We start from the raw sequence: 113,093 nt of genomic DNA, 5'->3' as shown, positions 1-113,093 counted from the left end.
TCAAGGGGGGTGCCGTCGGCGCCGACGAATCCGATGAGGTTGCCGGCGACCGCACCGTCGGGATACGTGCGCGCGGGATGCGAGACGCACGCGATGTACGGCGCCTTGAGGTCGGCCAAGGCCCGGAACTGCTCTGTAGACACGCCTTTCTTCAGCACCGCGTACTGCGAGTTCGGGTCCTCTGCGAGGGCGGTGCCGACGATCGCACGGACCTCTTCGGGCGTCTGGCCCGTGATCTCGGCCACGTCGTTCGAGACGTCCGTCCACAGTCGGTCGTCGGACTTCTTCTCGAGCACCTGCTCGTCGATCTGGGTGATGAGCAGCGGCGACAGCTGGCAGTCGTAGCGAAGGATGCTGCCCGCCAGGGTCTGCCCGTTGGCGTCGACGATCGCGCCCCGCGTGCCGTAGAGCGTCTGCTCGCCGGCGAAGGCGACGTCGAGCGAGTCCTTGACGTGATCGTCGGCGTTCACGACCTGGATGTCGACGAGGCGGACGATGAATCCGGCCAGCACCGCCAGGACGACGGCGAGGGCCACGACGGTTCGGCGGCGGGGACTTCTCGTGCTTCGTGTCGTCATCTGCGTCTCGTGCTCTGCGCCTCGTGCAGTGGGGCGTCTCGATCGGTTCTCGGCTCGGCGTCGTCGCTTCAGTGTGTGCTGGGGGTGGGCAGTCCGTCCGTGAGCGGCGGCGGAGTGTTGCCGACTCCGCCGTCGGGTGTCTCGGCGACCTCGACCGGCAGGCCGTCGATGGTCGCGTCGGGCACGGTGACCAGAGGAGTGTTCGTGATGAGCGCGTTGGGCACGGATCCGCGGCCGATCGCATCGACCGACGACGTGCCCATCGCGACCTCCGACGGTCCGAGGATCGCGCCGTCGCTGAGCCGGAGGTAGCTGGGCGCCTCGTTGATGACCATGCCGAGCGCCGCTGCGTTGGCGGCCAGGTACTGTGGCGAGCTGAGCCCGGCGACGTCGTCGTAGAGGATCTGCCTCTCGTACGTGAGGTCGCGCTGCTCCTTCGTCAGCGCCGCGATCTCATACGTGCCCTGCGTCGTCATGATCGACAGCGACATCTGGGCGGCGGCGATGAGGAACGCCCCCAGCACGGCGACGACGCCGTAGAAGAGCTTCGGGCGACGCCGGCGAGCCGGGGCATCGACCACCCGAAGGCGGCGGCGCGGGGCATCCGTCCTCTCCGGTGCGACGGCCCGGCCGAGGCGCGCGCTCGTCGTGGCGTTCGCGATCGTGCTCATGACGCACCCTCCGCGTGCTCGGGCCTCACGCGCTCGGCGGCTCGGAGACGCACCGGCGTGGCGCGCGGGTTGACCGCGCGCTCCTCGTCGGTGGCGAGCTCGGCACCCTTGACGAGCAGCCGGAACTTGGGGGCGTGCTCGGGCAGCTCGACCGGCAGCCCCTTCGGAGCGGTCGACGCCGAGGCGTCGGCGAGGGCACGCTTCACCAGCCTGTCTTCGAGGGACTGGTACGAGAGCACGACGATGCGGCCTCCGACCGGGAGGATGCCGAGCGCAGAGGGCACCGCCCGCTCCAGCACCGACAGCTCGCGGTTGACCTCGATGCGCAGTGCCTGGAACACGCGCTTGGCCGGGTGGCCGGTTCGCTGCGCGGCGGCAGGAGTCGCCGCCTGCAGGATCTCGACGAGGCGGCCGGACCGCTCGATGGGCGCCTCGGCACGCGCGGCGATGATCGCACGGGCGTAACGGCCCGCGAGCTTCTCCTCGCCGTAGCGCTCGAAGATGCGGCGGAGGTCGCCCTCGCCGTACGTCGCCAGGATGTCGGCGGCCGTCGTGCCCGCCGACTGGTCCATGCGCATGTCGAGCGGGGCATCCTGCGCGTACGCGAAGCCGCGGTCGGCGACGTCCAGCTGGAGGGATGAGACGCCCAGATCGAACAGGATGCCGTCGGCCGCGGCGAAACCGCTCGAGATCACCGCGTCCGCGATCCCGTCGTAGACGGTGTGCACCAGGTGCACGCGGTCGCCGAAGGGGGCGAGGCGCTCCCCAGCGATGCGGAGGGCGTCGGTGTCCCGATCGAGGCCGATGAGCTGAAGCTTCGGAAATCGCTGGAGAAACGCCTCGGAGTGTCCGCCCATGCCGAGCGTGGCATCGACGAAGACGGCGCCGTCGCGCTCGAGCGCGGGCGCCAGCAGCTCGATGCAGCGCTCGAGCATGACGGGGGTATGGATGTCGCGGAGGTTCATGATCGTCGCCTGGCGGTCCTGGTCCCTCGGCCCTGATCCCCATCCGCTCCGACCTGGCGCCGGGGAAGTGGCGTCAGGGCACGAGCAGCTGGGAGTCACGGCCGAGGGCTCAGAACAGGCCCGGAATCACCTCCTGCTCCAGCTCGGCGTAGCTCTCTTCGTTGGCCTCGGCGTAGGTGTTCCACGCCGTGGCGTCCCAGATCTCGGCATGAGCGCCTACGCCGGTGACGACGAGGTCGCGCTCCAAGCCGGCGTATGCGCGCAGCGGAGGGGGGATCGTGATGCGGTTCTGACTGTCGGGCTTCTCGGCGCTCGCGCCCGAGAGGAACATGCGCAGGAAGTCGCGCGCCTGCTTGTTCGCGAGCGGCGCCTCACGGATGCGGTCGTGCACCCGCTCGAACTCCTTCTCGCTGAACACGTACAGGCAGCGATCCTGTCCGCGCGTCACGACGACACCCCCACCAAGGTCGTCGCGGAACTTCGCCGGGAGGATGACGCGCCCTTTGTCATCGAGCTTGGGTGTGTGCGTGCCCAAAAGCATCGGTACATCACACCCCCTTCGTCCGGCCCCCCGGGATGTGCGCCACTTTACTCCACTCTCCTCCACATTGCTACCGATTTGTGAGCCGCCGCTCCCCCGCTCCCCTCCCGGACGCGTGAATGGGTGACGCCGAGGCAGCAAAAAAGCACCGACCCGAAGGTCGGTGCTTCTCGTGCCGGTTCAGGCGGCGGGGACGCTCAGCGCTCCTCCTGCCGCTTGTCCCAGCGATCGTTCATGCGGTCCATGAACGAAGAGCTGTTCTGGGGTTTGGCGGGTCGGTCGGGTTCGACTCTCACCTTGCCGGGGCCACGCCCGGGAGTGACGGCGAGGAGGACCCCGCCCAGCATCACGACGAATCCGATCACGCCGACGACGATCAACTGCTGCGACACCCCGACGATCAGACCGCCGAGCCCGACCAGCACGAGGATCGTGCCGTAGACGATGTTGCGATAGCTCAGAGTGCGTCCGTCGCGGGGCGCGCTGACGACATCCGCGTCGTTGCGCATGAGATGGCGTTCCATCTCGTCCAGCAGGCGCTGCTCCTGTTCGGAGAGTGGCATGCTTCCCCCTCTGTACTTCGGTGGCTCGATTGTACGCGTGCCGTTCCTCACTAGGCTAGGCCCGTGTCCGCCCCCGTTGAGCCGATCGAAGCCATTTCTCAGCGAGTGGACATGTTCATCTCGGCACAGCGCCGGAGTGTGGCCGACGCGGGTCCCGAAGCGGCACGATTCGTCGCCGCGGGAGCGGATGCCGTCACCGGCGGAAAACGCCTTCGCGGCCGCTTCTGCATCTCCGGGTGGAGGGCCGTGGAGGAATCCTCGGGCCCTGTCGGCTCCGCACCCGCCTCCGTGATCGCCGCGGCAGCCGCCCTCGAGGTGTTCCACGCCGCGGCTCTCGTCCACGACGACATCATTGACAACTCCGACACGCGCCGCGGCCGTCCCTCGGCGCATCGCGCTCTCGAGGCCGGGCATCGCGGCGCGGGCTGGCTCGGCGACGCGGACGCGTTCGGCCGCTCGGCCGCGATCCTGCTCGGCGACCTGCTCGTGGCGTGGAGCGACGACCTCCTCGAGGAGGGACTCGCCGAGACCTCCCCCGACCGCGCGGCAGCGGCCCGCCGTCAGTACGCGCTGATGCGCCGCGAGGTCACGCTCGGACAGTTCCTCGACGTCGCCGAGGAGTCGGCGTTCGCCAGCGAGCCCGATGACCGGCACGCCGAGCGGGCGCTGCGCGTGGCATCCTTCAAATCCGCGCGCTACAGCGTGCAGCAGCCGCTCGCGATCGGCGCGGCGCTCGCGGGCGCGGATGCTGCGCAGGCGGCGGCGCTGGCCGCATTCGGGCACCCTCTCGGCATGGCGTTCCAGCTGCGCGACGACGTGCTGGGAGTGTTCGGCGATGAGGCCGCCACCGGCAAGCCGTCCGGCGACGACCTGCGCGAGGGAAAGCGCACGGTGCTGATCGCGTATGCGCGGGAGGCGCTCGCGCCCACCGCACGGCGGATCGTCGACGAGCTCGTCGGCGACCCCGGCCTCGACTCATCCCAGATCGCGTCGCTGCAGCAGACGATCGTCGACACCGGCGCGCTCGACCGCGTCGAGAGACTCATCGCCGATTACGCGCACGAGGCCGATCGCGCACTGTCGGGCGCACGGCTCGGCAATGCGGCCGTCGGCGAGCTGCGCGACCTCGCGCGCGCCGCGACGGTCCGCACGACCTGAGTCACCGGACGTCGGAGGGTCATGCCAGCGTGCGGGCGACCCGGCGGACCTCGCTCTTACGACCCGCGAGGAGCGCCTCGATCGGCGCGATCCCGATCGTGTCCTCGGGGGTCAGCAGCCAGTCGATCGCCTCGTCGTCCGAGAAGCCGGCGTCGTGCAGGACGAACACGGTGCCCCGCAGCGACGGCAGCGGGTGCCCGTCCACAACGAAGACCGACGGCACCTTGACGACGCCGTCGCGCTTGGAGCCGACGAGGTAGTACTCGTCGAGCAGTCGGCGCACCCGGCCGAGCGGTTCGCCGAGCACCTCCACGAGGTCGGGCAGGGTGAGCCAGTCGGTCTCGAAGCGCGGAGCGGCGTCAGAGGTCACGAAAGCAACTATCTCAGATCGGATCGGGCACTCGTCCACCGCACTCTGGACTCACCAGTAACAGAAACCTCTCTGAATAACACCAGTTGACACCAATAAACATCCGTGACACGGTTCTCGAAGTCGACTGAGGGGGGAAACTCGTGCGACAGGTCCGGAGTACAAAGAATCGGGTCGACCGCAGCGGCACGCCGTCGCGAGCGATCTTCGCCGGCGTCCCTGTCGCCGTCGCAGGGTCGATCGCGCTGACGCTGTCGGCAGCGCCCGCACAGGCGGCGACGAGGGATGCTGCGCCCGTGAGCGTGCCGCGCATGCTCGGCGCCGCCGCCGTGAACGTCCCCCGCGTCACCGCGCTGCCCACCGTCCGGGTGACGGCCGAGTCCGCGCCCGCGACGTATACCGTCCAGCGCGGCGACACCGTGAGCCGGATCTCGGCGAGGTTCGGCCTGCGTACCAACGACGTGCTCGCCCTCAACGGGCTCGGCTGGTCGTCGACGATCTACCCGGGTCAGGTGCTCAAGCTGAGCGCGGCCGCCGCCGCACCCGCGCCGGCCGCACCCGCGCCGGCCCCGGCTGCCGGCACGTACACGGTCCAGCGCGGCGACACCGTCAGCGCGATCGCCAACCGCCACGGCACCACGACGAACGCGGTGCTCTCGGCCAACGGGCTCAACTGGTCTTCGATCATCTACCCCGGCCAGACCATCCGGATTCCCGGCGCGGCCGCGCCCGCAGCATCCGTTTCCGCCCCTGCGCCGGCGCCTGCTCCCGCGCCCGACACGACGTCGGGCGGGTCGCACACGATCAGCGCAGGCGAGACGATCAGCTCGATCGCGAAGCGGTACGGCGTGACGACGAACGCGGTGCTCTCTGCCAACGGGCTCGCCTGGTCGTCGATCATCTACCCCGGACAGACCATCAAGATCCCGGTCTCGGCCCCCGCTGTCCCCGGCCTCACGTCGGAGCAGGTCTCCAACGCGCAGCTGATCGTGCGCATCGGGCGGGAACTCGGCGTCTCCGATCGAGGTATCGCCGTCGCCCTCGGCACCGCGATGCAGGAATCGTCGCTTCGCAACGTGACGTGGGGCGATCGCGACTCGCTCGGCCTGTTCCAGCAGCGTCCGAGCTACGGCTGGGGCACTGCTGCCGAGGTGCAGGATGCTGCACGCGCGACGCGCGTCTTCTTCGGCGGCGCCGGCGACCCCAATGGCTCGCGCACGCGCGGGCTGCGCGACATCCCCGGCTGGGAGAATCTGACCTTCACGCAGGCCGCCCAGGCGGTGCAGATCTCGGCCTACCCGGACGCGTACGCCAAGTGGGAGGCCCCCGCCTACTCCTGGCTCGCCGCACTCGGCTGACGTCACATTGCGATCTCGGCGGGTGAGCCGCTCCGCCGGCTCGCAGGCACGGATCCGTAGACTCTGAGGGTGAGCACGAGTCAGCAGACGGATCCGCTGATCGGCCGTCTGGTCGACGGCCGATACCGGGTGCGTGCTCGCATCGCCCGCGGCGGCATGGCCACCGTGTATGTGGCGACCGATCTGCGCCTCGAGCGACGGGTCGCGCTCAAGGTCATGCACTCCCACCTGAGCGATGACACGGTCTTCCAGAGCCGTTTCATCCAGGAGGCCCGTGCGGCCGCCCGCCTCGCTGATCCGCACGTGGTCAATGTGTTCGATCAGGGCCAGGACGGCGACATGGCGTACCTCGTCATGGAGTACCTCCCCGGCATCACGCTGCGCGAGCTCCTGCGCGAGCAGCGCCGGCTGACCGTCCCGCAGGCGGTGTCGATCCTCGACGCCGTGCTGTCCGGGCTCGCCGCCGCGCACAAGGCCGGCATCGTGCACCGCGACGTCAAGCCCGAGAACGTGCTCCTCGCCGAAGACGGCCGCATCAAGATCGGCGACTTCGGGCTCGCACGCGCGACGACCGCGAACACCGCATCCGGCGCCCAGCTGCTCGGCACGATCGCGTACCTGGCCCCCGAGCTCGTCACGCGCGGCACCGCCGACGCGCGCAGCGACATCTACGCCATCGGCATCATGCTGTATGAGATGCTCACCGGCGAGCAGCCGTACAAGGGCGAGCAGCCGATGCAGATCGCGTTCCAGCACGCCACCGACTCCGTGCCGCGGCCGAGCGTGAAGAATCCGGGTGTTCCCGAGCCGCTCGACGAGCTCGTGCTGTGGGCCACCGAGAAGTCGCCCGACGAGCGGCCCATCGACGCGCGGGAGATGCTGCAGCGCCTGCACGACATCGAGCGCGAGCTGGGCATCTCCCCCGTCGTCACCCGAACCGGCCCCATCGGCGTCGTGCGCGACGACGTCGCCGCGACCGGCGAGCTCACGGCGGTGCTGCCCGGCACGACGACCGGTCCCATCGCCACGATGGCCGAGGCGGACAACGCCGGCCGACTCCGCACGGCGACGCAGCGCCGACGCTCCCGCGGCGCCTGGCTCGTCGTGCTCGTGCTCGTGCTCGCGTCGCTCGCGGGCGGCCTGGGATGGTGGTTCGGCTCCGGTCCCGGATCGCTGGTCGCGGTCGCCGACGTGACCGGCATGACATTCGACGAGGCGTCTGCACGTCTCCAGGAGGACTCGCTCGTCGCCGTGCAGCAGGGCGAGTACAGCCTCGACGTCGCAGCGGGTGAGGTCATCCGCAGCGATCCGGCCGGCGGCACCCGCGTCGACAAGGGCGCCGAGGTGGACCTCTATGTCTCGCTCGGTCCGCAGGAGGCGACCTTCCCGTCGTTCTCGGGAATGCCCGAGGCCGATGCGCGCGCCGCTCTCCAGGCCCAGTCCGTGTCGGCCCCCGACGAGAGCGCCACCTTCTTCACCGACGCCGCGGCCGGCGTCGTCACCGGCGTGATCATCCGCCCCGCGGGCGCACCGGAGGACGGCTCGCAGGACGTCGCATGCACGGACGGCTGCACCGTGCATCAGGGCGATACCGCGCGCCTGCAGGTCTCGCTCGGGCCGCTCCCGAACGTCTCCGGCGAGAGTGAGGGCAAGGCGCGCAGCACGCTCGAGGGCCTCGGGCTCGTCGTCGCCGACCCCAGCCAGACCGAGTCGAGCGACTCGGTGAAGGCCGAGCGCGTCATCCGCGTCATCGGCAAGGAGGACGGCACCTGGCTCGCGCCCGGCGACACGGTGACCCTCGTGGTGTCGACCGGCCCTGCGCTGTTCGAGGTCCCCGACTTCGGGGGCATGACGCTGGCGGAGGCACGCCAGGCCGCCACCGACGCCGGATTCACCATCGACTACGACGACCGCTGGGACGCCTTTCCCGACCCCTTCACCAAGGTCGAGTCTCAGAAGCCCGACGCCGGCGATATGGAGCCTAAGGGCACCGTCATCTCGCTGCGCATCGCCGCCGCACTCTGACGCAGATCGAACAGATCCCGGATGCCTCGGGTCGAGGCATCCGGGATCTTCTTCGTGTCAGGGGCGAGAGCTCAACGCTTCTCGAGCTCCTCGGCCACGAGGAAGGCGAGCTCGAGCGACTGCATGTGGTTGAGGCGCGGGTCGCACAGCGACTCGTAGCGGGTCGCGAGGGTGGCCTCGTCGATCTGCTCGGAGCCGCCGAGGCACTCCGTGACGTCGTCGCCGGTGAGCTCGACGTGGATGCCGCCGGGGAACGTGCCCACCGAACGGTGCGCCTCGAAGAAGCCGCGCACCTCGTCGACGACGTCGTCGAAGCGACGCGTCTTGTAGCCGGTGGGCGTCGTGATTCCATTGCCGTGCATCGGGTCGGTGACCCACAGCGGGGTCGCGCCCGAGTCCTTGACCGCCTCGAGCAACGGCGGCAGCGCGTCGCGGATCTTGCCCGCCCCCATGCGCGTGATGAAGGTGAGACGACCGGGCTCGCGGTTCGGGTCGAGCTTGTCGATGAGTGCGAGCGCCGTCTCGGGCGTGGTGGTCGGGCCGAGCTTCACGCCGATGGGGTTGCGGATCTTCGAGAAGTAGTCGACGTGCGCCCCGTCGAGGTCGCGGGTGCGCTCGCCGATCCACAGGAAGTGCGCCGACGTGTTGTACGGCGTGCTCGTGCGCGAGTCGATCCGGGTCATCGGGCGCTCGTAATCCATGAGCAGACCCTCGTGACCGGTGTAGAACTCGACGCGCTTCAGCTCGTCGAAGTCGGCGCCGGCGGCCTCCATGAATTTGATGGCGCGGTCGATCTCGGTCGCGAGGCGCTCGTACTGCTGGTTGGCGGGGTTCTCTGCGAAGCCCTTGTTCCAGGAGTGCACCTCGCGCAGGTCGGCGAAACCGCCCTGCGTGAACGCGCGGATCAGGTTGATGGTCGACGCGGCAGTGTGGTAGCCCTTGAGCAGCCGGTTCGGGTCGGCCTTGCGCGAGTGCTCGGTGAAGTCGTAGCCGTTGACGATGTCGCCGCGGTAGGCCGGCAGTGTCACGTCGCCGCGCGTCTCGGTGTCGCTGGAGCGCGGCTTCGCGAACTGGCCGGCCATGCGACCCATCTTCACGACCGGCATGGATGCCCCGTACGTGAGCACCACCGCCATCTGCAGCACCGTCTTGATGCGGTTGCGGATCTGCTCGGCAGTGGCGCCGGCGAAGGTCTCGGCGCAGTCGCCGCCCTGGAGGAGGAACGCCCTGCCGGAGGCGGCGCGCGCGAGGCGGTCGCGGAGGTGGTCGACCTCACCGGCGAAGACCAGCGGCGGCAGGGTCGCCAGTTCGGCGGATGCGGCGTCCACGGCCTCGGCGTCATACCACTGCGGCTGCTGCTTGATGGGCAGGGTCCGCCAATGGTCGAGTGCATCGAGGTGCTGGAGCATCCCTCGATTCTAGCCGTGGCGCGGCGGGCGCCGGCGCCGCGTGACGACGGCCACCGGGCGTTCAGCGGGACTTCGGCGTGAGCCGGTCCTTGACGGTCGACGCGTAGACGTCCTCGTACTCCTGCTCGCCCAGGCGCTGCAGCGCGACCATGATCTCGTCGGTGATCGAGCGCAGGACGTAGCGGTCGCCCTCCAGCCCGGAGAAGCGCGAGAAGTCGAGCGGTTCGCCCACCACGATGCCGACCCGCACGATCCGCGGGATCGTGGTGCCGATGGGCATCATCGTGTCGGTGTCGACCATCACGACCGGCACGACCGGCACGTGGGCCTCGAGCGCCATGCGGGCGATGCCGGTGCGACCGCGGTACAGCTTGCCATCGGGGCTGCGCGTGCCCTCGGGGTAGATGCCGAGCAGATCACCGCTGCCGAGCACCTGAAGACCCGTGTTGAGGGATGCCTCGGACGCCTTGCCGCCGGAACGGTCGATGGGCAGCTGGCCCGTGCCCTTGAAGAACATGCGGGTCGCCCAGCCTCTGATCCCCTTGCCGGTGAAGTAGTCGCTCTTCGCGAGGAACACGACCGGCCGGTCGAGCATCAACGGCAGGAAGATCGAGTCCACGAACGACAGGTGGTTGCTCGCGAGGATCGCGGCGCCCTCCGCGGGGACGTTGCGGCGGCCGACGATCCACGGGCGCCAGATCGCCTTGACGATCGGTCCGATGACCACGTATTTCATCAGCCAGTAGAACATCGCGCTACGCCTCTGTCCCCGCGAGGTCGGCCGCTCCGATGAGGCCCGCGTCGTTGACGAGCTTCGCGATCTTGAAGCTCGCGATCGGCCGGTCGCCGTAGCCGGGCAGCGACTTCTCGTAGGCGACGCGCATGGGTGCGAGCAGGGCGTCGCCGAGCTGGGCGACGCCGCCGCCGATGACGAAGAGCTCGGGGTCGAGCACCGCCTGGAAGCCGCCGCAGGCCTCGCCGAGGGCGGTCGCGACACGCCGGAGCGCCTCCGCGGCGCCGGCGTCGCCGGCGAGCACGAGACGCGACACGGCCGGCCCGCTGATCTTGCCGTTCTCGGCACGGTGGGCTGCGAGCGCCGCGCCGATGCCGCCGCCGTCGGCGATGTCGTTGGCCTCGCGTTGCAGAGCGCGGCCGGAAGCATACTGCTCGAGGCATCCGTGCTGACCGCAGCCGCAGATGATGCCGTCGCGGATGAAGCGGATGTGTCCGAGCTCGGCGGCGATGCCGTGCCCGCCGCGGAAGAGCTGGCCGTCCAGGACGATGGCGCCGCCGACGCCGGTGCCCATCGTGAGCATGACCATGTGCTCGACGCCACGGCCCGCCCCGAAGCGGAACTCGGCCCACCCAGCGGCGTTTGCGTCGTTCTCGATGGTGACCGGCAGGCCGATCCCCTCTTCGAGCGTCGCCTTCAGTGGCTCGTTGTGCCACGCGATGTTGGGGGCGTGGATGACGGTCGCGCGATCGCGGTCGATGAAACCGGCCGCCGCGACGCCCACGGCGGCGACATCGTGCGCACCGCGGAAGTAACGGGCCATGTCGACGACGGCCTGCGCCAGGGCGGCGGTGTCGGTGGGCGTGTCGACACGGAGCTGTTCGACGATGGTGCCCTCGGAGTCGACCACTCCGCCCGCGATCTTGGTTCCGCCGATGTCGATGCCGACGTTGAGCACGTTCTCCCTCTCCCCTGCCGCACGCGCGACAGCGCCTTGAAGTCTATCCAGGCGGTGCTCTCCACATCTCCTGCTGAGTCCGATGTGACACCTGATTAGACTCGGATGAGATCCACCCGAGATTCAGCCGTCCGGTACCGAAGGAGCTGCCGTGGTCCAGTTCGAAGTCCCCGCTATCGTCCCCGCCGATGCGCAGGCGAACATCACCGACCTCCTGGTCGAGCGCGTCAAGGCGACGCCGAACCTCGCGCTCTTCGCCGTGCCCGAGGGCGATGAGTGGCGCGACATCACCGCCGCCGATTTTCAGAAGCAGGTCATCGCGCTGGCCAAGGGCTTCGTGGCCGGCGGCATCGAGCCCGGCGACAAGGTGGGCTTCATCGCCCGCACGACCTACGAGTGGACGCTCGTGGACTTCGCTCTGTTCTATGCCGGCGCGGTCATGGTGCCGATCTACGAGACCAGCTCGAGCGCGCAGATCGCCTGGAACCTGACCGACTCAGGCGCGATCGCCGTCATCACCGAGCTGCCCGACCACAGCGCACGGCTGGCCGACGTGCGTCCGGAGCTCCCGCTGATCCGCTCGGCGTGGGAAATGCACGGCGGCGACCTCGACAAGCTCGTCGCCCAGGGTGTGAGCGTCACGGACGAAGAGATCGAACGACGTCGCAACATCGCGAACGGCGCCGACATCGCGACGCTCATCTACACGTCCGGCTCGACCGGGCGGCCCAAGGGCTGCGTGCTGACCCACAGCAACTTCGTCGAGCTGGCGCGCAACTCCGCCAAGTCGCTGCACGAGGTCGTCGAGACGCCGGGCGCCTCGACCCTGCTCTTCATCACCACTGCGCACGTGTTCGCGCGCTTCATCTCGATCCTCGACATCCACGCCGGGGTGAAGACGGGCCACCAGCCCGACACCAAGCAGCTGCTGCCCGCCCTGGGGTCGTTCCAGCCGACGTTCCTCCTGGCCGTGCCGCGCGTGTTCGAGAAGGTCTACAACTCGGCCGAGCAGAAGGCGGAGGCCGGCGGCAAGGGCAAGATCTTCCGCGCCGCCGCGCACACCGCGATCGAGCACTCCCGCCTCCAGCAGGAGGGCAAGAAGATCCCCTTCGGCACGAAGATCAAGTTCGCGCTGTTCGACCGCCTCGTCTACAGCAAGCTGCGCGCCGCGATGGGCGGCCGGGTGATGTATGCCGTCTCGGGCTCCGCTCCCCTGGGCCCGCGCCTCGGGCACTTCTTCCACAGCCTCGGCGTCACGATCCTCGAGGGCTACGGCCTCACCGAGACGACGGCTCCCGCGACGGTCAACCTGGCGACGAAGTCCAAGATCGGCACCGTGGGTCCCGTGCTGCCGGGCGTCGGCATCCGTCTCGCTGACGACGGCGAGATCCAGGTGCGCGGCATCAACGTGTTCAAGGAGTACTGGCGCAACCCGGAGGCCACCGCGGCCACCTTCGACGGCGACTGGTTCAAGACCGGCGACATCGGCGCGTTCGACTCCGAGGGCTTCCTCACGATCACGGGTCGCAAGAAGGAGATCATCGTCACCGCAGGCGGCAAGAACGTCTCGCCCGCGGCTCTCGAGGACCCGATCCGCGCCAACCCGATCGTCGGTCAGGTCGTGGTCGTCGGCGACCAGAAGCCGTTCATCGCGGCCCTCGTGACGCTCGACTCCGAAATGCTGCCGGCTTGGCTGTCAAACAACGGCCTGCCGGGCGACATGTCGCTCGCCGACGCCGCGACGAACGACGCCGTTCGTGCCGAGGTGCAGCGGGCGATCGACGTCGCGAACAAGAACGTCTCGCGCGCCGAATCGATCCGCAAGTTCACCATCCTCCCCACGGAGTGGACGGAGGGCAGCGGGCACCTCACCCCGAAGATGAGCATCAAGCGCAACGTCATCCTCGATGACTTCGCCGGCGACATCGACGAGATCTACACCGTTCCCGTCAACACGACGAACGTCTCGCTCTCGTAGCGAAGGTCGACGGATGCCGGAAGCCCCGGGCCCTCTTCAGGGTCCGGGGCTTCTCGTTTCGCGGTGGAGCAGGTCTTTCAGAACCAGTCGGACTCGCGGATCTCGCGCATCGCCACGCGACGCTGCTCCTTCGTGAGCCGGTCGAGGTAGAGCGTGCCATCGAGGTGGTCGGTCTCGTGCTGCAGCGCCTGGGCCAGAAGGCCCGCGCCCTCGAGCACGACCTCGTTGCCGTCGAGGTCGATACCGACCACCTTCGCCCAGGGGTACCGCACGGCGTCGTGCCACAGACCGGGCACCGACAGGCAGCCTTCACCGATCGCCTCGGGTTCACCCGACACCTCGACGAGCACGGGATTCAGGACGTAGCCGATGTCGCCGTCGATGTTGTAGCTGAACGCGCGCAGGCCGACACCGATCTGCGGCGCGGCGACGCCGGCTCGACCGGGGAGCTCCACGGTATCGACGAGGTCGCGGACCAGGGCGCGCACGCCGTCGTCGATCACACCGATGGGGGCGCTGACGGACTTCAGGACGGGGTCGCCGAATACACGGATGGGGCGGACTGCCATCGGATCAGGCCGCCGATGCGAGGGAGCGCAGGCCCTCGACCACGGTCGCAGCGAGCTGGCGGGCGGCCTCACGCGTCGCGGGCTGCAGCTCGCGGAACACGATGGCGCTGCCGGCCGCGATGTGCGGGTCGTACGGCACGCGCACGACGGCGCGAACGCGGGTGCGGAAGTGCGACTCCAGCTCATCGAGCTGGACGAGCGGATGCCCCGGCCGAGCGTTGTTGAGCACGACGACGGCGCTGCGCACCTTGTCGGCGTAGCCGTTCGTCTCGAGCCACGTGAGCGTCTCGGAGGCGAGCCGCGCCTCGTCGACGCTCAGGCCGGCGACGATCACGAGCTGGTCGGCGAGGTCGAGCGTCGCCCCCATCACCGAGTGGACGATGCCCGTGCCGGTGTCGGTGAGCACGACCGAGTAGTAGTGGGCCGCAAGGGCGGCGACATCCCGGTAGTCGGCGTCGTTGAACGCTTCGGAGACGCGCGGGTCGGTGTCGGAGGCGACGACGTCGAGACGCGTCTCGTCGCGCGCGACGATGCTCGACAGGTCGTTGAAGCCGACGACCTCTGGGCTGATGCGCACGAGGTCGCGCACGGTCTTCCCGCTGTCGCGCGAGATGCGCTCGGCGAGCGTGCCGCGGTCGGGGTTGGCGTCGACGGCGATCACCCGGTCGTCGCGCGCGTCGGCCAGCGCCTGGCCGAGCAGGGTGGTCACGGTGGTCTTGCCGACGCCGCCCTTGCGCGAGAGCACGGGCACGAAGCGCGCACCGCCGGCGAGCGGCGCCGCGATGCGGCGGTCGAGCGCTTTGCGGGCCTTCGCGCGCTTGCTGTCGCCGAGGTTGATGCGCTTGCCCGAGATCGAGTAGACGAAGTGCTGCCATGCGCCCTCGGGCTCGGGGCGCACCACCTGGTGCGGGTCGAGCAGGCGATCGGCGGTGAGCAGGTCGGCGGTCTCGCGATCGGCCTCGAACTCGCCGAGCCGCTTCGAGGTCAGGGCCACATCCGCGCGCGGGAACGGCGCGCGCTCGACCGCCGCGCGTTCCATCACCGGCTGGGCGCCGGTATGGTTCGCCTCGCGGCGGGTGGCGGGCGCGGGTGCGCTCTGCGCCGCCGCGGCTGCCGCCGGGACCGGCGGGCGGGCGGGCGTCGGCTTCGGCGCGGCAGGCGCCGGCGTCGCGGCTGCCTTCTCGTCGTCGGCAGGGGTCTTGGCGCTCATGGGCTCCTCCGCGCTGTCGTCGGTCGCGATGACATCGTCTCCCGTTGCGGCGTTCTCCGCCAGGGCGGATTCCACGCCGTCGTCGGCGAGCTCGAGGTCGAAATCGGCCGGATCGAATTCGCCGTCGAAGTCTGCGTCCTCGAATTCCACGGCGTCGAAGTCGGCGATCGCGAACTCGTCGACCGCACTGTCCGCGTCCGCGGGTGCGGACTCGGCGGCCACGGGTTCGGCTGCGGGCTCTTCGGCGACGACCTCTCCGTCGGCCTCGGTGGCGACGGGCTCGTCGGCGACCGGCTCTTCGGCGACCGGCTCGTCGGCGACGGGCTCTTCGCCGGCCGGCTCGGACTCGTCGGCGACGGCCGCGGGCTCTTCGACCACGGACTCGACCCCAGCCTCGGGCTCGGGCTCGGGCCATGCGTCCTGGACCACGTCATCGCGATCGACCTCGATCTCGGCCTCGATCACGTCCACGATCACAGCGTCGGCGATGTCCTCGGCCGGCGGCGCCGGGGCGAAGCCCTCGCCCTCGACGGTCCACTCCTCGAGGTCGGCCGTGCTCTCGATGATCTCGGCCTCGCTCGTCTCGGTGGGGACCTCAGCCGCCGGTACCGCCTCGATCACCGGTAGGTCGGCGTCGGCGGGGATCTCGATGACGAAGGGGACCTCGTCGTCGATCACGCCGTCGTCGTCGCGGTCGTCGTCGGATTCGGACGGCAGTTCGACGCTCACCTGCGCCGTCGCACCACCCAGAATGCCGAGACCGGTCGTGTCGATGCTTCCGGTCTCGGACAGCACGCCGTTCTCGGGCTCGTCGGGCGTGTGTTCGATGCGATCGGGCGTCACAGCGGAGTTCTCCTGAAAAGACGGCGCCGGGACTCATGCCGCGGGCGGGTAGGGGCGGATGCCACCCTCCAGGCTACTGCGCCGGACGGATGACGACCAAAAGGTCGCCGGCATCGACCTGTGCGGTCTCGGGGATCACGAGGCGCTCGATGACGCCTTCGACGGGTGCCGTGATGGCCGCCTCCATCTTCATCGCCTCGATCGACGCGACTGGCTGGCCGGCCCCGACCGTGTCGCCCGCCTTCGCCTTGAGCGTGACCACACCCGAGAACGGCGCGGCGACCTGCCCCGGCTTCGAGGTGTCGGCCTTCTCCGCCTGGCGTGCTTCGACCTTGATGCTGCGGTCGCGCACGAACACCGGGCGCAGCTGACCGTTGAGCGTCGTCATGACCGTGCGCATGCCCTTGGCATCCGCTTCACCGATCGCCTCGAGTCCCACGTACAGCTGCACGCCGGGGTCGATCTCCGCGACGTGCTCCTCACCCGGCTTGAGGCCGTAGAGGTAGTCGGGAGTGCCGAGACTGGTGAGGTCGCCGTACGTCTCGCGGTTCTTCTCGAACTCCCGCGCGGGCCCGGGGAACAGGAGGCGGTTGAGCGCACGGCGGCGCGTCGCGGCGTCGCCTGCGAGGTCCTCCTGCTCGTCGGCGGTGAGCGGCGGGATCTCGATCGAGACCGTGCGCCCCGCGAGCACCTTCGTGCGGAAGGGCTCGGGCCAGCCGCCCGGGAGATCGCCGAGCTCGCCCGCCATGAAGCCCACGACCGAGTCCGGGATATCGTAGTTCTGCGGGTTCGCCTCGAAATCGGCCGGATCGGCGCGTACCGCGACGAGCGCGAGGGCGAGGTCGCCGACGACCTTCGACGACGGCGTCACCTTCGGGATGCGGCCGAGGATGCGGTCGGCCGCGGCGTACATGTCCTCGATGAGCTCGAAGTCGTCCGCGAGGCCAAGGGCGATCGCCTGCTGGCGGAGGTTCGACAGCTGCCCGCCCGGGATCTCGTGGTGATAGACGCGACCGGTGGGCGAGGCGAGACCGGACTCGAACGGACGGTACAGGTGGCGCACGGCCTCCCAGTACGGCTCGAGGTCGCTGACGGCCTGCAGGCTGAGTCCGGTGTCGCGGTCGGTATGGGCCAGCGCGGCGACGAGGGCCGAGAGCGACGGCTGGCTCGTGGTGCCCGACATCGGTGCGGCCGCAGCATCCACCGCGTCCACTCCCGCGGCACTCGCCGCGAGCAGCGTCGCGAGCTGGCCACCCGCGGTGTCGTGCGTGTGCAGGTGCACGGGCAGGTCGAAGTTCTCGCGCAGCGCCGTGACGAGCTTCGCCGCGGCGGCGGGGCGCACGAGGCCTGCCATGTCCTTGATGGCCAGGATGTGGGCGCCCGACTCGACGATCTGCTCCGCCATGCGCAGGTAGTAGTCGAGGGTGTACAGTTTCTCGGACGGGTCGAGCAGGTCGGAGGTGTAGCAGAGCGCCACCTCGGCGATCGCGGTGCCGGTCTCGCGGACGGCGTCGATCGCGGGACGCATCTGCGACACGTCGTTGAGGGCGTCGAAGATGCGGAAGATGTCGACGCCCGTCGCCGCCGCCTCGCTGACGAAGGCGTTCGTCACCTCGACCGGGCGCGGTGTGTAGCCGACGGTGTTGCGACCGCGCAGCAGCATCTGGATGGGGATGTTCGGCATGGCCGCGCGCAGCGCCTCGAGACGCTCCCACGGGTCCTCCGCGAGGAAGCGCAGCGCGACGTCGTAGGTCGCGCCGCCCCACGCCTCGACCGAGAGCAGCTGCGGCGTCATGCGCGACACGTGCGGGCCGACCCGGACGAGGTCGCGTGTACGCACGCGCGTCGCGAGCAGCGACTGGTGGGCGTCGCGGAACGTGGTCTCGGTCACGGCGAGTGCACTCTGCTCGCGCAGCGCGCGGGCGAATCCCTCGGGACCCAGCTCGCGCAGCCGGTCGAGCGTTCCCGTCGGGGGCGCCGCCGTGAGGTCGATGTCGGGGAGCTTGCTGCCCGGGGAGACCGCCAGCGGCTTCTCGCCGTACGGCCGGTTGACGGTGACGTCGCCGAGCCAGGCGAGCAGCTTCGTCGCGCGGTCTCGGGACGGGTTGCTCGTCAGAAGCTGCGGACGCTCGTCGATGAAGGACGTGCTGACATCGCCCTCGACGAAGGCCCGATCGTCGAGAACGGCCCGCAGGAACGGGATGTTCGTCGCGACGCCGCGGATGCGGAACTCGGCCAGCGCGCGGCGGGCGCGCGCGACGGCGGCCGGGAAGTCGCGGCCCCGGCAGGTGAGCTTCGCGAGCATCGAGTCGAAGTGCGGGCTGATCTGCGAGCCCGCGGCGGTCGTGCCGCCGTCGAGGCGGATGCCGGCGCCACCGGGCGAGCGGTACGTGGTGATGCGCCCGGTGTCGGGACGGAAACCCTGCGACGGGTCCTCGGTCGTGATGCGGCACTGGAGGGCCGCCCCGCGCAGCTGGATGCGGTCCTGCGTGAGGTCGAGATCGGCGATCGTCTGCCCCGCCGCGATGCGGATCTGCGACTGCACGAGGTCGACGTCCGTGACCTCCTCGGTCACGGTGTGCTCGACCTGGATGCGCGGGTTCATCTCGATGAAGACGACCTCGCCGGTGCGGGGGCCGGCGGTCTCGAGGAGGAATTCGACGGTGCCGGCGTTCTCGTAGCCGATCGACCGCGCGAACGCGACGGCGTAGCCGTGGAGGGCGTCGCGGATTGCTGGATCGAGGTTCGGCGCCGGCGCGATCTCGATCACCTTCTGGTGACGTCGCTGCACCGAGCAGTCGCGTTCGAACAGGTGCACGGTCTCGCCGGTCTTGTCGGCGAGGATCTGCACCTCGACGTGACGGGGCCGCTGCACCGCCTGCTCGAGGAACACTCGTGCGTCGCCGAAGGCGCTGCCGGCCTCGCGCATGGCCTCGGCGAGGGCCGGCGCGAGTTCCTCCTTGCGCTCGACCCGCCGCATCCCTCGTCCGCCGCCGCCCGCGACCGCCTTCACGAAGATGGGGAACCCGATCTCGTCGGCCTGAGCCAGCAGCGCGTCCACATCGTCGGACGCGTCGGTGGAGCGCAGCACCGGAACACCGGCGGCGATCGCGTGCTGTTTGGCGGTGACCTTGTTGCCGGCCATCTCGAGGACCTTCGAGGGCGGGCCGATGAAGGCGATGCCGTTCGCGGCCGCCTTCTCCGCCAGCTCGGGGTTCTCCGACAGGAAGCCGTAGCCGGGGTAGATCGCGTCGGCGCCGGCCGCCTGGGCGACGCGGATGATCTCGTCGACGTCGAGGTAGGCGCGGACCGGGTGGCCCTTCTCGCCGATCTCGTAGGACTCGTCCGCCTTCTGGCGGTGCAGCGAGCCGCGGTCCTCGAAGGGGAAAACGGCGACCGTGCGCGCGCCCAGCTCGTATGCGGCTCGGAACGCTCGAATGGCGATCTCGCCTCGGTTCGCGACCAGGATCTTGCGGAACATGGGACCTCCGTGTGCGGCGGCGCAGGCGGACCCGAATAAACGGGCTGAGTGTGCTCTCAGCCTAGGGGACGGTAACGTGGTGGCTTGTGCACGTCCTATCCGTCAGCTCGCTCAAGGGTGGCGTCGGCAAGACGACCGTGACTCTCGGACTCGCGTCGGCGGCTTTCGCCCGCGGTGTCCGCACGCTCGTCGTCGACCTCGACCCGCAGTCCGACGTCTCGACGGGCATGGACATCCAGGTGGCCGGCCGCCTGAATGTCGCCGATGTCCTCGCCAACCCCAAAGAGAAGACGGTCCGCCAGGCCATCACGTCCAGCGGCTGGGCGAAGGTGCACCCGGGCACGATCGACGTCATGATCGGCAGCCCGTCGGCCATCAACTTCGACGGGCCGCACCCGAGCGTCCGCGACGTCTGGAAGCTCGAAGAGGCGCTCGCCACGATCGAGGCAGACTACGACCTCGTGCTCATCGACTGCGCACCGTCGCTCAACGCCCTCACCCGCACCGCGTGGGCGGCCTCCGACCGCGTCATCGTCGTGACCGAGCCCGGGCTCTTCTCCGTCGCCGCCGCCGACCGCGCCCTGCGCGCGATCGAGGAGATCCGCCGCGGTCTCTCCCCCCGACTGCAGCCGCTCGGCATCGTCGTCAACCGCGTTCGTCCGCAGTCGATCGAGCACCAGTTCCGCATCAAGGAGCTCCGCGACATGTTCGGCCCGCTCGTGCTGAGCCCGCAGCTGCCCGAGCGCACGTCGCTGCAGCAGGCGCAGGGCGCCGCGAAGCCGCTGCACATCTGGCCAGGCGACTCCGCGCAGGAGCTGGCCGCCGACTTCGACTCCCTGCTCGACCGCATCATGCGCACCGGTCGCATCCCCGTCCCCGAGGACTCCCGCGCATGATCTGACGGATGCTGCCGCCCGCAGCATCCAACCGCCCGCGGCCTCCGCCGCAGCATCCGCGCGGGACCACTTTGCTCATTTCATGAGCACATTGCGCTACTTGTGCACGTGTGGGTGAGCGCGACTTGCCTTTTGCCGCGATTTCGCTGACCATATCGCCATGGCATCGATGACGCTGCACCCTGACAGCCTTGCCGTGCACGCCGGCCGCGACGATCTCGCGGGCCTGGGCGTCCACGCTCTCCCCCTCGACCTCTCGTCGACCAACCCGCTTCCCGGCATCGACCTCGGCGGCATGTCGTACGAAGTGCTCGCCACCGGCGGCCACCCGTTCGAGGGCGGGTCGAACGTGTACGCGCGACTGTGGAACCCCACCGTCGCGCGATTCGAGGAGGCCCTCGCGCGTCTCGAGCACGCCGAGGAGGCCGTGGCGTTCTCGTCCGGCATGGCAGCGGTCACCGCGGTACTGCTCGCGCTGACCCGCGAGTCGGGGAAGCGCCATGTCGTCGCCGTGCGCCCGCTGTACGGCGGCACCGACCACCTGCTCGCCTCGGGGCTGCTCGGCGTCGAGACCACGTTCTGTTCCTCCGACGACGTCGCCGCGGCGCTGCGCGACGACACGGCGCTCGTAGTGCTCGAGACGCCGGCGAACCCCACGCTCGAACTCGTCGACATCCGCGGGGTGGCTGCGGCGGCGGGCGACCTGCCGGTGCTGGTCGACAACACCTTCGCAACGCCGGTGCTGCAGCACCCGCTCGACCTGGGCGCCGCGCTGTCGCTGCACAGTGCCACCAAGTACCTGGGCGGCCACGGCGACGTCGTGGGCGGTGTCGTCGCGTGCGACGCGCGACTCGCGGCGGCGCTCCGGCGCACCCGTGCCATCACCGGCGCGATCATGCACCCGCTCGCCGCCTACCTGCTGCACCGCGGTCTGGCGACGCTGCCGGTCCGCATGCGGGCGCAGCAGGAGGGGGCTCGCATCGTCGCCGAGTGGCTCACCAGCCGCCCGGAGGTCTCGCGCGTGCACTTCCCGGGATTCGCCGAGAGCGACCCCCGGCGCCTCGTCGGCACCCAGCAGAGCGGGCCCGGCGCGATGATCGCGATCGAGCTCGCCGACGGGTTCGAAGCTGCGTCGGCTCTGACGGCGTCCGTCGGGCTCTTCACGCACGCGGTGTCGCTCGGCAGCGTCGACTCGCTCATCCAGCACCCCGCGGCACTCACTCACCGTCCCGTCACGGTGGACGCGAAGCCCTCCGACGCGCTCGTGCGCCTCTCCATCGGCCTCGAGGACCCGGCGGACCTGATCGCGGATCTCGAGCAGGCGCTCACCACGACAGCGGGCGCGCGTGATCGGATGGAGTCTGCGCTGGGCTGACTCCGGCGGCGCGCTACGCCGTGCGGGCGGCGCGGCGCGCCGAGAGCTCGTCCATCGGGTCGGGCTTCTCGACCTCGAACTCGAGGAGCTCCGACTCGACCTCGCGCAGCACCTTGCCGACAGCGATGCCGAAGACGCCCTGACCGCGGCTGACGAGGTCGATCACCTCGTCGTTCGACGTGCAGAGGTAGACGGATGCCCCGTCGCTCATGAGCGTCGTTCCCGCGAGGTCGCGGATCCCGGCGGCGCGGAGCTGGTCGACCGCGGTGCGGATCTGCTGAAGCGAGATGCCGGTGTCGAGCAGGCGCTTGACGAGCTTCAGCACGAGGATGTCACGGAAGCCGTAGAGCCGCTGCGAGCCGGATCCGCTGGCGCCGCGGACCGTGGGCTCGACGAGCTCGGTGCGGGCCCAATAGTCGAGCTGGCGGTAGGTGATCCCGGCGGCCTTCGCCGCGGCGGCGCCGCGATAACCGACCTCATCGTCCATCGCGGGAAGACCGTCGGTGAAGAGGAGTTCTGCGCTGAACGGCTCGCCAGGAGCAACGTCTCCGGTCATGCTCGTCCCTCCTCCGGATCGAATAGTTCCACGCTAGATCAGCCTCCCCCTCGCGGCAACGACATCCGGCGTTCGAGGGTCGGCGTGTCGCGCACTTCGGCGCGTCTCGACTCGCAGGCTCGAGCGACGACCGGTCGCGAAGGAGCGACTTCCGCCGCGTCTCAGGACAGCATGCGGTCGAGCGCCGCGCGCACGAAGATCGCGCGCACATCGTCGAGACGCCGGGTGAGCTCCGGCGCCAGCTCTCCGGCGCGGCCGCGGGACGCGGCATCCGTCCGCCGCAGCAGTGGCGCGAGAGCCGACTCGACAAGTGCCACGTCGCGTTCGGCGCTCTGCCGGAGCGCGCGCACGTGGCGCGGCTCGATGCCGTGCCGGTCGAGGGCGACGAGGGCGCGCAGGAGCGTCACCGACTGCTCTGTGTACGACTCAGCGCCGGTGAGGATGCCGGTGCTGATGGCATCGTTGAGCAGCTGCGGTGCGGCGCCCGCCGCCGACAGCAGCTCATCGCGGCGATAGCGGCGCGGAGCCGGCACGATCGACGGCGGCGGCACCGCCGTCGGCGTTGCCGGGTCGCGGCCGGCGTCGACGTCCTCGAGGTAATCCCGGATCACCGACAGCGGCAGGTAGTGGTCGCGCTGCAGGGTGAGCGCGAGCCGCAGCCGCTCCAGGTCGCCCTGCGAGAACTTGCGGTACCCGGATTCGGTGCGCAGCGGCCTCACGATCCCCTGGACCTCGAGGAAGCGCAGCTTGCTGGAGGTCAGGGAGGGGAACTCGGGCGACAGACGCGCGAGGACCTGACCGATGCTGAGAAGACCCGCGGACGACGCCCTGTCACGGACGGAAGCCGCGGGCATCAGGCCTCCGTCGCCCTAGCGAGGTCAGCCGGTGAGACGAAGAAGTTGAGTCGGAACTTTCCGATGCGCACCTCGGCGCCGTTGGTGAGCGTGGCCCGGTCGACCCGCTCGCCGTTGACGTAGGTGCCGTTCAGCGAGCGCTGATCGACGAGCTCGAACGTGGTGCCGGTGCGATTGATCTCCGCGTGGCGGCGAGAGACGGTGACGTCGTCGAAGAAGATGTCGGCCTCGGGGTGCCGCCCCACCGAGGTGACATCGGCATCGAGCAGGTAGCGGGCGCCGGCGGTGGGTCCGGAACGGACCAGAAGCAGGGCTGCGCCGGACGGGAGGGCGTCGATCGCGTCGAGCTCGGCCTCGCCGAGCTCGCTGCCGAAGGGCACGAAAGAGAGGTCGGAATCGTGGCCGAACGTCTGCGTCGTGTCAGACGCGCGGTCGGACTCGTGCGCGTCGGACCCTGCGGCCCGGCGGATGTCGCCCTGATCGGGTCGGCGGTCGTGCTCCACGGTTTCCTCCTCTGTCTCGCCAGCCTATCCGATCGCCCTCCGCTCGGAAGAGGACGTTCCCGGTTGCCGCAATGTTTCGCCGCGTGTCGGCCGAGATGCCGCGAACGGCACACCCCCCTAGCCTGGCAGCACCGGCAACGATCCGTTAACCAGAAGGAGACCACCGTGTCGAGCCCGCACAGCCACATCCCGCCCCTCGAGGTGCGTGAGGCTGCGGCGTGCATGTGCGATCACGGTGACAACTGCTCCTCGTTCGCACCAGGCCACGCGCTGCACCTGATCCAGGCACGACTCGCTTCAGCGACGCCGTCGGAGTGGGCGGACGCGATCGTCGAGGCGTCCGACGAGCGCTCGGGTTTCGTGATCCTCCGCACGCTCGCCGACTGGAGCGCCGTGGCGCTCTGGAACGGCACCGGCGCCGCCGCCGCCGCGAAGCCGGGCACGCCGGTCGCGATCCACGAGCGCTACCACGTGCTCGCCGTCGGCGGCGCGCGATTCAACGTCCTCCGCGGCTGACGCTTCGACAGGCTCAGCGACCGGGCGGGCCGAGCCGCCGCAGAGAAGAAGCGACGAGCCTCAGCTCATCGCCATCATCATGTCCTTCATGGCCATGCATGCGTCCATGCACGCCTTGCAGGCCTGAGCGCACATCTTGCAGACCTCGCTGTGGTCGGCGTGCTCCATGCACTCGTCCATCGTCAGCTGGCACATCGCCATGCAGGCGTCGAGCATCGACATCATGGTCGCGGGGTTCATGCCCTGCATCCGCATCATGGCGCGCATCATCGTGTTGCACATGTCCGCGCAGTTCATGCACGCGGGAGCGCACGACATCATCTGCGTGGAGCACACCGTGCATGCCTGCTCGCAGGCCGAGCAGGCGTCCATACAGGCCTGCATGACCGCCATGTCCATGGTCTCCATGCCGGGCATCGACATCATGTCCTTGGACATGGCGCCCATCATCATCTGGTCCATCCGCCGGATCCTTCCGCGTGGGGAACGGCGGGCTCCGGGCCCGCCTGTCGCCAGGCTAGACCTCGCAGGGCCGCCAGCAAAGAGCCGGATAGGCTCGATCGGGTGATGTCACAAACTCTTCACAAGCCGCTTCCTGCCCGGGTCTGGGCATTCTTCGCCGCGCTGCTGATCGCCTCCGGGATGGTCCTCGCCGCGGCCTCCCCCGCCAGCGCGCACGATGAGCTGCTCGGGAGCGATCCGACCGCAGACAGCACTCTCGAGGCCCTCCCCGCGCAGCTCACCCTGACCTTCAGCGCCGAGATCGCCGACGACGAGGGCGCCTCGATCGTGGAGGTGACGGATGCCGCGGGCACGTCGCTCGCGGGCGGCACACCGATCGTGCGCGACAATGTGCTGACCCAGCCGCTCGCGGGCGACGCGTCCGGTGCCGTGAAGGTCTTGTGGAAGGTCGTCTCGAGCGACGGGCACCCCATTTCGGGTGAGTTCACGTTCACGATCGAGGGATCACCGGCTCCGGCGCCGACCGAGACCACGATCCCGACACCCACCGCGACGGCGGCGCCCACCCCTACGATCACGGGGACCACGCAGCCCCTCCCCTCCCAGCCTGCCGACTCCAGCTCAGCGATTCTCTGGCCCTGGATCATCGCCGGCGTGCTCGCCCTCGCCGTCATCGGCGCGATCGCGTACCTCCTCATCTCGCGCTCGCGCCGCGAGATGGCCCTCGCGAACGGGTCGCCCGACCTCGCCGCCGGCGCCCCGGGGCCTGACTCCGAGCCCCCCGTCGAACGATAGGCTTGACACCATGCCTCATTACGACGTCGCCATCCTCGGCGCGGGGCCCGGCGGCTACGTCGCGGCCGTCCGTGCTTCGCAGCTCGGCCTGAAGGTCGCCATCATCGAAGAGAAGTACTGGGGCGGTGTCTGTCTGAATGTGGGTTGCATCCCCTCGAAGGCTCTGCTGAAGAACGCGGACCTCGCGCACCAGTTCCACCACAAGGCCGATCTGTTCGGCATCTCGGGTGATGTGCGCTTCGACTTCGGTGTGGCGTGGGACCGCAGCCGCAAGGTGGCGGACACCCATGTCAAGGGCATCCATTACCTGATGAAGAAGAACAAGGTCGACGAGTACGAGGGGCGTGGTTCGTTCGTCGACGCGCACACGATCGATGTCGCGAAGTCCGACGGCGCCACCGAGCGGGTCACGTTCGACAACGCGATCATCTCGACCGGCTCGAAGGTGCGTCTGCTGCCGGGCGTGCAGATCGGGGGCAACGTCGTGACGTACGAGGAGCAGATCCTCGCCCGTGACCTGCCGCAGTCGATCGTCATCGTCGGCGCCGGCGCGATCGGCATGGAGTTCGCGTTCGTGATGGTGAACTACGGCGTGAAGGTCACGATCATCGAGTTCCTCGACCGTGCCCTGCCGAACGAGGACGCGGACGTCTCGAAGGAGATCGCGCGTCAGTACAAGGGTTACGGCGTCGACATCCTCACCTCGACCAAGGTGGAGACGGTCACCGATCACGGTGACAAGGTCACCGTGACCTACACCGCCAAGGACGGCTCCACCGGCTCGATCGACGCCGACAAGGTCATGATGTCGATCGGCTTCGCCGCCAACGTCGAGGGCTTCGGTCTCGAGAACACCGGCGTGAAGCTCACCGACCGCGGCGCCATCGACATCGACGACCACATGCGCACGAACGTTCCGCACATCTACGCGATCGGCGACGTCACGGCGAAGCTGCAGCTCGCGCACGTGGCCGAGGCGCAGGGCGTCGTCGCCGCCGAGACGATCGGCAAGGCCGAGACCATGACCCTGGGCGATTACCGCATGATGCCGCGCGCGACGTTCTGCTCGCCGCAGGTCGCCTCGTTCGGCCTCACCGAGCAGCAGGCGCGCGACGCCGGCTACGACGTCAAGGTCGCGAAGTTCCCGTTCTCGGCGAACGGCAAGGCCAACGGCCTGGGCGAGCCCATCGGCTTCGTCAAGCTCATCGCCGACGGCGAGCACCTCGAGCTGCTCGGCGGCCACCTGATCGGCCCCGACGTGTCCGAGCTGCTTCCCGAGCTCACCCTCGCGCAGAAGTGGGACCTCACCGCCCTCGAGGCCGCCCGCAACGTCCACACGCACCCGACGCTGTCGGAGGCCGTGCAGGAGGCCTTCCACGGCCTCGCCGGCCACATGATCAACCTCTGATCCGCTGACACGCGGAACGCCCCGGACCTCCTCGAAGGTCCGGGGCGTTTCTTCGTCTCACGCGCCGAGGGTGCGGGCGAGCTTGGAATCGGATGCCGCGGCGCGGCCGCCGGCGGCGCGCACCGCGGCTTCGGCGGCCGTGAGCAGCGCAGCGCGTTCGTCGGCCGAGGCCGGGGCGGCAGGCCCGAGCTCGAACTCCCACTCGCGCCAGGAGCGTTCCGCGCCGGTGCGCTCGTCCGTCGCGGTCACGTGGTCGTCCACGAACTCCGCGACGACACCGCCGTGCTCGTCCTCCAGCGCGTACGCGGTGCGGCTGTTGAGGATCCGGGCGATCGGCGCCAAGGCCGATGCGCGCGCGATCTTCGAGACCGCGTCGGCGACAGCATCCGGGATCTCGCCCACCGATCCGATCGGCCAATGCAGCTCGACCCGGCCGCCGTCGGCGCCGCGCGGGCCCTTGATGTGCCAGCCCTCGTCGGGACCACCCGTGCGGTGGCGCACCGCGTAGCCCGCGTGCGCGAGCGCGAGGTCGTCGCTGTCGAGGTAGGTGGCGTCGAGCCGGCGCGGTTCAGGGTCGCCGACGTGCGCCACACCGGGAAGCGCCGACCAGTCGGGCAGGGGCGTCGACTCGTCGACGTCGAACTTCAGCTCGACCTCGACGGTGTGCGTGCCGCCGTTCGCGGCGGCGTCGCCGCCGGCCGCGTGGGCAGTGCGATCAGTCGTCACGACCGTCCGGGTTCGGGTCGATGTCTTCGGTGGCTTCGACGTAGACGAAGCGCGTTTCGGTCGGGCCGTCCTGGTCACCCGTGTGGGTCTCATCGCCCTCGCGGCGGTAGACGAGCTGCCCCTCGCCGTAGGGGACGATGTACGAATCGGAGACGGTCGGGTCGAGCGGAATGATCTGTCCGTCGAGGGGTCCGCCGTGCAGTCGTGCGATTGCCATAGCGCCAGCGTAGACCCGGCGCCGGACGCGAGCCGCTCCCTCGCGGTCCGCCGCACGACGTGTCGCGCCCGCGAGACTCTCGTCCACCGAACTGGTGCAAGCGCTTCCAGGTTTTGCCCCTAGAATCGCGAGCGTGAAGGCCATCCGCACGTTCACCGTCCGTCCCGTCCTCGCCGACTCCCTCGCCCCGCTCGACCGCCTCGCCTCGAACTGGCGCTGGTCGTGGAGCCGTGCGACGCACGCGCTGTTCGCCTCGATGGATCCCGTCCTGTGGGACGAGACCGGCGCGAACCCCGCACGGATGCTCGGCGCATTGGGCCAAGAACGCCTCGACGAGCTCGCCCGGGATGAGCCGTTCGTCGCCCGCGTGCGCGAGGAGGACGAGCGCCTCACCGCCTACCTCGAGGGCGACCGCTGGTTCCAGCAGCTCGAGGGCGACAAGCCGGTGCACATCGCCTACTTCTCCCCCGAGTTCGGCGTCGACGGCTCGCTCCCCCAGTACAGCGGCGGCCTCGGCATCCTCGCCGGCGACCACCTCAAGAGCGCGTCCGATCTGGGCGTGCCTCTCACCGGCGTCGGCCTCTTCTACCGCGCCGGGTACTTCCGCCAGTCGATCGGCGACGACGGGTGGCAGCGCGAGAGCTACCCGCTGCTCGACCCGTACGGTCTCGGCCTGACGCTGCTCCGGGACCGCGAGGGCGCCCCCATCGAGATCGCGCTCGACCTGCCCGGTGACCGCCGCCTGCACGCCCGCGTCTGGGTCGCCGACATCGGCCGCATCCCACTGCTGCTGCTCGACTCCGAGACGCCCTCGAACACCGACGAGATGCGCCGCGTCACCGACCGCCTGTACGGTGGCGGCGGCGAGCACCGCCTGCTGCAGGAACTGCTGCTCGGCGTCGGAGGCGTGCGCGCGGTGCGCGCATGGTCGGAGCTCACCGGCCGCCCTGCGCCCGACGTCTACCACACGAACGAGGGTCACGCCGGGTTCCAGGGCCTCGAGCGGATGTCGGAGCTGATCACCGGCGACGGCCTCGGCTTCGACGAGGCACTCGCGCAGGTGCGCGCGGGCACCGTCTTCACCACTCACACGCCGGTGCCCGCAGGCATCGACCGCTTCCCTCGCGACCTCATCGCCGACTTCCTCTCGAGCGCCCTGTTCCAGGGCCTCGACGCCGGCCGCGCGATCTCGCTCGGCCTCGAGACGTGGGAGGGCGGCGACCAGGGCGTCTTCAACATGGCCGTGCTCGGCCTGCACCTCGGCCAGCACGCGAACGGCGTCTCGGTGCTCCACGGCGAGGTCAGCCGCGGCATGTTCGGCATGCTGTGGCCGGGGGTCGACACCGACGAGGTGCCGATCACGTCGATCACGAACGGCGTGCACGCTCCGACGTGGGTGCACCCTGCCCTCAAGGCCGTCAGCGAGCGGGCGTGGGGCGACGCGCACACGTACACGCACGACTGGACCGATCGCGGAATCGTGACGGATGCTGAGCTCTGGGGCGTGCGTCAGCAGATGAAGGGCGAGCTCGTGGCGGAGGCGCGGCGGCGGGTGGCGGCATCCGTGTCCACCGGCAACGGTCACACGCCGTCGTGGGTGGAGGATCTGCTCGACCCGGAGGTGCTCACGATCGGCTTCGCGCGGCGCGTGCCGACCTACAAGCGGCTCACGCTCATGCTGCGCGACCCGGAGCGGCTGACGCGGCTGCTGACCGATCCCGAGCGCCCGGTGCAGATCGTGATCGGCGGCAAGTCGCACCCGGCCGACGACTCGGGCAAGATCCTCATCCAGCAGCTGGTGCGCTTCAGCCGCGACCCGAAGGTGCGCGGGCGCATCGTGTTCCTGCCGGACTACGACATCACGCTCGCCAAGGACCTCTACCCGGGCTGCGACGTATGGCTGAACAACCCCCTGCGCCCGCTCGAGGCCTGCGGCACGAGCGGCATGAAGGCCGCGCTCAACGGCGCGCTGAACCTGTCGATCCTCGACGGGTGGTGGGACGAGTGGTACGACGGCGAGAACGGCTGGGCGATCCCCACGGCCGACACCGCGTCGAACGACGAGGAGCGCGACGACGCCGAGGCGGCCGCCCTCTACGATCTCATCGAGCACCAGCTGGTGCCGCGCTTCTACGAGCGAGAGGGCGGGATTCCGCTCCGCTGGCTCGCCATGGTGCGCCACACCATGACCGAGCTCGGCAAGAAGGCGACGAGCGACCGCATGGTGCGCGACTACGTCGAGCGGCTCTACGTGCCGGCGGCGGCGCACGACCTGGTGCTCCGCGCGAACGGCTTCCTCGAGGCGAAGGCTGTCGCCGCGTTCGTCGACCGCGTCCGTGAGGCGTGGAGCCGCGTGTCCATCGCGAGCGTCGACAGCTCGGGCATCCCAGCGCAGGCCCAGGCCGGCGATCGGCTCGACGTGCGCGCCGACGTACGGCTCGACGGCCTCTCGCCCGACGACGTCGCTGTGGAGCTGCTCTACGGAACGACGAACGAGGACGACGCCCTGGCCCGCGACCACTCGGTGTACCGCCTCTCCCCCGGCGCGTCCGCGGCGGACGGCGCCACGGTGTTCAGCGGCACTCTCCCCCTCAGCGTGACCGGTACCTTCGGCTACACCGTCCGCGTCCGCCCCGCGCATGAGCAGCTCGTCTCGCCGGTGGAGCTCGGCCTCGTCACGTACGCCTCGTAGGACTTCGAACACGGCGTGAAGGCCGAGAACGCACCAGTAGTACACAGGGCGTTTCGACTCGGCGCGGGAGCTCCCTTCGCTCAACGAGCGGGAATTGCGGGAGGTCGAGACCCGTAGGCTGGTGCGGTGAAGCCGTTCGTCCTCCTCGCGACCCGTGCGGAGGACGTGCCCGCCGACGAGGAGTACGCGCTCTTCCTGCGGTACACCGGCCTCTCCCCAGAGGAGCTCATCCGGGTGCGACTCGAGGCCGAGGCGATGCCGCGGTTGGACCTCGACGCGCTGTCGGGCATCTTCGTGGGCGGCGGGCCGTTCAACGCGTCGGACCCGCTCGACAAGAAGTCGCCGACGCAGCGCAGGGTCGAGCAGGAGTTCGGCATCCTCCTCGACGAGGTCGTCGCGCGCGACTTCCCTTTCCTCGGCGCCTGCTACGGAGTCGGCACGCTCGGCGCCCACCAGGGCGCGGTCATCGACCGCACCTACTCCGAGTCGATCAGCGTCGTGCCCGTGACGATGACCGAGGCCGGAGCATCCGACCCCCTGCTCGCCGCGATGCCGCAGACGTTCGACGCGTTCGTCGGACACAAGGAGGCCATCACGCGGCTGCCCGCCTCGGCGACGCTGCTCGCCTCGTCTCCGACGTGCCCGGTGCAGATGTTCCGTGTGGGCGAGAACGTGTACGCGACGCAGTTCCATCCTGAGCTCGACCTCGAGGGCATCACGACGCGCATCCACGCCTACGCCGGCTACGGCTACTTCGCGGCCCACGATCTGGAGCTCACGCTGGCCGCCGTGCGCCGCGCCGCCGTCTCGCACCCGAGCCGCATGCTGCGCACCTTCGTCGAGCGCTACGCGCGCTGAGCCGCTTCGCACTGCCGGAGCGCGGTGGTACGCTCCCCGCACCGGCTGCCTCCGCCTGGGGAGATCGAGGTGCGTCATGGGTTCGAAGAAGCTGCTCGTCACGGGTGCCGCGATCGCCGTCGTCGCGGCGGCCGCGATCATCGTGCCGAGCGTCGCGTCGGGTGTGCCGTTGGTTCGCGTGCTTCCCGCGACCGCCGTCGTCGCACCGGATGAGTCACCGGGCGGCCAGGGCGAAGGGAAGGCGTGGGGCCACCGCAAGGACGACCCGGCATTCCCCGGAGACAACGGCAACGCGTGGGGACACCACAAGGACTCGCCCGGCTTTCCTGGCAACGGGAATGGCAGGGCCTGGGGGCACCATAAGGACTCCCCCGACTTCCCGGGGCACAACGGCGACGACCAGAACGACGAGTAGTCCCCGCGCGCACGGTTCGCGGTGATCAGTCGGTCGGGGCCGTCACGATCCGGGAGACGGTCGCCTCGCCCGCGGGCTCGACCGAATCCAGTGCGGGACCGAGACCGATGTCGACGAGGACGATGTCGCCGGCGAGCTCCGCTCCGCGGCCGGTGACGAGTCCGGCCTTCACCGCTCCGAACGTGACGGTGACGGATGCTGCGAGCACGGCGTCGTCGGCCTCGCCGGTGTCGGGGTGCAGTCCGCTGGGGATGTCGACGGCGATGACCCGCGGCATCCGTCCCCCTCGGCGGAGGTCGTCGAGGATCGCCGTGACCGCCTCGCGCGCCGTGCCGCGCAGGGACGGATCGCTCGAGGCGCCGATGCCGAGGATCCCGTCGACCACGATCGCGTAGTGGCGCACAGCGTCGTCGGCTTCGGGGAGGTCGATGCGGCGGACGCCGGCGGCGACCGCGGTGGCGAGGGCGGTGACATGGAAGCGCTCGGAGACGAGGAGCGCGTCGACGTCGGCGACGCGGGAGAGGTGCGCGGCGGCGTAGAGGGCGTCGCCGCCGTTGTCGCCGGAGCCCACGAGCACGAGCACGCGGGGCCGCAGTGCGACCGGTGTCTCGCGGATCACGGGTTCGAGGACGCCGGTCATCGTGACGACGGTCTCGGGCGTGGTGAGCTCCACACGCACGACGTCGGCCAGGGCGGCGGCGGCGCGGCGCATGAGCGGGACTCCGGCAGCGAGCAGGGGGCGTTCCGCCGCACGCACCTGCTCGGCGGTGTACGTCGGAACACGCCGGGTCATGGGCGGTCGGCCCTCTCCGGGACGCGCTCCTGGTCGGCCGGGGTGTCGTCGCCCGTGGCCTCTTTCGCCTCGCGCTTCTGCGCGGCGAGCTTCTCGCGCTGGGCGTCGGCGCGTGCGTGCTCGAGCTCTTCGGTGGCCACGCGCACGGCATCCTCTGCCTGGCGCACCCGCCTCAGCGCGAACGTCGGGGATCCGAAGCGCTCGCGGACGCGGTCGACCCGCTGACGTTCGCTCACGATGATCCAGGTGGATGCGAGGAGGATGACCTGCGCCGAGAGGTTCAGCCACAGCAGCAGGGCGATGAGCGAAGCGAACGAGGCGAGGAGCGGATTCGAGCCGGCGCCGGCGACGAAGAGGGAGGAGAGCTGCTGCAGCACCGTCAGGCCGATCGCGCCGATGACGGCGCCCGACCAGAGCGAGGCGGGGTGTGCTTTGACGCCGCTGAGGGAGACGAACGCGAGTGCCACGATGGCCACGTCGAGCAGGAACACCACGATGATGGAGACGGAGCGGGTGGCGAAGTCGGCGAAGGGGCCGTGGCTGATGCCGACCCAGTTCAGCGCCGCACCGACGAAGGACGTGCCGACGACGGTGGCGCCGGCCGACAGCACGAATCCACCGCCGATCGCGATGGCCAGGACCAGGTTGCGCACGATCACCCAGATCCAGAACACGTCGTCGTGCACCTTGTCGGCGAGCGAGCGCAACGCGACCCGGAGCGACCCGATGGCACCGATCGCCGCGCCGACGAGAGCGACGAGGGCGATGATGCCGGCGACCGTGAGGCCGGCCGGAGCTTCGATCGTCGAGACGTCGATGAGGCCGTCGTCTCCGGTTCCGAGCAGGCCGGGGATCGCAGCATCCACCGCATCGACCAACGACTGCCACGCAGCAGGGTTGTCGGCGAGCCAGATCGAGGCGAACGAGAAGCCGAGCAGCACTCCCGCGAACACCGAGAACAGCGCCCGATAGGTGATGCTGTCGGAGAGCATGGGGCCGCGGCGTTCGAGGTAGTGGAACCAGACGCGCACCGGCCGGAGAGAGAGTGCCCAGGCCGTCAGCTTCGCGATCAGGTCCGCCATGGCGCCACCTTATCGAGTGCGTCAATCCTGAGGGTCAGGCTTGACGAGCGGCAGATAGTCTGTCCCTTGGGGATAGGGGTGTGGTGTGAGAGGTCTTGCACAGACGCTGGTGCTCACAGGAGCCGTGAGGGCTGCCGACATGTCGGCCGCCCTTGCTCAGGTGGGCGAAGGTCCGGAGCTGCAGCGATTGCTGGTGAGCTCGAAGCTGGTGACGGAGGGGCAGGTCGCCGAGGCGATCGCCCTGCACACCGGCCACCGGTACGTCGACCTCGCCGAGATGCCGCTCGACCCGAACGTGGTGGCGCTGGTTCCCGGCACTCTGTGCCGCAAGTACGGCCTCATCCCGGTCGACCGGCGGGGGGATCGCCTCACTGTGGGCGTGCTCGACCCGACCGACATCGTCGCGCTCGACGACGTCGCCTCGATCACGGATCTCTTCGTCGAGCCCGTTGTCGTCGCGGAGGACGCGCTGACGAACATGTTCGAGCGGTTCCTGCGTTCGGACGAAGAGCTCAGCGAACTGTCGATGTCGATCGAGGAGTCGAGCGAGGCCACCGAGGCGGCCTTCACCGAGAGCCTCGAAGAGCAGGACGACTCGGCGCCGATCGTGCGCTTCGTGAATCTGCTCATCGCGCAGGCCATCAACGACCGTGCGAGCGACATCCACGTCGAGCCGGGCGAGAAGCAGCTGACCGTGCGGTTCCGCATCGACGGCGTGCTGCACGAGATGCAGAAGGCCGACAGGGCGATCCAGGACGGCATCATCTCGCGCCTGAAGATCATGTCGTCGATCGACATCGCCGAGAAGCGCAAACCGCAGGACGGCCGCCTCTCGGTCACGCATGAGAACCGCACCGTCGACCTCCGCGTCGCGACGCTGCCCACGGTGTGGGGCGAGAAGATCGTCATGCGCATCCTCGACAACACCGGTCAGACGATGACGATGCGCGACCTGCTGTTCTCGAGCACCAACGAGAAGCGGTTCCGCGAGGCGATCACGAAGCCGCACGGGATGATCCTGGCTACAGGGCCGACGGGGTCGGGTAAATCGACGAGCCTCTACACGGCGCTTCGCTCGATCGCGAACCCGAAGATCAACGTCATCACTGTCGAGGACCCGGTCGAGTACCGCATCGCCGGCATCAATCAGGTGCAGGTGAACAACCGTGCCGGACTGACGTTCGCGACGGCGCTGCGGTCGATTCTGCGGTCGGACCCGGATGTGGTGCTCGTCGGTGAGATCCGCGACTTCGAGACGGCGAATATCTCGATCGAGGCGGCGTTGACGGGGCACTTGGTGCTGTCGACTCTGCACACGAACGACGCGCCTTCGGCGTTGACGCGATTGACGGAGATCGGCTGCGAGCCGTTCCTCGTGGCGACCGCGTTGTCGGCGGTGATCGCGCAGCGGTTGGCTCGGCGGCTGTGCATGCGGTGCCGTGAGCCTTTGGTGGAGACCTCGGAGGTGTTGACCTCACTCGGCTTCCCGCATGACCCTGCGGATGTGCCCGAGCTCTTCAAAGCGGTGGGATGCCCCGCCTGCAGCGGCACCGGATACCGCGGGCGGGTCGCGCTGCACGAGGTGATGACGCTGAGCGATGAGCTCGAGTCGCTGGTCGTGACACGGTCGACGGGGTCGGAGATCCGTCAGGTGGCGCTGGAGCAGGGGATGATCTCGCTCCGCGAGGACGGGTGGTCGAAGGTGGCGCAGGGACTCACGACGATCGAAGAGGTGCTGCGGGTCACGGTGTGACGCTGGGCAGACGTCGACGACCGACGCCCTGTGCGCCGGTCGTCGACCTGTCCCGGACCCTACGCCTGCTTGGCGAGCTCTCCGTAGAGGGTGAAGATCGGCAGGTACAGCGAGATCACCATGCCGCCGATCACGATGCCGAGGCCCACGATGAGGATGGGCTCGATCGTCGACGACAGCTGCGCGGTGGCCGTCTCGACCTCGTCCTCGTAGAAGTCCGCGATCGAGGCGAGCATGTCGACGAGCGTGCCCGACTCCTCACCCACCGACACCATCTGCGGCACCATCGCCGGGAAGACCTCGGCCTTGGCCAGCGGCGCGGCGAACGAGCGGCCCTGGCGGATCGATTCCTGCACGTCGCGCACGGCCTGCTCGATCTTCCAGTTGTTCGACGCCTGCCCGACGATGGCCAGCGCCTGGATGATCGGCACACCGGCGTTGAGCATCATCGACAGGTTGCGGGCGAACCGGGCGACCGCGATCTTCGTCGTCAGCTTGCCGAACACCGGCATCTTCAGCTTGATCGGGTCGACGAATCGGCGGTACTGCTCGGTGTGCCGGTTCGCCCGCCACCAGATGAGCCCGACGACCACCGCGAGGATGATCGACGGGATGATCCACCACATGTTGTTGGAGATCGTCACGAGGATCTGCGTCGGGAGCGGCAGCGAACTGCCGAGCCCCTTGAACATGCCCTCGAAGATCGGCACGACGAACGTCACCATGACCAGCACGCCGATGATCGCGATCACCAGCACGATCGCGGGGTAGGTCACCGCGGCACGGATCTTGTTGTGCAGCTCGGCTTCGCGCTGGTAGTTGTCGGCGATCGACTGCAGCGCGCTGCCGAGGAAGCCGCCCGCCTCACCCACCTTGATGATGCTCAGCATCAGCGGCGGGAAGGTCTGCGGATGCCGCGCCAGCGCCGCCGAGAACGAGGACCCCGACTCGACATCGGCCTGCACCTGCACGAGCGCCGGCTGCAGCTTCTTGTCGTCGGTCTGCTCGATGAGGATCGCGAGCGTGCGCATGAGCGGCAGGCCGGCGTTGATCAGCCCCGCCATCTGGCGTGAGAACACTGCGAGCGTGCGGGCTGACACCGTCTTGGTGGCGCCCGGCAGCTTGATGTCCTTGTTCAGCCCGGTGTTGGACTTCAGCGTCACCTCGAGAGGCGTGAGCCCCTGGGCCTTGAGCTTGCCGGTGACGGCGGACTCGCTCGCCGCCTCGATCGTGCCCTTGACGACCGACCCGCCACGCGGATCGACCGCCCGGTAGACGAACTCCTGTACGACAGCCATGTCAGCCCTCCCCGTTCGCGGCGGACCACGCCTCGAGGTCGTCGACGCCGCCCCACTGGATGTCGCGCGCCGTGGGGTCGACGCGGCCTCCGACGGTGGGCGTGCCGAAGCGCGATCCCATGCCGATACCGGTGCCTTGCGCCGCGTTCGCTGCCGGAGCCGCGAGCTCACCCTGCCGCCATTCGCCGGCGTGGTGCGCCCACTCCTCCGCGTCAAGATCCTTCGGCTTGATGTAGACACCGTCGAGGCTCTTCGGGTCGACCGCGAAGTCCACGGCGACGTTGCGCGCGATCGTGCCTTCGGCGACGAGTCGCCGAAGGTCCTGGTCGAGCGTGTGCATGCCGATCTCGGAGCCCGCCTGCATGGCCGAGTAGATCTGCGCGACCTGACCCTCACGGATCATGTTGGCGACGGCCGGGGTGTTGATGAGGACCTCGGTCGCGATCGTGCGTCCGTTGACCTGCGCGAGCGGCAGCAGCGTCTGGCTGATGATGCCCTGCAGTGTGTCGCCCAGCTGCGTGCGGATCTGGTGCTGCTGGTCGGCGGGGAACACGTCGATGATGCGGTTGATGCTCTTCGCGGCGCCCTGCGTGTGCAGCGTCGACAGCACGAGGTGTCCGGTCTCTGCCGCCGAGAGGGCGGTCGAGATCGATTCGGGGTCGCGCAGCTCGCCGATGAGGATCACGTCGGGGTCCTGGCGCAGCACGCGGCGGAGGGCTTCCGCGAACGAGTTCGTGTCTCGCCCGACCTCGCGCTGATGTACCAGCGAGCGCTTGGACTGGTGATGGAACTCGATCGGGTCTTCGATCGTGACGATGTGCGCCGGCACGAGCTGGTTGATGATGTCGACCATCGCCGTGAGCGTCGTGGACTTTCCCGAGCCTGTCGGGCCGGTGAGCAGCACGAGACCGCGAGGGCGGAGGGCCAGGTCGCGGGCGATTGCCGGAGCACCGAGCTCTTCGAGGGAGTACACCCGGTCGGGGATGTAGCGCAGGGCGATCGCGATGGATCCGAGCTGCCGGTACACGTTCGTGCGGAACCGGCCGATGCCCGGCGTCGCGTGGGCGAGGTCGACCTCGCCGTGCTCGAGGAACTCGGCGCGCTGCCCTTCGGTCATGAGGGCGAACGCGGTGCGCTCGACCCAATCGACCGGCAGCGGGGTCGGGTACGCCTCGATGGGCACGAGGTCCCCGTCGACGCGCAGCAGTGGCGGCGCGTCCGCGGTGATGTGAACGTCGGACGCGCGGTGCCGAGCGCCGTACGCGAGAAGCGTTTCGAAGTCGAGGTCGTCCATCGTCGTCACCCTTCCTCGTCGATGTAGCTCAGGGCAGTGATCTGGATGTCGACGGTGCCTTCGCCGCTCTGCGTCATCGTGACCGCCATGCTGTTGAGCAGGCGCGGCCCGGCGCGCAGCGCGTCGACGAACGCGGTCGCCTGCGCCATGTCGGCCGCGGTGGCGCTGATCACGAAGTCGACCTGCTGGCGACCGGCTGCGACGGCGGCATCGGGTGCCGCTGCCGTGTTCGGGTCGGTGGCGTTCGGGTCGGTCGCGTTCGGGTCGGCGGTCGCGTTCGGGTCGGTCGCAGCATCCGTCGCCGCCGGTGCAGGAGCGGCTGCCGCAGCCGCCGGGTCCCCGTCCGTCGCACCGGTGCGGGTCGCGTACACGACCTGCTCCCCGGCCGTGACGGATGTGATGGCGACGCCGGATGCCTCGGCCGCGTTGCCGACGACCTCGAAGACGTCGTCGTACTGGCCCGTGGCGGGGATCTGCGATCGGAGCCCGGCGACGTTCGCGGTGATCTCGTCGAGGTTCTCCTGCTGAGCAGTGAGTTCGTCGACCTGAGCCTGGTAGAGCGCGTTCGTGCTCGCGACGGTGGCAGTCTGTCCGTCGACCGTGACGGCCTGGAAATAGAGAGGCATGGCGACGAGGAACACACCCAGGGCGATGACGCCCAGCGAGACGATCAGACCTATGGCGGTCACGAGGTGCTTGGGCATCGCTCACTCACCCCCTTCGTCGGCCGCGAACTCGTTCGAGTACACGGACTGGTCGAACTCGACGTTCAGAAGATACGAGAAGCGATCCGCCGACACCTGGCTCGAGGTCACCGATTGCCCGTCGGCGTACAAGACGCCTTCCACCCCGCGGAGGGAGCGGATGAGAGCCACGATGTCGAGCGGGGTCGGGCTGTCGAAGGTGACGGTGCCGACGAGAGCCTGTTCGACGGCCGGGTCGTCGCCCTGCGGCACACCGCCCACGGCGAGGTCCACGCCGGTGATCGTCGTGTCGGCCGGGAGCACCCCGGTGATCTTCGCCATCACAGGCGTCCAGGCGAGGTCGGTCGCCATGGCGTCGGTGCGGAACTCTGTGAGCTCCGATTCAGCGGCGAGCGCCTGGCTGACCTCCGACAGCGATGCGATCTCGGTGAGAAGCGCGTTGGTCCGGGCCTGCTCGGCGACCAGTCGCTGGTCGGCGAAGAACTTGAAGGCGAACGCACCGGCGATGATGAGCACCGCGACGACGATGGCCCCGAGGGCGATCCACACCCACAGCCGCACCAATGAATCGCGTTCGCGCCGCACGACCTCGCTGCGCGGCATGAGGTTGACGCGGGGTGCTCCCGAGAACGGGACGGAGATGGCGGTCATCTCGAGGCCTCCCCGAGTGCGGTCCCGACCGTCCCGACGAGGTTGAGCGCGACCTCACCGGCGGGCGGCGGTGTCGACATCGAGATCACGTCTCCGACCGAGACGACGGTCATCGGGGTGTCGATGGCGGCGCCCAGCGCCGGCAGCACGCCTTCGACCCCGGCTCCGGCGCCCGTGACGAACATCCGTGTCAGCGGCGCTGCCGTCGGGCGGCTGCCGAAGAACGCGAGCGTGCTCCGGAGGCGGGCCGCGAGGTCGGAGACACCGGGGGGCATGGCCGCCCGGATGGCACCGCGCGTGCGACCGGGTGCGGCGAGGCCGGCACCCGTTCCCATGCCGTTGCCGGCGACGGCGAGCTCGAGTTCGGGCGCAGCGACCTCCGTGCTGTTCCGACGGCTCGCGGCAGTGGCGACGTCGATCGGCAGCAAGCGGACGAACAGCGGAACGCCACCCCGTGAGATCACGACCTGCGTGGTGTGGTCCCCGATGTTCACCGTCGCCACGGTCTCTTCCCGTGACGCCAGCGGTGCCGTGACGCGAGCGAGGCCGAACGCCGATAGGTCGACCGCCTGCGCGCGCACCTTGATCTTCGCGAGGGTGGAGATGATCTGCTCGATGTTCTCCGACACGGCCGCGACGAGCAGGCCCGAGACCTGGTCTGCGTCCTGCGACAGCGGGAAGAAGTCGAGCACAGCCTGGCTGGCGGGAACCGGCAGCAGGTCCTGCACCTGGTATGGCAACGCCTCGCGCAGCAGATCAGGCCGCATCGCCTGAGTCGTGTACTCGCGCACGAGAATGCGGCGGCTGGCGACGCCGAGCACCGCATCCTTGCTCTTGAACTTCGCGCCGGTCCACAGCTGCCGGAGCGCGACCGCGACGGCGCCCGAGTCGAGCACCTCCGAGTCGCGCGCTGCCTCGGGCGGCAGCGGCACTTCGCCGTAGGCGACGAGCTGGGGTTTGCGACCGAGCGAGATCTCCGCAGCGCGGACACTCTCCTCGGTCACCTCCAGCCCGACAATCGTCTTCCCCATGACTTCCCCTTCCCCCAAGACGTCGGCGTCAGGCGCCGACGAAGAGATTCACGTACCACTTGCCGACGGCCTCGCCGGCGAACACTCCGGTCCACGCGCCGAGGATCATCCACGGCCCGAACGGAATGGCGGTCTTGCGTCCGGCGCGACGCAGCAGCAGCAGCGCGATGCCGAACACTCCTCCGTAGAGGAAAGCCGCGAACGCCCCCACAGCGAGCGCGCCCCATCCCAGCCACCCGAGGTAGATGCCCACCACCCCGGCGAGCTTGACGTCTCCCCCACCCATGCCGCCGGGACGGGCCGCGCGCAGCAGGAAATAGAAGAGGTACAGCACCACCATGCCGATGGCCGCGCGTGCGAGAGCGGCCCAGTCGCCAGTCAGCCAGGCGGCGACGGTGAACAGGATGCCGGCCACGAGGTAGCTCGGCAGCACGATGCTGTTCGGCAGTCGGTGCGTGTCGAGGTCGATGAGCGTGAGCACGATCGAGATCGCCGCGAAGTAGAGGAATGCGACGACGACGAGAGCCAGTGCCCAGAGATCCGCGGGCCGGACGATGCCGTCGACCGTCGGCAGGCTCAGGTAGGCGGGCAGATTCATCGCCAGCAGTCCCTCGTATACAACGAGGCCCCACCACGTGACGACGGCGAAGGCGACGCCAGTCACCGCTTCGACGATCGGGTATCGAGCCGAGATCGGCGCCTTGCAGGTCGCACATCTCCCACGCAGCGCGATCCACGAGACGACGGGAACGTTCTGCCACCACTTGATCGCCGTGTCGCAGTGCGGGCAGCGGCTCTCGCGCAGAAGCGAAATCCTCGCCGGCACCCGGTAGGCGACGACGTTGAGGAACGACCCGATGAGGAGGCCGAGGATCCCGGCGATGACGACGAGGAAGACAATGAACGCGCTCATGAGCTAACGCTCTGACTGGTACGCGAGATTGTCCAATCGCGTGACCGTGTTCGAAGGGTCGAATATGCCCCCGGTCCCCTTGATGCCGCAGCTGATCGTCGGCAGGGTCGGCGCCCACGACATAGGCATGCAGGTGAACGTTCCGCCGTTGAGGTGGAGTCCGTCGCTGCCCATGTACAACTGGCCGGACATGGTCAGCGACATGGTGCTGCCGATGCCACAGGCGCTGTAGATCAGTGTCCGCACGCTGTTGGTCGTTCCGGCGGAGAACTTGTCGAGCGCCGACGACGAGCACGCCGGAGGACGTCCATCGCTTCCATTCGGATCGAGGTGCACGATCAAGAGCTGAGGTCCGGCCGCCAGCGTTGTTCCGGTCGGGCGGGAGATGGTTCCGGTCAATTCGAGGTCCATCTTCTCCGAGGAGGGAACAAGGATGACGACATCGCGAGCCACCGTCACGTTCCCCGGTGCGACCTTGATGCCGCTGCCGCCGGCGGGGCAACCTGTCATGTCGATGACGGCGCGAGTGCCGGTTGCGCTGAGAACGGCCTGGAGTTGTGCAGTGGTGCACACCGTGCCCGGCGCAGGCGCGTCCACGGGGAGCGCAGCAGAGCTCCAGGTCGTCGAGGCCGTCAGTTCGATCCACGCCGTCGCTGCGAACACCTGCTCGAGCGTCGGCGAGATGACGGGAGTCGGCTCCCCCGTCAGGACAGGGACCGGGGTGACACCGTCAGCTCTCGTCCAATCGGCCGGGACGTGATCGACCATCGCGAGGTGGGTTCTGAAGGAACCGTCGACCTTGCCCTTGCCGTTCTTCGTGTCGATGTTGCCTGCGGCGTAAACGTCACCGCCGATGCTGACCCCGTTCACATTGAGCTTGATCTGACCCGCGACAGAGATCACATCGCCACCCACAGTGAACTTCTTGTTCTTGATTTCGATCGCGTCGCGGGTATAGACGCTGCCCGTGACGGTGCAGTCGTCAGTGATCGTCAGCCCTCCGCGGAGGACCCAGAGGTCGCCGTCGATGGCGCCCGTCGCGCCGTTGTTGCACTCGTAGTCGCCCTCGCGAATGACGAGATCGCCGGTGTAGGTGGACTTCGTTGCCTTGAACTCCCCCTCGAAGAAGGCCACGGTGCCGGACGGTGTGGTGGCTGGGCCGTGGTACCACGGGTACACCGCGTCGATGGTGGTCTGCGCGTCGTTCGTCCCAGTTCCTGTGGATCGGATGACCACCCACTTCGTGGTCGGACTGGGACACGTGGTGGTGACGCCGCTCGCATCCCAACCGGTCGGCCTCACCGTGGCCTCCGACGAGCGAATCGTATAGGAGAAGATCGGGGCCGAGCCTGCGGTCGAGTTCGCAGCCATGGGCACCGATGCGCAGTTGAGACCTGTGGAGGTGATCGCTGACTTGATGGACGCGACGGCGGCGTCGCGTCCCGATTCGGCTGCGATGAAGGCCTGTGTGCGGTCCTTGTTGTCGACGTTGGCACCGATGGTGAATACGACTGAGGCTGCGATGGTCGCAGCAATGATGAAGCCGACGAACATGACGACGACAACCGTCACCAGGACGGCGCCGCCCTCGTCCTGCTGACGCGTGCGGTTCAGAAACCGATCGATCACCAGCATCCGTCGCTCCCTGTGTCTTGAATCGACCGCGGTAGAACATCGCCCGCGAATGTCACTGGCGAGGCATCGGTTGTGATCTTGAATGTGTACGTGACTGAGCCTGCAGTTGTACGCGCGAGGTAGGGCGTTGTTCCTTGCTTCTCGATGCCGGACTGCCACGCCGGCCACGAGCTGTTGGGGGACGCCAACGCAGCCGATGCAGTTGTCAACTGGGCATCCGAGTCGGTAATTCGGAATCCCTGACACTTGAGCTCGCCAGTGAGCGAGGTCCTGACCCGCAGCACCGTCCCACTCTCCGTGACCTCGAAATAGAGCGCATTCCGCATCGCACGTTCGATCGTCGAAGACACGAGTTGCCCGCGATTCGTCGCCTGCGTGACGGTGGTGACCTGCTCCTGCGTTCTCCACGAGTTGACGAAGATCGTCGCCACCGCGGCGATCACGATGCCGGTGATGACGATCGCAACGATGAACTCGATCAGGCCGAGTCCCTCGTCGTTCGTTCGCGTGGAGGAAGTCATGGGATGTAAATGAGCGCAGTCGTCGTCGCGAGCGTGCGTCCCTCGGCGACGACGTTGACAGTGATCTTGGCGGTCGATCCCGGAGCACATCCCGACACGGTGGTCGAAGAAGTTGACATCGACACTCCACGACCGTCGGTGACGTCGGGCAGCGAGGCAATCGAACCGAGGAACGTGCAAGTCGGAGTTGTGCGTGCGTCGTCGACGATCGAGTTCATGTAGCGCGTGGCGGTGGCTGTCGAAGCTTGTTGCGACGAGAACACGATCCCCTGCCACAGCGCCGGCAGGATTGCTATGGCGACGATGCCCAGCAAGAACATCGCGATGACCACTTCGACGAGACTGAACCCCATAACGTCGTTGCTGCGATCGCTCATCCGCCCACCTCCCCAAGTGGCAGAGTCCCGTGCCTATCGCGCCTCCGGGGTCGAGAACTTGACGGTGCTCTCGACCCCGGTGCGATTCAGTCGTGGGACGATTACGGGCCCGCCGGAGCCACGTCGCTCGCGCAATCAGCTGCTGGTCCCGCGGATACTGTCTTGCCGAACCCAGTCGCAGTGGCGCACAGGTCGTCTAGGGTCGTGCCCACAGACGAGACTGCGATATCCGGGGCGTCCCCTGCAGTGGCGGCAGCCCCACTGATGACATCCTCGTCCGTGGCGCCATTCGCGATCTCAGAGGCCCCCGCCGTTGCTCCATTGGCTGCTGCGGCGCGGAGCGCGTTGTCCTCGGCGTTGCCCTGGATGCTCGCAAACACCGGGATCGCGATCGCGACAAGAATGCCGAGGATCACGACGACGATGATGAGCTCGATGAGGGAGAAGCCTTCTTCGCCCTCTTCCTCACGACGCCGCTTGGCAGCGTCGATGTAGTTCTTGATTGTTGCACGCATGGCGCGTCTCTCCCCAGTGTGAGTTGATAGGTCAGCTCTAACCGACCGGAGCGCGCCCAAGCGCCCGGTCTCAAACACCCCAGTAACACATCCCAGTCTCTGTTAGAGCTGGGTTTGAGACACACGCGCAAAGCGTGAATCCCCTCCCGCCACTGACGCTGTCATCCGCGGGACCCCATGTCAACGCACGCGCATGCCATGTTCGCCTAAGAATGCCTCAGGCGCCGGTCACGCAATCTTGCGGGCGGCTCTGTCATCGTCCCGCCACCCTGGGCGCATTGGGGAGGCGGTGGGCTCTGGCGTCCGGAGTCCGCACGAGGGACGAGGAGGTCCCGATGAGGCAACCGCGCGTGCACCGTCCTGGGATGATCGGACGACCGACGGCGGCGGCCCGGGCGGCCAGGCGCCGCCGCGGGGATGGATCTACGATCCTTCGACGGGGGATTCAGACTCGACGCGGCAGCGTCGGCCGTCGCGGCCGTCGCGGCCGACGCGGTCGCCGGGATCCGGCCGCCCGCCGAGGTCTCTGACAAGCATGACGACGAAGCTCGCGACCAACAGAAACGACCGCACACGGCCGCGCCGGACGGACGACTCCAGGTTCGTCCGGAACGAACTGGAACGCGCATGGCGGGCAGATAGCCATCACACGGGAATCGATGATTCGATCGAATGTCTGGGGTTCCGACTAGCGTATAGATGTGAGCATTTCATCGAGCCATGTCGAGCCGGGGCCCTGGATCTGCGACGATCCCGAGCTTTTCCTCGCACCGACTGACGTGCTCGAGCCGGGCGAGCACGCGCCCCCGTTCGACCTCGCTGACGTCGAAGCGAGCGGCGAGGCGCACAGCGTGGCGATGTACGAGCTCGAGGGCATCAGCATCCGCGCTCGGGTGCTCATCGCAGACGAATACGCGGCGATCGCGAATGTTCTGAGGGATGCTGCAGCCTGCCCAGACCCGTGGGTCGGCGCCGACCCGACGCTGGATCCCGCATGGCTCGATCCGCAGAGACGATCGGCGGCGGCCGTACGCGCCGAGCGGCGGAGCATGGCCGTGCGGGCCGCCGCGCTGGATATTTCGGTGCGTTTGGGGATGTCGGAGAACGCGGTCCGCACCCGCGCCGCACACGCCGACACGTTGCGCGAGCGGTGCCCGAGGATCTGGGAGGCTTTCCGGTCGGGCCGCATCGTCGCGCAGAACGCGGCGACGGCGGCGGCGCAGGCCGCGACCCTTCCCGCCCGCGCAAAGGACGCGTGGGCGAGGTTCGACGAAGACCTCGAGGGGTCGTCGCAGACGCTCGCGCCGGGAAAGTTCCGCGCGCGGGCCAGGATCGTGCGCGAACGTGTGCACCCCGAGCACATCGATGAGCGGCACAAGCGCGCGAAGGACGAGCGAAACGTCTGGTTCCAGCGCGAGGCGGACGGCATGGCTTCGTTCACCGTGTTGGCGCCCGCCGATGAGGTGATCGCCGTCGAACGATTCGCGGATGCGCACGCGCGACAACTGCGCGCACAGGACGGCGAGGAGCGCACGCTCGCTCAGCTCCGCACCGACGTCGTGCTCGACTTCATCACCCGAGGCATGTCGACCAGCACCGAGCCCGCCGCCGGGCGTTCGCGCGCATCCGTCGCGGTGACGGTGCCCGTCATGACCCTTCTCGGACACGACGATGAGCCGGCAACGCTCGACGGGTATGGCCCGATCGACACCGAGACCGCCCGGCGGCTTGCGGGTGAGGCATCCAGCTGGGTCCGAATTCTCACTCACCCCATCACCGGCACGGTCCTCGACGTCGACCGCACCACGTACCGCGTCCCGAGAGCGCTCCGAAGGTGGCTCGGCGTTCGCGACCAGGTCTGCACCGGCCCCGGATGCATGCGATCCGCCCGAGACTGCGATATCGACCACCGGCTCGACTGGCAGTACGGCGGGAAGACCGCCGACACCAACCTGAGTCCGTTGTGCGAACAGCACCACGCACTTAAGACCAAGAGCAGATGGGTGCTTCATCGGGACGACGTCACCGGCGCGAGATGGTGGGTGTCACCCACGTCTTTGACGGTGCCGGTGGAACCACCGCCGTTCTGACGCACGCTCGACCAAAGGCCTCCGCTCCGCCGCACCGCACCGCACGCACGACGGCGCGGTCGCACGCGCGACCGGCATCCGCCCTCAGTTCAGGATCGCGAGCGCCTGCTGCGTCGCGACGATCACGAGCCAGCCCACCAGCACGATCGAGACGGCCACCGCGATCCCCGACAGCAGCCTGCTCGCCCGGCGCTGCGCCGCCACGATCAAGCCGCCGATCGCGAGGAAGAACGCACCCGCCGCGAAGGCCACGCTGACCAGGCTGACCAGACCCGCGACGGACTCGTTCCAGCCGCCCAGAAAGAACACGACGGCCAGCCCGCCGAGCGCGCCCACGACGAGAAGCACGATCGACGCGCGCGCCGGGATGTTCGCCGGCGCAGCCTCGGGAAGCGGCGGACGCATCTCCCCCACGTACGAGCTCGACACCGGCTGGTACACGATCGGCGTCGGCATCCGCTCATCCGCCGGCGTCGGGGCGGGCGCGGAGGCTTCGGGTTCCTGTGTGATGGATGGCAGATCCACGGATGCCTCGTCCCGCGCCGCCGCGGGCTCAGCCAGCGAAGACGGCGCCGGCCACATCGCGGCCGCATGCGGCTCCTCGGCGACCGACGCCGCCTCGGGCGACGCAACCGCCGCACCGGGAGCCTTCGACGCTCCGCCAGCAGCAGCACCCGCAGCAGCAGCACCGCCAGCAGCAGCACCGCCAGCAGCAGCACCGCCAGCAGCAGCACCCGCAGCCGCGGCATCCGTATCCGCGGCATCCGTATCCGCCGCCCGTCGCGCACGCAGCTGTGCCCGGCTCGCCGGCGCAGCCGCCGCGCTCGCAGCCTCGGCGACGTCCGTCGCATCGGTGGCCGCAGCATCCGTCGTCACCGGACGGTAGTCCGTCGTCCAGGCAGCGCCATTCCACCACCGCAAGCGGTCAGCACGCGAGTCGTCCACGTACCAACCGGGCGGCGGTCCCCCCTGAGACCCGTCCGTCATCATGCTCCCCAGCACAGTGATTCTCGAGCGCAAACATACCGGAGCCGGGGACCGAGAGCACCACGTGATCAGCCGTCCAGTACCTCGAGCCTCACCGTCACGGGGCCGCCGTCGACCAGCCGCTCGGCGTCGCGCACCGCCTTCTTCAAAGGCAGCACGTACGACCCCGAGTCGGACGACGGGAAGATCGACGTCGTCCACTCGCTGCCGCCGATGCGCGCCCGCACGCGCACCGAGCCGAAGCCGCGGTACGGGCGCGGGATCTCACGGATCTCCTCGCTCAGCTCGGGCGGCACCGAGGTGAAGAACCAGGCCGCATCCTCACGTGCAGCCCAGCGGAAGACGTCGCCGTCGAACTCGATGATCACGAACACGAGGGTAGCGAGCAGGTCCGACGCGCCGAGCGTACACTTCGAGCATGGCCGCCATCGTGGCCGGTGGGATCCGCATCGCGTACCGACGGGAGGGCCGCGGAGCACAGCTCGTGCTGCTTCACGGAGCCTACGAGGACTCGAGGGCGTGGAGCGACGAGTTCGACCGCCTCACCGCCTCGGTCGAGCTGATCGCCTGGGACGCCCCGGGATGCGGCGGGTCAGACGACGTTCCGGCCGACTGGACAGACCGCGACTGGGCCGATGCGGCGGCTTCGTTTCTCACCGCACTCGGGTTGACCTCGCCCTGCGTGGCGGGCTTCTCGATGGGCTCGGTGGTGGCGCTGCTGCTCGCCCGCGATCACCCCGACGTCGTCGGCGGTCTCGTTCTCGTCGGCGCCTACGCCGGATGGGGCGGGTCGCTCGACCCCGAGGCGCTCGCTCACCGGATGGACGCCGCGCGGTTCACGATCGATCATCCCGTCGAGGAATGGGCCGACGACTTTCTGGATTCGGTCTTCGCGCCGGGTTCCGCGCCCGAGCGGCGGGCCCGGGCTCGGGCGCTCCTCGACGACTGGCGGCCGGCGACGACGGCCGCGCTGCTCGAGGTGATGACGCTCGACCTGCGCCCCGCACTCCCCTCGATCCGCACGCCCACCCTCATTGTGCGCGGAGCGCAAGACCGGCGAGGTCCACGCGCGGCCGCGCTCGACCTGGTCGCCGCGCTCCCCGACGCGCGCCTCGTTGAGATCCCGAACGCGGGCCACGATTGCACCGGACCTGAGCTCGACGCGGTCCTGATCAGTGCGGCGCACGGCGGCCGCCCGAAGTCGTCCGGCCGCTGAGACCCGCCCTACAGATGCTCGCCCGGCGCGCCGCCGTGGCGATCAACCAGTCGCTGCAGGCAGCTCGACCAGCCGTCGATGTGGTTGTCGCGCTCCGCCGTGGTGGCGAAGCCGGAGTGCCGCACGATCACGCGGGTCGCGGCATCCGCCGCGGACTGCAGCTCGATCTCGACGTCGGTGGCATGCCCCTCCCCCGCCCATCGCCACCCCAGCCTCAGAGCACGCGGCGCCGCGAAGGTGAGCACCGTGCCCTCGACCGCCATGTCGACGGGCACCGACCGCACCTCCCAGCGACCCAGCTCGCGCAGCTCGACGACCGCCGTCGTCTCGAAGCGCGGCGGCCAGAACCACTCCGACAGGCGACCCGCGACCGTGAACTCCCGCCACGTGAGATCGACGGATGCTGCGATCAGCGCCTCTTCGGTGAGCTCATGCATTCTGACACCGTACGCCGACCCGCCCCCCATAGGATCGTGCGCATGCCGAACCCGCGCCCTCGCGTTCCCCTCGCCACGCCGGTGCGACCGGGTCGCGACCTCTCGAAGCCGCTGCCCGCGGCGCTCAGCTGGATCACGCTCGTCGCCTTCGCGGCGGCCCTTGCGGGCGCGTACGTCGCGCTCGGGCTCGCGTGGTGGGTGCCGGCACTCTACGGGGCGGCCAGCATCGTCGCGTTCGCCGTCTACGGCATCGACAAGGCGGCGGCCCGCCGCCAGGCGAACCGCGTCTCGGAGCCGACACTGCTCATCCTCGGACTCGTCGGCGGCTGGCCGGGTGCGCTCGTCGCGCAGCAGGTGTTCCGCCACAAGACCCGCAAGCGATCGTTCCGCCGGGTGTTCTGGGGAACGGTGGGTGCGAACGTCCTGGCGCTGGCGGCGTACGTCTATCTCACTGCCCCCGAGCTCGGCGGCTGAGCCCGGCGTCAGCGGCCGTACTCGGGCGCCCAGTCGTCGCCCTCGGGCATCCACTCGCCCGAGCCGGACGCCACTCGCGACGGTTCGGCGCGCCGCCACTTGGCGCCCTCGGGCCAGCTCGCGGCGAACGTGGAGGCGACCCGGAACACTCGCCGCGACAGCCCCGACAGCGTCTGCACCGGACGTGCCGACACGGGCATGCGCAACTGCGGGTCGTAGCGGACGCCGTCCGACGAGCGCAGCCGGATCGTGAGGTCGAGATCGTCGTGGATGCGCGCGTTGCCGCGGTCGACCTGGTCGCGCACGCGCTCCCATACGGGCGTGCGCATCGCGAAGTTCGAGCCGAACACCAGTGGGATGCCGAGCCACTTCTTGATCCAGTAATGGCCGCCGCCGATGTACCAGTGTTCGCCGAGGTAGTTCTGGACCGCCGTGCCGCCGTAGAACTCCGCGCCGCCAGTCAGCACGCCGAGTGTGGGATCCGAGACGAAGGCGCGGACGAGTCTCGCGACCCAGTCCGGGTGCGGGCGCGAGTCCGCGTCCAGCCGCGCGATGATGTCGGCGTGCTCGAGCGCCTCGTCGTACCCGCGAGCCGCGGCGGGCCAGATCCCGATCGACGGCTCGTATGCCACGACCGCCTCGTACGCCCGAGCAACCTCGGCGGAGGCATCCGTGCTGGCGTTGTCGACGACGATCACGACGTCTGGCTGATGCGTCTGCACGGCGAGTGCTGCCAGGCACGCGTCGAGATAGTCCGCGTCGTTCCGGCACGGAATGACCACGGCGACGCGAGGGGCGAGGGGCACAAGCCACACCATACTCCCGGCGTGTCGGACGGCCGCGTCACCCTGCCGACAGACCTACACCACGCTCTGGAACGGCGAGAACGGCCGGGTCTTCGTGAGTGACCCCCCCGGAAACCGGATGCCGCGTGCGCGCTGCGCGGGGTCGAGGCATCCGTGCATCAGGGCAGCACGGTCACCACAGCGGATGGATCGCGTCGCGGAGGTCGCGGTCGTAGACGTCGTGCACGACGCGGTCGAACGCCGCGAGGTCGAAGCCCGCGTCTTCGAGAGCACTGTCGAGCAGGGCGCCCGCAGCGGCGTTGGCCTCGGCCTGCTGCACGCTGCGCGCACCGGGGATGACACTCGTGACGCCGGGGCGCGAGGCGATCCAGGCGAGCGTGGCGGCGGGCAGTGGGACGCCGGCGGGCAGGGCTGCGGCGAGCTCGCTGGCCGCCCGGATGCCGGTCTCGAAGTCGACGCCCGAGAACGTCTCGCCGCGGTCGAACGCCTCGCCGTGGCGGTTGTACGTGCGGTGGTCGTCGGCGGCGAACGTGGTCTGCGCCGTGTACTTGCCCGACAGGAGGCCCGACGCGAGCGGCACCCGTGCGAAGACCGCGACGCCGGCCGCTTCGGCGGCAGGCAGCACGTCGTCGAGCGGCTTGAGGCGGAACGGGTTGAAGATGATCTGCACGTTCGTCACGTTCGGGCGCGAGATCGCCGCCAGAGCCTGCGCGGTCGTCTCGACCGAGACGCCGTACGCCGCGATGGCACCGCCGGTGACGAGCGCGTCGAGCGCGTCGTACGTGGCGTCGTCGTCGATCACCGCCGTGGGCGGGCAATGCAGCTGCACCAGGTCGAGAGTGTCGACGCCGAGGTTGGCGCGGGAACGGTCGGTCCAGGCGCGGAAGTTCTCAGGCGTGTAGTTCTCAGGCTCCTGCGCGAGGCGCCGCCCCATCTTCGTCGCGACCGTGATGCCGTGGCCCGGCCGGGCGGCGAGGAACCGGCCGATGAGGGACTCGCTCCGCCCGTCGCCGTAGACGTCGGCGGTGTCGAAGAGGGTGACGCCTTCGTCGACGGATGCTGCAAGCACAGCGGTCGCGGCCTCCTCGGTGACCGCGCCCCAGTCGGCGCCGAGCTGCCAGGTTCCGAGGCCGATGGCCGAGACCGAGCGTCCGGTGCGGCCGAGTGCGCGCTGCTGCATGAGGATCCTCCAGGTTCGGGGGGTGCGGTCGTCTTCCAGCATCCCACTCGGTTCACTGCGCAAGGCCGCGGGATGCAATCCCGCCGAGTTGGCGGCGGGCGCGGCGATGGAGCTGTGCCTGCGGCGCATCATCGACGTGTCCCGGCCCTTCGCGTGAGGCGTGGGCGCCTCGCGGCATCTGTCACGGGTTGACGATGACCGGGGTTCCCAGCGGGAGCTCGGAGAGCTTGGTGATCGCGGACGGGTCGACGCGGAGGCATCCGTTCGAGATCGCGCCCGAGCGATCGTCGTGGTAGTGGAAGGCCGTGACCGCGACATCCGCACCCCCGAAGCCGTCGAGGGCGGGCGACTGCACCGACAGGTACACGATGGGATGACCGCGGGTGTAGGCGTACTCGGGCACGACACGGGTGGTCATGATGAACGTGCGGCCGAGCGGTGTCGGGGTGCGATCGGCACCCCAGCCGAAGTCGGCCGCGATGCGCTCCGGCACGCCGGCGCGGACGATGTCGATCGTGCGGCCCGAGATGCTCACGACGACGCTGGTATCGCTCGGCGCGAGATCGACGTCGGTCTTGCGCATCCATCCGGTGGTCTGCGCGGCGTTGCCCTGCGACGGCACAGCCTGGCGCCCGGTGAGCAGCACCTTGACCCAGTTGTCCTGCTCCTCGACCACGGGGACGGTGGTGCCGTCGTACGAGTACTCGTGCGGCAGGTACGCGACCGGCTGGGCGGTGGGGTCGGCCCAGACGGGGGCACCGGTCCCCTTCGCGGCGGCCCGCAGGGCAAGCGGGGTCGCGAACGCCGCATCGTCGACGGGAAGCGCGGGGATGACCGCGAAGACGTTGATCTGCGGGAGGGCCGAGACGTCGTACGAGGCGGTGTTCGCGGCGAACCCGGTGGGTGTGGGCGTCGGCGTGGGGGTCGGGGTGGGGGTCGGCACGGCCGCGGCAGTCGCGGTGGAGGTCGGGGTCGGGGCGGGGTCTGCGGGCGGCGGGCGCAGCAACAGGGCTGCGCCGACACCGGCCGCGAGGACGATCGCGGCGAGGGCGACGAGCGCCCAGACCCACAGTCTTCGCCTCGCCGGCACGCGCTCATCACCCTGCGGCACGGCGGGCTCGTGCGCCGCCGGGCCGTCGGTCTCGGCATCCCCCATTCCCCCATCGTCGGTCGCGATGACGGATGCTGCAACCCGCCGCCGCTCGTTAGCCTGGGCCGGTGAGCGGTCAGGGTGATCAGGAGCGGCCGATCCGGGTTCTCGGGATCATCGGCGCCGGGCGCGTGGGGCGGGCGCTCGCACGACTGGCGCGCGCGGCCGGGTACCGGGTGCTCATCGCCGGGTCAGGCGACCCGTCGCGCATCGCCGGCACGATCGAGGCGGTGGCTCCGGGGGCGGTCGCGGCTCCGGCATCCGTCGTGGCACGTGACGCCGATGCGATCGTGCTCGCGCTGCCGCTCCCGCAGCACCGCACGCTGCCCGTCGACGCACTACGGGGGAAGCTCGTGATCGACGCCATGAACTACTGGTGGGAGGTCGACGGGCTGCGGGCCGACTTCGGCGACCTGCGCACGACGACGAGCGAGACGGTGCAGCGGTTTCTCCTCGGCGCGCGGGTTGTGAAGGCGTTCAATCACATGGGCTACCGCGACCTCGACGAGGAGGCGCGGCCGGCCGGGTCTTCGGGACGGAAGGCGATCGCGGTCGCCGGCGACTCGGCATCGGACGTCGACGTCGTGATGCGGCTGGTCGACGATCTGGGCTTCGACCCGGTGCTGGCAGGACCTCTCGCCGCGGGAATCATGCTCGAGCCCGGCGCCGAGGCCTTCGGCGCCGACGTCGATGCGGACGAATTGCGGGAGATGCTCGCCCGCTTCCCGACCTCGCAGCGCGGGATCGTGGTGGCCCGGGCGCGCGCCGATGTGGCGGATCCGCGCTCCTGACGGCGCGCCGCGCTCAGGCGTCTCGACTGCGGGCGCTGGAGCGCCCTCGCGCAACGAGCGGGTGTCGCAGTGCCGGTCGTTGAGCGAGCGAGGAACGAGCGAGCCGAAACGGCGCTCAGCGCGGGCCCGACGCTTTGCCGAGCGCCGCATCGACGGCGGTCGCGAGGGCGATCATCGCCACGTAGACCACGAGGTCGCGGGGGTCGAAGACCGTGCCGAGAACCAGCATCACGGGCGAGAGCTGCGCTCCCCACGCGAGAGGGAGGCCCGTGAGCTGGAACAGCTCGACAGCGACGCACCACGCCGCGGCGATCGCACCCGCGGCGAGCGGACGGAGACGTGGGGCGATCAGCACCACCGCCAGGTACGCCGCGACGGCGTAGAGCGCGTCGCCGGCGATGTCGGTCGCGGTCCCGTCGGGAAGAACCCCAGACACCACCAGCCCCGCGACGATCGTCGCAGCGAGCAACAGCGCGGCAACGACGCGACGCGCGCGAGGCCGCGCCGTCGCGACGTCGCGGGTCACGCGATCACCCCGGCGGCACGCGCCGGCTCCGCGTAGGCCTCGGCGAGCGTCGCCACTGTCACGTGCGCGTTCAGGCCGCTCGGGTTGGGCACAACCCACAGCGCTGCGCCGCCGAGGTCCCCCGGCTGCCGGCCCGCCACCGCCCGGGGTTGCCCGAAGCCCTCCCGGTACGCCGTGAGCCCGAGGATCGCGACGACCTCGGGCTTCCACGCGACGACATCCCGCTCCAGCCGCTGCGCACCTTCACGCAGCTCCCGTCGGGAGAGCTCGTCCGCGCGCGCGGTGGCGCGCCGGACGATGCTCGAGATCCCGATGCCCGCATCCAGGAGCGCGCGCCGATCCGCCTCTGCCATGCCGTCGTCGTCGATGCGGGGCATCCGTTCGATGATGCCCGCCGCGACGAGGGCAGGGTAGAAGCGGTTGCCCGGGCGCGCGAAAGGCACGCCCGTGGCGGCCGTCCAGAGGCCCGGGTTGATGCCCACGAACACCAGCTTCGGGTGCGAGGGCATGAGATCCGGGATGCTGCGCCCGCGGTACGACTCCAGCTCGGCGCGCGTGAAACCCATGCGTTCAGTCTCCCGCACCCGCGGACGCAGCCCGGACCGAGTGTCAGGTGCGCGTGTGACCCGCCGGCTCGAGGTGGAAGTCGTTCGACGGCGATCCGTCGGGCCGAGTGGTCTCCTGGAAGACGAACTCGAGTCCGCGCTCGTCGAACGCGCGGAACCACTCGTCCCAGCCGACCTGTCGCAGGTCCTCGAGGTCGTTGCCGAAGTCGAAGTCGAGCCGGAGCTCGCCGACGTTCCCGTCGTGCTCGGTGCCTTCGACGGTCGCCGGCATCGCGTGGCGGTCCTCCGCCCAGTGCCTGATCACGTCGTGATCCGTGGTCGCGCTGTGCTCGACGGCCTCATGCTCCATCTCGCCCCGCGAGACGGCGTCGTCCTGCATGGCGTCCTGGCGGGACGACGCCTCCCGCTCGACGTTCTGCTGCGAGGCGGCGTTCTGCGGGACGTTCTGACGGGCGTCGGGCGGGGTGCCGGCGCCGGGGTTCTGCTCCGGGGTGTCCATGTGGTCGCTCATGACGGTCCTCCTTCTGGGGTCCTTCCAGCCTGCGACGGCCAGAACGGCCTGTGGAGGGGCTTGTCACCGGGCAAGGTGCGCGCTAGGACCCAGTTCCGGGGGCGCCCTCGATCTGCGCGGCCATCACCGTGACGGGCTCGCACACGACGTGGCTCGCCGCGACGCCGGCGAGCTGCGCGTGGTCGTACGCGGGACACCGCTCGGGTCGATCACCGGGTGACGGGGTCAGCCCCCGGCGAGCGCGACGATCAGGGCGCGCTCGACCATCGCCCGGGGCATACGCGGCACCTCCGTGGCAAGCGTGCCGAAGGTCGCCGGGTCCCAGTCGAGTTCGAGTGCCGCGTTCACGGCGCTCAGAACGTCGGTGAACCGCTCGACGCCGCCGAGCGGCAGCATCCCGCTCAGCAGTCGTGCGCCGCGCACGGCGCGCTGCGAGGTTCCGATGAGCTTGACGGCGCCGCGCGCATTGATGCTGAACTCGCCGGGGCAGTACTCCCCGGGCACATCGCCGACGCGGGCGTCGACGCCGAGCCCGCGCATCGCCGCAGCGAGCGCGTCGCCGATCTCGCGGAAGAACCGCACCTGGTCGATCGCTCCGTCGGCCTCGCGCGCGACCACGTCGAAGACGATGCAGGTCTCGTCGTACGCCACGGCGCGTCCGCCCGTGGGACGGATGGCCGGCGTGAAGCCGCGCTCCTGCGATGCGCGTCGCGCCACGTCGAACCCCGGCATGCGGCTCTCGCGGCGGCTCATCGCGACGGTCGGCACCGGGCTGTAGAGGCGCACGACGCGCGGCTGTGCGATCGTGCCGGTCGCCACCGCCCGCAGGAGCTCGACGGACCGTTCGAGGTCGGTCGCAGCATCCGCTCGCTCCTCCTGGCGGATGACGAGCACCGGGCCGTTCGGCGGGAGCGGGTCGAGCAGGGTCATGCGCCCCACACTCTCACGGGACAGGCCCGGCCGGACGTTCACTCCGGGTCGTTGCCGGTGTCTCGTCCGAGGCGGAAGGGCGTCGTGACGCCGTTGTAGGCGACGTGGGTCATGAGGCCCTCCGCAGCGTGAGGGAGGTTGTGGCAGTGGTCCATCCACACGCCCGGGTTGTCGGCGACGAATGCGACCTCGAACGACTCGCCGTGCGCGACATCGAGGGAGTCCACCCACCACGGGCTGCCGGACGAGGGCACGCCGTCACGGGCAAGGACGAGCAGGTGGTGCCCGTGAAGATGCATCGGATGTCCTTCGCCGCTGCTGTTGGAGATCGTCATCACGACGACGTCGCCCTCGTCGACCATGTACATCGGCACGCCGGCCCCCATGCCGCCGTTGATCGTCCACCAGTAGCCCGGGCGTCCGTCGAGGAAACCGGGAAGGCGGCCGATGTCGTAGGTGAAGCGGCGGTCGGGGGCGTCCGGGTGTAATCCGGTCGGGGCGGGCTCGCCGTAGGCGAGCAGATCGAGCGGGTCCCGCGGCGCCGACGTCGGGTCGGCGTGAGCGCCATGCGGCCCGACGACGAGCGAGGCGCCGGGGACCTGGACGCGCACGGCGCCACTGGGGGGAACCCGGACCTCGAGGTCGGCACGACCGCCCGCGGTGATCTGCACGCTCTGATCGGCGACGGCGGTGGGGCCTACGAGATCGTGACCATCGACGGCGAGCACTCGGAAGGACGATCCGCTCACCCAGGCGCTCGTCGGCGTCGAGTCGGTGTTGATGAGTCGCACGCGGACGCTGTCGCCCGGGGCCGCCTCCTGGTGCGAGTCGCCGATCGCCCCGTTGATCGTGCGCTCGCCTCCGGGGTACGTGTGGATCGCTGCGGCGACGTCGACGGCCGGAGGGTTCACGGCCGCGGCGACTGGAGCGGCCGGCTGAGGGGCGGGATCGAGGATCAGCGCGCCGAAGAGGCCGCCGACGACCTGCGGGTGCGATGCCTGATGCGCGTGGTACCAGAACGTTCCCACCTGCTCGGCGACGAAGCGGTAGACGAAGGTCCGCCCGGGCATCACCGCGTCCTGAGTGACGCCGGCCACACCGTCCATCGCGTTGGGCACGTCGACCCCGTGCCAGTGCGCGGTCACGCCGGCGGGCACGTCCTCGTTGCGCAGCACCACCTCCACGAGCTGCCCCTCCGTCGCCCGGATGGTCGGGCCCGGCGTGGCGCCGTTGAGCGTGAATCCGTCGAACGGCGCGCCGCCCGGGAGCGTGACGCGCTCCGCCCGAGCGGTGAGTTCGACGTGGACGTCGGCGGGGCGGTCGGGGTCGGGGGCCAGGTCGGTCACGCTGGTCTCATCCGCGGCGGGAGGGCTCGCCGCGGTGCCTGTGCCGGCGGCGCTGACGTGTCCGTGCGCCGCGCCGTGGGTTTCAGAGCCCGGCCCGCCCCCGAAGTCGGGAACGCCCATGTCGAGCGCCGAGTACGAGCCGGGCAGCACGCTGGCCCACCACATCCAGCCGACGAGTCCCACCGCGACCACGCCGAGCACGGCCCCGAGCCGGCGAGCGAACCAGCCCCACCGGCTCTTCGCCGAGTCCGTCCTACGCGGAAGCACCGACGGCCGCCGGCGCGACGGCGTCCGCCTTCGCGATGACACGCAGCTTCGAGGCGTTGAGCCCCGCCAGCAGCGCGGTCGTGAACAGCAGCAGTGCATTGATGCCGTGCAGGAAACCGAGCAGTGGAATGCCGTGACCGAGCAGTCCGAGCGTCACCTGCAGCACGACGAGCACGAGGACGCCGGCGGCGAACGTCACCGAGTGCCGCACCTTCACGAAGAACGACACGATCAGCAGGATCAGCGCGAGCGCGGGGATCACGAACATCCCGTTCATGCCGTGGATCATGAAGCCCAAGACTTCCGGGAACGGCGGCGGGCCCTCCTGCGCGGAGGCGTCGACGACGCCGCCTTGCGCGATGTACAGGCCGAGACCGGCCGACGCCCAGGCATGGGAAGCGGCTTGCAGCGCGACCAGCGCGCAGATGACGTAGGCGATGACGCGGTATGCAACACGCATGACAGCTCCTCAGGGTCGAGTTGGACGACTCTTCAGAGGCCGCCCGCGCGGGCCTGATACATACGGGCGCCGGAACTCGCCGTCGAGCAGTCGCTTCAGCGGTTCCTGCGATGCCCGTACGGAGGCGCCCTCGCGGGCTCCCCGCGCATCGAGGGGGCGAGGAGTCTAGGCTGGCGCTGTCGGAGGAGGTTCCCATGACCGTCGACATCGAGGTCGTCCCGCTGGACAAGCCGGACGACGTGAACGTCATCGTGGGCCAGTCGCACTTCATCAAGACCGTGGAGGACCTGCACGAAGCGCTCGCCGGAGTCGGCGGAACGCTCCGGTTCGGCGTCGCGTTCTGCGAAGCATCCGGTGCGCGGCTGGTGCGCCGCACCGGCAACGATGACGACCTCGTCGCGCTCGCCGTCGATGCGGCGCTGGCGATCGGGGCCGGTCACGCGTTCGTGATCATGCTGCGCGGGGGCTTTCCGGTGAACGTCCTCAATCAGGTGAAGGCCGTGCCCGAGGTCTGCTCGATCTCCTGCGCGACCGCGAACCCGGTGCAGCTCCTCGTCGCGGTGACCGACGCCGGCCGCGGCGTCGCGGGCGTCATAGACGGTCAGCCGCCGGTCGGCGTCGAGACCGAACAGGACGTCGCCGACCGCCGAGATCTGCTGCGCGCGATCGGGTACAAGCTCTGACCTCGGCGGCGCCCGTGGATCGGCGACCCGCCGGAAGCCGCTAGCGTCGAAGGGCGCAGGGAAGCGCGGCCGGGGAGGATCGCAGATGGACCATTTCGACACGATCGTCGTGGGAGCGGGAGTCGCGGGACTGACTGCCGCGCGCCTCCTGAGCAGAGCCGGCCGTCGTGTCGTGGTGCTCGAGGCCCGCGATCGCGTCGGCGGCCGCATCTCGACCGACCGCCACTTCCCCGGGACCGTGACCGACATGGGAGCTTCCTGGATCCACGGCATCAACGACTCCCCCGTCGCCGCGGCCGCGGAGGCGTTCGGCATGCGCACCGTCGAGTTCACCGTCGGCGGCTACCAGCCCGACAGCCGCCCCATCGCCTACTACGGCCCCGACGGGACTCGATTGACGGATGCTGGCGCCCAGGCGTACATCGACGACATCCACACCGTCGACGCCACGCTGAGAGACGTGATCGCCGCCTCCGAACCCGCCGCGTCCTACCGCGACGTGACCGATGCCGCGCTCGCGGCGCAGGGCTGGGACGCGGAGCGCACGCAGCGCGTGCGCGAGTACCTCGAGCACCGCTCGGAGGAGCAGTACGGCGCCTGGATCGAGGATCTCGCCGCCCACGGACTCGACGACGACTCCATCGACGGCGACGAGGTCGTGTTCCCCGAGGGGTACGACCGCCTGCCGCGGCGGCTGGCCGAGGGTCTCGACATCCGTCTCATCCATGTCGTGACGGACGTGCAGTGGTCGCCCGAGGGGGTGCTGGTCACGACCGATCACGGGCTGTTCGCCGCCGACACCGTGATCGTCACCGTGCCGGTCGGCGTGCTGCAGTCGGACGAGTTCGTGATCGAACCGCCGCTGCCCGACCCTGTCGCGGGGGCACTCAGCAGGCTCGCGATGAACGCGTTCGAGAAGGTGTTCCTGCGGTTCCCCGCGAAGTTCTGGGACGACGGCGTCTACGCGATCCGCCAGCAGGGGCCCGAGAGTCGCTGGTGGCATTCGTGGTACGACCTCACCGCGCTCCACGGCACGCCGACGCTGCTCACGTTCGCCGCCGGGCCCGCGGCGGTCCAGACGCGCGACTGGACGGAGGACGAGATCGTGGAGTCGGTGCTCGTGCAGCTGCGGCGCCTGTACGGCGACCGCGTCGAGGCGCCGACGCACGTGCACGTCACGGACTGGCAGGACGACCCGTGGTCGCACGGCTCGTACGCCTATATGACGGTCGGGTCGACGACGGCCGACCACGACGACCTCGCGACGCCCATCGGAGGCGTGCTCCACCTCGCCGGTGAGGCGACGTGGACTGACGACCCGGCGACGGTTCCCGCCGCGATGCTCTCGGGACACCGGGCCGCCGAGAACGTGCTGGAACGCAGCATCCCCATCGAACAGGCCTGGACAGACTGACGACATCCGGTCGATCTTGTGGCGGGGTGCGCGGAGTGCGATTCTGCACCTGAGCCCACGAGCGTGGGCCGACCTGGCCGAGAGGACGACACCATGGCCGCGTCCACTCGAGAGGAGCCCGTCGACGCGGGCACGGCTCTGGTCGTCGATCTCGCGGAGCTGTCGGCCGACGACCTCGCGACCGTCGGCGGCAAGGCGGCCAATCTCGGCGAGCTGATCCGCGCGGGCTTCGAGGTGCCGCCCGGTTTCTGCGTCACCACCGAGGCGTACCGGAATGCGGTCCGCGGATCGGCCGTGGAAGCAGGCACGATCACGGATGCTGCGGCCGCCCGTGCGGCGGTTCTCGAGGCGCCGTTCCCCGACGCGGTGGCCGACGCGGTGCGCGATGCCTACGCCCGGCTGGAGTCCGGGGCGGGTCCCGTCGCCGTCCGGTCCTCGGCGACCGCGGAGGACCTTCCGGGAGCGAGCTTCGCCGGCCAGCAGGACACATACCTGGATGTGGCCGGAGTCGACGCAGTGCTGAACGCCGTCCACCGCTGCTGGGCGTCGCTCTGGACCGACCGCGCGGTGGCGTACCGCACCGCCCAGGGCATCGACGGCGCGGGCGTCGCGCTGGCGGTCGTCGTGCAGCGGATGGTGGCCGCCGAATCGGCGGGCGTGCTGTTCACCGCGGATCCGGTGACCGGCCGTCGGCGGCAGGCGGTGCTCGACGCTGCCCGTGGCCTCGGCGAGGCCGTCGTATCGGGCTCGGTCGACCCGGATCACTTCGTCGTCGACACGGCGACCGGACGCATCCTCGATCGTCGAGCCGGCCGCGACGGCGCCCAGGCGGCGAGCGTGACGGATTCCCAGGTACGCGCGCTGGCGGCGCTCGGAGACCGGGTGGAGCGCGCGTTCGGCAGTCCGCAGGACATCGAGTGGGCGATCGACGCCGACGGGCACGCGTGGCTCACCCAGTCCAGGCCGATCACGACGCTGTTCCCGGTGCCCGTCCGCGACGCCCCCCTTCCCGCTTCCCACACCCGCATCTATTTCTGCGTCAGCCTCGCGCAGGGACTCCACCGCCCCCTCACGCCGATGGGAATCGCCGCCTTCCGGGTGATCGGCTCGGGGTTCCTCGACCTCATCGGCCACCGTCCCGCCCGGATCGCCGACGGACCCGGGGCATTCGCGATCGGGGGCGACCGCATCTTCGTCGATGCGACGCCGGTCGTGCGGTCGGCCGTCGGCCGCGAGATCATGCCGCGGGCGCTCGACGTGATGGAGGCGCGGTCCGCGGTCGTGGTGCGCGGCCTCTTCGCCGACCCGAGGTTCTCCGTGCTCCCCCGCTCGCGGCGACACTTCGCGCGCGGCTTCCTCCACGTGGCCGCCCGCATCCGTCTCCCGCTCGTGGTCGGGCAGGCGCTCCTCAGTCCGGCAGCGGCGCAGCAACGGGTGCACCGGTTGGCGAGGGAGGTCCGGACGCGGGACATCCCCGCCGGCGACATCCCGACGCGGATCGACGGCGTTGTCGATCTGCTCTTCCGCGCGATGCCGCTCGCGCCGCGCAGCCTGCCCGGCGCCCTCGTCGGTTTCGGGATGCTGGGACTCGCCGGGCGTCTGCTGCGCGGCTCGACGCAGCCGGGCGATCTGCAGAAGGTGCTGCGCAGCGCGCCCGACAACGTCACGACCCAGATGGATCTCGAGCTCTGGGACATCGCCGTCAGAGCACGACGCGACACCGAGTCGGCGGCGGCGCTTCGCACCCTCGCCCCCGCAGATCTCGCCGACGCCTATCTGGCCGGGACCCTGCCGGGCGTGCTGCAGCGGACGATGGCGAACTTCCTCGCCCGCTACGGCCACCGCGCCGTTGCCGAGATCGACCTCGGCATGCCGCGCTGGGGCGAGGACCCCGCACACCTGTTCGGTGTGCTGGCGGGATACCTTCGCCTCGAAACGGATGCTGCGACCCCGGCCCAGCACTTCGCCGTCGGTGCGCGCGGCGCCGAGGCGATGATCGACACGCTCGTCCGTCGCGCGCGTCGGCGTGGCCGGCTCCGCGCCGCGGCCGTCGGGTTCTGCCTGCGGCGCGCTCGGGCGCTCGTCGGAATGCGCGAGATGCCGAAGTTCCTGATCATCAGCGCGATGCGCCGTGCTCGGGCGGCGCTCGTGGACATCGGCGTCGAGCTCGCCGCTGCGGGACGGATCGCGGAACCGGGTGACGTGTTCTTCCTCGACTTCGAAGAGACGAAGCAGGCGGCGGCAGGAACAGACATGCGCACCACGATCCGCGCGCGCAGAGACCGCTACGACACCGAGCTGCGACGCCGCCACGTGCCGCGCATGCTCCTGTCCGACGGGACGGAGCCCGAGGCTGTGGGCGGTGGCAGCGGCGCGTCAGACGCTCCCGGCGCCCTGCGGGGCACCCCCGCATCGGCGGGGACCGTCACCGCGCCGGCGCGGGTGATCCTCGACCCGGTCGGGGCGCGCCTCGAGCCCGGGGAGATCCTCGTCGCCCCATCGACCGATCCGGGCTGGACGCCGCTGTTCCTCACCGCCGGCGGACTCGTCATGGAGATGGGCGGCGCCAACAGCCACGGCGCCGTCGTCGCCCGGGAGTACGGAATCCCCGCGGTCGTCGGAGTCGCGCGCGCGACCGACACGATCACGACGGGCGTCGACGTGACCGTCGACGGGGCGTCGGGCGTGGTGACGATTCCGCCCGCCGACGGGACTGTTACGTCCGCGCATTGACACACGCTCCGAGATCGACTTAGTTAGGCAAGGCAACCCTAACTGAAGGAGCCCTTCCCCGTGCTCGATCTGCTCACGCGTTCCACCGCCGACACCTACCGGTCCCTCATCGCACAGACCTCGGCGCAGGTCGCCGATCGGTTCGAGGCGACGACACAGCCGTTCTCGGGTGCGTCCCGCGCCGAGCTGCAGATGCTCGTCGACGACGTCGCCCTCGACGGCGAGGGCGTCGGGTCCTCGCAGGCCGTGCGCGAGATCGACGAGCTGTTCCTCGAGCACGCGGTGTGGTTCCACCACCCCGCCTACGCCGCTCACCTCAACTGCCCGGTCGCTCTGCCCGCGGTCGCGGCCGAGTCCGTGCTCGCGGCGGTCAACACATCAGTCGACACCTACGATCAGTCCGCGGTCGGCACGCTCATCGAACGGCGGCTCATCGGCTGGGCCGCCGACCGCATCGGCTTCGCCCACGGCAGCGGCGTCTTCACCTCGGGCGGCACGCAGTCCAACCTTCATGCGCTGCTGCTCGCCCGCGAGGCCGCCATGGCAGCGACACCTCTGCCGCGTCCGCGGGCGCTCGCACGGCTCGTGATCTTCGCGACGACATCGAGTCATTTCAGCGTGGGCAAGTCCGCGCTGCTGCTGGGGCTCGCCGACGACGCGGTCGTCGCGGTCGCCGACGACGGGCAGGGGCGGATGGATGCCGACGCCCTGGCCCTCGCGATGCGCGAGGTCGCGGCGTCCGGTCGCCTGCCGATGGCCGTCGTGGCGACCGCCGGCACGACCGACCGCGGGGTGATCGACCCGGTCGACGCGATCGCCGACGTCTGCGACGAGCACGGCGTATGGCTGCACGTGGACGCGGCCTACGGCTGCGGGCTGCTCGTGTCGCAGCGACGCCGGCACCTGCTCGCGGGCGTGGAGCGTGCCCGGTCGGTGACGATCGATTTCCACAAGAGCTTCTTCCAGCCGGTGTCGTCGAGCGCGATCCTGGTGCGCGAGCCGCGCGACCTCGCGGCGGGCGCCTGGCACGCGGACTACCTGAACCCGCTCGAGAACGACGAGCCCAACCAGGTCGACGTGTCGCTGCAGACCACGCGCCGCTTCGACGCCCTCAAGCTGTGGGTCACGCTCCGCGCGCTCGGGGCCGACCGCATCGGCGACATGTTCGACACGGTCATCGACCTCGCTGAAACCGTCGGCGACGAGATCGCGGCTGATCCCGAGCTAGAGCTCGTCGGACGCACGCAGCTCAGCACGGTGCTGTTCCGCGTGCAGCCCGAAGGGGTCGACGACCGCACGCGGGACGCCCTCGTCGCGGGCGTCCGGCGCGTGCTGTTCGAATCGGGGCGTGCACTCGTCGCGAAGACCGTGATCGACGGGCGCCCGAGTCTCAAGCTGACGCTGCTCAATCCCGCGACCACACTCGACGACATCCGTCAGATCCTGGCGATGGTGAAGGATGCCGCCACCACCCTCGCGGGCATCGCGCCCGAGTTCGACGAGGCTCTCGCGGGTGCGGAGGCGTCCGCATGAGCGCGCACGTGCACGACATCGTCGGCGTCGGGATCGGCCCATTCAACCTCGGGCTCGCGTGCCTGGCGGAACCCACCGGGCTGGACGCCGTGTTCCTCGACCGCGCCGACGGCTTCCGCTGGCATCAAGGCATGATGATCGAGGGCGCCACGATCCAGGTGCCGTTCCTCGCCGACCTCGTCACGATGGCCGACCCGACCTCGCCGTTCTCTTTCGTGAACTGGCTGAAGCACACCGGGCGCCTCTACCCCTTCTACATCCGCGAGAGCTTCTACGCGCTGCGTACCGAGTACGACGCGTACTGCCGGTGGGCGGCCGGGCAGCTGCCGAACCTGCGCTGGAACCGCGAGGTGATCGCGGTCGAGCACGACCCTGCCGACGACGCGTACGTCGTGCGCGCCATGCGCACCGATACCGGCGAGGAAAGCGAGCTGCGCGCACGGCACGTCGTGCTCGGGGTCGGAACGCAGCCCGTCATCCCACCCGCCCTCCGCGGGCTCGACGGCCCGGTGATCCACAGCTCGGAGTACCTCGATCAACGCGACGCGCTGCGCGCGTCCGGCTCGGTCACGGTGGTCGGCAGCGGCCAGTCGGCCGCTGAGATCTACCGCGACCTGCTGGAGGGCGCGCGGGACCATGGTTATCGGCTCGACTGGGTCACCCGGTCGCCACGGTTCTTCCCTATGGAGTACACCAAGCTCACGCTCGAGATGACTTCGCCGGAGTACACCGATCACTTCCACGCGCTGCCGATCGGCATCCGCCAGCACCTCGGGCGCGAGCAGCGGAGCCTGTACAAAGGCATCTCGGCCGACCTCATCGACGAGATCTACGACATCCTCTACCGCCTGAGCGCCGACGGGGCTGTGCCCACGACTCTGCTGACCGACACCGAGGTGACCTCCGCCGTGTGGGAGGGCGATCGCTACCGGCTGCAGCTGCGCCACGCCCAGGTCGACCGCGAGTACGTGCGAGAGACCGCGTCCCTCGTGCTGGCCACCGGCTACGCCGCGCAGACGCCGCCCTTCCTGGCGCCGATCGCCGACCGCCTCGACCACGACGTGCTCGGCCGCCTCGCGGTGGCGCGCGACTACAGCGTCGACGGCGGGCGCGGCCGCGTGTTCGTGCAGAACGGCGAGGAGCATACACACGGTCTCACCGCGCCCGACCTCGGCTTCGGCGCGTGGCGCAACTCGTCGATCCTCGCGTCGATCACCGGCCGCGAGGTGTACCCGATCGAGCGCCGCATCGCGTTCCAGGACTTCGGGGTGCCGGCTGACGCCCCCGCCGCGATCGGGGCGGTCCGATGACGTTCAGGACCTCGATCGTCGCGGCCGACCCGCAACGCGACGCCCTCGTGCTGCAGCGATGGCTTGCCGACCCGCACGCCGCGTACTGGGACATGGGCGATCTCGACGTCGACGCCGTGCGCGTCTACCTCGCGGGCGTCGCGGCCGACCCGCACCAACAGGCCTGGCTCGGACTCGTCGACGGAGTGCCCACCTTCTTCGCTGAGACGTACGACCCGGCGCAGGTGCTGCTGCGCGGCATCCATGACCCGCTCCCCGGTGATCTCGGCATGCACGTGCTCGTCGCACCGCCCGTGGGCGAATCCCGCCATGGCCTCACCGACGCCGTCTTCGCCGCCGTCATGACGTGGTGCTTCGACGAGCTCGGGGCGCAGCGCGTCGTCGTCGAACCCGATGCGCGCAATGACCGCATCCGGCGCAAGAACCTCCGCGCCGGCTTCACCGAGCTGCGCTGCATCTGCATCGACCAAGGCGGCCACGCCAAGACCGCGGTGCTGTCGGTGTGCACGCGCGACGACTACGCCCGCTCCGAACTCGCCGCCGTCGCGGCGCCCTCACTCACACGAACAGGGATCCCCGCATGACCACCGCCGCCGCTCACCTCTCCCCCGCTCACCTCGCCGACGCACAGCGCCACCTCGTGGCCAAGGCGATCGCCGAGTTCAGCCACGAACGTCTGCTGACCCCCGAACCCGTCGTCGGGGGCTGGCGCGTCACCGTGCCGGCCGCCGATGTGCAGTACCGGTTCGAGGCGGTGCGCGCCGAGCTCGATCACTGGGTCGTCGATGAGGCGAGCCTGCGCCGGCTCGTGGCCGGCGAGCCCGCCGAGCTCGACGCGCAGGCGTTCATCCTCGAGCTGCAGCCGGTGCTGGGCCTGTCCGACCGCCTCCTGCCGATCTACCTCGAGGAGATCGCCTCCACCCTGGCGAGCGCGGCGTTCAAGATCGCAAGAGGGGGGCCGTCGGCCGACGAGCTGCTCACGGCCGACTTCCAGACCATCGAGTCCGCGATGACCGAAGGCCATCCCGGGTTCGTCGCGAACAACGGACGCATCGGCTTCGGCGTCTCGGCCCACGCCGCCTACTCGCCTGAGGCAGGACGACCGTTCAGGATGGTGTGGCTCGCGGCGCGCCGATCGCAGTCGCATCTCGCACTCGGCGCCGACCTGGACGAGGCATCCCTCCTCTCCGGCGAGCTCGCGCCCGCAGAGCACGCGCGTTTCGCCGAGCGCTTGACGGAGCTCGGCGAGGACCCCGGCGACTACCACCTGCTGCCGACGCACCCGTGGCAGTGGGAGAACCGCATCGCGATCACGTTCGCGCCCGACGTCGCGCGTCGCGACCTCGTGCTGATCGGCGAGAGCGACGACGAGTACCGCGCGCAGCAATCGGTGCGCACGATGTTCAATGCGACGCACCCCCACCGGCACTACGTGAAGACCGCGCTGGCGGTCCAGAACATGGGGTTCCTTCGGGGGCTGTCGCCGGCCTACATGCGCGTGACGCCGGCGATCAACGACTGGGTCGCCGAACTCGTGGCCGGTGACGCCACGCTGCGCGACGCAGGCTTCCGCGTGCTGCGCGAGCGCGCGTCGATCGGGTACACCGGCGACGTGTACCACCGCACCTCGACCCCGTCGGCGCATCGCAAGATGCTCGCCGCCCTCTGGCGCGAGAGCCCGGTGCCGCTGATCGCGCCGGGCGAGCGGCTCGCGACCATGGCGTCGCTGCTGCATCGCGACGCGAGCGGACGCTCGTACGCGACCGCTCTCGTGCGCGCGTCGGACGCGCCGGCGGCGACGTGGGTGCGCGCCTACCTGCGGGCGTACCTCCGCCCGCTCGTGCACTGCCTTCTCGCGCACGACCTGGCGTTCATGCCGCACGGCGAGAACCTCATCCTCATCCTCGACGAGCACGTTCCGACCGGCGTCTTCATGAAGGACATCGGTGAAGAGGTGGCGCTGCTCACCGACCGCGCCGCCCCGGAGGACGTGCGCCGCATCGTCTCGCCGGTCGACGACGAGGAGAAGGCGCTGGCGATCTTCACCGACGTGTTCGACGGCGTGCTGCGCCATCTCGCCGCCATCCTGCACACCGACGGGACGCTGCCCGAAAGCGAGTTCTGGCGGATCGCCGCCGAGATCATCGACGAGCACGCGGCGCAGCATCCGTGGATCGAATCCCGCGTGGATCTGCGCGCCGACGCGTTCGCGCACTCGTGCCTGAACCGCCTGCAGCTGCGCAACACCCTGCAGATGGTCGACCTGACGAACCAGTCCGCGTCGCTGATGTACGCGGGGACGCTGTCGAACCCCGTTGCGCGCTCGCGCGCGTCACGGGTGCCTGTGGCACTCTGACGCCATGGCGGACGTCTATCGCGACGACCTCGGCATCCCCCACATCCGCGCGACGGACATCGGGGATCTCGCCGAGGCGCAGGGGGAAGTGACGGCACGCGATCGCGGCTGGCAGATCGAGGTCGACCGACTGCGCGCGTCCGGGCGGCTGTCGGAGCTGATCGGTGAGGCGGGGGTGCCGTGGGACGTCTTCGCGCGGCGCGCTCGGCTCGACGACACCGCGCGTCGGGCGCTGGAGGGAACGGATGCCGAGACCCGCGCCTTCGTGAGCCGCTACGCGGAGGGAGTCCGGCGTGGCATGACCGCCGTCGGCGCAGGTGCGGCCGAGTTCCGGGCCCTCGACGACCTCTTCGGCGGCACGCGACCGCTCGAGCCGTGGGCCGACCACGACCCGCTCGGAGTGCTGCACGTCGCGCACGCGCTGTTCTCGACGTTCCCGGTGCTGCTGTGGCGCGCGCACGTCGCCGCGACGCTCGGCGATGCATGGGTCGATGTGTTCGCGGGGCACGGAGACGGCGGCGGGGACGGCGGGGGGGACGGCGGGGGCGACGAGACCCTGCCGACGTCGGGCAGCAACGCGTGGGCACTGCACGGGTCGCGGACCGCGAGTGGGATGCCGCTGCTCGCGGGCGATCCGCACCGCATCTTCGAGCTGCCCGGCGTCTACCAGCAGGTGCGGCTGGCGTGCGACGAGTTCGACGTCGTCGGGCTCGCGTTCCCCGGGGTACCAGGGGTTGCGCACTTCGGGCACGCGGGAGCGGCGGCGTGGGGCGTGACGAACGCCATGGCGCACAGCGTGGATGTGTTCCGTGAGCGGCTTCGACGGGTGCAGGGCGGCTACGAGGCGCTCGGACCCGACGGCTGGCGTGTCGTCGACGTCGAGCGCTCGGTGATCCGGGTGCGCGGCGGCGGCCCGGTGGGAGTCGAGGCGATCGAGACGGAACGGGGCACGATCGTGACCGAGCTCCGACCCGACGGCGGCGGGCTCGTCGGGTGGAGCGTACGCATGCCCGCCCGCGCGAACGGCGACCTCGGCGCCGGTGCGCTTCTCGGCCTGCTGCGTGCCCGATCCGCAGGCGATGTCGTCGCCGCGTTCGGGCGATGGGTCGACCCGGTGAACCGGGTGCTCGCCGCGGACCGCGACGGCAGGGTGCTGTCGGTGACGGTCGGGGTCACGCCGGACCGCCCGCGCGCCGAACGCCGGCTGCCGTTGCGCGCTGAGTCGGTTGCGGTTGCGGGGAATCGAGCGGGCGTGCGCCCACTCGAGGTGACCGACGTGTCGGTGGATGCCAACGAGCGGCCCCGGCGTGCCGAGAACGACCTCGGGTGGGCGTACTCGTCGTCGCACCGTGCAGAGCGCATCCGCGTCCTGCTCGAGGAGCGTCGACCGGGGTCCGCCGACGAGTTCGTGGCCGTCTGGAGCGATACGGCGAGCGGCTCGGCGGCCGCGCTCCGAGGATTCGTGCCGCGCGGGCCCCTACCCCCCCGGGCGGCCCGGGTGCGCGACGCGGTCGTGGGATGGGACGGACGGACGGATGCGGCATCCGTCGCCGCCGGCACGTTCGCGGCCTGGCGCACCGCCCTTGTGCGACGGGTGGCCGCGCACCCGGTGCTGCGGCCGCTGCGCGCGGCGCACGGCTTCGGTGCGGTCTTCGATCCGTGGCTCGGCGTCACCGGGCAGGTCGCCGCGGCGCTGGCGCGCCTGCTCGCCCACCCCGCGTTGCGCGACGACGTCGAGACGCTGGTGGTGTCCGCGCTCGACGACGCCGCCGACGCGGCCGAGTGGGGTGCGACGCATCGCCTGCTCGCCCTGCACGCGATCGCCGACGTGCCCGGGGCGGTCGATCCGGGCGCACGCCTCGATGTGCCGCTGTCGGGCGACGGCGACGCCGTGCGGTGCACGGGCTCGACGCCCGGTGTCACCGACCGGTCGTGGCGCGGTTCGGTCGCACGATGGGCGTGGGACCTCTCTGACCGCGAGAACAGCCTGTGGAGCGTGCCGTTCGGCGCCGCAGGCGACCGCCGCTCACCGCACTTCTCCGACCAGCTCGCGGCATGGTCCGAGGTCCGACCCGCGCGGGTCGTGACCGACTGGACCCGCCTTCATCCCGACGTCCCGACAGGAGACTCATGACGATCCTCACCACGGCCCGCCTCGTGAGCGGACCCGCCGGCACCGCCGTCCATACGGCCGATGACCCCTTGCTCGGCCGCATCGAGATCGCGGTGCTCGACCCGATCGCCGACCTGGACGTCATCCACCGCTGGGTGACGGCCCCCACCGCCCGCTTCTGGGGTCTCGGGAAGCTCACATCCGCAGAGTTGAGCGACCTCTACGCGTACGTCGACGGCCTCTCCACCCATCACGCGTTCCTGATCCGACGTGACGGCCTGCCGATCGTGTTGCTGCAGACCTACGAACCCGAGAGCGATCCGCTCGGCGAGGTGTATGACGCCCAGCCCGGGGATGTCGGCATCCACTTCCTGCTCGGCGACCGCGGCGCACCCGTGCGCGGCTTCACGACCCGTGTGGCGCACGTCATCACCGGGTTCCTGTTCGCGCAGCCCGCCGTCGACCGCATCGTGATCGAGCCCGACGTCGGCAACGATCGCGCCGTCGCCCGCGCCCGCCTGTCCGGGTTCACCCTCGGCCCGCAGGTCGACCTGCCCGGCAAGTCGGGACAGCTCGCGTTCCTCACCCGGGACGCGTGGCAGTCGGGCCGCGCCTGACGGAGGCCTTCAGCCGCGCAGGCCGACCTTGGGCTTCGCCCAGGAGCGTCCGCGCGTGTCTTTGAGGATGTCGTACTCCACGTCGACGTGCGGCTCGATGGCGCTGTACTTGTCGTTCGGCGCGCCGATCACGAGCTGGAAGCCCAGGCCCCGCCACGCGCCGATCGCACGCTTGGTGAAGTGGGCGTCGGCCTTGATGAGCGCCTCGTCCATGAACACCGGTGCGTAGCGCGGACGCACGGCACCGGCATCCCCGAGCTGGTAGCGCAGGGCAGCGCCCACGATGAAGGCGATCAGCTCCTGCGACTCGCCGCCTGACTTCTCTCCGATGTGGTCGTAGAGGGCGACGTGCTGCTTGGTCGCCGCGTCGATCCGCTCGGCACTCACCCGCACGTGGTTGCGCACGTCGATCAGATCAGCGAAGTCGGGCGCCGAGCGCCGCATGTGGCCGATCAGCCGTGACATGCGGCGGTACGCTTGCTCCCGCTCGTCGTCGGACGACGCCGCCTCGATGAGGGCGCGCACCTCTCGCAGCTCTCGCCGGAAGCGGCGGCGCGCCTCGGACTGGTTCTCTCGCGTCGTGATCTGCAGGCGGTGGTCGTCGTCGTAGAACGGCAGGTCCTGCATGATCTCGTTGATCGGCTGGATGCGATCGCGGATCTCGCGGATCGAGCGGCTCAGCGTGGAGTCGAGGTTGGTGAGGTCGTTACCCGACAGCTTCAGGAGACTGTCGCGCCATTCGGCCTCGAGTTCGTGAAGGCCGCTCATCTTGAGCGCCTCGAGGATGCGCTCGAAGTCATCGATCGACTCCTCGGGATCGGGCAGGAGGTTCGGGTTGGGCCAGCGCTCCAGGAAGCCCACCATGATGCGCCGCATGCTGTCGCGCTGCTGCTCGAGCGAGTCGGCCGCCGCGCGGCGGTCGTCGGCCAGCCGCTGCGCGGCGGTCGTGAGGGCGGCGATGAAGCCTGCCAGCGCGTCCGATGCGCTGTGCGGACGCGACGTCTCGGCCAGACGGAATCGGTCATCGAGGAACGCGATCTGCTCGGGGCTCAGCATCCGTCCCGCATCCTCCGCGGCGTCGACGACCGTCTGATCCGAGTCGACGTCGTCGATGACATCGGTCCACTGCGACTCGATCTGCTCGCGCTCCACCGTCGTTCGCGCGATCTCTTCGCGCAGGCGAGCCGCCTTCCCCTTCGCGGCGGCGATCTGGCCCTGCACCCGGGCGATCTCGGGATTGGACGCCGTCACCTCGTCCTGCACGGCGAGCCACCGGTCCCGCTCAGCGGTGACCGAGGCGACGTCGACCTGCTCCCAGGTCAGATCGCGGAGCTTGGCGTACACCGCGAACCGAGCGTCGAGGGCATCCAGGGCGGCGTCCGCCCGCTTGCGGTGCTCCACCGCGCGTCCGAGCCGGGCGCGCGCATCGTCGAGCTGTCGCGCGAGGTCGGCGAGGCGCCGGTCGTTGGAGAATCCGAGCACGTTGTCGCGTCCGTGCCCACCGTGGGCGCCACGGCTCCCCTGCGAGATCTGGCCGGTGAGCGTCAGCGCCATGCGGTGCCGCGACAACTCGGCGGCGGAGTCGACGCACACGAAGCCGAAGCGGTCGTCGAGGCGCTCCTGCAGCCAGCCGGTGAACGGCGTGCTCTGGTAATCGAGTCGCCCCGGAAGCGTCGTCGTGCCACGGAGGTCCACCTCCGCGAGCCCGGTGTGCACGCCCTCGTAGCGCAGTCGCACCGGCGTGGGCACCGAGTCGATCGCCGTGCGGAACCGCCCGAGATGCGCCACGTCGATGAGAAGGGTCGTCGCGAACCCGCCCAGCGCCAGGTTGAAGGCTTCGCGCCACGGCTCGAACTCGGTGCACACCTCGACAAGCTCGCCGACGAACGGCAGGTCCTCGACCTCGAGGCCGGCCGCGCGCGCCACGAGCTGGCGCGATTCGTGCAGCGCCCGCGGGATGTTGCCCTGCAGTCCGGTCGCCCGCCGCACCTCCGCCTCCAGCTCGGCGATCTCGCCTGCTGCGGACTTCTCCGCCGAGATCGCCTCCGCGTACTCCGCGCGGGCGCCGCCCTTCGCGTCGCGGTCGGCGAGCGTCTCGCGGGCGCGTTCCACGAGCGTCGTGAACTCGGCGTGCGTGGCCGCCTCCTCGCCGATCGCGCGCAGCTCCGCCTCGAGCCCCGCGCGCCGGCTCTGCGTCGCGGTCAGTCGCCGCTCGACGTCGCGGAGCTCGCGCTGCGCGGTCTCGAGGCGATCGCCGCCCGACAGCCGCAGCACCTCGACGAGCCCGTCGCGCTCGGCCTCGGCCGCATCGGCGAGCGCGCGGTTCTCCCTCAGCGAGATGTCGGCGGCGTTCTTGCGGTCCCGCAGCTCGGTCTCGACGTCGCGGAGGAGACCCAGCCGCCGATCTGCGCGCCACAGCGTCGCGAGGGAGGCCGGGTCGGAGAACTCGCCGACCTCGTCGATCAGCTGCAGCCGTTGGATCGCCGCCGCGATCTTCTCGCGCAGCTCGCGGATCGGCTCGAGCGCGCTCACCTGCTGGCGCGCCGTGAGCATGCGCGTGCGCGTGCTCTCGAGACCGTCGAAGTGCGCGACGACAGCGTCGGCGGTGGTCATCGTCTCGGGCTCTTCGAGCACGAGACGCTTGTAGAGGTCGTCGACCGTCGTGATCTGCTGGCCGGCCTGGATGCGGGCGAGCAGGCTCATCGCCTTCGACCCCGCCCCCGCCGCGCCGATCCCGAGCACCGCGTGCAGCCGTGACGAGAACTCCCGATCGGTCCCGACAGGGTCGAGCCCGGCGTTCTTGATCGAGAGGTCGGAGAGGCGCAGCGCCGCCGCCTGCTGGAGCGAGCTCAGGTCGAACGCACGGTCCGTCGTCGCACGCACCCGCACGGTGTCTTCGAGAACACGCGCGCCGGCAGGGATGTACCAGGCGCGCACCGCGGTGAAGCGGGTGCCGTCGTGGTCGATCCACGTCATCGCGACGGCGGTCCAGGTGTCTTCGCCGTCGCCGCGGAGCACGCGCATCTTCGTGCCGTCCTCGGTACGCGACTCGTCGAGCTTGCCGCGACCATACGAGAGGATGTTGCGCTGCTCGTCGCCGCGCGGTCGACCCGTCACTGCCCCGTTCGAGGCGCCGTTGAACGGCGTCGTGTGCGGCATCATGAGCGCGATGTAGGCGTCCATCAGCGTCGACTTGCCCGAACCCGACCCACCGCACAGCAGGGTGGCCTCCGGCGAGAACCGCACGCGGTGCGCGCCGTCGTAGCCGCCCCAGTTGACGAGCTGAAGATCCTCGGCGAGCCACTGCTGACCGCGCGAGGCTGCCGGGATGAGCCCGAACAGCGTGTCGAGCATCGTCACAGCGCGGCCTCCTCGAGTTCGAGGTCTTCGAGATCCGGAAGCGGGCCCTGTGCGCGCAACCAGTCACGCAGCTCGCGCAGCTTCTCTGCGCTCAGCACGATCTCGACCAGCGGGCTGATGCGGAACCGGCCCGTCGTGTCTTCGTCGACGATGCCGTCGCGCGCGAGCCGATCCATGGCCTTGCGGATCGACCGCTGGCGGCGGGCGGTATCCCCGTCGGCATCGACGAAGTAACTCATCACCGTCTGTTCGACGTCTTCGATGTCGACGCGCGCCGCAGGCTCCCCCGCCGCCGACTCGCGCTGATAGACCGTGCGCAGGTGGACGAGCACGAGCGTCTCGGAGCGGGTGTACGCGGCATCCCGAAGCAGGATCGGCATCTCCAGTTCGTCGGAGCGCACCTGCTGCTTATAAGCGACGCCGCGGTCGTGGTCCACCACGAGGCGTACGAAGAGGTCGTTGAGGCGCGACTCGATGAGCTGCTGGTTGTCGAGCAGCACGGTCCACTCGTCGCGGTTGCGGTCCGCGAGCACGAACCGTCGCTGCAGCACGTGCACCAAGAGACGACGCACGGCCGGGTCGAGGACGCCTCGGTCGCCGGGGAAGAGCTCGTCGAGGTCGTCCTCCATCGCGACGGGCGCGATGAACGCTTCGCTCGCATCGACGTCGCCGGCGTCGAGATCGCTCCGTGCAGCGGTCTCAGTCATCGTGGTGCTCCTTCGCGGTGCGGGCGGTCACGGATCCGAACGCGAACCGTCGCGTCGTCCCGTCGGGACGCAGTGCTTCGACGACGGACACCCCGTCGCCTTCGCTCATCCCGTTGCGGTGGGCGATCTCGAGGAGGCCCACCAGGTCGACCGGGCGTCTCGCCGCATCGTCGGCTCCCTCGAACGCGTCGCCCAGGTCGAATTCGTCCCCGAGACCGGCGACGTAGGCCTCGAGCTCGGCGTAGCGGGGTCCGCCCCACGCGCGGGTGTCGGCATCCGCGAATTCCGCCTCCTCGTCCGAGGCGGTGAGCGGCGCCGGCGCACCGGGCGGACGGACGTCGCTCACCGACTGCCGCAGGTGGCCGATGTCGGCCATGGGAAGGCTGCGCAGCGGCTCGACGGCGGCGTCGGAGGACGAGCTGCGGGTCCACGCCTGGAGAGCCGCCATGACGTCGCGCAGCAGGTCGTCGACCTGCCGGTCGCGGATCGGGTCGTGGGTGCGGACCTGCCCGGTGATCACGCGGGAGGCGCGGCGCTGAGCGGTGAGCACCTCCTCCACGCCCAGCTCGACCCGGCGGCCGATGGCATCGAGCTCCTTGCGCTGCTCGCTGTCCATGAGGCGCGTGAACGGCTGTGCGAGCAGCGTGTGGAGCTGCTCGGTGAGGCTGTCTATGCGCTCCGGATCGCCGATCAGGCGCAGCGCGCCCGCGAAGGCCCGGCCTTCGGCGGTGGACTGCATGACGTGCTGGCCGCGCTGCAGATACTCGCGCAGCACCTCGCCGGTCGGGCGGACGTCACGGCGCAGATCCGCGACGACATCGCGCTGCATCGCCTTGATGGACTCGGCGACGCGCGTGAAGTCGGCCGGCAGCTCGCGCGCCAGGTGCAGCACGTTCTCGGCCTCTTCGAGAAGCTGCTCGTCGTCGACCGGCTCGGCCTGGCCGAGCTCGAGCCGGGCTATCTCGGCGTCGAGCGCGTCGCGCTCCCGGATGAGCCGTGCCATCCGGGCGGCGGGATCCGTCTCTGCGTGATCGGAGAGCCGTTCGACCGCCTCCAGCAGCGTGCGGACGCGCGAGTTCGACACGCGGGTCCGTCCACCCGCGGTGCGGCCGGTGATCTCGAGCGCGCCGACCGCGTGAGCGGTCAGGCGGTACACCTCGGTGTCACCGTCGATCTGCGGCACGAGCCATCCGACCCGCACCCAGTAGCGGCAGATCTCCCGGGCAGTGCCCACGGGGAGCGCGCGGTCGCCCTCGTCGTAGCCCGCGGCGCGGAGTTCGTCCAGGATCTCGGCGACCTCGGCGTGGGCGTCCGAGATGTCGACGGACGGGCGATCGACCGTGAACACGATCGAAAGAGCCGCGATCACGAAGGGGGCGTAGCGACCGTGCAGCAGGTCGAGGGTGGGGGTTCGGAACGCCGCGAGAGCCCGCAGGTATGCCGCCTCGGCACGAGTGTTCCCCATCGCTTCCAGCCTACCTGGACGGGCACGGGACCACGATTCGACCAGTGGGGGCACGGCCGTATTATTGGACTCGATCCACTATCACCCGGAGTCTCCCTTGCGTCGTATCCTGCTCAAGTCCAAGATCCACCGCGCCACCGTCACCGGCAGCGACCTGAACTACGTCGGATCGATCACGATCGACGCCGACCTTCTGGACCTCGCCGACATCGTCGAGCACGAGCAGGTGCACGTCGTCGACGTCAACAACGGCGCTCGCTTCGAGACCTACACGATCGCCGGTGAGCGCGGCACCGGCGTGATGCGGATCAACGGCGCCGCCGCGCGTCTCGTCCACGCCGGCGATGTCGTGATCGTGATGTCCTACGCGCAGTATGAGCGCGAAGAGGTGCTCCTCCACCAGCCCGTCGTGGTCAACATCGACGAGTCGACGCCCGGCGTGCGGGTGAACAGCGTCGCGCGCGTCCTCACGACCGCAGGCTGACGGCGGTCGCCGGGGCCGCCGGCACCGCCGGATGTCTTGAGGCCCTCACGTCCCCTTGTTCTGAACAGGAAACCGGCCGGTGAAGACTCCTCCGATCGAACCCCCTGACTCGGGTCGTCACGGGGTGATCGAGGCGGGAGAGCCCGGAGCCGTGAAGGTGCAACGATCAAACGCTGGATCGATCGACGGGTGGTGGATCGCCAACTGCCCTGTCGGCTGATTCCTGCGCGCCACCCTTCCCGGCCACGGCTTGCCGGCTGGATCGAGCGCGAGTCTCCTCGGAAGGCTGCGCGCCGTGCCAATGCTCTGATTGCGCACTGTGCCAGTCGCTGGAGGATTCCGGATCGTCCGGGACTTTCACGTCGGGACCGGGTTGCGCGTTCCGGTGGGGCATCTGGCTAGCGATGTGAGATGGTTTCAGAGATCGGTCCTTCGCGACCTGACCCTCTTCGTGTTGTCGGCCCATGTCCGCAGACTACGCACAGCAGATGTATGCGCTCCCAGCTAGTGATGCATCCGGTCTCCTCCCGACGCCGAGCCGACCCGACCCCGCGGCGCCCGCCGGGCCCGAGGGGCCCGAGGGGCCGCGGTGCGGAGGAACGGCGGAGATCGTCCCCACGCGGATCCTGGTACCCATCACGCCTGCCGGGCCGCGCACGTTCCGGCCCACGTTGAAGCAAGCGGTGTACGATCGCGGCAAGGGCACCCGGACCCAGCGCCCGCTCATTCCGATGCGAACGGCGGGGAGCGATGTCGATGACAGCCGGCAAGGAGCCAGAAGGCGATGCGTTCTCGCTCGCCGCCGCCGCGCTCACCGCGGTGGGAAGCGATGATCTGTGCTCGCCGCTGCGAGCGGCCGTCGCGATGGCGGGCGCGGTGATCTCCACCCTCGGTTCGCCGATGGGATCGCAGACGGTGTGTGCCAGCACCACGCTCGGAGCCCGGATCGACGAGATCCAGATCGACTTGGGTGAGGGTCCGTCGTGGGAGGCCCTGCGTACCCGGCGCCCGGTCGCGGCAGCCGATCTCCAGGTCGACGGCGGAGCGCTGTGGCCGGGCGCGTGGGCGGCCCTCCGAGAGCTCGATCTGGGGTCGCTCTACGCCTTCCCGCTGTTCGTCGGGACGGTGGGCATCGGGTCGATCGCTCTCTATTCGACCGCCGCCCGCGAGTTGTCCGTCGCCGACATCACCGGGCTGAGCAGGCTCGCGGTGATCGTCTCCGGCACGCTCCTGCGCCGAGCGTTGGGCCGCCTCGATGTGACCGATGATGAAACGGCCGACGAGCCGTACTCGCGGCGGGAGGTGCACCAGGCGACGGGCATGGTCGCGGCCAGGAACGGAATCGACGTGGACGACGCCCTCATGCTCCTGCGCGGGCACGCCTACGCGACGGGCCGCCCCGTGCGCGACGTCGCCGCCGCGGTGATCGCCCGCAGCCTGGACCTCGGCCCGTGACAGGACACCGCCTAGGATGACGGCATGACGGTGCCGACCCGTGAGCATCAGCTGCTGGGAACCTTCGTCACGCTGGCGGACTCTCTCGTCGACGACTTCGATGTCGTCGACCTTCTCCAGCGACTCGTCGACGACTGCATCTCGCTGTTCGACGCGTCCGCGGCCGGCATCCTTCTGCTGAGCCCGTCGAATCAGCTCGAGGTGATCGTCTCCACCAGCGAGCGAAGCGAACTCGTCGAGCTGATGCAGCTGAGAGTCGGTGCCGGCCCCTGCGTGGAGGCGGCGACGACCGGCGAAGTCGTCTCGGTGGACGACATCGACCAGATCGCGGACCGTTGGCCGGCGTTCGCGGCCGATGCCCGCGCCTCCGGGTTCCTGTCGATTCACGCCATTCCGCTGCGACTGCGGGACTCGACGCTGGGATCGCTGAACCTGTTGCGGGAGGAACCGGGAGCGCTCAACGCAGCAGATGCCGCCGCGGCGCAGGCCCTGGCTGACATCGCCACCATCAGCATCCTGCAGCAGCGCCTGGCAGAGGAGTCGGAGCTCACCCAGGCTCAGCTCCAGCGCGCGCTCGACAGCCGGGTGGTGATCGAGCAGGCCAAGGGATACCTCGCCCAGCGACAGAACATCGACATGGACGAGGCGTTCGCGCGGATCCGGAGCCGCGCCCGCTCCACCCAGACCCGCATCGGTGTCGTCGCGGCCGACGTCATCGCCGGGCGACTGGTCCTCTGACCACGCCGGAGCTGCGCCGGTTGCCGGTCCGGCTAAAGGGTCTGCCGCTGCTGGAGCAGCGGACACTCGAAGGGATCGCGCTCGCCGAGCCCCACCCTGTTGATGTAGCGGACGACGATCCCGTAGGACTGCCAGAGACCCGTCTGGGTATAAGGCACGCCATGCTCCCGGCAAAATGCGCTGATCATCCCCGACGCCTGCCGGAGGTGCGGTCGGGGCATCGAGGGGAACAGGTGATGCTCGATCTGGTAGTTGAGCCCTCCCATTGCCGTGTCCAGCAGCCGGTTGCCACGGATATTCCGGCTCATCAGCACCTGCCGACGGAGGAAATCCACCTTCACGTCGGCCGGGACAAGCGGCATCCCCTTGTGGTTCGGAGCGAACGCCATGCCCATGTAGACGCCGAACACACCGAGCTGAACCCCGAGGAACGCGAACGCGATCCCCGGCGACAGCACCAGGAACACGAGCACGAGGAACCCGATGATCCGCGCCGCGAGGAACGCGATCTCGATCGGACGGCGACGCAACGGTTCCCGCGAGAACACACGACGCACGCTCGATGCGTGCAGCGAGAGGCCCTCCAGCAGCAGGATCGGGAAGAACAACACCCCCTGGTGCGCGATCAGCCAACGCAGTGGTCCACTGCGACTCGCGCGCCGACGGTCCGCCTGCTCCGGAGTGAACGCGATGACGGGCAGTTCGATGTCGGGATCGCTGCCGATCTTGTTCGGGTTGGCATGATGCCGCGTGTGTTTGTGCTGCCACCAGCCGTAACTCATTCCCACGAGGAGATTACCGATCACCAGCGTGGTCCAGTCGTTCCACCGACCCGAGCGGAAGATCTGCCGGTGGGCAGCGTCATGACCGAGCATGGCAACCTGCGTGAGAACGACGGCCAGCACGGCCGCCGTCACCAGCTGCCACCAGGTGTCGCCGATGAGGATGAAACCGGTGATCACGCCCGCGATCACGATCGGGGCCGCGACGAGCTTCGTCCAGTAATAGCCGTAACGACGACGCATGAGACCGCTTCCGGTCACCAGCTGCGACAACTCCGTGTAGTGATTCGGCGTCTTCGGCGTCGTGGATCGCACCGACGATGCGATCGATCCCGAAGGGATGACGGCCATCTCATGCCCCCTGCCACATGAAGCGCGCACAGATCGTGTCGCATCAATGACGGGGTCCGGGCCATCTGCTCTCAGGGTATCCCCGTAACCCCGCGCGCGCACCGGGGGCACGGCGAACGCACAGGCAGGCCGACATGCGGCAACGTCTCGGACGCCGGCGCGCAGGAGCCCTTCGCTGGGCCGATTCGCGATGCGCCGACCAGTCGGTGCGGGGCGGATCGGCGTCGACGGCGACTGACCACGTGCTGACGCCCTCTGAGAGAGAGTCGTCCTCCGATCGCGGGACTGGTGGGTTGGCCCGCGACGCGCGCGACGTTCGCGCAACCTGTGAGGTGCACATGTTGGAGGCGTACCGTCACATCATGAAGACGCAGACACGAACGAGCGGTGTGGACGCCGCGCCCCTGGGCCTGGGATCGGTGCTCGTGGGTTCGCTGCCTGCAGCGCTGATGACCGAGGATGCCCCGGATCGGTACATGGTGGAGGCAGTATTCAGTCGCCGTCCCGAACGGGAAGAGGTGACGGCGATCCTTGGCAATGAGACACGCGACTGTCTCACGGAGTCGGGGTACCCCACTGTTGAGGTCACGGTATCGGATCGCCGTCTGGAGATTGCGAACACAAATCTCGAGGAGTTGCGGGATGGGTTAGCGAGTGTGCTCGCGGATCGGCTCGCCGAAATCAGCGCGGTCGTTCGCGCGACGCGGGAAGCAGCGGCCTTCCGGTTCGCGGAAGCGGCCGCCAGCGAGAATGAACGAGCGACGGCTGTGACGGCGCTGGCGGCGTCGGTGTCCTTCAGGGCCTCTGGAAACACGCAACCGGCATCTGCATCCGGTCATGAAGCTCGCCGCTGACGCTCGCCGGGTCCATGCCTCGACCGACCGAGCAGCCGAGCCGCATCGCTCTGGGCACCCGACCATCGCGCGGGCTTCTCAGATCATGATGCGAACCCATGCGGCGGTTGTCTACAACCCGGCCAAGCTCTCCGTCGATCGGATCCGCCCTGCCGTCGAGGAGCAGGAGCGCTCACTGGGATGGTACGACACGCTGTGGTATGAGACGAACGGCCATGACTTCGGGCGGTCTGCTGCCGAGCAGGCGCTCGCCGACGAGCCCGCGGTGGTGATCGTCGCCGGTGGCGATGGCACGGTGCGAGCCGTCGCCGAGGTCATGCAAGGCACCGGGACGCCGGTTGCACTTCTCCCGGCGGGCACCGGGAATCTTCTCGCCCGAGATCTCGGCCTACCTCTCAACGACATCCGCTCCTGCGTCTCGACCGCCTTCTCTGGTGAGGATCGCGCCGTGGATGTGGGCGTCGTTGAGCTTGAGGACGAGACCGGCAGGCGAGCTTCCCATGTGTTTGTGGTGATGGCCGGCATCGGCCTTGACGCCGAGATGGCGGAGAACACCAGCGCGATCGCGAAGAAGCATCTCGGGTGGTTCGCGTACGTCACGCCGATCGCCCGGTCGATCATCGCGAACAGACTCTTCCACATGGACTACCGCGTCGATCGGGGGCGGGCCAGGTCGACCCGTGCTCATACCGTCATCGTCGGAAACTGCGGAACGCTCACGGGAAACATGCTCCTGATCCCCGATGCGGTCATCGATGATGGCCTGCTGGACGTCGTCATGATGCGCCCGAAGGGAGCTTTCGGATGGGCGAGGATCGGGACGCGCCTGACTCTCCAGGGCATCGCCCGCCGCTCCCCACTCGGTCGAAAGCTGCTCGGGCAGGCGCCGGACATTCATGAACTGGTGTACCTGCAGGGCACGCAGTTCGAGGGCCACTTCGAGACTCCCCACATCGTCGATCTCGACGGTGACAGCTTCGGCCGTGCCACCCGCGTGCACATCAGCGTGCGTTCCCGCGGGCTGCATGTTCGAGTCCCCGGGACGATAGGCCGACCGCGGGCGCGTCTCCAGCGCTGAGCGTGCGAAGAGAGGGCGTTCATGCACGCATGGTGGGAAGAGCTTGTCCATATGTTCACGGGGCGTGTCAGGCGCCATGACGACCTGCCCGATCTGCGAGCGTTAACATCGCGCTCGGTCGCTTTGGAGCGGACCCACTATCTCGTGAACGATCGCGAGCGTCAGGGGCATGAGCGTCGCGCCTACATCCTTCGCTGTGAGCCCGACAGCTCGCGAGGGTCGGTCAACATCGCCGTGTTCTCCAACGGGCGAGGTGTGGGCTATCTGCCGACGGACGTGGCCGAGGAGATGCGGCCGTTCCTCGACCGGCTCGGAGGCGCCGCGATCGTGAACGGTGCCGGAGCGCAGACCGGGAGTATTCGACTGAGGGTCGATCTGCCCACGCGGAGCGCGCTTCACGAGTTCGTCGAACGGCTGGAGACACGAGAGCGCGAATAGGACAGCAACGGTTCGCCCGCTTCAGTCGAGCGCGCGCCGCTGATCTCACGCGGCGTCAGATTGCCGAACGCCGGCATGACGCGGGTTCGATGTGCGCTCGTACTGTCGGGGGTGAATACGGAGGCCGACCCCACCGTTCGGGAGCAACCGGAGCGGAGTCGAAGCAGCCGGGTGTCTGCCCGCGATCGGGCGCTGGGGCGGTCGAAGTGACGGCATCGCGATGACGTGGTCACATCTCACCAACGAGAAAGTCCCGGGAACCCTGAGGTTCCCGGGACTTACCGGTCGGGATGACAGGATTTGAACCTGCGACCCCCTGACCCCCAGTCAGGTGCGCTACCAAGCTGCGCCACATCCCGATGCCCTCGCTTGCACGCGGACAACTCCCCCATCCTACCCGCTCCACGGAGGCCTCGCGAACCGGGGCACGCCCGGGCGTGGCATCCGTCGATGCTTGCCCGTGTCGGTGGGGCGCATTAGCGTCGCGACATGGCGAACATCACCATCGAACCGGCCACCGGAGATCGTTTCGACGACGCGCAGCACGCGCTCAGCGGCGGAGGCGACGGCCGCGGCTGCCAGTGCCAGTGGTGGATGATCACGAACGCGCAGTGGCAGCAGACGTCGCAGGTGCAGCGGCAGGAGCTCCTGCGCGACGAGCTCGATGCCGGGCCGCCCCCGGCCCTCATCGCCTACGTCGACGGCGAAGCGGCCGGCTGGGTGCGGATCGGGCCGCGCACGACGCAGGTGCGGCTGGGCCGCACGCGCAACTTCATCGGCGCGTCGGAAGAGGCGTGGGATGACGAGACGGTGTGGTCGGTGAGCTGCTTCGTCGTGCGCAAGGAGCACCGCAACCAAGGCCTCAACGCCATGCTGCTCGAGGCCGCGATCGCGCATGCGCGAGAGAGCGGAGCCCGGGTGATCGAGGCGTACCCGCTCGACCCCGACGCCGGCAGGAAGATCCCCTCCAATGAGCTGTTCCACGGCGTGCTGTCGACGTTCGAAGAAGCGGGGTTCCACGAGGTGGCGCGGCCGAAGCCGCACATCGCGATCGTGTCGCTCGATCTCGCGAGCTGAACCCGCGCCCCGCCCGAAACCCCGAGGGCGCAGCATCCGTCCGCGTCAACGGACCTGCGTCGGCTCCCGGCGAACGCGATCGACCTCGAGCACGACCACCACGCCCACCAGAAGCGCGGCCGCGACGACGTATTCCCCCGACGGCAGCAGACCCGCCAGCGCGATCAGCACCGCCCCGGCGAGCACGGCCGCCGACGCCCAGCGCGACAAGGACGCGCGCAGCAGCACGAACCACGACGCCGTCACCACGATCGCGATCGGCAGCGTCAAGGCGAGACCGGCGATCTCGTGCGAGATCTCGGTGTGCCCGGTGATCTCGTCGATCTCGACCTCCACGCCCGCCGACACGGCACCGACCGACGCGAAGATCACGTAGTGGAGATAGCCGAAGCGGAAGGCGGACTGCCTGCCCTTGAGCCGGTGCTGCTGCTCGCGGGAGAAGTAGACCCACCAGATGCCGGCGGTCACGACGATCCCCGAGATCGCGAGCGTCACGAGCTCCGGGACGTGCTCCCCCTCGCCGAGCGCGTCGATGATCGCGTTCGCCGAGGCGAGCAGACTCTCACCGAGGAGCAGGAGCGTGAACAGCCCGTAGCGCTCCGCGATGTGGTGCGGATGCCACGCGGTGCGGCCCGAGGACTCGCCCCACACCGGTACGAGCAGCTCGAGCGCCACGAGCACGAAGAAGGTCCAGAACTGCGCCGCCTCGTCCAGCAGGTAGATGCGCGCGACCCACAGCACCTGCACCGCAGTGACACCGAGGGCCATGCGCAGCGCGGTGCGTCGGGAATCCGGATCGGATGCTGCGGCCCGCAGCCACTGCGCGACCAGCGCCAATCGCATGATGACGTAGCCCCACGTCACGACGAGGAAGTCGAGCTCCACCATCGCGTCGTGCACTCCGGCAGCGAGGACGAGGACGCCGCCCATCTGCACGATGGTGAGCACGCGGTACAGCCAGTCGTCGGTGTCGAACGCCGAGGCGAACCACGTGAAGTTCATCCACGCCCACCAGATCGCGAAGAACACCATGAGGTACGCGAGCACGCCCTGGCCCACGTGGTCCTCGGCGATGAGGTGATGCAGGTTCTGCGACGCCTGCGACACCGCGACGACGAACACCAGGTCGAAGAGCAGCTCGAGTGGGGTCGACACACGGTGCTCGGCCGCCCTATCGCGGGCGGACATCCGGACGAGGCCCATCCGAGCCAGAACATCGGTCATGCGACGATTATGGTTGCCCTGCGTATCGAGGAGGATCATGCGTCGGCTCTGGATCGGGTTCGTGCCGTACATCGCGGTGTCGATCGTGCATGTCGCGGCGCTGGCGGCCGGCTCCGACGCGGTTGCCGCACCGACGAAGCTCGCCCTGATGCCGCTGCTCGGCCTCGCGGTCGTGTGGGGCGCCTGGGGCTACCGATGGGCGCCCGCCCACACCCTGCTGGTGCTCGCCATCGTGTTCTCGTGGCTCGGCGACGGCGCCGGCACGTTCGTGCCCTGGCTGCCGACCGTGCCGATGATGCTGCTGTTCTTCGGCCTCGCGCACCTCTGCTACATCTGGCTGTTCTGGCGGGTAGTGGCCGTGCGCCGCGTCCCGCTCTGGGCCGCCGTGTACGCCGTATGGTGGGTGGTGCTCCTCGCCGTGCTGTGGCCGAACCTCGGCGCGCTGGCCATCGCCGTCGCGGTCTACGGTCTGGTGCTCGGCGGCACGGCGGTGGCAGCATCCCGTTGTCATCCGCTCGTCATGTGGGGCGGCGTGCTCTTCCTGACATCGGACTCGGTGCTGGCGTTCCGCCTCTTCACTCCCGACGCGATGCCCGACTGGACGAGCCCCCTCGTCATGCTCACGTACTGCCTGGGTCAGGGCCTCATCGCCGCGGGCGTCCTCGCGAGCGTGCGGACGCGGCACGCGGCGGAGACCCCGGTGGCGACGCGATGACGGATGCTGCGACTTCGGGCGAGTCGGTCAGGGTCGACGCCTGGCTCTGGGCGATCCGGATCTACAAGACGCGCTCGGCCGCGACCACTGCGTGCCGGGCGGGGCACGTGCGCGTCAACGGCGAGCGGGCGAAGGCCGCGCACGCAGTCAAGCCCGGAGACGAGGTGCGGGTCCGCATCGACGGTTTCGACCGCATGCTGGTGGTGCGCCAGACCATAGCGAAGCGGGTCGGCGCCCCGCTGGTCGCGACCGCCATGGAGGACCGCACTCCCCCGCGCGACCCTGCTCCGATCATCGCGCAGCGCGACCGAGGCGCAGGCCGCCCCACCAAGCGCGAACGCCGCGAGATCGATCGTCTGCGCGGTCGCGACGCCGACTGAGGGAGACGTCGCCGGGGTGCGGGCCGTCGAGCGCCGCGCGTCGTTGCGCGAGGCACAGGACGAGCATGATGGCGCACGACACGACGTAGAACGTGTGCAGCGCCCAGATCGGCCCGACGGGAAGACTGAACACGTAGAGCGAGTAGACCGCGTTCGCCGCGTTGATCATCACGAGGCTCGGCAGACTGTACGACGAGACGTCACGCGTGCGCAGCGCTTTGCCGAGCATCGGCAGGTTGCTGACCGCGAAGACGACGGTCGAGACCGTGCCGGCGATCAGCGGGATGTCCACGGCCCCACGGTATGCGCGGGCACCTGTGCGCCGCGTCGGGCGAAGAGCGCATCTTCGACGACGCGCGCCCGTGGGTCATTCTGTGTAGAGCCGATCGCCGCGGTCAGACCAAGCCGTTCTCGTACGCGTAGGCGGTCGCTGCCGCTCGGGACGTGATTCCGAGCTTGCCGAAGATGTTCGCGAGGTGACGCGCAACGGTCTTCTCGCTCAAGGTGAGCCTTTCGCCGATCCCTCGATTGGTGAGACCGGTCGACACGAGTCGCAGGACCTCCAGCTCTCGAGCAGTGAGCGCCCCGGCGCGACGGTCGCCCATCGCTGCGGCCAGCTCGGCGACGGCGGGTTCCGCGCCGAGCGCGAGGAACACCGTGTGGGCAGCATCGAACTCTTTCTGCGCCGCATCCGCGTCGCCGAGCGCGCGCAGGGCGCGGCCGGCGAGCGTGCGGCACCGTGCGACCTCGTACGGCGCCCCGATCAGCTCCCACGCCCGCGAGGCGGTGCGGGCCGCGTTCACCGCGTCGCTCATCCGGCCTTCGGCGAGCAGCACGCGCGCGTCGGCGGCGACGACCGTGGCGTCGAGCATCGGCGTGGAGGTCGTCGTGCTCGAGTCGCGCAGCTCCTCGACGGCGCGACGGGCAGCATCGTGATCTCCCGCGGCCACCTCGATCTCGGTCACGGCCGGAAGCAGGTAACGCCGGGTGAGCGGGTCGGCGCCCGCCGCGCTTCGTCGGATCTCGTCCTGCGCCCGCCGGGTGCGACCGAGCGCGAGGTGGAGCAGCGAGAGACCCGGCTGCGGCTCCCATCCGGACTCGCCGGCGCGTCGATAAGACTCCTCGGCGGAATGGAACGCCCCGCGCAGGCGCGAGAGCTCCGCGTGCTGATAGGGCGCGCCCCACATCGCTCGGTAATCGCCTGCCCGAAAGCGCGAGAGGGCTAGTTCCACGGCAGTCGATGCCTCCGCCCAGGCCCCGCGAACCAGCAGGAGTCCGGCTTCCAGTGCCCGATACTGTCCGCTGAACGCGATGAGCTGGGGCTGTTCGGCGCACCATCGCCCCAGCACACCCGTCCACGCGGTCGCGCGGTCCAGGTCGAAGGCCAGGACGGCGTCGGAGACAGCGCCGCAGACGATGACCCCTGTCGGCAGCGGAGCCACATCGCCGGCCGCGATGGCGGTCATCGCCTGATCGAGGCGACCGAGTCCCTCGGAGACGGCACCGGACTCGATGAGGGACTTTCCCAGGCCGAGTCTGGCCAACGCCGCGAGTTCGCGGTCGGCCTCGCGCTCAGCGATCGCGAGGACCTCCTCGAACGCATGCACCGCTTCGGCGTTGTTGCCGCTGCCGAGCTGACCGACGGCAGGAGCCAGCCGGACGAATCCCGCCAGCGCGCCGGGCTCCGGCATGGCGTTGACGATCCGCATCGCGCGCGCCGCCCACAGCACGCTGTTGGTGAAGTCCCCCAGTTCGATCAGATCGAGGGCGAGCCATCCGGAGGTGCGCGCCGCCCCAGCGGCGTCCTCCGTCGACAAGTGCGCCGTGTAGGCCCTCGAAAGAGCGTCGATGCACGCCCGTGGGTCGCCCCGGAAGAGCGCTGCGGTCGCCAGGAGCGCGAGGTCGGAAGCTCCGAGTCCGTCCTGCCCGTCCACGCGGGCGAGCCGCTCCCAGGCATCTGCCCAACGCCAGTCGGTCATCGCCGCACGGCCGGCGTCGAGGTCGCTGGAGGAGTTCATGCCGCTCCCACCCCTGTCGAGCGCCGACCTCGGGGCGGCGCCCGTGTCCCCTCGAAGGATGCGGGAACGCTACCGCTGATCCGGCCGACCTCGCAAGGACGACGCCGGGTGTCCGACGGGTCTCAGCGCTCGAGCAGGTCGAGCAGCCAGCGTGCGCCGCGGACGGCGGCTCCGGCACCCGTCACCCGCGCCGAAAGCCCGCGGTCGCTCGTGACCACCGTCACTCGGCGCCCCGCGGCAAGCGCCTGCTGCGTCGCCAACACGATGGCGTCGTCACCGGATGCCTCGGCCCGCACCAGCTCGACACCCGCGTCACCCTCCACCCCGCGTGCCCGCCCCTCGACGACCGCCGTCCACTCCGGATACCAGGTCTGCTCGGGCATCTCCAGCGCGGACGCCGGCACCCCGTGCGCGGCGACGTCGGCGATCCGCGCGATCAGGCGGGAGGCGGCGCCGGGGCGATCGCGCCACCAGCCGTCGGGCACCGAGCCCATGACGTTCGCGACGTCGACGATGACTGCGGGCCGCATGCCGAGGAGGCCGCGCATGCGCTCCCACGAGGCTGCGAAGCCGGGGTGCAACGGGTAACGGGTGACCTCATCGATGGGCACCCACGCGAGCTCGCGACTCTCGGGGTCGCTGATCGTGGGCGCGAACGGAACCATCACGTCGCCCACGACGGTGGTGTAGCTCCAGTAGCCGAGATCGAAGACGCTCAGCACGCGAGGCTGCACCGCGGCACCAGGCACGCCCGCCTCCTCGGCGGCCTCGCGGAACGCACCGTCGAAAGCCGATTCGCCCTCGTGACGCGCACCCCCGGGCAGCGCCCAGGTGTCGCCGAAGTGGCTCCACGACACGCGGTGCTGCAGCAGCACTCCCCGCTCGGCGTCGATCGCGAGCAGACCGGCGGCCCCGAACCGCCCCCAGTACCGCTCCCCCGTCGGCGCCACCACCCACGCGTCGCCCGGGGCGCGGGGTCCGTGCGGACGCCGGGGCTCGCCGGCGGCGGGAGGCTCGATCGTCACCCTGCCAGCCTGTCACACCACGCCCCCACGGCGGCGATAACCCCGCGCGACCCGGCCCGCGCTACTCGCGTGTCCGACAGAATGGCGGGATGCCGGACGACCCCCTCTACGAACTCGACGACGACCCCCACCGGATCCAGCGCGACGCCGTGTGGGCATGGCTCTCCACAGAGGCCTACTGGGGCGGGTGGCGCACCCGCGCGCAGGTCGAGGCGCAGCTCGACAACGCCTGGCGTGTGGTCGCCGCGTACAGTCGCTCGACCGGCGAGCTTGTCGGCTTCGCCCGCGCGGTCTCCGACGGCGTGGGGTTCGCCTACCTCGCCGATGTCTTCGTCGTCGACGCGCACCGCGGTCACGGACTCGGCAAGCGCCTGATCCGCCTGATGATCGACGACGGTCCGGGTGCCGACATGCGCTGGACGCTGTTCACCGGCGATGCGCACGGCCTCTACCGCCAGTTCGGCTTCGCCGAGCCCGACGCGACCGCGATGGTGCGCCCCGCTCTCTACCGCCGCGGCGAGTCCGCCTGAACGCAGGGACCGATGCCTCGGGGCGAGGCATCCGTCATTCCAGACTCCGCGTCAGCGCTGGCGACGCTCGCGCACCCGCATGTTGATCACGATCGGCGAGCCCTCGAAGCCGTACAGCTCGCGCAGGCGCCGCTGGATGAAGCGGCGGTAGCCCGGGTCGAGGAAGCCGGTCGTGAACAGCACGAAGGTCGGCGGGCGCGTGGACGCCTGCGTGCCGAACAGGATGCGCGGCTGCTTGCCTCCGCGCAGCGGGTGCGGGTGCTCGGCGATCAGCTCGGTGAGGAAGGCGTTGAACTTGCCCGTCGGGATGCGCTGATCCCACGACTCGAGGGCCGTTTCGAGCGCCGGCACGAGCTTGTCGAGGTGGCGTCCGGTGCGGGCCGAGATGTTGACGCGGGGCGCCCACGCGACGTGCGCGAGGTCCTGCTCGATCTCGCGCTCGAGGTAGCGGCGGCGGTCCTGGCCATCCATGTCGTCGTCGCCCAGTCGGTCCCACTTGTTGTAGGCGATGACGAGCGCGCGCCCGGACTCCAGGACGAGGTCGATGATGTTGAGGTCCTGCACGCTGATCGTCTGGGTCACGTCGATCACGACGATGGCGACCTCCGCCTTCTCCAGCGCCGCCGACGTGCGCAAGGAGGCGTAGAAGTCGGCACCCTGCTGCAGGTGCACCCGGCGGCGGATGCCGGCGGTGTCCACGAAGCGCCACAGCTTGCCTCCGAGCTCGACGATCTCGTCGACGGGGTCGCGGGTGGTGCCGGCGAGCTCGTTGACCACCACGCGTTCCTCCCCTGCGGCCTTGTTGAGCAGCGATGACTTGCCGACGTTCGGGCGGCCGAGGATCGCGACGCGACGCGGCCCGCCGACCTCGGCCTTGGCCACGGCCGACACGTCGGGCAGCACCTTCACCACCTCGTCGAGGAGGTCGGCGACGCCGCGGCCGTGGATCGCCGACACCGGCCACGGCTGGTCGAGGCCGAGGTTCCACAGCGCCGCGGCCTCGGGCTCCTGGCGTGCGTCGTCGATCTTGTTGGCGACGAGGAAGACGGGCTTGTTCGCCTTGCGCAGCAGCCGCACGACGTGCTCGTCGGTGGCGGTGGCGCCGACCATCGCGTCGACGACGAACAGCACGACGTCCGACAGGTCGATCGCGACCTCGGCCTGGGCGGCGACCGAACGGTCGATGCCGCGCGCGTCGGGCTCCCATCCGCCGGTGTCGACGAGAGTGAAGCGGCGGTCCATCCACTCGGCCTTGTACGTGACGCGGTCGCGCGTGACACCCGGGGTGTCCTCCACGACCGCCTCGCGGCGGCCGAGGATGCGGTTCACGAGCGCCGACTTGCCGACATTCGGGCGCCCGACGATCGCGACGACGGGCAGCGCCGGCAGGAACTCGATACCGTCCTCGCCGCGGACGATGCCCGCGAGCAGCGCCGCATCCTCATCGTCGAGGTCGTAGTCGTCGAGGCCGACGCGCAGCGCGACGGCCCGCTGCTCGGCGAGGTCGTCATCAAGGTCCGCGAGATTCTCGGCGAGACGGTCGTCGCCGGGCTCGAACTCGTCGAAGTCGGCGGGGTTGTCAGCGGCCATCTCAGGCTCCTGTCTGCAGTGGGTCGACCGCCGGCGCGCTCAGCGCGGCCCGGATCACGCCGAGCACGGCGTCCACGGTCTGGTCGAAATCGAGAGGTGTCGAGTCGACGACCTCGACGCCGGGCGCGGCGGTGAGGAAGTCGACGACGGCCGAGTCGGAGGCGTCGCGCTGATGGAGCGCGGCGGCGACGGCCGCAGCATCGTGCGTCGTCAGCTCGGCGCTGCGGCGCGCGGCGCGGACCTCCGGCGCGGCCGTGAGGAGGATGCGCACCGGGGCGTCGGGCGCGACGACCGTCGTGATGTCGCGGCCCTCGACGACCACACCCGGTCGCCCGGAGCGCGCCACGAGCGCGCGGAACAGCGCGTTCACCGAACGTCGCACGGCGGGCACGCGCGCGACGCCGCTCACGGCGTCGGACACGCGGGGCTCGCGGATCGCGTCGGTCACGTCGGCCTGACCGACCCGTACCCAGTACGCGTCGGGGTCGAGTGAGATCGCGTAGTCGAAATCCCCCGAGACATCGAGGACCGACGCTGCGTCCGACGTGTCGATGCCGCGCTCGAGCGCGTGCCATGCGAGGGCGCGGTAGGCGGCGCCGGTGTCGAGGTAGCCGTAGCCGAGACGGCGGGCCACCTGCTTCGAAACGCTGGACTTGCCGCTGCCGGCAGGGCCGTCGATCGCGACGACGACGGGGTCGGGTCCCGGCTTCGTGATCGCGGGATCAGTCATTGGTGGTGCTCGCAATCTTCCAGCCTCGCGACTCGAGACCGTCGATCGCCCGGCGCACGGCGCTCGGGACGACACTGATCTCGGCGAGGCCGAACTGGGCGCCGGGCGAATGCTCCAGGCGCAGGTCTTCCACGTTCACGTCGAGGTCGCCGAGCTCGCCGAAGAGGCGCCCGAGCTGGCCGGCGGTGTCATCGACCATCACCACGACCTGCTCGAAGCGGCGGTTCTGGCCGTGCTTGCCCGGCAGGCGCTCGACGCCGTCGTTGCCGCGGCGGATCGTGTCGGCGACGGCGCGCCGGGCGCCCGGGGCGTCGGGCTCGCGCAGGGCGTCGGCGACGGCGGCGAGGTCGGCGGCGACCTGATCGAGCACGTCGACGACGGGCGCCGCATTCGCACCGAGGATCTGCACCCACAGCTCCGGGGCCGAGGCCGCGATGCGGGTCGTGTCGCGCACGCCCTGACCGGCCAGCCGGAGAGAGCCGTCGGGGGCGTCGACGAAGCGTCCGGCGAGCAGGCTCGCGACCAGCTGCGGGACGTGCGAGACGAGCGCGACGCCGCGGTCGTGGTCTTCGGGGGTCATCTCGATCGGCGTAGCGCCGAGATCGAGAGCGAGGCCTTCGACGAGCGCCAGGTCGGTGGACGGCGTCTCCTCGTCGCGGCACACCACCCACGGACGCCCGACGAAGATGTCGGCGCGGGCCGAGATCGCTCCCCCGCGCTCGCGTCCCGCGAGCGGGTGCGAGCCGATGTAGTGCGTGAGGTCGACGCCGCGCTCGCGCAGCGTGCGGAGCGGTTCGAGCTTGACGCTCGCGACGTCCGTCACCACGGCGGACGGGTGGCGCTCGAGCTCACGCTGGATGACGTCGGCCGTGACGTCCGGCGGGACGGCGACGACGACGAGCGACGGCTCATCGTCGTCCGCGGCGCGGCGGCCGGCACCGTAGTCGATGGCGAGACGCAGCTGGGACGGCGACGTGTCGTCGAGCGCGACATCGACGCCGCGCGCGCTGAGCGCGTGGCCGATGCTCGCCCCGAGGAGGCCTGCACCGACGATCCGCACCGTGCCCTGCACGCGGGGAGCGAGGGAGGTCGCTGTCACTTGTCCTCCTGTTGACCTGCGGCTTGGCGCGAAAGAGTCAGCAGAGCGCCCCGCTCCACTTTAGTCAACTCGCGGGCGCGCCCGGCTGGCAGCGTTCCCAGGTGCAGCGGCCCGAACTGCCGGCGCACGAGTTCGACGACGGGATGCCCCACCTCAGCCATCATGCGGCGGACGATGCGGTTGCGCCCCGAGTGGAGCGTGAGCTCGACAAGGGAGCCGCCCCCCTCGGTCGAGGATGACAGCAGTCGCGCCTTGTCGGCGGAGATCGGGCCGTCCTCCAGGTCGACTCCCCGAAGGAGCCTCTGGATCGTCTGCGGCGTCACGCGGCCGTCGACCTTGGCGATGTAGACCTTGGTCACACCGAACGACGGGTGCGCGAGCACGTGTGCGAGCTCGCCGTCGTTCGTGAGCACGAGCAGGCCGCTGGTGTCGGCATCCAATCGCCCCACGTTGTACAGGCGCTCCGGCCAGTCCTTCGTGAAGCGGCGCAGGTCGGGACGACCGCGGTCGTCCTTCATGGAGCTCACGACGCCGGTCGGCTTGTTGAGCATGACGTAGCGCTTGGACTGGTCGAGCTGGACGGCCGTGCCGTCGATGTCCACGAGATCCTTCTCGGGGTCGATGCGCGAGCCCAGCTCCGTCACGATGTTCCCGTTCACGCGCACACGGCCCTCGACGATGAGGTTCTCGGCGACGCGCCGCGAGGCGACGCCCGCATTCGCGAGCACCTTCTGCAGGCGCACGCCCTCGGTGGATTCGGCGCCGGTCATCGTCGCACTCCTTCGTTCCGGCTGTCTCCGACCTCATCGGCACCGTCGAGCAGCGGCGAGATGTGGGGCAGCTCGTCCAGGGAGTTGATGCCCAGGTGCACGAGCAGCGCGTCGGTGGTGCCGTAGTTGATGGCGCCGGTCTCCGCATCGGCGAACAGCTCGGTGATGAGCCCGCGCGCGAGCAGCGTGCGCACGACCGAGTCGACGTTCACGGCTCGGATCGACGCGACCTGACTGCGGGTCACCGGCTGCTTGTACGCGATGACCGCGAGGGTCTCGAGCGCAGCCTGCGAAAGGCGCGACGGCGCCTGGCCGCCGACGTACTCGCTCACGAGGTCGTCGAACTCCTCACGGACGTAGAGGCGCCAGCCGCCGCCCACCTCGCGCAGTTCGAACCCGCGGACAGGCCCGCCGGCCCTGCCGTCGTAGTCGTCGACAAGCGTCTCGATGGCCTGGCGCACAGCGGGCACCGGTGCGCCGACGGCGGCCGCGAGGCTCACGAGGCTCTGCGGCTCCTCGACGATCAGCAGGATCGCCTCGAGCCGCCGGGCCACATCGGTCACCGTGACGGCGGGCGCGGCACCCCCGGCTGCTGAGCGTGTCGAAGCATCATCGGTCATAGTCGGCTCCCAAGGTGGCGAGGTTCTCGTCGCTCCAGCGCTGCGCGCTCCAGCGGAGGGTCAGCTCGCCGAGCGGCTCGAGTTGTTCGAACGACAGGGCGGCATGGCGGTACAGCTCCAGCACCGATAGGAAGCGAGCGACCACCACACCCGGCTGACCGACGCCCGCGATGAGCTCGCGGAACGTCAGGGCCCCGGCATCCCGCAGCAGTGTCACCACGATCGCGGCCTGCTCGCGGATGCTCACCAGAGGTGCGTGCAGGTGGTCGAACCCGATGCGCGGGATCTCCTTCGGCGTCATGGCCAGCAGGGCGAGCGCCGCGAAGTCGTCGGCGCTGAGCGACCAGACGAGTTCCGGCACGGCGTTGCGGTACTTCTCCTCCAGGCGCACCGAGCGCGTGTGGCGCACGGCCTCGCGGCGGAGGCACCGCTCGAACCACGCCGAGACCTCCTTGAACGCGCGATATTGCAGCAGCCGCGCGAACAGCAGATCTCGGGCCTCGAGGAGCGCGACCGATTCGGCGTCGACGAGCTCGCCCTGCGGCAGGAGCCCTGCGACCTTCATGTCGAGCAGGGTCGCGGCGACGACGAGGAACTCGGATGCCTCGTCCAGCTCCTCGCCCGCACCCAGATCTCGCAGGTATGCGATGAACTCGTTCGTCACGAGCGACAGCGACACCTCGGTGATGTCGAGCTCCTGCTTCGAGATCAGGGTCAGGAGGAGGTCGAACGGTCCGTCGAAGTTCGAGAGCGCGACCCGGAACCCCTCCCCGGTCGTTGAGCCTGCCGACGCGTCAGGCGACAGCGCCACGGGCGACCAGCTCCCGCGCCAGCCGCAGGTAGGCCTGCGCGGCGGCGTGCTCCGGCGCGAACTCCGTGATCGGCATGCCCGAGACGGACGCATCCGGGAACTTGACGGTGCGGCCGATCACGGTCTCGAGCACGTCGTCGCCGAAAGCGTCGACCACACGCTCGAGCACCTCGCGCGAGTGGAGCGTGCGCGCGTCGTACATCGTGGCGAGCACGCCGTCGAGCGTGATGGTGGGGTTGAGGCGGTCGCGCACCTTGTCGATCGTCTCGATGAGCATCGCGACGCCGCGGAGGGCGAAGAACTCGCACTCGAGCGGGATGACCACACCGTGGCTCGCGGTGAGGGCGTTCACCGTCAGAAGGCCCAGCGAGGGCTGGCAGTCGATGAGAATCACGTCGTAGTCGCCCGTGACCTTGCGCAGCGCCCTCGACAGCGTCTGCTCGCGCGCGACCTCGTTGACCAGGTGCACCTCGGCGGCCGACAGGTCGATGTTGGCGGGGATCACGTCGAGGTTCTCGACGCGCGTGTGCACGGTGACCTCGTGCGGGTCGCGCTTGCCGTCGAGCAGCAGGTCGTAGATCGTCGGGATCTCGTGGGTCTGGATGCCGAGACCCGCCGACAGCGCACCCTGCGGGTCGAAGTCGACCGCGAGCACCTTCCGGCCGTAACCGGCGAGGGCCGCCGCGAGGTTGATGGTGGTCGTCGTCTTGCCGACGCCGCCCTTCTGGTTGCACAGCGCGATGATGCGGGCGGGGCCGTGACCGTCGAGCTTCGGCGGGGTGGGGAAGCCCTGATAGGGACGACCGGTGGGTCCGATCGGCGTGTCCCCCGTGGCGGCCTTCGTCGCCGCCTGTGCCTTGCCCGCCACCAATGCTCCCGCCTACGTGCTTCGTGTCCACCGATTCTAGTCACGCCGCGCCCGCGAACGCCTGCGGCGCGGCGGGCGCGGGGCTCAGCGGGCGCGCGGATGCGACGTGGCGTACACGTCGCGGAGGGCGTCGATCGACACATAGGTGTAGATCTGCGTCGTCGCCACGGAGGCGTGGCCCAGCAGCTCCTGCACGACGCGCACGTCGGCGCCGCCCTGCAGCAGGTGGGTCGCGAACGAGTGCCGCAGCGTGTGCGGCGACACGTGCGCGGTGAGGTGGGCGCGCTCGGCCGCCGCCTGGATGATCAGCCAGGCGCTCTGCCGCGACAGCGGTGCTCCCCGGGCGCCGAGGAAGAGCTTCGGGGTCGACCGCCCGCGGTGCGAGAGCTCGGGCCGCGCACGGGTGAGATAGGCGTCCACGGCCGCGCGCGCGTACGAGCCGACCGGCACGATGCGCTCCTTCGAGCCCTTGCCGCGGACGCGGAGCACGTCGCCGCGCGCCGCGTCGTCGACATCCAGTTGCACGATCTCCGACACGCGCGCGCCGGTGGCGTACAGCAGCTCGAGCAGGGCGCGGTCGCGCATGCCGAGCAGGTCGCCCGCCGCCGCTCCCCCGCTGCCGGACACATCGGCCCCGGTCGCCGGCGCCGGGCCAGAGGCATCCAACAGGCTCTCCACCTGCTCGATCGTCAGCGCCTTGGGCAGCCGTCGGGGCTGCTTGGGCGGGCGGAGGTGCGACGACGGGTCGCTGGGCTCGATGCCTTCGCGGGCGAGGAAGCGGTGAAGCCCGCGCACCGACGACTGCAGCCGCGCCAGCGACGACGCCGCCATCGGCGGCTGGGCGGCCGCGCGGTCGGCGATGAAGCTCGCGAGCGTGACCGACGTGACCGCGGCGGTGTCGTCGATGTGCTGCTCGCGCAGCCACTCGGCGTAGCCCGAGAGGTCGTGCCGGTACGCCGCGACGGTGTTCTCCGACAGGCCGCGTTCGATCGCGACGTGGCGCAGGTAGGAATCCACCGCCCGAGCGATCTGCATGTCAGCCGCCTCCTGTCACGAGGGTCTCACGTCCGGCGGGAGTGCCGGCGCACGACGGAGCGATCTCAGGCTCCCGGATTCTCCTCCGCGCGCAGGCGCTCGGCCGCGGCCAGCACGCCCACCGCGAGGATGCCGTTGCGCAGACGCCCCGCGAGGATCCCCGCCACCGCGTCGGCGAGCGGCAGCCAGTCCGCACGGATGTCGGCCTCCTCGTCCTCCCGTGCGTGCACCTCGTTCGCGGGGGTCAGGCCGCGCGCGAGGAACAGGTGGACGATCTCATCGTTCCCGCCGGGTGTGGTGAAGATGCTCACCAACGGCTCCCACGACGAGGCGACGAGGTCGACCTCCTCGGCGAGCTCGCGCCGGGCGGTCTCCAGCGGCGTCTCGCCGGCGATGTCCAGCAGGCCGGCTGGGATCTCCCAGTCGCGGTGGCGGATCGGGTGCCGGTACTGCTGGATCAGCAGCACCCGGCCCTCATCGTCCACCGCCACGACAGCGGCCGCGCCGGGATGATCCACGTACTGGCGCACGATCTGCCCGTCGCCGTAAGCGACGGTGTCACTGCGCACATCCCACACCCGGCCCTGGTAGACCAGGTCGCTGCCGAGGACCGTGGGCTCGACAGGCTCGTCGGCGAGGAGTTCCTTCGCGGGCACGCCGGGGTGCGGCATCCGTCCCTCCGTCACGTCAGTCGTTCTCGACGTCGAAGAGCTCGCTCGCGCGGTGCCGCTCGAGCGCCGCGCCGACGAGACCGCGGAACAGCGGGTTGGCGTCCGTGGGACGCGAGCGCAGTTCGGGGTGCGCCTGCGTCGCGATGTAGTAGGGGTGCACATCGCGCGGCAGCTCGACGTACTCCACGAGGTTGAGATCGGGGTTGATGCCCGAGAACATCAGGCCCGCCTCCGCGATCTGGTCGCGGTAGCGGTTGTTCACCTCGTAGCGGTGACGGTGGCGCTCCGACGCGCGGTCCGCGCCGTACACCTCGGCCGCGATCGAGCCCTCCGCGAGGTCGGCCGGGTACAGGCCGAGACGCATCGTGCCACCCAGGTCGCCGTGGTCGAGGATGTCGACCTGCTCCTCCATGGTGGCGATGACGGGATGCTGCGTGTCGGGGTCGAACTCGCTCGACGAAGCATCCTCGATCCCCGCGACGTGACGGGCGTACTCGATCACGATGCACTGCAGGCCGAGGCAGATGCCGAGGGTCGGGATGCCCTGCTCGCGCGCGAACTTCAGCGCGCCGATCTTGCCCTCGATGCCGCGGATGCCGAAGCCGCCCGGGATCACGATGCCGTCGAGCGGGCCGAGCGCCTTCGCGGCACCTTCCGGCGTCTCGCACTCGTCGGAGGGAATCCAGCGGATGTTGACGTGCGTCTCCTGTGCGAATCCGCCCGCCTTGAGGGCCTCGGTGACCGAGAGGTACGCGTCGGGGAGGTCGATGTACTTGCCGACGAGGCCGATCGTCACCTCGTGCTTCGGGTTGTGCACGGCGTTCAGCACGCGCTGCCAGCGCGACCAGTCGACGTCGGCGGCCTTGGACAGGCCGAGCGCGCGGACGATGTAATCGTCGAGGCCCTGCTCGTTGAGCAGCGAGGGGATGTCGTAGATGCTCGGCACGTCGACGGCGTTCACGACAGCACCCTCGTCGACGTCGCACATGAGCGCGATCTTGCGCTTGTTCGACTCGGTGACGGGGCGGTCGCTGCGCAGCACCAGTGCGTCGGGCTGGATGCCGATGGAGCGGAGAGCGGCGACGGAGTGCTGCGTCGGCTTGGTCTTCTGCTCCCCCGATGCGCCCATGAACGGCACGAGCGAGACGTGCACGAAGAAGACGTTGTTGCGGCCCAGCTCGTGGCGGATCTGGCGGGCCGACTCGATGAACGGCTGCGACTCGATGTCGCCGACGGTGCCGCCGATCTCGGTGATGATCACGTCGGGCTTCGGCGTCTCGTCGGCCTGCAGGCGCATGCGGCGCTTGATCTCGTCGGTGATGTGCGGGATGACCTGCACCGTGTCGCCGAGGTACTCGCCGCGGCGCTCCTTCGCGATGACCTGCGAATAGATCTGGCCGGTGGTCACGTTGGCGGCCTGGCTGAGCTCGATGTCGAGGAAACGCTCGTAGTGGCCGATGTCGAGATCGGTCTCGGCGCCGTCGTCGGTGACGAAGACCTCGCCGTGCTGGAAGGGGTTCATCGTGCCCGGGTCGACGTTCAGATACGGGTCGAGCTTCTGCATCACGACGCGCAGACCGCGCGCGGTGAGGAGGTTTCCGAGGCTCGCCGCGGTGAGACCCTTGCCCAACGAGGAAACGACACCACCGGTCACGAAGATGTGCTTGGTGGTGTCGTTCGAAGTGTCGCCGCGGAAAGAATCAGAAGTCTGCATCACGGGCTTTTATCCTATCAGGCAGTGTTTCGATGAGCTTCGCAGAAGCTGAGGACACGCGGAGTCCGCCACTGTACTCAGTCGACTTCGGTGCGAAGGCTGAGCAACTCGCGTGCGTGCGTGAGCGCCGCATCGGAGTCGGGCATGCCCGACAGCAGGCGCGCCATCTCGGCCTCGCGATCGGCACCGTCCAGGCGACGGACATCGGATGCCGTGACCGAGCCGTCGTTCGCCTTCACGACGGTCAGGTGGTTGGCCGCGAAGGCCGCCACCTGCGCGAGATGGGTGACCGCGATGACCTGGGACGACTCCGAGAGGCGCGCGAGACGCCGGCCGACTTCGATCGCGGCGGCGCCGCCGATCCCGGCATCCACCTCGTCGAACACGAACGTCGGCACGGGGTCGACGGCCGCGATCACGACCTCGATCGCGAGCATGACGCGGCTGAGCTCGCCGCCGCTCGCGCCACGCGACACCGCTCGCGGCTCGGCGCCGGGGTGCGGGGCGAGCAGGATGGCGACGTCGTCGCGGCCGAAGGCGGACTCCGTGCCGGGCGTGACGGAGACCTCCAGGCGAGCATCCGGCATCGCGAGTGCCCGCAACTCGGTCGTGACCGCCGCTCCCAGCCGCGCGGCCGCGTCTGTGCGCGCCGCGGTGAGCGCACCGGCGCTCTCGTCGAGGACGGAAGCTGCGACATCCCTCTCCGCCGTCAGCCGCTCGATGCGATCGGAGTCGTCGTCGAGTTCGGCGAGCCGAGAGGAGCCGGTGTCGAGCAGCTCGATGGCGGTGTCCAGGCTGCCGTGCGCGCGGACCAGGCCGGCGAGCACGGCGCGGCGCTCCTCGACCGCGGCCAGCTCGTGGGGACCGGACTCGTCGAGGTCGGCGAGGTAGCCCGCGAGCGCCGCGGCGATGTCGGCGACGCGGTAGCCGACGTCGGCGAGCTGCCCGGAGAGTTCGGCGAGCACGGGGTCGTGGACCCGCTCGAGGGCGCGACGCGCCTCCGCGAGCAAGGCCCCTGCGTCGGGTTCGTCACCGTCGCCGGACAGTCCGTCATGGGCGGTCGCGGCAGCGACGCGGAGTTCCTCGGCGTTCGCCAGACGCTCGGCGCGGGTCGCGAGCTCGGCGTCCTCGCCGGACTCGGGTGCCGCCTGCTCGATCTCGGCGAGCTGCGCGCGGAGGTCGTCGGCCTCGCGCGCCCGCGCGTCGCGATCGTCGGTGAGCTGCGACAGCTCGCGGTCGATCGCACGCCAGTGCTCGAACGCGCGGCGGTACGCGTCGCGCGCGGTGTGGACGGGCTCGCCGCCGAAGCGGTCGAGTGCGTCCCGCTGGGCGGCCGCGGAGCGCAGCCGGAGCTGGTCGGACTGTCCGTGAACCACCACGAGCTCGTCAGCGAGGTCGGCGAGCACGCCGGCCGGCGCGGCTCGCCCGCCGACCGAGGCGCGCCCGCGGCCCTCACTGGAGATCGAGCGGCCGATGTACAGCTCCGCGCGGCCACCGCCGATCGGCTCGACGTCGCCACCGGCCTCGCGCACGCGCGCGGCGACCGGTCCGTCCTCGGGGACGATCCACACACCGTCGACGGTCGCCTGAGCGGCGCCGGCGCGCACGGCGCCGGAGTCGGCGCGCTGGCCGAGCAGCAGCCCGAGTCCCGTCACGACCATCGTCTTGCCGGCGCCGGTCTCACCGGTGATCGCCGTGAATCCCGCTCCGATCGGCAGCGTCGCCTCGGCGATCACGCCGAGATCCCGCAGGCGCATCTCCTCGATCACGGGGCGACCTCGCTGCCGACGGCGGTGGACTCCCGATCAGCGGAGGTGGCAGCATCCGTGGCCCGTTTCGCCTGCGTCGGCATGACGCCGGTGATCGCGGCCGGACCGCGCCACCCCTCCACCGGCAGGCGGAACTTGCGCACAAGGCGGTCGGTGAACTGGGCGGGGTGCAGCCGCGCGAGGCGCACCGGGCGGTCGGACCGCCGCACCACCACGCGCGCACCCGGCGGCAGGTCGTGCGAGCGGCGTCCGTCGCACCACAGGATGCCGGTGCCGTTGGTGCGCTCGAGCACCTCGATCGCCACCGAGTGCTCCGGCCCGACGACGAGAGGTTTGGCGAACAGCGCGTGCGCTGACAGCGGCACCACGGCGATCGCCTCGACCGTCGGCCAGATCACCGGGCCGCCGGCAGAGAAGTTGTACGCGGTTGATCCCGTGGGCGTCGACACGACCATGCCGTCGCAGCCGAATGTCGACAGGGGACGACCGTCGATCTCGACGACGACCTCGAGCAGGCGCTCGCGGCTGGCCTTCTCGACCGTCGCCTCGTTGAGCGCCCACGTCTCGTAGATGACCGAGTCGCCGGTGTCCTTCACCCGGATCTGCAGCGCCATGCGCTCTTCGACCTCGTACTCCCGAGCGATGACGCGGCGGACGGCCTCGTCCATGTCGTCGCGCTCGATCTCGGCGAGAAAGCCGACGTGGCCCATATTGATGCCGAGGATCGGCGCGCTGCCGTCGCGGACGAGCTCTGCCGCCCGGAGGATCGTCCCGTCGCCGCCGAGCACGATGGCGAGCTCGATGTCGGCCACCGGCACGTCCCTACCGAGCACCGCGACATCGGCCAGCGAAGGACCCGCCTGCACCAGGTCCTCGCCGTCGTCGAGGGCGAGCACAGGGCGCGCACCGGCAGCGCGCAGCGCGGCGACGACCCGCTCGGCCGCAGCGACGGTCTCGGCGCGATGGGCGTGCGCCACCACCAGGATGCTGCGCTCGGCCTGTGTGTCGACGTCGTTCATCGGCTCCCCGCCAGTCGGTTCACGGTGCTCAACCATTCTGTCGGATTGCTCCCCCGCCCCGGCGCGAGGTGCGCGATGAACTCGGAATTGCCGTGCGTTCCCGCGATCGGGGAGGGCACGACACCGCAGGTGCCGAGCCCCGCGTCCCACGCCGACCACAGCACGCGCGCAACGGCGTCCGCGCGCAGCACGGCGTTGGTCACGAGGCCGCCCTTCACGGCGGTGCGCCCGACTTCGAACTGCGGCTTGATCAGCACCACGAGATCGGCCCCGGATGCTGCGACACCGCGCGCTGCGGGCAGCACATGCGTGAGCGAGATGAAGGACAGATCGCCCGTGATCACGGAGGGCGCCTCGGAGACGCCGCTCGCCGCGGCGAGGGTTTCGGGCGTCATGTAGCGGACGTTGAAGCCCTCGACCGACACGACCCCGGGATCTTGTGAGACGGATGCTGCGAGCTGCCCGTGACCGACATCCACGGCGATCACCGGCTCGGCGCCGCGCTCGCGCAGCACTTGGGTGAAGCCGCCGGTGGACGCGCCCATGTCGAGCGCGACCTGACCGCGGACGTCGACCTCGAAGGCGTCGAGGCCCGCGATGAGCTTGTGCGCAGCACGGCTGACGTACTGATCGGACGCCGCCACTTCGATCAGGGAATCGTCGCCGACCGGCGTCGAGGCCTTGACCGCCGGACGCCCGTCGACCATGACCAGTCCTTCGGAGATGAGGGTCGCGGCGTGGGTGCGCGAGCGCGCGAGGCCCCGGGCAGCGAGAGCGGCGTCGAGGCGGCTCGTCATGAGGCGGTGCCGGGGGTCGCCTCGAGGCGACGGGCCAGCGTGTCGTGCAGAGTGTCGTACGCCTCGGCACGCGTCGCCAGCGGCTGCGCCTCGATCACTTCGAGGGTCGACAGCAGGTCGCCGTGCTCGTCCTCATGTTCGCGGGCTCCATCCATGTCCCCCAGACTACGGGGGTCGCCCGGCGCGCCCGGGCCGCCGCGGCGAGGATCAGGGGCGGTGGAACGGATCCGCGTACAGCCGCTCGGGCACGCGGAAGCCGAAGATCGCCCGCCCGGTCGACCAGATCGCCGCCGCACCTGCGCGCACGAGATCGACCGGCTCATCGCCCTCGCTGAGAATGCGGACGTCGGGACCGTCGATCACGACGCGTGCGCCCCGCACCGTCGCCACACCGTCCTTCACGTGCACCTCGGGGTACGGCTCGTGGAGCTCACGCAGGTCGCCGAGGATGTACGTCGGCCGCGAGTTCTCGGGCGCGGCCAGCACGTGCTTGGGTCGGTCCACGCCCGTCAGAACGAGCGCGGAGGAGATTCCGGCACGGTTGGCGCCCAGGATGTCGGTATCGAGACGGTCGCCCAGGAACAACGGATGCTGCGCCTCGAACCGTGTGACGGCTTCCTGGAAGATCGGCACTTCGGGCTTGCCGGCGACGGTCGCGAGCCGACCGACGGCCGTGTGCACCGCGGAGACCAGGGTGCCGTTGCCGGGAGCGATGCCACGCGACTGCGGGATCGTCCAGTCGGTGTTCGTGGCCACCCACGGGATGCCGCCGTCCTCTTCGGGCGTCTTGAGCGCGAAGGCCGCCTCGGCGAGCTGCGTCCAGCCCACCTCCGGCGCGAACCCCTGCACGACCGCCGACGGGGCGTCGTCGGCGCTGCGCGTCACGACGAAGCCGGCCTTCTCGACCTCGACGACCAGGCCGTCGCCACCGACGACGAGCACCGTCGACCCCGGCGCGATCCTTTCGGCGAGCAGCCGCATCGCGGCCTGCGGGCTGGTCACGACGTCGCGCGGAGTCGTCGCGAGCCCGAGCTCGCTCAGATGCGCCGCGACCGAGGCATCCGTGCGTGCCGCATTGTTCGTGATGTACGCGAGGGAACGGCCGTCGCGGGCGCGATTGAGGCTCTCGACCGCGTGCGGAAGGGCACCGGCGCCTGCGTAGACGACCCCGTCGAGGTCGGCCAGCACGACGTCGACCCCGTCGAGCGGGGCGGGCGTCCCAGCCCGCCGCCCGAACAGCGCCATCAGTGGGCGGCCTCGTCATCGCCGGGCTCGTCGACTCCCGCCTCCGCGAGGATCTCGGAGACCTCGTCGGCGACGGAGATCTCCTCCGGCGCGGTTGTGGCAGGCTCCGGCTCGTCGAGGTCCTCGGGTGCGTCCGCCTCGTCGAGGGGGCCCTCCGCGTCCTCTTCGTCATCGAGGTCCATCTCGAAGACCTCCTCGACGAAGACCGTCTCGAGATCGTCAAGACCGGAGGCCGCGTCGATCGCCTCGGCGGCGACCACCGCGCGACGCTGCCACTGCGCGGCTTCGTCCGTGCGACCGAGCTCCTCGAGCACGGCGGCACGGGCGGCGAACAGCGCCGGGCTCCAGTCGAACGCACGATCGGGATCGAGCTCGGGGATGTCGAGCTCCTGGAGCGCGCGCTCCGGGTCGCCGAGATCGAGACGGGCACCCGACATCGCGATCGCCAGTTCGACGCGCACGGGCGTCTCGAGCGTGGAGCGGTCGACGGCACGGCCGACTTCGAGCGCCCGATCGGCTCGCCCGACACCGCGTTCGCTGTCGACCATCAGCGCGATCTGGTCGTCGCGCCCCGAGATGCGCCGGTAGGTGCGCAGTTCCCGCAACGCGAGCGCGAAGTCACCTGTCGCGTACGCGGTGATCGCAAGCGTCTCGCGCACGACGGCGATACGCCCGGCACGGCGGGACGCCGAAAGTGCGTGCTGGTGCGCCAGCTCTGGGTCCTCGTCGATCAGCTCGGACGCCATCACGAGGTGACGCGCGACCTCCTCGGCGTTCTCCTTGCTCAGGGTCTTCAGCTCGTTGCGCGCAGCCGGCGGCAGATCGCGTCCGGTGACATCCTCGGGGATGACCGGGTCGTCGTGCCGAGCACGGACCGCACGGATCTCGCCCTCGCGGACCGCGCGGTCGGGGCGGTTCGCACCCCCACGCGTCGGACGTGCAGAGCGGTCCGACGGCTTGTGGTCGCCATCGCGCTTCGCATACGGCGGGCGGTCGCCATCGCGCTTCGCATACGGCTTGTGGTCGCCATCGCGCTTCGCATACGGGCGGTCGCCGTCGCGCTTCGCATACGGGCGGTCGCCGTCGCGCTTCGCATACGGGCGGTCGCCGTCGCGCTTCGCATACGGGCGGTCGCCATCGCGCTTCGCATACGGCTTGTGGTCGCCGTCGCGCTTCGCATACTGGCGGTCGCCGTCGCGCTTCGCGTACGGCTTGTGGTCGCCATCGCGCTTCGCGTAAGGGCGGTCGCCGTCGCGCTTCGCGTACGGCTTGTGGTCGCCATCGCGCTTCGCGTAAGGGCGGTCGCCGTCGCGCTTCGCATAAGGGCGGTCGCCATCGCGCTTCGCATACGGCGGGCGGTCGCCATCGCGCTTCGCATACGGCGGGCGGTCGCCATCGCGCTTCGCATACGGCGGGCGGTCGCCATCGCGCTTCGCATACGGCTTGTGGTCGCCATCGCGCTTCGCGTAAGGGCGGTCGCCATCGCGCTTCGCATACGGCGGGCGGTCGCCATCGCGCTTCGCATACGGCGGGCGGTCGCCATCGCGCTTCGCATACGGCGGGCGGTCGCCATCGCGCTTCGCATACGGCGGGCGGTCGCCATCGCGCTTCGCATACGGCTTGTGGTCGCCATCGCGCTTCGCGTAGGGACGGTCACCCTCGCGCGTGGGATACGGCTTGCGATCGCCGTCGCGCTTGGCGTACGGCTTCCGGTCGGCACCGGACGACGAGGGCTTTCCGCTGGATCGTTCGCGTGGCGCGCGTCGATCGTCGCGCGACTCCTGCTCTGACATTCTTCGATCCTCCTGGATGCGGTCTACGTCGGCAATCGACCGTGTTAACGCGGAATGGCCACCCCGTGGGGGTGGCCATTTCGTGAATGGGTGTCCGGCGGTGTCCTACTCTCCCACAGGGTCCCCCCTGCAGTACCATCGGCGCTGAGAGGCTTAGCTTCCGGGTTCGGAATGGGACCGGGCGTTTCCCTCTCGCTATGGCCGCCGAAACTCTTTCGATGTTTCAGGTCTTCACAACGTGAAAAGTCTATGTTTTGTTGTGTTCCCGACCGTACATCGGGAACCACTCAGTGGACGCGAGCACCAGAAATGTTGGTGTTATCAAGTCATCGGCTTATTAGTACCAGTCAGCTGCACACGTTGCCGTGCTTCCACATCTGGCCTATCAACCCAGTAGTCTGGCTGGGAGCCTCTCACCCGAAGGTATGGAAGTCTCATCTTGAGGCCGGCTTCCCGCTTAGATGCTTTCAGCGGTTATCCATCCCGAACGTAGCTAACCAGCGGTGCACTTGGCAGTACAACTGGCACACCAGAGGTTCGTCCAACCCGGTCCTCTCGTACTAGGGTCAGATCCTCTCAAACTTCCTACGCGCGCAGCGGATAGGGACCGAACTGTCTCACGACGTTCTAAACCCAGCTCGCGTACCGCTTTAATGGGCGAACAGCCCAACCCTTGGGACCTACTCCAGCCCCAGGATGCGACGAGCCGACATCGAGGTGCCAAACCATGCCGTCGATATGGACTCTTGGGCAAGATCAGCCTGTTATCCCCGAGGTACCTTTTATCCGTTGAGCGACAGCGCTTCCACAAGCCACTGCCGGATCACTAGTCCCGACTTTCGTCCCTGCTCGACCTGTCAGTCTCACAGTCAAGCTCCCTTGTGCACTTACACTCGCCACCTGATTGCCAACCAGGTTGAGGGAACCTTTGGGCGCCTCCGTTACTTTTTGGGAGGCAACCGCCCCAGTTAAACTACCCACCAGGCACTGTCCCTGAACCGGATTACGGTTCGAAGTTAGATATCCAGAGTGACCAGAGTGGTATTTCAACAATGACTCCACGAATACTGGCGTATCCGCTTCACAGTCTCCCACCTATCCTACACAAGCCACACCGAACACCAATACCAAGCTGTAGTAAAGGTCACGGGGTCTTTCCGTCCTGCTGCGCGTAACGAGCATCTTTACTCGTATTGCAATTTCGCCGAGTTCGCGGTTGAGACAGTTGGGAAGTCGTTACGCCATTCGTGCAGGTCGGAACTTACCCGACAAGGAATTTCGCTACCTTAGGATGGTTATAGTTACCACCGCCGTTTACTGGGGCTTAAATTCTGAGCTTCGCCTTGCGGCTAACCCGTCCTCTTAACCTTCCAGCACCGGGCAGGCGTCAGTCCGTATACATCGTCTTGCGACTTGGCACGGACCTGTGTTTTTAGTAAACAGTCGCTACCCACTAGTCTCTGCGGCCACCACACCCTTTTCCAGGCAAGCTGGTATAAGCGGATGGCCCCCCTTCTCCCGAAGTTACGGGGGCATTTTGCCGAGTTCCTTAACCACGATTCTCTCGATCTCCTTGGTATTCTCTACCTGACCACCTGAGTCGGTTTGGGGTACGGGCGGCTAGAACCTCGCGTCGATGCTTTTCTCGGCAGCATAGGATCACCCACTTTTCATCCGCATCGTGTCTCAGCCTGTATGAGTCACGGATTTGCCTATGACTCGGCCTACGCACTTGCCCCGGGACAACCATCGCCCGGGATGGGCTACCTTCCTGCGTCACACCTGTTAATACGCTAACCGCACCAGAATGGGGTCGTGCGCTAGGCCCGAAGCATCACCCCGAAGGGATCCGTCAACGGGATTCAGACACTTAGCACTACTGGATTAGTTTGGGCGGTTCTTCGCCGGTACGGGAATATCAACCCGTTGTCCATCGACTACGCCTGTCGGCCTCGCCTTAGGTCCCGACTTACCCAGGGAAGATTAGCTTGACCCTGGAACCCTTGGTCTTTCGGAGGACGTGTTTCTCACACGTCTTTCGCTACTCATGCCTGCATTCTCACTCGTGTAGCGTCCACGGCTGGGTCACCCCGCCGCTTCACTCGCCACACGACGCTCTCCTACCCATCAACACGGCTGGACCACGAAGGCCTACCAATAATGTCAATGCCACAACTTCGGTGGCGTGCTTGAGCCCCGTTACATTGTCGGCGCGGAATCACTTGACCAGTGAGCTATTACGCACTCTTTCAAGGGTGGCTGCTTCTAAGCCAACCTCCTGGTTGTCTAAGCAACTCCACATCCTTTCCCACTTAGCACGCGCTTAGGGACCTTAGATGGTGGTCTGGGTTGTTTCCCTCTCGACTATGAAGCTTATCCCCCACAGTCTCACTGCTGCGCTCTCACTTACCGGCATTCGGAGTTTGGCTGACGTCAGTAACCTTGTAGGGCCCATCGGCCATCCAGTAGCTCTACCTCCGGCAAGAAACACGCAACGCTGCACCTAAATGCATTTCGGAGAGAACCAGCTATCACGAAGTTTGATTGGCCTTTCACCCCTATCCACAGCTCATCCCCTCAGTTTTCAACCTAAGTGGGTTCGGCCCTCCACGACGTCTTACCGTCGCTTCAGCCTGGCCATGGATAGATCACTTCGCTTCGGGTCTAGGACATGCGACTGAATCGCCCTATTCAGACTCGCTTTCGCTACGGCTACCCCACCCGGGTTAACCTCGCCACATATCGCTAACTCGCAGGCTCATTCTTCAAAAGGCACGCTGTCACACCTACCAGGGGTGCTCCAACGGTTTGTAAGCAAACGGTTTCAGGTACTATTTCACTCCCCTCCCGGGGTACTTTTCACCTTTCCCTCACGGTACTTGTCCGCTATCGGTCATCTGGGAGTATTTAGGCTTATCAGGTGGTCCTGACAGATTCACACGGGATTTCTCGGGCCCCGTGCTACTTGGGATACGCTCCACGCCAGAACACGCATTTCGACTACGGGGCTGGCACCCACTCTGGCCCGCCTTTCAAGACGGTTCGTCTATACGCTTCTGTCACGTCGACCACTCGGCAGAATGATCAGGAACGTCCCGCAACCCCCCACATGCAACGCCTGCCGGCTCTCACACACATGAGGTTTAGCCTGATCCGATTTCGCTCGCCACTACTCACGGAATCACGGTTGTTTTCTCTTCCTGTGGGTACTGAGATGTTTCACTTCCCCACGTTCCCTCTACCCGCCCTATATATTCAGGCGGGAGTCACTAGGTCGGCACGCCGCCCAGCGGGGTTTCCCCATTCGGACACCCTCGGATCAAAACTTGCTTATCAGTTCCCCGAGGCTTATCGCAGATTGCTACGTCCTTCTTCGGCTCCAGATGCCAAGGCATCCACCGTTTGCTCTTAAAGACTTGAAAACATGAGAATCAAAACTCGGACGCACTCCCCAAAAGGAATACGACCAGAAATTGACTAATGATCTTTAAGATCATCAACACAAAACAACCCCGAAGGGTCATCTTGCAAAGATGCTCGCGTCCACTGTGTAGTTCTCAAAGTACGGGCGGCACTCCCCCACCACCAGCACAACCACCGGCAGCCAAGGAAGCCCAGAGAGTCAGCCACCACACCCCACCCAAACGATGAGCATGCGACGTCCGGTCCCTCAGGACCCAACAGCGTGCAGGCACCCCGCTCACCAGAACCCACCCTCCAACCCGAACCCCGAAGAATCCTGGCGTACTAGTGGGCACCAGACGCGCTGATGCCATGTCAAATGTTCCACCCATGAGCCCCAGCCACACACAGTCGGTGTGGTACTGGGTCCTACAACCCCCGAAAGGGTCCAGGTGCTCCTTAGAAAGGAGGTGATCCAGCCGCACCTTCCGGTACGGCTACCTTGTTACGACTTAGTCCTAATTACCGATCCCACCTTCGACGGCTCCCTCCACAAGGGTTGGGCCACCGGCTTCAGGTGTTACCGACTTTCATGACTTGACGGGCGGTGTGTACAAGACCCGGGAACGTATTCACCGCAGCGTTGCTGATCTGCGATTACTAGCGACTCCGACTTCATGAGGTCGAGTTGCAGACCTCAATCCGAACTGGGACCGGCTTTTTGGGATTCGCTCCACCTCACGGTATTGCAGCCCTTTGTACCGGCCATTGTAGCATGCGTGAAGCCCAAGACATAAGGGGCATGATGATTTGACGTCATCCCCACCTTCCTCCGAGTTGACCCCGGCAGTATCCCATGAGTTCCCACCATTACGTGCTGGCAACATAGAACGAGGGTTGCGCTCGTTGCGGGACTTAACCCAACATCTCACGACACGAGCTGACGACAACCATGCACCACCTGTTCACGAGTGTCCAAAGAGTCCCCTATTTCTAGGGTGTTCTCGTGTATGTCAAGCCTTGGTAAGGTTCTTCGCGTTGCATCGAATTAATCCGCATGCTCCGCCGCTTGTGCGGGTCCCCGTCAATTCCTTTGAGTTTTAGCCTTGCGGCCGTACTCCCCAGGCGGGGAACTTAATGCGTTAGCTGCGTCACGGAATCCGTGGAAAGGACCCCACAACTAGTTCCCAACGTTTACGGGGTGGACTACCAGGGTATCTAAGCCTGTTTGCTCCCCACCCTTTCGCTCCTCAGCGTCAGTTACGGCCCAGAGATCTGCCTTCGCCATCGGTGTTCCTCCTGATATCTGCGCATTCCACCGCTACACCAGGAATTCCAATCTCCCCTACCGCACTCTAGTCTGCCCGTACCCACTGCAGGCCCGAGGTTGAGCCTCGGGATTTCACAGCAGACGCGACAAACCGCCTACGAGCTCTTTACGCCCAATAATTCCGGATAACGCTTGCGCCCTACGTATTACCGCGGCTGCTGGCACGTAGTTAGCCGGCGCTTTTTCTGCAAGTACCGTCACTTTCGCTTCTTCCTTGCTAAAAGAGGTTTACAACCCGAAGGCCGTCATCCCTCACGCGGCGTTGCTGCATCAGGCTTCCGCCCATTGTGCAATATTCCCCACTGCTGCCTCCCGTAGGAGTCTGGGCCGTGTCTCAGTCCCAGTGTGGCCGGTCACCCTCTCAGGCCGGCTACCCGTCGACGCCTTGGTGAGCCATTACCTCACCAACAAGCTGATAGGCCGCGAGCCCATCCCAGACCAAAAAATCTTTCCAACCCCCACCATGCGGAAGAGGCTCATATCCAGTATTAGACGCCGTTTCCAGCGCTTATCCCAGAGTCCAGGGCAGGTTGCTCACGTGTTACTCACCCGTTCGCCACTGATCCACCCCGCAAGCGGGGCTTCACCGTTCGACTTGCATGTGTTAAGCACGCCGCCAGCGTTCATCCTGAGCCAGGATCAAACTCTCCATAAAAAATGAATGCCACAACCCACCGGGAAAACGATGAAGAAGCAGCGAGTTCAACCATGACCAAAAACGAATATCAAACTGACATCCATGAATTGATCCAAAAAAGACCCCCACCAACCAGAAAAACTGGCCGACAGAGAAAAAAATTGGCATTTGACAAGTGCACGCTGTTGAGTTCTCAAAGATCGGACGCACCAACCAGCTTCGAATCTCGCGATTCGCGCCCCGGCTGGGCAACTTCACTATCTTATCCCGCCCGATCCGTCTGTCAAAACCGACACGCCGTGATCTTCGAATCATCTGGCTCGTCGGCGACCGCGGTCTCCGGGGCAGGAACCCCATCCTCGTCCCGCATGCGGGCGCGCTCGTGATGAGTGCGAAAGGAAGGGGGTGGTTCTCCGCTTGAGGGGGGTAAGGCTCTCGGCCTCTCCGCTTCCCTGTGGGGCGAACAAGTAATACTTTACGTGCGTCCCAGGGCCTCGTCGAATCGGGGCCGCATCCCGGGCGTGTCGCCGGTCCGCAGCCCCGGAATCACGCGGTACTCGCCTCTCGAACGATCGCGTCCGCGAGAGGGAGATCGCCGGCCGGTCCCGCGATCGCCAGCGCCCGCTCCGCGGCCTCGCGAAGTCTCAGGCGCACCGGCGGATGGATCGTGGCAACCACCGCGCGTCCTCCGCGATCGATCGGCGTCCCGCGCTCCTGCCCGATCTTGCCGGCCCGGCCCAGAGCGGTCCTCCGATCGGATGTGCTTCACGGCGGTGGTGAGCTACACCTGCTGGCGATGTGTCCCTGCCGCCTGGAGAGACTGATCCTGGATCCGACCGGCGCGGGCGGCACCCACTCCGCGGCTCCGGAGCGCTCTTCGTCCATGGCGACGGCGTACGCGCGAGTGGTCTCGCAGCAGCGACCCTGGCCCCACGCGACGCAGGGTCCGTCCCTGGTGCGGACGTCAGTCGGAGGCCGAGCCGGGTCGTTCCGCGAGCGACTGTCGTCTGAGGTCCTGGACCACGATGCCCAGGACGATCGTGGCCGCCCCCCAGACTGCACAAGCCGGCGGCAGCACCCGGTAGCCGAGATGCGCGACCGTGAACCCCACGTCGAGGGGACCGAAGACGCTGAGCCCCCAGGCCCAGGCGATGACCAGCACGAGCGGCAGCGCCAGCCACCACGTCCATCGCACCGGATCGGGCAGAACACGATTCACGGAGGCCTCAGGCTCACGGCGCACCAGCCACACCAGCATCCAGATCCCGATGATCACGAGCCCGATGACGCTCGAGCCGTGCTGCAGCCATCTGAAACCCGGGAGCGGGCCCCACTCGGATTCGAGTGCCGGGATCCGTCGTCCCCCACCGGCCTTCATGGGTGAACAGGTCCCACACGATGTGGCTCGCGACTCCGATCGCGAGCGAGAGGACGAGCAACAGCATCCGACTCCACGACACTCGCGAGGGCGGGACCTCATCGATCGCGAGGGTCGCGCGGGCCGCGTCGCCGGCGCCGGCGTTCCACTCCCCCGGCAGCCGCACCGCCAACCATCGCGGCGACAGCTCACGCGCGGCGGGGCGCAGCACGCAGCGCCAGACCAGCAGCAGGACGAGCGCCAGCAGGGTCGTCAGCGGAAGCCAGGCGAGCGCGTGAGTCACACCGTAGTGCAGCGGCAGCCCGCGGACGAAGAGCGGCAGGTCCGGCGCCATCGCCCCGATCGCCATCGCCGCCGGCACCAGCGGCGTCCGCACGAACGGCAGTGC

At 69.3% G+C, this 113,093-nt stretch carries 106 protein-coding genes, 1 tRNA gene and 3 rRNA genes (2 of these 110 running past the window's edge); 37 read left to right on the top strand and 73 right to left on the bottom strand.

Going from position 1 to position 113,093, the window contains the following annotated elements:
• The 5 genes from MRBLWH3_RS10970 to MRBLWH3_RS10950 all read right to left on the bottom strand — a co-directional run.
• On the bottom strand, positions 1–578 hold the 5' end (the start) of the coding sequence (locus tag MRBLWH3_RS10970) for a peptidoglycan D,D-transpeptidase FtsI family protein (protein ID WP_363431674.1). It extends 1,207 nt beyond the left edge of the window; only the first 578 of its 1,785 coding nucleotides appear in the window; it begins with the start codon at positions 576–578; its stop codon lies off the left edge, out of view.
• Between the two features lie 68 nt (positions 579–646).
• Positions 647–1,249 (bottom strand): hypothetical protein, encoded by a 603-nt coding sequence (locus MRBLWH3_RS10965; RefSeq protein ID WP_363431671.1) that lies wholly within the window; start codon positions 1,247–1,249, stop codon positions 647–649.
• Entirely contained in the window at positions 1,246–2,214 is a 969-nt protein-coding gene (gene rsmH, locus MRBLWH3_RS10960; protein ID WP_363431669.1) for a 16S rRNA (cytosine(1402)-N(4))-methyltransferase RsmH, read from the bottom strand. Before rsmH ends, MRBLWH3_RS10965 begins: the two co-directional genes overlap by 4 nt.
• Before the next feature lie 109 nt (positions 2,215–2,323).
• The gene (gene mraZ / locus MRBLWH3_RS10955; RefSeq protein ID WP_056367092.1) at positions 2,324–2,755 is read right to left on the bottom strand and encodes a division/cell wall cluster transcriptional repressor MraZ; all 432 of its coding nucleotides are present in this window, start codon (positions 2,753–2,755) and stop codon (positions 2,324–2,326) included.
• A 197-nt stretch (positions 2,756–2,952) separates the two neighbouring features.
• Positions 2,953–3,318: a DUF3040 domain-containing protein gene (locus tag MRBLWH3_RS10950; protein WP_363431667.1), complete on the bottom strand. Its 366-nt coding sequence runs from the start codon at positions 3,316–3,318 to the stop codon at positions 2,953–2,955.
• Between the two features lie 63 nt (positions 3,319–3,381).
• Here MRBLWH3_RS10950 and MRBLWH3_RS10945 point away from each other — a divergent pair, with 63 nt between their 5' ends.
• Complete coding sequence (locus MRBLWH3_RS10945; protein ID WP_363431665.1) at positions 3,382–4,476, top strand: polyprenyl synthetase family protein; 1,095 nt, start codon at positions 3,382–3,384, stop codon at positions 4,474–4,476.
• 19 nt (positions 4,477–4,495) lie between these two features.
• Here MRBLWH3_RS10945 and MRBLWH3_RS10940 read toward each other — a convergent pair whose 3' ends face one another.
• Entirely contained in the window at positions 4,496–4,846 is a 351-nt protein-coding gene (locus MRBLWH3_RS10940) for an Rv2175c family DNA-binding protein (RefSeq protein ID WP_363431663.1), read from the bottom strand.
• 203 nt (positions 4,847–5,049) lie between these two features.
• On the opposite strand from MRBLWH3_RS10940, the gene MRBLWH3_RS10935 reads away from it, so the two are divergent.
• Positions 5,050–6,204: a LysM peptidoglycan-binding domain-containing protein gene (locus tag MRBLWH3_RS10935; RefSeq protein ID WP_414685401.1), complete on the top strand. Its 1,155-nt coding sequence runs from the start codon at positions 5,050–5,052 to the stop codon at positions 6,202–6,204.
• Positions 6,205–6,273: 69 nt separating this feature from the next.
• Positions 6,274–8,229 carry a Stk1 family PASTA domain-containing Ser/Thr kinase gene (gene pknB / locus MRBLWH3_RS10930; protein ID WP_363431659.1) on the top strand — a complete coding sequence of 652 codons (1,956 nt, stop codon included), beginning with the start codon at positions 6,274–6,276 and terminating at the stop codon, positions 8,227–8,229.
• A 71-nt stretch (positions 8,230–8,300) separates the two neighbouring features.
• On the opposite strand, the gene MRBLWH3_RS10925 is transcribed toward pknB, so the two are convergent.
• The 3 genes from MRBLWH3_RS10925 to MRBLWH3_RS10915 all read right to left on the bottom strand — a co-directional run bounded on the left by MRBLWH3_RS10925 (position 8,301) and on the right by MRBLWH3_RS10915 (position 11,329).
• A complete protein-coding gene (locus MRBLWH3_RS10925; RefSeq protein ID WP_363431657.1) occupies positions 8,301–9,638 on the bottom strand; it encodes a class II 3-deoxy-7-phosphoheptulonate synthase in 1,338 nt (445 codons plus the stop codon).
• A gap of 61 nt (positions 9,639–9,699) precedes the next feature.
• The gene (locus tag MRBLWH3_RS10920; protein WP_363431655.1) at positions 9,700–10,389 is read right to left on the bottom strand and encodes a lysophospholipid acyltransferase family protein; all 690 of its coding nucleotides are present in this window, start codon (positions 10,387–10,389) and stop codon (positions 9,700–9,702) included.
• 4 nt (positions 10,390–10,393) lie between these two features.
• Complete coding sequence (locus MRBLWH3_RS10915) at positions 10,394–11,329, bottom strand: ROK family protein (protein WP_363431653.1); 936 nt, start codon at positions 11,327–11,329, stop codon at positions 10,394–10,396.
• A gap of 151 nt (positions 11,330–11,480) precedes the next feature.
• Here MRBLWH3_RS10915 and MRBLWH3_RS10910 point away from each other — a divergent pair, with 151 nt between their 5' ends.
• A complete protein-coding gene (locus MRBLWH3_RS10910; RefSeq protein ID WP_363431650.1) occupies positions 11,481–13,307 on the top strand; it encodes an AMP-dependent synthetase/ligase in 1,827 nt (608 codons plus the stop codon).
• Between the two features lie 77 nt (positions 13,308–13,384).
• Here MRBLWH3_RS10910 and MRBLWH3_RS10905 read toward each other — a convergent pair whose 3' ends face one another.
• From MRBLWH3_RS10905 to MRBLWH3_RS10895, 3 genes are all read right to left on the bottom strand, one after another.
• Entirely contained in the window at positions 13,385–13,876 is a 492-nt protein-coding gene (locus MRBLWH3_RS10905; RefSeq protein ID WP_363431647.1) for a peptide deformylase, read from the bottom strand.
• Between the two features lie 4 nt (positions 13,877–13,880).
• A complete protein-coding gene (locus tag MRBLWH3_RS10900) occupies positions 13,881–15,929 on the bottom strand; it encodes a MinD/ParA family ATP-binding protein (RefSeq protein WP_363431645.1) in 2,049 nt (682 codons plus the stop codon).
• Positions 15,930–16,002: 73 nt separating this feature from the next.
• Positions 16,003–19,410, bottom strand: a complete 3,408-nt coding sequence (locus MRBLWH3_RS10895) for a pyruvate carboxylase (protein ID WP_363431642.1) — start codon at positions 19,408–19,410, stop codon at positions 16,003–16,005.
• A gap of 86 nt (positions 19,411–19,496) precedes the next feature.
• On the opposite strand from MRBLWH3_RS10895, the gene MRBLWH3_RS10890 reads away from it, so the two are divergent.
• Positions 19,497–20,306, top strand: a complete 810-nt coding sequence (locus tag MRBLWH3_RS10890) for a ParA family protein (protein ID WP_116193705.1) — start codon at positions 19,497–19,499, stop codon at positions 20,304–20,306.
• A 160-nt stretch (positions 20,307–20,466) separates the two neighbouring features.
• A complete protein-coding gene (locus tag MRBLWH3_RS10885) occupies positions 20,467–21,681 on the top strand; it encodes a trans-sulfuration enzyme family protein (protein ID WP_363431639.1) in 1,215 nt (404 codons plus the stop codon).
• Positions 21,682–21,694: 13 nt separating this feature from the next.
• Here the strand turns inward: MRBLWH3_RS10885 and MRBLWH3_RS10880 are convergent, their stop codons facing one another.
• From MRBLWH3_RS10880 to MRBLWH3_RS10870, 3 genes are all read right to left on the bottom strand, one after another.
• On the bottom strand, positions 21,695–22,237 hold the full coding sequence (locus MRBLWH3_RS10880) for a MerR family transcriptional regulator (protein WP_363431636.1): 543 nt from the start codon (positions 22,235–22,237) through the stop codon (positions 21,695–21,697).
• 161 nt (positions 22,238–22,398) lie between these two features.
• The gene (locus MRBLWH3_RS10875; protein ID WP_363431633.1) at positions 22,399–23,091 is read right to left on the bottom strand and encodes a MerR family transcriptional regulator; all 693 of its coding nucleotides are present in this window, start codon (positions 23,089–23,091) and stop codon (positions 22,399–22,401) included.
• A complete protein-coding gene (locus tag MRBLWH3_RS10870) occupies positions 23,091–23,594 on the bottom strand; it encodes an FHA domain-containing protein (RefSeq protein ID WP_363431630.1) in 504 nt (167 codons plus the stop codon). The genes MRBLWH3_RS10875 and MRBLWH3_RS10870 overlap by 1 nt, the downstream gene beginning before the upstream one ends.
• Before the next feature lie 165 nt (positions 23,595–23,759).
• Between MRBLWH3_RS10870 and MRBLWH3_RS10865 the strand changes: the two genes are divergently transcribed.
• Positions 23,760–24,110 (top strand): hypothetical protein, encoded by a 351-nt coding sequence (locus MRBLWH3_RS10865; protein ID WP_342000005.1) that lies wholly within the window; start codon positions 23,760–23,762, stop codon positions 24,108–24,110.
• Between the two features lie 60 nt (positions 24,111–24,170).
• On the opposite strand, the gene MRBLWH3_RS10860 is transcribed toward MRBLWH3_RS10865, so the two are convergent.
• Entirely contained in the window at positions 24,171–24,572 is a 402-nt protein-coding gene (locus tag MRBLWH3_RS10860) for a hypothetical protein (RefSeq protein ID WP_363431626.1), read from the bottom strand.
• Positions 24,573–24,677: 105 nt separating this feature from the next.
• Here MRBLWH3_RS10860 and MRBLWH3_RS10855 point away from each other — a divergent pair, with 105 nt between their 5' ends.
• The gene (locus MRBLWH3_RS10855) at positions 24,678–25,367 is read left to right on the top strand and encodes a copper resistance CopC family protein (protein WP_363431623.1); all 690 of its coding nucleotides are present in this window, start codon (positions 24,678–24,680) and stop codon (positions 25,365–25,367) included.
• A 10-nt stretch (positions 25,368–25,377) separates the two neighbouring features.
• The gene (lpdA, locus tag MRBLWH3_RS10850) at positions 25,378–26,775 is read left to right on the top strand and encodes a dihydrolipoyl dehydrogenase (protein ID WP_363427964.1); all 1,398 of its coding nucleotides are present in this window, start codon (positions 25,378–25,380) and stop codon (positions 26,773–26,775) included.
• A 57-nt stretch (positions 26,776–26,832) separates the two neighbouring features.
• On the opposite strand, the gene MRBLWH3_RS10845 is transcribed toward lpdA, so the two are convergent.
• The gene (locus MRBLWH3_RS10845) at positions 26,833–27,501 is read right to left on the bottom strand and encodes a CYTH domain-containing protein (protein WP_363431620.1); all 669 of its coding nucleotides are present in this window, start codon (positions 27,499–27,501) and stop codon (positions 26,833–26,835) included.
• Positions 27,491–27,718: a hypothetical protein gene (locus MRBLWH3_RS10840; protein WP_045299024.1), complete on the bottom strand. Its 228-nt coding sequence runs from the start codon at positions 27,716–27,718 to the stop codon at positions 27,491–27,493. The genes MRBLWH3_RS10845 and MRBLWH3_RS10840 overlap by 11 nt, the downstream gene beginning before the upstream one ends.
• Before the next feature lie 133 nt (positions 27,719–27,851).
• Between MRBLWH3_RS10840 and glgP the strand changes: the two genes are divergently transcribed.
• The 3 genes from glgP to MRBLWH3_RS10825 all read left to right on the top strand — a co-directional run bounded on the left by glgP (position 27,852) and on the right by MRBLWH3_RS10825 (position 31,683).
• Complete coding sequence (gene glgP / locus MRBLWH3_RS10835; protein WP_363431617.1) at positions 27,852–30,410, top strand: alpha-glucan family phosphorylase; 2,559 nt, start codon at positions 27,852–27,854, stop codon at positions 30,408–30,410.
• Between the two features lie 126 nt (positions 30,411–30,536).
• Positions 30,537–31,268, top strand: a complete 732-nt coding sequence (locus tag MRBLWH3_RS10830; protein ID WP_363431616.1) for a glutamine amidotransferase — start codon at positions 30,537–30,539, stop codon at positions 31,266–31,268.
• Positions 31,269–31,344: 76 nt separating this feature from the next.
• Positions 31,345–31,683, top strand: a complete 339-nt coding sequence (locus MRBLWH3_RS10825) for a hypothetical protein (protein WP_363431614.1) — start codon at positions 31,345–31,347, stop codon at positions 31,681–31,683.
• A gap of 25 nt (positions 31,684–31,708) precedes the next feature.
• On the opposite strand, the gene MRBLWH3_RS10820 is transcribed toward MRBLWH3_RS10825, so the two are convergent.
• On the bottom strand, positions 31,709–32,476 hold the full coding sequence (locus tag MRBLWH3_RS10820) for an NAD(P)H-hydrate epimerase (RefSeq protein WP_363431611.1): 768 nt from the start codon (positions 32,474–32,476) through the stop codon (positions 31,709–31,711).
• On the bottom strand, positions 32,473–33,558 hold the full coding sequence (locus MRBLWH3_RS10815) for a YihY/virulence factor BrkB family protein (protein ID WP_363431609.1): 1,086 nt from the start codon (positions 33,556–33,558) through the stop codon (positions 32,473–32,475). The genes MRBLWH3_RS10820 and MRBLWH3_RS10815 overlap by 4 nt, the downstream gene beginning before the upstream one ends.
• 85 nt (positions 33,559–33,643) lie before the next feature.
• Here MRBLWH3_RS10815 and MRBLWH3_RS10810 point away from each other — a divergent pair, with 85 nt between their 5' ends.
• Entirely contained in the window at positions 33,644–35,311 is a 1,668-nt protein-coding gene (locus MRBLWH3_RS10810) for a GspE/PulE family protein (protein ID WP_363431606.1), read from the top strand.
• A gap of 59 nt (positions 35,312–35,370) precedes the next feature.
• Here the strand turns inward: MRBLWH3_RS10810 and MRBLWH3_RS10805 are convergent, their stop codons facing one another.
• From MRBLWH3_RS10805 to MRBLWH3_RS10760, 10 genes are all read right to left on the bottom strand, one after another.
• A complete protein-coding gene (locus MRBLWH3_RS10805; protein WP_363431604.1) occupies positions 35,371–36,609 on the bottom strand; it encodes a type II secretion system F family protein in 1,239 nt (412 codons plus the stop codon).
• A 1-nt stretch (position 36,610) separates the two neighbouring features.
• Positions 36,611–37,903: a type IV pilus twitching motility protein PilT gene (locus MRBLWH3_RS10800; RefSeq protein ID WP_363431601.1), complete on the bottom strand. Its 1,293-nt coding sequence runs from the start codon at positions 37,901–37,903 to the stop codon at positions 36,611–36,613.
• Between the two features lie 5 nt (positions 37,904–37,908).
• Positions 37,909–38,607, bottom strand: coding sequence for a hypothetical protein (locus MRBLWH3_RS10795; protein ID WP_363431598.1), 699 nt, complete (start codon positions 38,605–38,607; stop codon positions 37,909–37,911).
• Positions 38,608–38,610: 3 nt separating this feature from the next.
• Positions 38,611–39,258, bottom strand: a complete 648-nt coding sequence (locus MRBLWH3_RS10790) for a hypothetical protein (protein WP_363431596.1) — start codon at positions 39,256–39,258, stop codon at positions 38,611–38,613.
• Positions 39,255–40,289, bottom strand: a complete 1,035-nt coding sequence (pilM, locus tag MRBLWH3_RS10785; protein WP_363431594.1) for a type IV pilus biogenesis protein PilM — start codon at positions 40,287–40,289, stop codon at positions 39,255–39,257. The genes MRBLWH3_RS10790 and pilM overlap by 4 nt, the downstream gene beginning before the upstream one ends.
• Positions 40,290–40,317: 28 nt before the next feature.
• The gene (locus MRBLWH3_RS10780; protein ID WP_363431591.1) at positions 40,318–41,202 is read right to left on the bottom strand and encodes a prepilin peptidase; all 885 of its coding nucleotides are present in this window, start codon (positions 41,200–41,202) and stop codon (positions 40,318–40,320) included.
• Between the two features lie 3 nt (positions 41,203–41,205).
• On the bottom strand, positions 41,206–42,837 hold the full coding sequence (locus MRBLWH3_RS10775; protein ID WP_363431589.1) for a hypothetical protein: 1,632 nt from the start codon (positions 42,835–42,837) through the stop codon (positions 41,206–41,208).
• A complete protein-coding gene (locus MRBLWH3_RS10770) occupies positions 42,828–43,358 on the bottom strand; it encodes a PilW family protein (RefSeq protein WP_363431586.1) in 531 nt (176 codons plus the stop codon). Before MRBLWH3_RS10770 ends, MRBLWH3_RS10775 begins: the two co-directional genes overlap by 10 nt.
• Positions 43,355–43,735 (bottom strand): type IV pilus modification PilV family protein, encoded by a 381-nt coding sequence (locus tag MRBLWH3_RS10765; protein WP_363431584.1) that lies wholly within the window; start codon positions 43,733–43,735, stop codon positions 43,355–43,357. Before MRBLWH3_RS10765 ends, MRBLWH3_RS10770 begins: the two co-directional genes overlap by 4 nt.
• Before the next feature lie 101 nt (positions 43,736–43,836).
• Positions 43,837–44,250: a type II secretion system protein gene (locus tag MRBLWH3_RS10760; protein WP_363431582.1), complete on the bottom strand. Its 414-nt coding sequence runs from the start codon at positions 44,248–44,250 to the stop codon at positions 43,837–43,839.
• Between the two features lie 701 nt (positions 44,251–44,951).
• Between MRBLWH3_RS10760 and MRBLWH3_RS10755 the strand changes: the two genes are divergently transcribed.
• Entirely contained in the window at positions 44,952–46,340 is a 1,389-nt protein-coding gene (locus MRBLWH3_RS10755) for an HNH endonuclease signature motif containing protein (RefSeq protein WP_363431580.1), read from the top strand.
• Positions 46,341–46,424: 84 nt separating this feature from the next.
• Here MRBLWH3_RS10755 and MRBLWH3_RS10750 read toward each other — a convergent pair whose 3' ends face one another.
• Both MRBLWH3_RS10750 and MRBLWH3_RS10745 read right to left on the bottom strand, forming a co-directional pair.
• Positions 46,425–47,285: a hypothetical protein gene (locus MRBLWH3_RS10750; RefSeq protein WP_363431577.1), complete on the bottom strand. Its 861-nt coding sequence runs from the start codon at positions 47,283–47,285 to the stop codon at positions 46,425–46,427.
• 110 nt (positions 47,286–47,395) lie between these two features.
• A complete protein-coding gene (locus MRBLWH3_RS10745) occupies positions 47,396–47,695 on the bottom strand; it encodes a DUF1905 domain-containing protein (RefSeq protein WP_363431575.1) in 300 nt (99 codons plus the stop codon).
• Positions 47,696–47,745: 50 nt separating this feature from the next.
• Between MRBLWH3_RS10745 and MRBLWH3_RS10740 the strand changes: the two genes are divergently transcribed.
• The gene (locus MRBLWH3_RS10740) at positions 47,746–48,543 is read left to right on the top strand and encodes an alpha/beta fold hydrolase (protein WP_363431572.1); all 798 of its coding nucleotides are present in this window, start codon (positions 47,746–47,748) and stop codon (positions 48,541–48,543) included.
• Positions 48,544–48,551: 8 nt separating this feature from the next.
• On the opposite strand, the gene MRBLWH3_RS10735 is transcribed toward MRBLWH3_RS10740, so the two are convergent.
• Entirely contained in the window at positions 48,552–48,980 is a 429-nt protein-coding gene (locus tag MRBLWH3_RS10735; RefSeq protein WP_363431569.1) for an SRPBCC family protein, read from the bottom strand.
• Positions 48,981–49,022: 42 nt separating this feature from the next.
• On the opposite strand from MRBLWH3_RS10735, the gene MRBLWH3_RS10730 reads away from it, so the two are divergent.
• Positions 49,023–49,454, top strand: a complete 432-nt coding sequence (locus MRBLWH3_RS10730) for a DUF1294 domain-containing protein (protein WP_363431567.1) — start codon at positions 49,023–49,025, stop codon at positions 49,452–49,454.
• Between the two features lie 8 nt (positions 49,455–49,462).
• On the opposite strand, the gene MRBLWH3_RS10725 is transcribed toward MRBLWH3_RS10730, so the two are convergent.
• Together MRBLWH3_RS10725 and MRBLWH3_RS10720 are read right to left on the bottom strand one after the other, a co-directional pair.
• On the bottom strand, positions 49,463–50,260 hold the full coding sequence (locus MRBLWH3_RS10725) for a glycosyltransferase (RefSeq protein WP_363431565.1): 798 nt from the start codon (positions 50,258–50,260) through the stop codon (positions 49,463–49,465).
• Positions 50,261–50,432: 172 nt separating this feature from the next.
• Entirely contained in the window at positions 50,433–51,440 is a 1,008-nt protein-coding gene (locus tag MRBLWH3_RS10720) for an aldo/keto reductase (protein ID WP_363431562.1), read from the bottom strand.
• A 22-nt stretch (positions 51,441–51,462) separates the two neighbouring features.
• Here MRBLWH3_RS10720 and MRBLWH3_RS10715 point away from each other — a divergent pair, with 22 nt between their 5' ends.
• The gene (locus MRBLWH3_RS10715; RefSeq protein ID WP_363431559.1) at positions 51,463–51,597 is read left to right on the top strand and encodes a hypothetical protein; all 135 of its coding nucleotides are present in this window, start codon (positions 51,463–51,465) and stop codon (positions 51,595–51,597) included.
• Positions 51,598–51,621: 24 nt separating this feature from the next.
• Here the strand turns inward: MRBLWH3_RS10715 and MRBLWH3_RS10710 are convergent, their stop codons facing one another.
• Complete coding sequence (locus tag MRBLWH3_RS10710) at positions 51,622–52,596, bottom strand: L,D-transpeptidase (protein ID WP_363431556.1); 975 nt, start codon at positions 52,594–52,596, stop codon at positions 51,622–51,624.
• Between the two features lie 62 nt (positions 52,597–52,658).
• Here MRBLWH3_RS10710 and MRBLWH3_RS10705 point away from each other — a divergent pair, with 62 nt between their 5' ends.
• Entirely contained in the window at positions 52,659–53,381 is a 723-nt protein-coding gene (locus MRBLWH3_RS10705) for an NADPH-dependent F420 reductase (protein ID WP_363431554.1), read from the top strand.
• Positions 53,382–53,496: 115 nt separating this feature from the next.
• Here the strand turns inward: MRBLWH3_RS10705 and MRBLWH3_RS10700 are convergent, their stop codons facing one another.
• The 6 genes from MRBLWH3_RS10700 to MRBLWH3_RS10675 all read right to left on the bottom strand — a co-directional run bounded on the left by MRBLWH3_RS10700 (position 53,497) and on the right by MRBLWH3_RS10675 (position 57,987).
• Positions 53,497–53,907, bottom strand: coding sequence for a DUF2809 domain-containing protein (locus MRBLWH3_RS10700; RefSeq protein WP_363431552.1), 411 nt, complete (start codon positions 53,905–53,907; stop codon positions 53,497–53,499).
• Complete coding sequence (locus MRBLWH3_RS10695) at positions 53,904–54,473, bottom strand: mismatch-specific DNA-glycosylase (protein WP_363431549.1); 570 nt, start codon at positions 54,471–54,473, stop codon at positions 53,904–53,906. Before MRBLWH3_RS10695 ends, MRBLWH3_RS10700 begins: the two co-directional genes overlap by 4 nt.
• A gap of 43 nt (positions 54,474–54,516) precedes the next feature.
• Positions 54,517–54,984: a hypothetical protein gene (locus MRBLWH3_RS10690; protein ID WP_363431546.1), complete on the bottom strand. Its 468-nt coding sequence runs from the start codon at positions 54,982–54,984 to the stop codon at positions 54,517–54,519.
• A 225-nt stretch (positions 54,985–55,209) separates the two neighbouring features.
• Positions 55,210–55,914 carry a lipoate--protein ligase family protein gene (locus MRBLWH3_RS10685; RefSeq protein WP_363431543.1) on the bottom strand — a complete coding sequence of 235 codons (705 nt, stop codon included), beginning with the start codon at positions 55,912–55,914 and terminating at the stop codon, positions 55,210–55,212.
• 38 nt (positions 55,915–55,952) lie between these two features.
• Positions 55,953–57,527: a multicopper oxidase family protein gene (locus MRBLWH3_RS10680; protein WP_363431540.1), complete on the bottom strand. Its 1,575-nt coding sequence runs from the start codon at positions 57,525–57,527 to the stop codon at positions 55,953–55,955.
• The gene (locus MRBLWH3_RS10675) at positions 57,514–57,987 is read right to left on the bottom strand and encodes a hypothetical protein (RefSeq protein WP_363431537.1); all 474 of its coding nucleotides are present in this window, start codon (positions 57,985–57,987) and stop codon (positions 57,514–57,516) included. The genes MRBLWH3_RS10680 and MRBLWH3_RS10675 overlap by 14 nt, the downstream gene beginning before the upstream one ends.
• A 194-nt stretch (positions 57,988–58,181) precedes the next feature.
• Here MRBLWH3_RS10675 and MRBLWH3_RS10670 point away from each other — a divergent pair, with 194 nt between their 5' ends.
• The 9 genes from MRBLWH3_RS10670 (at position 58,182) to MRBLWH3_RS10630 (ending at position 70,746) form a co-directional block, all read left to right on the top strand.
• A complete protein-coding gene (locus tag MRBLWH3_RS10670; protein WP_363431534.1) occupies positions 58,182–58,670 on the top strand; it encodes an adenosine-specific kinase in 489 nt (162 codons plus the stop codon).
• Between the two features lie 85 nt (positions 58,671–58,755).
• The gene (locus MRBLWH3_RS10665) at positions 58,756–60,084 is read left to right on the top strand and encodes a flavin monoamine oxidase family protein (RefSeq protein WP_363431532.1); all 1,329 of its coding nucleotides are present in this window, start codon (positions 58,756–58,758) and stop codon (positions 60,082–60,084) included.
• A gap of 93 nt (positions 60,085–60,177) precedes the next feature.
• A complete protein-coding gene (locus MRBLWH3_RS10660; RefSeq protein WP_363431530.1) occupies positions 60,178–62,817 on the top strand; it encodes a PEP/pyruvate-binding domain-containing protein in 2,640 nt (879 codons plus the stop codon).
• Between the two features lie 60 nt (positions 62,818–62,877).
• Positions 62,878–64,350, top strand: coding sequence for a pyridoxal phosphate-dependent decarboxylase family protein (locus MRBLWH3_RS10655; protein WP_363431527.1), 1,473 nt, complete (start codon positions 62,878–62,880; stop codon positions 64,348–64,350).
• Entirely contained in the window at positions 64,347–65,660 is a 1,314-nt protein-coding gene (locus tag MRBLWH3_RS10650) for a lysine N(6)-hydroxylase/L-ornithine N(5)-oxygenase family protein (protein WP_363431525.1), read from the top strand. The genes MRBLWH3_RS10655 and MRBLWH3_RS10650 overlap by 4 nt, the downstream gene beginning before the upstream one ends.
• The gene (locus MRBLWH3_RS10645; RefSeq protein WP_363431522.1) at positions 65,657–66,244 is read left to right on the top strand and encodes a GNAT family N-acetyltransferase; all 588 of its coding nucleotides are present in this window, start codon (positions 65,657–65,659) and stop codon (positions 66,242–66,244) included. Before MRBLWH3_RS10650 ends, MRBLWH3_RS10645 begins: the two co-directional genes overlap by 4 nt.
• Complete coding sequence (locus MRBLWH3_RS10640) at positions 66,241–68,016, top strand: IucA/IucC family protein (RefSeq protein ID WP_363431519.1); 1,776 nt, start codon at positions 66,241–66,243, stop codon at positions 68,014–68,016. The genes MRBLWH3_RS10645 and MRBLWH3_RS10640 overlap by 4 nt, the downstream gene beginning before the upstream one ends.
• 4 nt (positions 68,017–68,020) lie before the next feature.
• Positions 68,021–70,150: a penicillin acylase family protein gene (locus MRBLWH3_RS10635; RefSeq protein WP_363431517.1), complete on the top strand. Its 2,130-nt coding sequence runs from the start codon at positions 68,021–68,023 to the stop codon at positions 70,148–70,150.
• Complete coding sequence (locus MRBLWH3_RS10630; protein WP_363431515.1) at positions 70,147–70,746, top strand: GNAT family N-acetyltransferase; 600 nt, start codon at positions 70,147–70,149, stop codon at positions 70,744–70,746. Before MRBLWH3_RS10635 ends, MRBLWH3_RS10630 begins: the two co-directional genes overlap by 4 nt.
• Before the next feature lie 9 nt (positions 70,747–70,755).
• Here MRBLWH3_RS10630 and MRBLWH3_RS10625 read toward each other — a convergent pair whose 3' ends face one another.
• From MRBLWH3_RS10625 to MRBLWH3_RS10615, 3 genes are read right to left on the bottom strand one after another with little or no spacing between them, the layout of a single operon-like run.
• Entirely contained in the window at positions 70,756–74,106 is a 3,351-nt protein-coding gene (locus tag MRBLWH3_RS10625) for an ATP-binding protein (RefSeq protein ID WP_363431512.1), read from the bottom strand.
• Positions 74,103–74,813, bottom strand: coding sequence for a DUF4194 domain-containing protein (locus tag MRBLWH3_RS10620; RefSeq protein ID WP_363431509.1), 711 nt, complete (start codon positions 74,811–74,813; stop codon positions 74,103–74,105). The genes MRBLWH3_RS10625 and MRBLWH3_RS10620 overlap by 4 nt, the downstream gene beginning before the upstream one ends.
• Positions 74,806–76,278, bottom strand: a complete 1,473-nt coding sequence (locus MRBLWH3_RS10615) for a DUF3375 domain-containing protein (protein ID WP_363431507.1) — start codon at positions 76,276–76,278, stop codon at positions 74,806–74,808. Before MRBLWH3_RS10615 ends, MRBLWH3_RS10620 begins: the two co-directional genes overlap by 8 nt.
• A gap of 97 nt (positions 76,279–76,375) precedes the next feature.
• Here MRBLWH3_RS10615 and panD point away from each other — a divergent pair, with 97 nt between their 5' ends.
• From panD to MRBLWH3_RS10600, 3 genes are all read left to right on the top strand, one after another.
• Positions 76,376–76,762 (top strand): aspartate 1-decarboxylase, encoded by a 387-nt coding sequence (panD, locus tag MRBLWH3_RS10610; RefSeq protein WP_363431504.1) that lies wholly within the window; start codon positions 76,376–76,378, stop codon positions 76,760–76,762.
• Between the two features lie 756 nt (positions 76,763–77,518).
• Entirely contained in the window at positions 77,519–78,217 is a 699-nt protein-coding gene (locus MRBLWH3_RS10605) for a GAF and ANTAR domain-containing protein (protein WP_363431501.1), read from the top strand.
• Between the two features lie 24 nt (positions 78,218–78,241).
• Positions 78,242–78,955 carry a GAF and ANTAR domain-containing protein gene (locus tag MRBLWH3_RS10600; RefSeq protein ID WP_363430181.1) on the top strand — a complete coding sequence of 238 codons (714 nt, stop codon included), beginning with the start codon at positions 78,242–78,244 and terminating at the stop codon, positions 78,953–78,955.
• 32 nt (positions 78,956–78,987) lie between these two features.
• Here the strand turns inward: MRBLWH3_RS10600 and MRBLWH3_RS10595 are convergent, their stop codons facing one another.
• Positions 78,988–80,088, bottom strand: coding sequence for a fatty acid desaturase family protein (locus MRBLWH3_RS10595; RefSeq protein ID WP_363430179.1), 1,101 nt, complete (start codon positions 80,086–80,088; stop codon positions 78,988–78,990).
• A gap of 362 nt (positions 80,089–80,450) precedes the next feature.
• On the opposite strand from MRBLWH3_RS10595, the gene MRBLWH3_RS10590 reads away from it, so the two are divergent.
• The 3 genes from MRBLWH3_RS10590 to MRBLWH3_RS10580 all read left to right on the top strand — a co-directional run bounded on the left by MRBLWH3_RS10590 (position 80,451) and on the right by MRBLWH3_RS10580 (position 82,458).
• Positions 80,451–80,942, top strand: a complete 492-nt coding sequence (locus tag MRBLWH3_RS10590; protein WP_363431498.1) for a hypothetical protein — start codon at positions 80,451–80,453, stop codon at positions 80,940–80,942.
• An 85-nt stretch (positions 80,943–81,027) separates the two neighbouring features.
• On the top strand, positions 81,028–82,020 hold the full coding sequence (locus MRBLWH3_RS10585; RefSeq protein WP_363431496.1) for a diacylglycerol/lipid kinase family protein: 993 nt from the start codon (positions 81,028–81,030) through the stop codon (positions 82,018–82,020).
• Positions 82,021–82,164: 144 nt separating this feature from the next.
• Positions 82,165–82,458 (top strand): hypothetical protein, encoded by a 294-nt coding sequence (locus MRBLWH3_RS10580; RefSeq protein ID WP_363431493.1) that lies wholly within the window; start codon positions 82,165–82,167, stop codon positions 82,456–82,458.
• A gap of 285 nt (positions 82,459–82,743) precedes the next feature.
• Here MRBLWH3_RS10580 and MRBLWH3_RS10575 read toward each other — a convergent pair.
• Positions 82,744–82,817: transfer RNA gene (locus MRBLWH3_RS10575), tRNA-Pro, on the bottom strand.
• Between the two features lie 130 nt (positions 82,818–82,947).
• Here MRBLWH3_RS10575 and MRBLWH3_RS10570 point away from each other — a divergent pair.
• The gene (locus MRBLWH3_RS10570; protein WP_363431491.1) at positions 82,948–83,535 is read left to right on the top strand and encodes a GNAT family N-acetyltransferase; all 588 of its coding nucleotides are present in this window, start codon (positions 82,948–82,950) and stop codon (positions 83,533–83,535) included.
• Positions 83,536–83,580: 45 nt separating this feature from the next.
• On the opposite strand, the gene MRBLWH3_RS10565 is transcribed toward MRBLWH3_RS10570, so the two are convergent.
• Entirely contained in the window at positions 83,581–84,759 is a 1,179-nt protein-coding gene (locus MRBLWH3_RS10565; protein ID WP_363431489.1) for a low temperature requirement protein A, read from the bottom strand.
• A 37-nt stretch (positions 84,760–84,796) separates the two neighbouring features.
• Here MRBLWH3_RS10565 and MRBLWH3_RS10560 point away from each other — a divergent pair, with 37 nt between their 5' ends.
• Both MRBLWH3_RS10560 and MRBLWH3_RS10555 read left to right on the top strand, forming a co-directional pair.
• Positions 84,797–85,474 carry a lysoplasmalogenase gene (locus MRBLWH3_RS10560; RefSeq protein ID WP_363431487.1) on the top strand — a complete coding sequence of 226 codons (678 nt, stop codon included), beginning with the start codon at positions 84,797–84,799 and terminating at the stop codon, positions 85,472–85,474.
• On the top strand, positions 85,471–85,854 hold the full coding sequence (locus MRBLWH3_RS10555) for an RNA-binding S4 domain-containing protein (RefSeq protein ID WP_363431484.1): 384 nt from the start codon (positions 85,471–85,473) through the stop codon (positions 85,852–85,854). Before MRBLWH3_RS10560 ends, MRBLWH3_RS10555 begins: the two co-directional genes overlap by 4 nt.
• On the opposite strand, the gene MRBLWH3_RS10550 is transcribed toward MRBLWH3_RS10555, so the two are convergent.
• The 3 genes from MRBLWH3_RS10550 to MRBLWH3_RS10540 form a co-directional block, all read right to left on the bottom strand.
• Entirely contained in the window at positions 85,766–86,146 is a 381-nt protein-coding gene (locus tag MRBLWH3_RS10550; protein WP_363431482.1) for a hypothetical protein, read from the bottom strand. The two genes, MRBLWH3_RS10555 and MRBLWH3_RS10550, sit on opposite strands and share 89 nt — an antisense overlap.
• Positions 86,147–86,249: 103 nt before the next feature.
• Positions 86,250–87,872, bottom strand: coding sequence for a LuxR C-terminal-related transcriptional regulator (locus tag MRBLWH3_RS10545; protein WP_363431479.1), 1,623 nt, complete (start codon positions 87,870–87,872; stop codon positions 86,250–86,252).
• A gap of 122 nt (positions 87,873–87,994) precedes the next feature.
• The gene (locus MRBLWH3_RS10540; RefSeq protein WP_363431476.1) at positions 87,995–88,897 is read right to left on the bottom strand and encodes an NUDIX hydrolase; all 903 of its coding nucleotides are present in this window, start codon (positions 88,895–88,897) and stop codon (positions 87,995–87,997) included.
• An 89-nt stretch (positions 88,898–88,986) separates the two neighbouring features.
• Here MRBLWH3_RS10540 and MRBLWH3_RS10535 point away from each other — a divergent pair, with 89 nt between their 5' ends.
• Entirely contained in the window at positions 88,987–89,427 is a 441-nt protein-coding gene (locus tag MRBLWH3_RS10535; RefSeq protein ID WP_363431473.1) for a GNAT family N-acetyltransferase, read from the top strand.
• A 51-nt stretch (positions 89,428–89,478) separates the two neighbouring features.
• On the opposite strand, the gene der is transcribed toward MRBLWH3_RS10535, so the two are convergent.
• The 22 genes from der to MRBLWH3_RS10425 form a co-directional block, all read right to left on the bottom strand.
• Positions 89,479–91,017 (bottom strand): ribosome biogenesis GTPase Der, encoded by a 1,539-nt coding sequence (gene der / locus MRBLWH3_RS10530; protein WP_363431470.1) that lies wholly within the window; start codon positions 91,015–91,017, stop codon positions 89,479–89,481.
• Between the two features lies 1 nt (position 91,018).
• Entirely contained in the window at positions 91,019–91,747 is a 729-nt protein-coding gene (cmk, locus tag MRBLWH3_RS10525; protein WP_363431467.1) for a (d)CMP kinase, read from the bottom strand.
• Entirely contained in the window at positions 91,740–92,846 is a 1,107-nt protein-coding gene (locus MRBLWH3_RS10520; protein WP_363431464.1) for a prephenate dehydrogenase, read from the bottom strand. The genes cmk and MRBLWH3_RS10520 overlap by 8 nt, the downstream gene beginning before the upstream one ends.
• Positions 92,843–93,616, bottom strand: coding sequence for a pseudouridine synthase (locus MRBLWH3_RS10515; RefSeq protein WP_363431461.1), 774 nt, complete (start codon positions 93,614–93,616; stop codon positions 92,843–92,845). Before MRBLWH3_RS10515 ends, MRBLWH3_RS10520 begins: the two co-directional genes overlap by 4 nt.
• Positions 93,613–94,236: an SMC-Scp complex subunit ScpB gene (gene scpB, locus MRBLWH3_RS10510; protein ID WP_363431458.1), complete on the bottom strand. Its 624-nt coding sequence runs from the start codon at positions 94,234–94,236 to the stop codon at positions 93,613–93,615. The genes MRBLWH3_RS10515 and scpB overlap by 4 nt, the downstream gene beginning before the upstream one ends.
• Entirely contained in the window at positions 94,226–95,047 is an 822-nt protein-coding gene (locus MRBLWH3_RS10505) for a segregation and condensation protein A (protein WP_363431456.1), read from the bottom strand. Before MRBLWH3_RS10505 ends, scpB begins: the two co-directional genes overlap by 11 nt.
• On the bottom strand, positions 95,031–95,915 hold the full coding sequence (locus MRBLWH3_RS10500) for a ParA family protein (protein ID WP_363431453.1): 885 nt from the start codon (positions 95,913–95,915) through the stop codon (positions 95,031–95,033). Before MRBLWH3_RS10500 ends, MRBLWH3_RS10505 begins: the two co-directional genes overlap by 17 nt.
• Before the next feature lie 84 nt (positions 95,916–95,999).
• Positions 96,000–96,950: a site-specific tyrosine recombinase XerD gene (gene xerD, locus MRBLWH3_RS10495; protein ID WP_363431450.1), complete on the bottom strand. Its 951-nt coding sequence runs from the start codon at positions 96,948–96,950 to the stop codon at positions 96,000–96,002.
• A 65-nt stretch (positions 96,951–97,015) separates the two neighbouring features.
• The gene (locus tag MRBLWH3_RS10490) at positions 97,016–97,621 is read right to left on the bottom strand and encodes an NUDIX hydrolase (protein WP_363431447.1); all 606 of its coding nucleotides are present in this window, start codon (positions 97,619–97,621) and stop codon (positions 97,016–97,018) included.
• 16 nt (positions 97,622–97,637) lie between these two features.
• Positions 97,638–99,335, bottom strand: a complete 1,698-nt coding sequence (locus tag MRBLWH3_RS10485; RefSeq protein ID WP_363435456.1) for a CTP synthase — start codon at positions 99,333–99,335, stop codon at positions 97,638–97,640.
• 77 nt (positions 99,336–99,412) lie between these two features.
• Positions 99,413–101,104, bottom strand: coding sequence for a DNA repair protein RecN (recN, locus tag MRBLWH3_RS10480; protein ID WP_363431445.1), 1,692 nt, complete (start codon positions 101,102–101,104; stop codon positions 99,413–99,415).
• Positions 101,101–102,123 carry an NAD kinase gene (locus MRBLWH3_RS10475; RefSeq protein ID WP_363431442.1) on the bottom strand — a complete coding sequence of 341 codons (1,023 nt, stop codon included), beginning with the start codon at positions 102,121–102,123 and terminating at the stop codon, positions 101,101–101,103. The genes recN and MRBLWH3_RS10475 overlap by 4 nt, the downstream gene beginning before the upstream one ends.
• The gene (locus MRBLWH3_RS10470) at positions 102,120–102,920 is read right to left on the bottom strand and encodes a TlyA family RNA methyltransferase (protein ID WP_363431439.1); all 801 of its coding nucleotides are present in this window, start codon (positions 102,918–102,920) and stop codon (positions 102,120–102,122) included. Before MRBLWH3_RS10470 ends, MRBLWH3_RS10475 begins: the two co-directional genes overlap by 4 nt.
• Positions 102,917–103,075 (bottom strand): hypothetical protein, encoded by a 159-nt coding sequence (locus tag MRBLWH3_RS10465; protein ID WP_363431436.1) that lies wholly within the window; start codon positions 103,073–103,075, stop codon positions 102,917–102,919. The genes MRBLWH3_RS10470 and MRBLWH3_RS10465 overlap by 4 nt, the downstream gene beginning before the upstream one ends.
• A gap of 52 nt (positions 103,076–103,127) precedes the next feature.
• Positions 103,128–104,165 carry an HAD-IIA family hydrolase gene (locus MRBLWH3_RS10460; protein WP_363431433.1) on the bottom strand — a complete coding sequence of 346 codons (1,038 nt, stop codon included), beginning with the start codon at positions 104,163–104,165 and terminating at the stop codon, positions 103,128–103,130.
• Positions 104,165–105,958 carry a primosomal protein gene (locus MRBLWH3_RS10455; protein ID WP_363431431.1) on the bottom strand — a complete coding sequence of 598 codons (1,794 nt, stop codon included), beginning with the start codon at positions 105,956–105,958 and terminating at the stop codon, positions 104,165–104,167. The genes MRBLWH3_RS10460 and MRBLWH3_RS10455 overlap by 1 nt, the downstream gene beginning before the upstream one ends.
• A gap of 92 nt (positions 105,959–106,050) precedes the next feature.
• Positions 106,051–106,167: ribosomal RNA gene (rrf, locus tag MRBLWH3_RS10450) — 5S ribosomal RNA — on the bottom strand.
• 108 nt (positions 106,168–106,275) lie between these two features.
• Positions 106,276–109,380, bottom strand: a 23S ribosomal RNA gene (locus MRBLWH3_RS10445).
• A gap of 443 nt (positions 109,381–109,823) precedes the next feature.
• A 16S ribosomal RNA gene (locus tag MRBLWH3_RS10440) occupies positions 109,824–111,345 on the bottom strand.
• Together the 16S, 23S and 5S rRNA genes form the textbook arrangement of a ribosomal RNA operon.
• Before the next feature lie 528 nt (positions 111,346–111,873).
• On the bottom strand, positions 111,874–112,005 hold the full coding sequence (locus MRBLWH3_RS10435) for a hypothetical protein (RefSeq protein WP_363431428.1): 132 nt from the start codon (positions 112,003–112,005) through the stop codon (positions 111,874–111,876).
• Positions 112,006–112,291: 286 nt separating this feature from the next.
• Positions 112,292–112,633: a DUF4184 family protein gene (locus MRBLWH3_RS10430; RefSeq protein ID WP_363435453.1), complete on the bottom strand. Its 342-nt coding sequence runs from the start codon at positions 112,631–112,633 to the stop codon at positions 112,292–112,294.
• A protein-coding gene (locus MRBLWH3_RS10425; RefSeq protein WP_363431426.1) for a DUF4184 family protein crosses the window boundary here: on the bottom strand, positions 112,560–113,093 show its 3' portion. 30 nt of this gene lie beyond the right edge of the window; the window shows 534 of its 564 coding nt (coding positions 31–564); the start codon falls outside the window, past its right edge — the gene reads right to left on this strand; the stop codon is at positions 112,560–112,562. Before MRBLWH3_RS10425 ends, MRBLWH3_RS10430 begins: the two co-directional genes overlap by 74 nt.

Source organism: Microbacterium sp. LWH3-1.2 (genome assembly GCF_040675855.1).
GTDB lineage: Bacteria > Actinomycetota > Actinomycetes > Actinomycetales > Microbacteriaceae > Microbacterium.
The sequence above is the reverse complement of the archived record's forward strand: the minus strand, read 5'-3'. Positions and strand labels throughout refer to the sequence as shown.

Excerpts from the sequence above, each read along its gene's own strand:
- lpdA (WP_363427964.1), top strand. The coding sequence starts at position 25,378 with ATGCCTCATTACGACGTCGCCATCCTCGGCGCGGGGCCCGGCGGCTAC.
- MRBLWH3_RS10805 (WP_363431604.1), bottom strand. The coding sequence starts at position 36,609 with ATGGCTGTCGTACAGGAGTTCGTCTACCGGGCGGTCGATCCGCGTGGC.
- MRBLWH3_RS10760 (WP_363431582.1), bottom strand. The coding sequence starts at position 44,250 with ATGCGTGCAACAATCAAGAACTACATCGACGCTGCCAAGCGGCGTCGT.
- MRBLWH3_RS10780 (WP_363431591.1), bottom strand. The coding sequence starts at position 41,202 with ATGAGCGCGTTCATTGTCTTCCTCGTCGTCATCGCCGGGATCCTCGGC.
- MRBLWH3_RS10685 (WP_363431543.1), bottom strand. The coding sequence starts at position 55,914 with ATGACCCTGCTCGACCCGCTCCCGCCGAACGGCCCGGTGCTCGTCATC.
- cmk (WP_363431467.1), bottom strand. The coding sequence starts at position 91,747 with ATGACTGATCCCGCGATCACGAAGCCGGGACCCGACCCCGTCGTCGTC.
- MRBLWH3_RS10485 (WP_363435456.1), bottom strand. The coding sequence starts at position 99,335 with ATGCAGACTTCTGATTCTTTCCGCGGCGACACTTCGAACGACACCACC.
- MRBLWH3_RS10720 (WP_363431562.1), bottom strand. The coding sequence starts at position 51,440 with ATGCAGCAGCGCGCACTCGGCCGCACCGGACGCTCGGTCTCGGCCATC.
- MRBLWH3_RS10590 (WP_363431498.1), top strand. The coding sequence starts at position 80,451 with ATGAAGACGCAGACACGAACGAGCGGTGTGGACGCCGCGCCCCTGGGC.
- MRBLWH3_RS10950 (WP_363431667.1), bottom strand. The coding sequence starts at position 3,318 with ATGCCACTCTCCGAACAGGAGCAGCGCCTGCTGGACGAGATGGAACGC.
- MRBLWH3_RS10515 (WP_363431461.1), bottom strand. The coding sequence starts at position 93,616 with ATGACCGGCGCCGAATCCACCGAGGGCGTGCGCCTGCAGAAGGTGCTC.
- MRBLWH3_RS10585 (WP_363431496.1), top strand. The coding sequence starts at position 81,028 with ATGATGCGAACCCATGCGGCGGTTGTCTACAACCCGGCCAAGCTCTCC.
- MRBLWH3_RS10800 (WP_363431601.1), bottom strand. The coding sequence starts at position 37,903 with ATGGACGACCTCGACTTCGAAACGCTTCTCGCGTACGGCGCTCGGCAC.
- pilM (WP_363431594.1), bottom strand. The coding sequence starts at position 40,289 with ATGGGGAAGACGATTGTCGGGCTGGAGGTGACCGAGGAGAGTGTCCGC.
- MRBLWH3_RS10965 (WP_363431671.1), bottom strand. The coding sequence starts at position 1,249 with ATGAGCACGATCGCGAACGCCACGACGAGCGCGCGCCTCGGCCGGGCC.
- MRBLWH3_RS10825 (WP_363431614.1), top strand. The coding sequence starts at position 31,345 with ATGGGTTCGAAGAAGCTGCTCGTCACGGGTGCCGCGATCGCCGTCGTC.
- MRBLWH3_RS10535 (WP_363431473.1), top strand. The coding sequence starts at position 88,987 with ATGCCGGACGACCCCCTCTACGAACTCGACGACGACCCCCACCGGATC.
- MRBLWH3_RS10710 (WP_363431556.1), bottom strand. The coding sequence starts at position 52,596 with ATGGGGGATGCCGAGACCGACGGCCCGGCGGCGCACGAGCCCGCCGTG.
- MRBLWH3_RS10895 (WP_363431642.1), bottom strand. The coding sequence starts at position 19,410 with ATGTTCCGCAAGATCCTGGTCGCGAACCGAGGCGAGATCGCCATTCGA.
- MRBLWH3_RS10735 (WP_363431569.1), bottom strand. The coding sequence starts at position 48,980 with ATGCATGAGCTCACCGAAGAGGCGCTGATCGCAGCATCCGTCGATCTC.
- MRBLWH3_RS10490 (WP_363431447.1), bottom strand. The coding sequence starts at position 97,621 with ATGCCGCACCCCGGCGTGCCCGCGAAGGAACTCCTCGCCGACGAGCCT.
- MRBLWH3_RS10460 (WP_363431433.1), bottom strand. The coding sequence starts at position 104,165 with ATGGCGCTGTTCGGGCGGCGGGCTGGGACGCCCGCCCCGCTCGACGGG.
- mraZ (WP_056367092.1), bottom strand. The coding sequence starts at position 2,755 with ATGCTTTTGGGCACGCACACACCCAAGCTCGATGACAAAGGGCGCGTC.
- MRBLWH3_RS10730 (WP_363431567.1), top strand. The coding sequence starts at position 49,023 with ATGCCGAACCCGCGCCCTCGCGTTCCCCTCGCCACGCCGGTGCGACCG.
- MRBLWH3_RS10670 (WP_363431534.1), top strand. The coding sequence starts at position 58,182 with ATGACCGTCGACATCGAGGTCGTCCCGCTGGACAAGCCGGACGACGTG.
- MRBLWH3_RS10740 (WP_363431572.1), top strand. The coding sequence starts at position 47,746 with ATGGCCGCCATCGTGGCCGGTGGGATCCGCATCGCGTACCGACGGGAG.
- MRBLWH3_RS10770 (WP_363431586.1), bottom strand. The coding sequence starts at position 43,358 with ATGACTTCCTCCACGCGAACGAACGACGAGGGACTCGGCCTGATCGAG.
- MRBLWH3_RS10675 (WP_363431537.1), bottom strand. The coding sequence starts at position 57,987 with ATGCGTGTTGCATACCGCGTCATCGCCTACGTCATCTGCGCGCTGGTC.
- MRBLWH3_RS10570 (WP_363431491.1), top strand. The coding sequence starts at position 82,948 with ATGGCGAACATCACCATCGAACCGGCCACCGGAGATCGTTTCGACGAC.
- MRBLWH3_RS10650 (WP_363431525.1), top strand. The coding sequence starts at position 64,347 with ATGAGCGCGCACGTGCACGACATCGTCGGCGTCGGGATCGGCCCATTC.
- MRBLWH3_RS10470 (WP_363431439.1), bottom strand. The coding sequence starts at position 102,920 with ATGACGAGCCGCCTCGACGCCGCTCTCGCTGCCCGGGGCCTCGCGCGC.
- MRBLWH3_RS10660 (WP_363431530.1), top strand. The coding sequence starts at position 60,178 with ATGGCCGCGTCCACTCGAGAGGAGCCCGTCGACGCGGGCACGGCTCTG.
- MRBLWH3_RS10630 (WP_363431515.1), top strand. The coding sequence starts at position 70,147 with ATGACGATCCTCACCACGGCCCGCCTCGTGAGCGGACCCGCCGGCACC.
- MRBLWH3_RS10875 (WP_363431633.1), bottom strand. The coding sequence starts at position 23,091 with ATGCCCGCGGCTTCCGTCCGTGACAGGGCGTCGTCCGCGGGTCTTCTC.
- MRBLWH3_RS10775 (WP_363431589.1), bottom strand. The coding sequence starts at position 42,837 with ATGCTGGTGATCGATCGGTTTCTGAACCGCACGCGTCAGCAGGACGAG.
- MRBLWH3_RS10840 (WP_045299024.1), bottom strand. The coding sequence starts at position 27,718 with ATGGCAATCGCACGACTGCACGGCGGACCCCTCGACGGACAGATCATT.
- MRBLWH3_RS10560 (WP_363431487.1), top strand. The coding sequence starts at position 84,797 with ATGCGTCGGCTCTGGATCGGGTTCGTGCCGTACATCGCGGTGTCGATC.
- MRBLWH3_RS10465 (WP_363431436.1), bottom strand. The coding sequence starts at position 103,075 with ATGGATGGAGCCCGCGAACATGAGGACGAGCACGGCGACCTGCTGTCG.
- MRBLWH3_RS10645 (WP_363431522.1), top strand. The coding sequence starts at position 65,657 with ATGACGTTCAGGACCTCGATCGTCGCGGCCGACCCGCAACGCGACGCC.
- MRBLWH3_RS10555 (WP_363431484.1), top strand. The coding sequence starts at position 85,471 with ATGACGGATGCTGCGACTTCGGGCGAGTCGGTCAGGGTCGACGCCTGG.
- MRBLWH3_RS10615 (WP_363431507.1), bottom strand. The coding sequence starts at position 76,278 with ATGGGGAACACTCGTGCCGAGGCGGCATACCTGCGGGCTCTCGCGGCG.
- MRBLWH3_RS10815 (WP_363431609.1), bottom strand. The coding sequence starts at position 33,558 with ATGGCGGACCTGATCGCGAAGCTGACGGCCTGGGCACTCTCTCTCCGG.
- MRBLWH3_RS10545 (WP_363431479.1), bottom strand. The coding sequence starts at position 87,872 with ATGAACTCCTCCAGCGACCTCGACGCCGGCCGTGCGGCGATGACCGAC.
- MRBLWH3_RS10860 (WP_363431626.1), bottom strand. The coding sequence starts at position 24,572 with ATGGACCAGATGATGATGGGCGCCATGTCCAAGGACATGATGTCGATG.
- MRBLWH3_RS10640 (WP_363431519.1), top strand. The coding sequence starts at position 66,241 with ATGACCACCGCCGCCGCTCACCTCTCCCCCGCTCACCTCGCCGACGCA.
- MRBLWH3_RS10690 (WP_363431546.1), bottom strand. The coding sequence starts at position 54,984 with ATGAGCGACCACATGGACACCCCGGAGCAGAACCCCGGCGCCGGCACC.
- MRBLWH3_RS10795 (WP_363431598.1), bottom strand. The coding sequence starts at position 38,607 with ATGCCCAAGCACCTCGTGACCGCCATAGGTCTGATCGTCTCGCTGGGC.
- MRBLWH3_RS10820 (WP_363431611.1), bottom strand. The coding sequence starts at position 32,476 with ATGACCCGGCGTGTTCCGACGTACACCGCCGAGCAGGTGCGTGCGGCG.
- der (WP_363431470.1), bottom strand. The coding sequence starts at position 91,017 with ATGGCCGCTGACAACCCCGCCGACTTCGACGAGTTCGAGCCCGGCGAC.
- MRBLWH3_RS10620 (WP_363431509.1), bottom strand. The coding sequence starts at position 74,813 with ATGACTGAGACCGCTGCACGGAGCGATCTCGACGCCGGCGACGTCGAT.
- MRBLWH3_RS10635 (WP_363431517.1), top strand. The coding sequence starts at position 68,021 with ATGGCGGACGTCTATCGCGACGACCTCGGCATCCCCCACATCCGCGCG.
- rsmH (WP_363431669.1), bottom strand. The coding sequence starts at position 2,214 with ATGAACCTCCGCGACATCCATACCCCCGTCATGCTCGAGCGCTGCATC.
- MRBLWH3_RS10475 (WP_363431442.1), bottom strand. The coding sequence starts at position 102,123 with ATGAACGACGTCGACACACAGGCCGAGCGCAGCATCCTGGTGGTGGCG.
- MRBLWH3_RS10920 (WP_363431655.1), bottom strand. The coding sequence starts at position 10,389 with ATGTTCTACTGGCTGATGAAATACGTGGTCATCGGACCGATCGTCAAG.
- MRBLWH3_RS10925 (WP_363431657.1), bottom strand. The coding sequence starts at position 9,638 with ATGCTCCAGCACCTCGATGCACTCGACCATTGGCGGACCCTGCCCATC.
- MRBLWH3_RS10455 (WP_363431431.1), bottom strand. The coding sequence starts at position 105,958 with ATGTCAGAGCAGGAGTCGCGCGACGATCGACGCGCGCCACGCGAACGA.
- MRBLWH3_RS10605 (WP_363431501.1), top strand. The coding sequence starts at position 77,519 with ATGACAGCCGGCAAGGAGCCAGAAGGCGATGCGTTCTCGCTCGCCGCC.
- MRBLWH3_RS10600 (WP_363430181.1), top strand. The coding sequence starts at position 78,242 with ATGACGGTGCCGACCCGTGAGCATCAGCTGCTGGGAACCTTCGTCACG.
- MRBLWH3_RS10885 (WP_363431639.1), top strand. The coding sequence starts at position 20,467 with ATGGCATCGATGACGCTGCACCCTGACAGCCTTGCCGTGCACGCCGGC.
- MRBLWH3_RS10695 (WP_363431549.1), bottom strand. The coding sequence starts at position 54,473 with ATGGGTTTCACGCGCGCCGAGCTGGAGTCGTACCGCGGGCGCAGCATC.
- scpB (WP_363431458.1), bottom strand. The coding sequence starts at position 94,236 with ATGACCGATGATGCTTCGACACGCTCAGCAGCCGGGGGTGCCGCGCCC.
- MRBLWH3_RS10565 (WP_363431489.1), bottom strand. The coding sequence starts at position 84,759 with ATGACCGATGTTCTGGCTCGGATGGGCCTCGTCCGGATGTCCGCCCGC.
- MRBLWH3_RS10905 (WP_363431647.1), bottom strand. The coding sequence starts at position 13,876 with ATGGCAGTCCGCCCCATCCGTGTATTCGGCGACCCCGTCCTGAAGTCC.
- MRBLWH3_RS10790 (WP_363431596.1), bottom strand. The coding sequence starts at position 39,258 with ATGACCGCCATCTCCGTCCCGTTCTCGGGAGCACCCCGCGTCAACCTC.
- xerD (WP_363431450.1), bottom strand. The coding sequence starts at position 96,950 with ATGCAGATCGCTCGGGCGGTGGATTCCTACCTGCGCCACGTCGCGATC.
- MRBLWH3_RS10765 (WP_363431584.1), bottom strand. The coding sequence starts at position 43,735 with ATGAGCGATCGCAGCAACGACGTTATGGGGTTCAGTCTCGTCGAAGTG.
- MRBLWH3_RS10665 (WP_363431532.1), top strand. The coding sequence starts at position 58,756 with ATGGACCATTTCGACACGATCGTCGTGGGAGCGGGAGTCGCGGGACTG.
- MRBLWH3_RS10595 (WP_363430179.1), bottom strand. The coding sequence starts at position 80,088 with ATGGCCGTCATCCCTTCGGGATCGATCGCATCGTCGGTGCGATCCACG.
- MRBLWH3_RS10855 (WP_363431623.1), top strand. The coding sequence starts at position 24,678 with ATGTCACAAACTCTTCACAAGCCGCTTCCTGCCCGGGTCTGGGCATTC.
- MRBLWH3_RS10880 (WP_363431636.1), bottom strand. The coding sequence starts at position 22,237 with ATGACCGGAGACGTTGCTCCTGGCGAGCCGTTCAGCGCAGAACTCCTC.